We start from the raw sequence: 115343 nt of genomic DNA, 5'->3' as shown, positions 1-115343 counted from the left end.
CTCCAGTTGTCTTCGCTGTAGGTCAGGCCGAAGCGCGCATCCAGCGGCGGCATTTGCGGCAGGGCTTTGCCGTCGCTGCTGTTCTTGCCCCAGGCGTAAGCCAGGGTCGCGTCGGCTTTCCAGTTATCGGTGAGTTTGTAGGCGGCACCGAGCTCGCCACCCATGATCCGCGCGTCGATGTTTTCCGCGCGCGAAGTGCTCATGCCCATCATCGTCGGTGTGTAGTCGAACAGGATGTAGTCGCGCACCACACCGATGTAGCCCGAGGCCCAGGCTTCGAGTTCGGCAGTCTTGTAGTTCACGCCGAAGTCGAACTGGGTGGTCTTCTCCGGTTTGATCGAGTCGAACGCATTCAGCGAGCCGGCCGGGCCGGACTTCGGTGAAAACAGCTCCCAGTAATCCGGGAAGCGCTGCGCGTGACCGAGGCCGGCGTACAGCGTGGCCGGGCTGTCAGCGAGGTCATGCTCGTAACGCACGAAGCCGCTTGGCAGGGTGTCGGCGCGGGTCTCGTCGGCGGTCGGATTTGGCCGGCTCATCATTCCCGAACCAATGCGCTGCCGGTAATCCTTGGCCGAAGCACGGTCGACCCGGGCGCCGGTAATCAGCCGATCACGGTCGGCGGCGTACCAGGTCATTTCGCTGAACACGCCGTAGTTATGGAAATCGGCGTCCTTGGTGTACGGCTGATCCTTGTAGGTGTCGATGCCCATGCCACTGCGCTGGCGATGCTCGTTGGTCTGCGCATCGAGACCGGTGATCAGCTGGATGTCGGCCCAGCGCCAGGTTGCCTTGATCCGCGCGCCGAGGGTGCGCCGGTCGACGTTGGAGGCCATGGGCCCCGCCATCATCCCGGTGCCGGATGGGGTGCGCAGGCTGTAGTTGTCCATCACGTGGTCGGCGTAGTTGTAGTAGACCTGCGCTTCGAGTTTCTCCAGTACGTCGGTGATGTTGGATTTTTCGAAGCGCAGGCCGAGGCTTTCGCGCAGGAACTGCGAACCGTCCATGCCGCGCCCGGCGTAGCGCGCTTCGCCGTCGCCCTTGCCGGCGGTGAGTTCGATCAGGGTGTCGGCGTCCGGGGTCCAGCCGAGCGCGATGTCACCGTTCCACTTGTCGTAGCGCGACGGCACGCTGTCGTTGTTGCCGTCGCGATAGTCGTCGGAGTGCGCGGTATTGCCGATTACCCGTACGTAGCCCAATGGCCCGCCGGCAGCGGCGTCGACAACTTTGTCGAAGCGTCCGTTGGAGCCGGCCAGCACGCTGGCATTCACCCGCGTGCCGAGTTCGCCGAAGCTTTCCGGCTCACGGTCGAAGAGGATCGTGCCGGCCGATGCGCCCGGCCCCCAGAGTACGGTTTGCGGGCCCTTGATCACCGTGAGTTTGTCGTAGGTTTCCGGCGAGATGTACGAGGTCGGCGCGTCCATCCGCCCGGGGCAGGCGCCGAGCAGCATGCTGCCGTTGGTGAGAATGTTCAGGCGCGAACCGAACATCCCGCGCAGCACCGGATCACCGTTGGTGCCGCCATTGCGCACCAGGGCGAAGCCGGGAATGGTCTTCAGGTAATCGCCGCCGTCACTGGCCGGCACCGGCTGACGCGGATCCTTGGGGTTGGTGACGATGGTCAACGGCGAGCTGGGAGCGATCGCGGTGATCACCGTCGGGCTGAGTTCATCAACGTGACCGGCGTGGTCATCGGCCAGCACCAGCGGCGATAACAGAACGCCGCAAAGGACGGCGGTGGCGTGCGAGAAACCAATGCGCGATGCGTTCAGCGCGAAAGACGCCTGGGCAGAACCCGAGCGTGGAACAGCAGAAAACCTGGACATGACAATTTCCATCAAACAGTCGTAAACGACACGGCCGGCAGCCTGAAGCTGTCTTCTCAACCGTGTGCAATCAAAGGTGCGGTGTTTACGCCGTGATGGGCGGGGCGCGGGTGCGGGCGCCGGGGAAGAAGGTCTGCCGGGCATGGCCCAGACGCGGGAAGGGCGGGGTGAAGGTGTTGACGTGGGCAATGCTGAATGTGGCGAACGTGCCGCCACCGGTCAGCGCCGGGCAATTGAACAGCAGGCTGCAATAACCGCATTTTTCCCATAGGGCGTGGTGCGAGGATTGTGGCGGGCAGTGTTCGGCAGCCGGTTGTGCACCGTGCGCGGCGTGATCCATGCCCGGCATATCCATCGCCAAGTCCATGCTCATCGGCATGGAAGTCGAGGCGTGCTGATCCATCGGCATCGACTGAGAAATCAGCGGGCCGATGAAGATCATCAACATGGCGAACAGGGCGATCCAGCTACCGCGGGTCAGAGTCTGGCTCTGGCGATGCAGGCGGGATGCCCCGGCGCGTTGCGGGCGCACGGGCGTGGTCAGCCGGATCGGTTACTGGGCGTGATCGTGTGCCTGGGTATCTTGCGGAGGTTTCTTCTGCACCGCGACTTCGACGGTGACGTCACCGGCCTTCTCGAAATGCAGGGTCAGCGGGAAGCGTTTGCCGTCGCTGAGCAGGCTGCGGTCTTTCGGGTTGAGCAGCATCACGTGATAGGCCATCGGCGCGAACGTCACCTTGCCGCCAGCAGGAATCACCACGTCGGGCACCTGCTGCATTTTCATCAGGTCGCCCTGCATCACATGCTCATGCAGTTGCGCTTCGGCGGTGATCGGCGAATCGACGCTGAGCAGGCGGTCGTCGGTCTTGCCGGGATTGCTGATCACGAAATAAGCCGCGACGGTCGGCGCGTTGGGCGGCAGCTCCTGCGACCACGGGTGAGCGATTTCCAGCTCGCCGGCCTTGTATTCGTGGGCATGGGCGAAGCACGCCGGCAGCAACAGCGCAGCGATGACGAAGAGTTTGTTCAACATGGCAGTTCTCCAGAACGATTTGATACGCAGGTCAATTGCGAGAACAAATCAAACCAGAGGCGAGGCGCGGGGATTAAGGCTCGGCCATTGCTGGCGCGGTGTCGGTGTTTGCAACGAGGGCGGCGCCACGCTGCGATTGCTTTCGTAGCGGGCGAAATACAGCTGCGGTGCATGGCCCGGCAACGCCACCAGCGGCGCTGAACCCGAGCAGCACCAGCAATGCTGCATGTTGGAATGGCTGTCGTTGGACGGGGCTTTCTGCTCTGGGGCGCCGATGTTGATCGCCACCATCTTCGTCCCGCTGCCGGTGCAGAAGCTGCTCCACAGCAACTGTTCGGCCGGTGAACTGGCCGCCTGCGCCATCGCCCCGGTCATCGGCATGGCGAGCATGTTGAACAGCACTGCAAAGCAGGCGATCCAGGCAAATGCAAGCCGGTGTCGGTTCATGGGGACAGATCCGTTGGGTGGGCGATCAGGCGCGGGCTATTTAGCCTGATCAGGGCCGATAAGTAAAAAGGCGTCGTGCGGTTTGGTGTCGCAGCGATCTCATCAACCAATCGCTCAGTTCACTGGTACCGCGTGAACCTCCATGTCTACTCCCAGCGTAGTTCGGATTACCGAAAAAATTTTTGCCAGATTGTCCATGCTCGGGTTGCCTTTGGCGGACAACATTCGATGCAGGCTTTTGCTGGGCTTTTCAGTCTCCCTTGCAAGTTCTTCGAATCCGACAGTTGCATTGACGAGGTCGCGCAAAATTATCCTCGCAACTTCTGGCTCGCCATTCAGAAAAAGCGTTGCGGCTTCGTCCAGTAATGCCTGGGCAAATTCGGGATCACGTTGTGCACGCTCTGAAATTGAAATTTTGTAGCTTCGAGTGAGCGCCATCAAATTACCTCTGGTTCTGTTCAGCTTTTTTTCGAGTTCGAAATTCGGCTATCAGTGCTTTCACCTGTTTGATGTCCTGTCTCTGTGTGGATTTATCTCCTCCACCGAACAAGATGATCAGTCGTTTTCCCTCTTGTATCAGATAAATTCTATAGCCAGGCCCCCAGTTTATTTTGTATTCGCCGAGACCATCGAACCACTTGATGTTGGAGGTGTTGCCCGCTTCCAACCGTGCCAAGGCTTTCGAAACCCTCGCTGCGGCCGGCACGCTCAAAGTGGAGATCCAACGGCCAAACGGGCTTGAATCGTTTTCTTGTAGATATTCTTCGAGTGTGATCACAGTCGGCCCTGAAGGTAACAAATAGGTTACTTATCATGCAAGCCGTGGATCTTGCCTCAGGAGGTGATCGTCTCCAATTCAACAAGTGTTTCTTGAAGCGTCCAAAACTCCCGATCAACCCCCGCCACCTCCGGCCGCTTCAACACCATCACCGGCACCCCCAACTCCCGCGCCACTTCCAGTTTCGGCTCGGTCGCGGTGCTGCCGCTGTTCTTGCTGATCAGCACATCGATCTGCCGGCATTCGAACAGTGCGCGTTCATCCTCCAGCAGAAACGGCCCACGGGCGCCGATGACTTCGCAGCGTTCGTTACCGGGATAAGCGTCGAGGGCGCGCAGGGTCCAATACTGGTTGGCAGGGATTTCGTCGAGGTGTTGCAGCGGTTCGCGGCCGAGGGTGAACAGCGGGCGGCGGAACGGTTTGAGGGCTTCGATCAGTTCGGCCCAGTCGCTGACTTCTCGCCAGTCGTCGCCCGGTTGCGGCTGCCACGCGGGGCGGCGCAAGGCCCAGCAGGGGATGCCGGCGAGTTGTGCGGCGATGGCGGCGTTGTGGCTGATTTGCGCGGCGTAGGGATGGGTCGCATCGAGCAAAAGTGTGATGCCTTCGTCGCGAATGAATTGCGCCAGACCTTCGGCCCCGCCGTAGCCGCCGACGCGCACCTGGCAGGTCAGGTCGGTCGGCACCCGGCCCACGCCGGCCAGACTGTAAATGTGTTCTGGCCCCAGCGTACGGGCGATGGTCAACGCCTCGGTGACGCCGCCAAGCAGCAGAATGCGTTTCATGCAAAACCTCCGGCGTGGCCGACAATGCCGCCCTGGCGATCAATCGCAAACACCTCGACCTGCACCTGCGCCGGCACCACGCTGCAGGCGAAATTCAGCGCGTGGCGGCAGACCTCATTGCCGAGGGCAATGCCTGCCGCACTGGCCATCGCCAGGGCCTGCTGACTGGTGTTCGCTTCACGAATACGCTGTTGCAACGCCTGATCGGCGCCAATCGCCGCCGCCCATTCGGCCAGTTGCGGCAGGTCGATGCTGGAATGGCGAGAGTGCAGATCCATGTGCCCGGCCGCCAGTTTGCTGATCTTGCCGAAGCCGCCACACAGGCTGAGTTTATCCACAGGCACTTTGCGCAGATGCTTGAGCACCGCACCGACAAAGTCGCCCATTTCGATCAAGGCGATTTCCGGCAGGTCGTAGACCCGGCGCATGGTGTCTTCGCTGGCGTTGCCGGTGCACGCGGCAATGTGCAGATAGCCATTGGTTTTGGCGACGTCGATGCCCTGATGGATCGAGGCGATGTACGCCGCGCAGGAAAACGGCCGGACGATACCGCTGGTGCCGAGGATCGACAAACCACCGAGAATGCCCAGCCGCGGGTTCATGGTTTTCAGTGCCAGCGCCTCGCCGCCCTCGACATTGACGGTGACCTCGAAGCCGCCGGCATAAGCGCTTTCGGTGGCGAGCAGCGTCAGGTGGTCGCTGATCATCTTGCGTGGCACCGGGTTGATCGCCGGTTCACCGACGCCGAGCACCAGCCCCGGCCGGGTCACGGTGCCGACACCTGCGCCCGCGACAAAGCGAATCCCCGGCTCGGCCAGCAGCCGCACGTGCGAATAGAGCAGCGCACCGTGCGTTACGTCCGGGTCGTCGCCGGCGTCCTTGATCGTCCCGGCCTCGGCGCCGCCCTCGGTCAGGCGGCAGAACTCCAGGCGCATCTGCACTTGTTTGCCTTTGGGCAGAACGATCTGCACCGCATCCGCCGACGTACCGCCGAGCAGCAGGCGGGCGGCGGCGAGGCTGGTGGCGGTGGCGCAGCTGCCGGTGGTCAGACCGCTACGCAGGGGCGCGGGTTGTTCGGCGGTTTCGTCACGCATCGAGGGGTTTGACCAGATCCAGCAGGGTAATCGGCAACGCCTGACGCCAGGTGTCGAACTCGCCCAGCGGTTGCGCCTGGGCCACGTGAATTCGGGTCAGTTCGCCGCCGTGGCGTTCGCGCCAGTGCATCAGAGTGACTTCACTTTGCAGGGTCACGGCGTTGGCAACCAGTCGACCACCGGGTTTGAGTTGTTCCCAGCAGGTTTCAAACACGCCTTCACGGGTCACGCCGCCGCCGATGAAGACCGCGTCGGGTCGCTCCAGCCCGGCAAGGGCCTGCGGTGCGCGGCCACGCACCAGGTGCAGACCGGGTACGCCCAACGCGTCGCGGTTGTGTTCGATCAAGGCCTGTCGGCCTTCGTCCGCCTCGATGGCAATCGCGCGGCAGCTCGGGTGCGCGCGCATCCATTCGATGCCGATCGAGCCGCAACCGCCGCCGACATCCCACAGCAGTTCGCCGGGGATCGGCGCGAGGCGGGCTAGGGTGATGGCGCGGACATCGCGTTTGGTCAGTTGGCCGTCGTGCTGGAATGCCGAATCGGGCAGTCCGGCAAGACGTGACAGGCGCGGTGCCTGCGCATCGGCCAGGCATTCGATGGCGATCACATTCAGATCGGCAATCGCCGGGTCATTCCAGTCATTGGCAGTACTTTCGAGGCGCCGTTCGGCATCGCCGCCCAAATGCTCAAGCACAGTCAGGCGGCTGCCGCCAAAACCGCGCTCGCGCAGCATCGCCGCGACTGCCGCCGGACTGTGCCGGTCATTGCTCAACAGCAACAGGCGCACCCCGCTGAACAGCTGCGCATTGAGTGCCGCCAGTGGTCGCGCCACCAGCGAGAGGGTGACCACCTCCTGTAACGGCCAGCCGAGCCGGGCGGCGGCCAGCGAACAGGAAGAGGGCGCGGGCAGGATCAGCATCTCGACACTCGGCACGTGACGCGCGAGGCTGGCGCCGACGCCGTAGAACATCGGATCACCACTGGCCAACACGCACACCGCTCGGCCGCGCTGCTCCAATACCGGCGCGAGGGAAAACGGACTCGGCCACAAAGTGCGTTCGCCACGAATGCACACCGGCAGCAAGTCCAGTTGCCGCTGGCCGCCGATGATCCGCGAAGCAGCCAGCAGGGCGCGCCGGGCGTTTTTGCCCAGGCCCTTGAAGCCGTCTTCACCGATTCCCACAACCGTCAGCCAGGGTGTCATGCCGTTCCTTAATCCTGAGTAGATCTTCACGGGCGGCATGATAACGCGACTGCCGGCACCTGACGCAGGTCTGTCGTCGCGGCGTGTCGAGAACAACGCGGAAACTTAATGTCGAGTAATAGTGATTTTTTCAACTTCCGTTTTTGTTAGTTTGATTACAAGTCAGTTCTTTTTAATAAGTCTGGCGCAATGAAGCTATAAAATTAACACGTGCCAAGTTGGCAGGGAGCGATATGGATATCAATTCAGCTACACGTTTAAGTCAGAGTAATGCAGTTGCCGTTAATAATATGTTGTTCACCGGACTGGAGGGGCGGGCAGAGGCCGATAACAGATTTGTGAGGAACTGCATTTATCTCGCCCAGATCGCGGCGGACAGCCGTTGTGACAGCAGTCTTCAGCCTGCAGAGTGGTTCGATTACTTTGTCGGAGGCTTGTGGTCATGTGGCTGGGAACAGGAGGAGAAACCGGTGGTGCTGGTCCAGGAGGCGTTTTCCGGAAGTGTGCAGGAGGCGTGGCGGCGGTCGACAGCACCCTTGCTCGCGCGCGTTCAATTAGCGCAGGTTGAAGCCGGGCTGGCAGCGCTTGAAAAAGATGTAGCGCTACTGCAAAAGTTTACCGCCCTGAGTGGCAAAACCTTCACCTCGCACATTGTGCCGGTCAGTCAGAACGCCAACGGCGAGTTGGTTGTGTTGCTCAGCCATATCCGCTTTTTCAAGTTGGTGTTGAGTACCAGCTACCTGTTCTGGCAGGTCCATCAACCGATGTCGCAACTGGACATCCGCGCCAGGAGAATGGTGATCAGTCGCCGGGACATCGACAAAAGCCGGGACGTTGTAGATCAGGCGATTCGCGAGAGCGTGCCCGACCTTGAGGAGGTCGAACTCTGAACAGCCGCAGTTTCCGACCGGCAGGCATTTTCATGCGCTCGGGCAAAGCAGGCATAATGGCGACCTTTCGCCCACCACAGCGCTGCCCGTCAGCCGGTCATCCCTTGAACGAACGCTCAATGTCCACCGCTCTGCGCCCCTCGGCTTGTCCGGGGTTGCTGCGTATTGTCCAGGCGCTGGACGGCGGCATTTGCCGGATCAAGCTCAATGGCGGCTCGATCACTGCCAATCAGGCCGACGCGGTGGCCGATGCCGCCGAGCGTTTTGCCAGTGGCGCGATCGAGGCGACCAACCGCGCCAATCTGCAGATTCGCGGCATCGGCGAGCAGTCAGCGGCATTGATCGACAGTTTGCTGGCCGCCGGCCTGGGGCCGCAAACCGCAGCGGGCGACGATGTGCGCAACCTGATGCTCAGCCCGAGTGCCGGGATCGATCGGCAGTTGCTATTCGATACCCGGCCCCTGGCTGAACAGATTCTGGCGACCCTGCAGACACATCCGCGCTTTCATGAGTTGAGCGCCAAGTTCGCCGTGCAACTGGACGGCGGTGAGGCGTTGGCGATGCTCGAGCATCCGCATGATCTGTGGCTGTCGGCGTTCGAACGTGACGGTGAAGTGTTGTTGGCGTTCGGTCTGGCCGGCTGCCCGACCGATCGTGCGGCCGGTGCCGTGAGCGTGGAAAACGGCCATGCACTGGTGGTCGCGGTGCTGGAGTTGTTCCTTGAGCTGGCTCGGCCGGAGCAGACCCGCATGCGCCATTTGCTCGATGAACTGCCGCTGCTGGCGTTTCTCGAACAATTGCGCGAACGCGTGGCGATCAAAGCTGCCGTTGCTCGACAGCGCACGCCGATGGCGGATGCGCTGCATATCGGTGTTCACGCGCAAAACGCTGACGACCGGGTATATGTCGGTGCGGTGCCGGCGCTCGGCCGTCTCGATCCGGCCATGCTGTGGGGCGTGGCCCAGCTGGCTCGCGAGTTCGGAGATGGCAGCCTGCGTTTCACCCCTTGGCAAAGTCTGCTGCTGCCGAACGTGAAGCCCGCCGACGCGGGGCGAGTCCTGCAACACCTGAGGCAATTGCACTGGCTGACCGACATAAGCGAGCCGTTGTCCCGACTGATTGCCTGCACCGGCTCCAGCGGCTGCGGCAAAGGCCTGGCCGATACCAAACACGACGCGCGGCTGCTGGCGACGCTATTGCCACAGGCGCAGAGCGTGCACCTGTCCGGTTGCCCGCGCTCTTGCGCTGCGGCCCATCGCACACCGGCGACTTTGCTAGCGGTCAGCCCCGGTCATTACGACCTTTATTTTCGCGATGCAGCGCTGCCGGGTTTCGGCACGCTGCACGCACGCAACCTTACTATTGAAGCGGCCGCGATCCTGCTCGACGCCCGCTCACGGAGCCCCCTTGATGCTTGATTACATCCGCGACGGTCAGGAGATCTATCGCAACTCCTTCGCGATCATTCGCAGCGAGGCCAATCTGGCGCGCATCCCGGCCGATCTGGAAAAACTCGCGGTGCGGGTGATCCACGCCTGCGGCATGGTCGAGGCGGTCGATGGTCTGCAGTTTTCCGAAGGTGCCGGCAAGGCCGGGCGCGATGCGCTGGCGGCCGGTGCGCCGATCCTGTGCGACGCGCGGATGGTCTCCGAAGGCGTGACCCGCGCCCGTCTGCCAGCCAACAACGAGGTGATCTGCACTTTGCGTGACGACAGCGTGCCGCAGCTGGCCCGTGAGCTGGGCAACACCCGCTCGGCGGCCGCGCTGGAACTGTGGCGTCCGCATCTGGAAGGCAGCGTGGTGGTGATCGGCAACGCGCCGACCGCGCTGTTCTATCTGCTGGAAATGCTCGACGCCGGGGCACCGAAACCGGCGCTGATCCTCGGCTTCCCGGTAGGTTTCGTCGGCGCTGCCGAATCGAAAGCGGCGCTGGCGGCTGACAGTCGCGGCGTACCGTTCGTGATCATGCAAGGCCGGCTCGGCGGCAGCGCCATGGCCGCCGCAGCAGTCAATGCCCTCGCCACGGAGATCGAATGATGCAGGCCAAAGGACGTTTGATCGGCCTCGGTGTGGGCCCCGGTGATCCGGAACTGATCACCGTCAAAGCCCTGCGTCTGCTGCGCGAGTCGCCAGTGGTGGCGTACTTTGTCGCCAAGGGCAAGAAGGGCAATGCGTTCGGCATTATCGAAGCGCACCTGCAGGACGCGCAGAATCTGTTGCCGCTGGTGTACCCGGTGACCACCGAAGTGCTGCCGGCGCCGCTGTCCTACGAGCAAGTGATCAGCGATTTCTATGATGATGCCGCCGAAGAAGTTGCGGCGCATCTGGACGCCGGGCGCGACGTTGCAGTGATCTGCGAAGGCGATCCGTTCTTCTACGGCTCCTACATGTATCTGCATGACCGGTTGTCCACGCGCTATGAAGCCGAAGTGGTACCGGGCGTGTGCTCGATGCTCGGCGGCGCCTCGGTGCTCGGCGCGCCGCTGGTGTATCGCAACCAGAGCCTGTCGGTGCTCTCCGGCGTGCTGCCGCATGAGGATCTCAAGCGCCGTCTGGCCGACGCCGATGCGGCGGTGATCATGAAACTGGGGCGCAACTTTCCCAAGGTCCGTGCGGTACTCGAAGAACTCGGTCTGGCCGAGCGGGCGCTGTACGTCGAACGCGCGACCATGGCCAATCAGAAGATCGTGCCGCTGGATCAGGTCGAGCCGATGTCCTCGCCGTACTTCTCGCTGATCATCGTCCCGGGCGAACGGTGGCAAGGTTGATGACGCCATCCACACCGGCCATTGTCATCCTCGGACAAGGCGCGCTCGCCACCGCACGGCGGATCCAGCAGTTGTATCCGACAGCGCAGATCCACGGCCTCGCCGGACGCGTCGAAGGCGCCGACTGCAGCTATCAGGAATTCGGCGCGACCCTGCGTGAGTTGTATCAGCAAGACACGCCGATCATTGCCCTGTGCGCGGCCGGCATTGTCATTCGCACCCTGGCGCCGTTGTTGCTGGAAAAAGGTGCTGAACCGGCGGTGCTCGCCGTTGCTGAAGACGGCAGCGCCGTGGTGCCGCTGCTCGGTGGCCTCGGCGGAGTGAATGTCATGGCCCGGGAAATCGCCGCCGCATTGCAGGTCGCCGCGGCGATCACCACCAGTGGCGAATTGCGTTTTGGCACCTGCCTGCTCAATCCACCCAGCGGTTATGCGCTGGCTGATCTGGAACTGGGCAAGCGTCTCGTTTCCGATCTGCTGGCGGGGCACAGCGTGCGCATTGAAGGGGCGGCGCCGTGGCTGGATCAGGCGCAGTTGCCGCAAGACCCGCAGGCGCAGCGCTCGATTCATGTCGGCAGTGCCGAGCGTGTCGCGAGCGCCAACGAGTTGCTGATCTATCCCCGCAGTGTGGCGGTGGCGGTGAGTGCGCAGTTGGACGATCTGCCGCATGCCGTGCGCGCCGCGTTGCAGCAGGCCGGGGTTGCGCAGCAGTCGCTGGCCTGTCTGCTGGCGGCTGACACTGAAATGGCGTCGGCCAGACTGCGTGAAGCCGCCCTCGAACTGGGGGTGCCGCTGCGCTTTGTCGCGGCGCAGAAAGACCTCGGCGAGTTGGCTCGTCAGGCACTGCCGCAGGCCGCGATCAGCAATACCAACGGTCTGGCGATTGCGCGGGCCGAACAGCCGCTCGACGTCGCGCAGATCGGTCGGCAGCGTGGGCGCCTGGCGGTGATCGGCCTTGGCCCCGGCGCTGCCGAGTTGATGGTGCCTGCGGTCAAGGCGGAACTGGCGCGGGCCACCGATGTGCTCGGCTACGAAACCTATGTGCGCATGGCCGGCCCGTTTCGCGATGATCAGGTGCAGCACTGCACCGACAATCGCGAAGAAATGCAGCGCGCCCGCCACGCCTTCCGGCTGGCGGCCGAGGGGCGTTCGGTCATCGTGGTCTCATCCGGCGACCCCGGCGTGTTCGCCATGGCCGCGGCGGTGCTCGAAGCGTTGCACGAGTCGACCGACCCGAAATGGCACAGCGTCGAGCTGGAAATCCTGCCGGGGGTGTCCGCCTCGCTTGCCACGGCTGCGCAAGCGGGTGCGCCGCTGGGGCATGATTTCTGCGTGATGTCGCTGTCGGACAACCTCAAGCCGTGGTCGATCATTGAAAAACGTCTGGATCTGGCGGCCGAGGCCGATCTGGCGCTGGCCTTCTACAACCCGATCTCCCGTGCGCGTCCCTGGCAATTGGGGCGCGCATTGGAAATCGTCGCGCAGCATCGCAGCGCGGCAACACCGGTGGTGCTGGGGCGCGACATCGGTCGCCCGGGGCAAACCCTGCGCGTGACGACACTGGGGCAACTGACCCCGGATCAGGTGGACATGCGCACCATGGTGCTGGTTGGCTCTTCAACGACTTGCACCTTCCCCAAGGCTGAAGGTGGCGAGTGGGTCTACACGCCGCGCTGGTACGGCGAAAAGCCCCAGTCCTGAGCCGTTGGCGAGGGAGCTTGCTGCCTCGCCAACCGCGATCTCCCGCACAGATTGTTTCCGGTTCTGACCGCGTCATATTGTTCAACGCGACCTGTACGATCTGCTCCGCTTCTGTGTGAGAGCTTTCTCTTTGCTTACATTCTGTTCGACTTATCTTGAATACTGATAGGCAGACCTGAAATTGCAGCCTTGATAATTTCGCGTTCTGCTCGGGTGCGTTTGATTTATATATTGATTGTAGAAATAACTTGTTGCCGTTACATGCGTTATCAGTTGTTTTTTAGTTGTTGATTTTGACATGTATTGAAAGTTTTGAAGTTTGAGCTCCGATTCGCCAGAAGTTAGTTTGGCCGCTATGCAAGTGCCAGCGGGCACTTTCGTTACTGGTCAGGGCAAAGGAGCAACTTTCATGCAGGACCGAAGAACTCAAGACGCCAGCGGGTTTGTCAAATTCATCAAACTGTTCAAGCAGGCGGATCTGGAACAGGCCATGTCGGCGTACAGGGGCAGTGAATCCTATCAGTCAGTGTGGCGTTATTATTTTGCCTGTATCGGCTTGCTCGATTCTCCACGACTGATCGAGCCTTTGGCACTGCTCAAGCAGTCGATCGGCCAGTTGATCGGTTCGCCACATAAATACTCGCAATCCGATAGCCAGCCTGCACAGTTGTCGCGCATCTATAACAGCATCCAGGCTTTCGAGACCCGTGTGCAAAACAGCCTGGCGTACGCGAAGAGCACCCCGACTGCGGTGCCGAAGAATCTGCACTTTGTCTGGCTCGGTGGAGGACTGGGCGCGATACAGCGTGACTATCTCAACCTCTGGAAACAGGTGCTGAACGGGCAAGGTTACAGCCTCCATCTCTGGTACGACAGCGACGCATTGTTGGCCTGGCAAACCAACAGGCTGATCGTCGAGGCGGCCAAGGCTGACGCCCTGCAACAAGATGGCAGCGACAGTATTTCCAAAGACCAGTTGGGCACGCTGTACGAAGAACGGGCCATCGTCCTTAAACAACAGATGTCCATGCATATCGATGCCGCACTGGCGCGGGGACTTTCAGCTGATGAAGCACGCGTCGATCTGTTGGCCCGTGCCTATGGGCAGGACGCCGCGCAACTGGAGGCGCTGATCGAGCAAAACCGCCGCAGTCTGCTGGACCTCGCAGGAGACGACCTGCAGTTGCGCGACTTGAACGCCCTGGATACTCCGCTGCAATTACAGGATATCTACGAGCGCGAAATCCGGTTGCGCGGCAATCTGGCAGCTGCTTCCGATGTGGTGCGCGCCGAGGTCGTTTACGAAGAGGGCGGCGGATATGCCGATGTCGATAATCTGCCGCCACTGGTCAAGACCCTGGGAGGCGTTGACATCAGCGGGTTTGATCCCCGGTCACGCGTTGGCGTTCTGCAACTGCTGCTCGATCACAATCGGCACTGGATGCCTGCACGCGAGGCGCTGCGCCACCAGTACACTGATTATCTGGCAAGCATTCCCGAGCAACACCGCGCCGCGCTTGAGACGTTTGCCCGACAAAAACCGGCGCTGAATGAAGTGTTCCAGGCGCCGGCCGAGTTGCTCGTCCGCCCACAGGACTTGCGGGCAGTTGCTGTGCAGAGCTCGCTGAGCAATTCCTTCCTGATGGCCCATGCCCGATCGCCGATGCTCAAAAGCGTGATCGACCGGTTTCGCTTCAATTATGACTTCATCGACCTGACGGCTCGACTGGCGGCCAAGCGCGGCGTTGCGCTGAGCGATTTTTACGGCATGTCGACGCTTGCGCGCGAGGTATTCGAGCAAAACTGCGGCTCGATTGCCGCTCTGTCCTCGATCGAGCATGCAACGGCGAACGAACTGATTCTGGCGGTCGCTGGATATTTCGAAGACGGTATCCGCCCGCAGAGCGAATGGACAATTTTTCTGACTGGCCCGGCCGCGATGCGCGCTGGCATGCGCGATTACGAACGGCACAACTTCGTCCCGCGCGAAGATGAAACAGTGCGCGTCGAGACTGCCATCGAGCCGCTCTGGATGATCAACGACAAGACCGAGGAGGAGCAGGATCACTCGTGGAAAGACAACGCCAGCGATGATGAACAATGGGTTGTCGACGAACAGCAGCGTTGGCGGCAAGGACAGTTCAGTGCCCGCTACAGCGGTGATGTTGCTGCCCTGCTCAAACAACAGACTGTGTTGTTCGAAGAGGGTTGGCCGCTCATCGAGGGACGCCCGGTGTTATTGACGGAGGTCTTGCAAGGGATGATCGACCGACTCGGTGCACCGTTTGTGGCGGCGATGAGGCAAGGTCATAACGGTCCGCTGGTTTTTCCCGAAGGGCCGGGTCTGGGGTTCGACGATCGTCAGGCCATCAAGGCCCAACCCGTCACTCTGCAAGCTCCGGCGTCGCTCAGTGATGCGCGGATTCAGGGGCTGGCGCTGGATGAGTTGCTAAGCGGCATTGCCGAGGGTTCGTTGCAGTTCTTCCAGATCAGTCCCTTGCAAAGGGTAGTGTTGGGACAGATGCTCGGCGTACGCTCACTGGATAACTCAAGCTTCACGCAACTTGCCCCCGAGCTCGACAACCTCGCCAACAGCGTTGCCGAGGTAGGAGCATCGGTGCGTTATGCGGCCATTGAACGCCATCTGTATCAGCATCGGGCGCCGCAATTCATGGCCGGTCTCGCCAGCCATGTCGACCAGCCGATGGTCTCGTCGGACAGCGCGCTAACGTTGAAACGAGCTGCGCTGTCGCAGGCGCACACGCTGTTTCAATGGGGCCGTCATGTTGCCCATATCCAGACCATCGCCACCCGCGAACATCGTGAGCAGGTGATCCTGCGGCTGGGTCAGGTACTGGGGCAAATCGAGGCCAGTGACGTCAAACTGGTGCCGCAGGATCTGTTGCTCCAGGGGCCAGGGGATCCCGGTGGCCGTTGTTACCCGCTGGCGCTGATCATGAGCGCTGCTCTGGAGCACGGCGTGGCGGCGTCGCGACGCTTGCGCGAGCGATTCTTCCTGGCCACCGTCGAGCCGCAGCAGCGCGATTCAATTGTATTTCTGGAGGCGCTCGAGGAGTTGCGCGGCGTGCAGTTGCACGATATCGGCAAGCCGCTGGGGCGGGTCGATCTGCAGCAGCTCGGCACCACGCTGGAGGCGTTCGCCAGCTCGCGCACGCTGATGCTCAACTCGGATAACCACGCCATGCTGGTGGCGAAAACCATCAATGGTGGGCGCGCCACCTATCACTTTTATGATCCCAATTTCGGCGTGTTCGAGTTCGGCCAGCCAGACCAGCTCCAACTGGCACTGACCGACCTTTTCCAGAAACAGGGCATGGCGAAATACTATGCGGCCTATGGCGACGACGCGCGCCCGACATTTGATCTGATCGAGCTGCAGGGGCAAAAGATAGCGGCGCTGGATCTGTCCGGCGGTTTGCGCGTCGGGCAATTGCTGGAATCCGACAATGTGCTGCCGGAGCATACACAGCGACCGATCCGTCGGCGCCTGAACAGTGCTCGCGGCCATTCGCTGGTCAGTAATCCGCACCTGGGGCGCAGCCTGCGCGATCTGGACAGTCATTGGTGGGGACAGCAGATTGCCCAGGCGACTGACGCTCTACAGCACTTGCATGCTGCGGCAAAACCGCTGGTGCCGTTGTTCGAAACCCTGGAGATGACGCCTGCCGGCGAGTACCGGATCAACCTGATCGATCCCTCGCAGGCCGAGCATGTGGTGCAGGTGGTGAGCTCCGATCACCGTCTGCTGCGCATCAGAAATTATCTGTCGGAGCAGTTTTCGGCACTGGGCACCCGAGCCTCGCCACAGATGGCAGAGGCGGGTGCCGTACACACGCTCAATACCGGCTTCACCATCCAGGCACTGATGAACGTCCTGCGTGGACGAGAGGGGGATGACCGCACCCTGACCACCGCCGTGCGTTTGCACGCTTACGTCAATTACGCGCAGCTGGTGCATGGCAATGTTACGGATGTCGCTGGCCTGATCAGTCTGGTAAAAACCGCGCTCAATGAAGAGAAGATCATCGCCCGCACCTGTGCGCCGGTGGTGGGCGAGGCGCTGGGACATGTCGCCAACGAAGGCGTGGGCGCGGTGCTGGGGCTGGCCAATGTCGGTTTCGACATCTATCAATTGGCGACGGCAGACAACGAGATCGAGCGCGCGCAATTCGGCACCCAACTGGCCTTCGACTCCGCCAGTCTGGCGTTGACCGCCGGTGGTCTGGGGGCTGCCACGGCGGGCGCGGCAACAGCGGCCGCCGTGCTCGGTGGAGCCGGGGTGATCCTGGGCGGACTGGCCGTGGGTGTGGCGGCCCTGGCCCAGGGGTTTGCCAGGATCGCTGAGCAGGCGCAGGAGGTCGGGCTGTTCTTCGATGATCTGGAGCGGGCCTGTCGGGGTGTCGGTTATCGTTATGACGACGGACTCGGGGCGTGGGTCGCTCACCCTTCGCTGGTCGTCCAGAGCCTGGACTTCAATCGCACGATGCTGGTGCTCGACAGTCCGAAGGTGTATCGGCTGCGCGACCATTTCGGGGTGCCGGATTTCAATCCGGATGATCAACAAGCGCTCGATCTGCGGCGTGAACTGGGTCTTCCCGGCTACATCCACTTCGATCCGCCGACTACGCAACTGGTCGTCCTGCCGTGTACGCCGACCACGTACTACGGTTACGAATACAAGGCGTTGCCATTCTCGACGCTGCGTCACGACACCGGCTTCGATACCGCCCGCAAGCTGGAGAAGAAGGATGCGGCTGGCCAGCGGCGGTTTCTGTTTTCGTTCTACTCCTTTCCCGTGCACTACATCATCAACCGTCTCGCACCGTCGTATCGGCCAACCGTGATCGAGGTGCGGCTGGATGCCCACGAGCGTGCGCTGGCGGTGCCAATGATGCCGCAGGTCTGGCACGACAAGGTGTCGTACCGCATCGAAGGTGCGGGCGGCGCCTGCTCACTGATCCTCAATCGCGGGGTCAATCTCCAGTTGCAGTCCCCCAGCCTGCAGCAGTGCCGCTGGAATCTGGTAGCCGCCTGGGCCACCGAGAGGGATGTGCGGATCGACGTCGGCGGGGTTCTTTCGGTGGGTGGGGTGAAGGTGACGTTCGGCGGCAGAGGTCGGCATGAGGTCATGCTTCAGCTGACCGGGCGGCAATCGTTCAAGGTCAACCGCAGTGACGGACGACTGGACATTATCGAGCAGAGCGCGCCAGCCGGGGAGAATGAGCAGTCGCTGCTCACGCATTACCAGACACTGGCCCGGGAGCATCGGCTGGTGCTGCCTTACACGCCAGTTCATCACTTTCCGATTCCTTTCGAGCCCGAGAGCCAGCCGCGTCACACCACGGCCTGGTACGACGCTGCCGAGGATCGTTTTCTGTACATCCGCAGTGAAGAGGTACTTGCGGCCGATGAAATGCTGCTGGCGGCGGTGGTCGACGATTCTGCGTTTTTCTATGAGCTGCACAACTACGATATCTGGCAGATCGATGCCGTCAGCGGTTTGCTCAAGTGCCGCTACCGTCTGCTTGTCATGGAGGGGCAGTGCAGCATTCGGCGTATTGAAGTCGATGCGCAGGGCGTGATTCATATCGAACAGCAATGGCTGGGTACCGATCGGCAAGTCACGCAATTCAACTACCTGATCCATGAAGGCCAACTGCAACTGGTGGCAGTTACCCGAGAGATTGACCGTGAGCTGGGCCAGCGAGTGTTCGCCAACCCGACCTTGACGGATTGGTCGGCGGTGCTTGGTCACTATTTCACGTTATCGCCGGTACCCGAACGCGCAGGCGTCAGTACCGTCGACTGGCAACCGGCCGCTTACGTGTCGGTCTGCTGGGCGTTCGATCCGGGCAAACGTGACCTGGTCTGGATTCGCAGCCGTGACCTGTTGTGCATTCATCCGTTTGCCTTCGGGCATGACCGCGGCTGGGTCGATTCGATCAAACAGCTTGGTGATCTGCTGCTTCTGCCGGTCAACGATGAGCACGAGCTGTTTTTCATCTACGACCGGCTGGCGCAAAAGCTGTGCAAGGTGCAACGCAGCGCGTCCGCTGGCAGCGAGCGCTGGCCGGCGCAATGGACACATCAATGGCTGCAGCCCGACGGGTTGAATGACGTGGTGCCGGTACAGGACGGGTATCTGGCCCTGACCGACGACGGTCTGTTCTTCAACCTGACCGCAGAGGGTGAAGTGCATCTGGGTGGCTTGAGTGAGCGCTGGCTCAGGGGGCGCGCACAGTGGTGGCAGGCACTCGAAACGCTGGCGGTGAAGTACCCGGTCAACAGTTTCGCCATTCTGGGTCTGCGCAACGCCGCCGGTGATCGCAGCCTGTGTGCCTGGTATGTGGATAACCGCTTGCTGCTGTGCGATCCGGGGCACGAACGGGAAATGCGCCTGCTCGGGGTCACACCGGACAACCAGGCGGTCTGGCTGTTCGATGTCGCCAGCGGTGAAATCTGCAGTCAGCGGTTCTTCGACAGCCGGCAACTCGAGCCAGCATTCGGCAGCGGCGCCCAGTTACTGGCGAGCGACATGCTGCCGGCACCGCAGGCCGAGTGGGACGACTGGCGGTTCAGCGCCGTGCGCAATGACGGCTCCGGTCTGTACGGGACATCGGTCAACGGCGTGTCACTCAAGCTGCGATATCAGGAAGCTGAAAGGATCATCGGTGTCGATCATCACTGGGCCAGCGAGCACGCGGAACATTTGCCGGAGTCTCTGCAGGCATTGCTGGAGACCGCCGAGCATGGGCCCTACATCGCCGTGGAGTCTGGCGCGGGCAACCTGCAATGGTACGACGTGGCGAATGCACAACTGATTCGTGTAGCAGGCCAGGATCTGCCACACGATTGCGAATTGCTCGGCACCCGCCATCGGCATGTGCTGCTGCACGAACTTCAGGCACACCGCGTACACGTCTACCCCGGTCAGCAGAGCATCGGCCCGTTCGAATACATGCGGCGCGAGGCCGAGGTGTTGGTGGTCGAGGGCCAGAACAAGGTTGAAGACCTGTTGCCACTGATCGCTGATGACGTGAGCTGTCTGGTGTTGCGCCTGGGGCAGGGCGGTGTCACGTATCACCTGTCGAGGGCCTGCTGGTTGCGGCTGGACTCGGTGATTGTCGATTGCCGTCACCCGCTGGGCGAGATCCCGGCGATTCCCGGCAAGCTGGTCTGGGCGCTGGACGCACCGCAAACACTGCAACTGTCGTTTGTCGACGAGCACTTGCTGATTGTCGACCCGGATCGCCAGCACAGCCTGATCCTGCGGGATGTGTGCTCGGTGGATCCGGCGATGCGTGGCGACGTCTTCCTCGGGTTCGAGGGCGGGCGTTCCTATCCGGTATCGAGCCTGGTGCAGAGGCTGCGGGAAATCGTCGAAGTCGATGATGGCGACGGCAGTACAACGCTGGCGCAGTTGCTGGGAGCGGTGCCGGCCTGACGAAAGTCTTCGTTGGGTTTTTTGAAGTTTGTTTTCTCTCTGTGTCGCGACGGTTCATGTCGTCGCGATGGGTTCGTTTGGCCAAAAAAAAGGAAATTGCATTGAGCACTATGGATGAAGTCACGATGGGCAGAGTGTTCGCCGATCTTATTGCGCGCACAGAACTTGAGTCCGTCAGCGGTAGCCTGGGGGAGGCTCCTTTGCGCTACTACGACGGAGCTACGGCGGCTACCAGTCTTGCAGAACAATTGATAGCGATCAGATTGCTCAAGGACGCGATTGAATCAACACAGCTGGACGCCGCGGATGCTCAGGTCAATAAACTGCGCCTGAAACTGGGCGACTACGACCGCCGCTTGAGTGCGACTGTGAAGATGCTCTCCGCTGGCAAACCGATACCGCGCATCATGCATTTTGTCTGGGTCGGTGGCAGTGAGGTCGGGCCGAATCAGCGCGATTACATGAACATCTGGCGCAAGGTACTGGCGTCGCAGGGATATGCATTCAATCTCTGGTATGACAGTGATGCGCTGCTGGCCTTTGAAATGAATCGGGTGATTCTCGACAGTGCCCGTGCGGACACGATGGGGTTAGAAGAGGCCCAAAAGGCAAAACCAACGTTGCTGTCGAGCATGATCGAAGACCGCGCACGGGTACTCAAACAGCAGATGTTCGACTACCTGAATCATCCACGCTGGGCCGGACGCGCAGACGAGGCGCGGATCGACCTGATGGTGCGGGGTTATGGCAAGGAACGTGCGACGCTCGAAGCCTTCCGCCAGAAATGTCTGGATTCGCATCAGGCCATGGTGGGTGAGGACTTGCGCCTGCGCGATGTTCGCCAGGAGTTTGCCAGTCATTTTCTGGCTGACGTCTACCAGCGCGAAGTCGCCATGCGCGGCAACTTTGCTGCTGCCAGTGACGTGGTGCGACTGCAGGCCGAGTTTCTCGAGGGCGGGCGTTACAGCGACATGGATTATTTGCCGCCGCTGATCGAGAGACCGGGCGGCGTGGACATCAGTGGTTTCAGCACAGACGCGAAGATCGGTGTCCTGCAGTTATTGCTCAACCATGACGATACCTTGATGCCGGGGCGCGATCGGCAACGTTATGTCGACAGAACCGGGCATATTCTCGCCGAGCATCTCGAGGCACTGAGCGCATTTGCCCGGAGCAGGCCGGGTGTGGAGCAGATTTTCGCTTCGCCGCAGCCGACGTCTTTACCCCAGGATGCCATCGGGCGCGGCGCGGCCTGGGGCGATCCGTCGGCGAGTGAAATGAATGCCTATGTTCTGGCTCACCCTGGCAGCGGCATGGTCAATGCGAGCATGCACTTGATCCGGACGAACTATGACTGCCTGTATGAGGTTGAGCGCCGCATGAGCCTCGCAGGCGTGACGCCATCAGATGTGGCGGCAGTCCTGGATATTACAGTCAAGGTCGTACTTGAAGCCCAGGCTGACGGGCGCTTGCCAAGTTCGTCTGGCTATTCCCCCGACCGACTCGTAAGGGCCATCGCCGGTTATTATCAGGACGGAATTCGTCTCGACGCTTTGGGCACTATCGACATGACCGGACCAGGTGCGCTTGAAAGCGGTGTAGTCGGCTATGTCGAAAGAGACATGCAGCATGAGCAACTGCCCACGATTCGCAAACACCTGAAGCAGGTCGAGGGCTTCAACGTCTTCACCGAAGAGGAAATGATCTCCGGTTGGGCCGTGAAAGGCACCCCCGAAGACTGGCTGGCAAAAGAACATGAGAAGTGGAACTCGGGCAAGCTCAAGTCGCGCTACGCCGGTAATCTTGCCGATTTGCTGAAAGAGCGGACTCTCACGTTCAAACTGGGCTGGCCGGTCATCGAAGGCAAACCGGTGTTGCTGACCTCGGTCCTGCAGCAACTGCTGGATGATCTGGGTGAGCCGTTTGTACGGGCCATGAATGACCGCTTGACCGGTGATGTGACGTTCAACGTCCCCATCCGCCTCGATTTTGATGCTCGACAGCAGGTGCTGAACCAGACAGTCGACAAAGCTCCAACGTCCATGGGGGCCGAGTCACTGGGTAATCTCAACGAGGCCTTGGCGCGCATCGCGGCGGGCAAGTTGCCGCTGGATCAGTTGAGCCCGTTGCATCGGGTGATGTTCGGCGGCCTGTTCGGTGCCGCAACACTGGATCAGGTCGGGTTCGCAGACGCCTGGGCAACCACCGTCGCCTTTGCCGAAGATACGCGCGACCGTGGCCTGGTCGCGCGCTACGAGGTGATCGAACAGACACTGCTCAATCGCGATCCTGCACCGGTGGAGGCACGAGTCAATGCATCGGAGCGCGAATCGCTCGGGCAGAACTCCAGGGTGCTGAAGGCGCAGGCATTTGCCGAACCGATCAGCGTGCGGCAATGGCGCGAGTACGTGAGTCGGGTCGAAGTCGCCGCCATGAATGAGCGACGGGCGTCGATCCTTGCGCGGGGTGCGGCAGTGCGCGAGGCGTTCTTCGAGGCGGGTGCGCATACGGCCAGACAATTGCCGCAGGATTTGTTGTTGCGCGGTGCGGGGGATCCGGGCCGACGCTGCTATCCACTGGCGCTGGTGATGGCCGCCGCGCTGGAGAAAGGCGCCTCGGCCGAGCGCGCGTTGATCGGCAAACTGGCGATTGCCAATCTCACTCCCGACGCACCGCAAGCCCATGCCCTGCTCAAGGTGCTGGACGAGTTGCGTGGCGTACCCATGGCGCGATTCGGCGAGAAGAGACCGGCGGCGAACCTGGCCACTTTGATGCAGACGCTGGAAGCGAAAACCGCTGCCGGCAGCCTGCTGCTCAACACAGACAATCATTCGATGCTGGTGAGCAAGGTTGTGGTGCAAGGCGAGACATCCTATCGCTTCTACGATCCCAACTTCGGGCTGTATGCGTTCGCCCGGATCGAGGATCTGCAACAAGGCGTCCAGCGCTTCATGCAGGAGGAAGTGATTGCCAGGCTTTATGGTCTGGAACGGGGGGCTGCCAGCGTTTTCGAGGTCATCGAACTCGACGGCGCAAGCATTGCGGGTAAATCGTTGCCTTCGGAAATTAGCGTTGAGCATTTGCTCAGCAGTGATCCGCTGGGTGGCGGGCGTGCCGTCGAACCCTGGAGTCAGCATGCCGCCTTGCGCGCGCGTTCCTTGTCAGAGAACGCGCGTCTGGGACAGGCGCTGAGCAGTGTGGACAGCCACAAGTGGGCGCGGACGATCGAAAGCGCGACCCTGCGGTTACAGGACCAGCATCAACTGTCTCGTGACTTCGTTCCGGTGTTCGACTCCCTGAAGAGCACTGCGCAAGGGCGCAGCGAAATCACCCTGGTCAGTGCCAGTGATCCGCAGCGCACACGCACAGTGCAGTCCGATGACACGCGCCTGCAAGGGATCAAGTCTTACCTGAGCGATACGTTTGAAGCGTTGTCCGGCAGACGCGCGGGGGCGCCAGTGATCGATCCGACGGATGTCGGTGCGGTGCACACGCTCAACGCCGGATTTGCCATTCAAGCCCTGCTGCTCGGCTTGCAGAGCGCAGAGTCCGGGATGGGGTCGACCGCGTTGACGTCGGCCGTACGTATCCACGGTTACCTGGCCTACGCGCAGATGGCTCACGGGCTGGTGGTCGACGCAGTACAACTGCTGAATCTGGTGCGTCATGCGTTTACCGACGGTCTGCGGGTGGCCAAAACCACCTCGTCGATTGTCAGTAATGCACTGGGCAACGTCTTGAACGAAGGTGTCGGCACCGTTTTGCAGCTGGCCAGCATCGGCTTCGACATTTATCTGTTGGTCAATGCCCAAAACGATATCCAGCGTGCGGTCTATGCCACGCAGCTGGCCTTCGATTCAGCTGGGCTGGCGCTGGGTGTTGGCGCTTTGGGCGCCGGTGTTGCCGGTGCGGGCACGGCGGCGGCCTTCCTCGGCGGCGCCGGGGTGATTCTGGGCGGGCTGGCGGTGGGCATCGGCGCCCTGGTCGAGGGGTTCAGCGCCAGGGCAGAACGTGGAAGACGGATCGGCCGGTATCTGAATGATGTGCATTCGGCCTATCGACCGCAAAGCCATTCGGTGCAAGGCGATACCTACATTGCCAATCCTTGTGCGGTCTATACCGGGCTTGATTTGCGCAAAGGGCTCATTACCTTCGGCGGCCACAAAATTTTCGCCGCGGAAGATTACTCCTTTCTGCATAAGCCGAGGATCGTCGGGGATCGCAGCAAGGCATTCAGCATTCGAGAGGCCCTCGACCTTCGCGACTCGATTTCCTTCGATATGGCGCCGGGTATTGAAAGCGTCGTGCTGCCGAGTGTGCCGGAGTGCTTTCTGGGCTTCGTCCATGAAGGTCTGCCATTTGCGACAACGCTCACAGAAAACATGGAAACGGCTTTGGCACTGGAAAAATACAAGCTGGCAGGCAAGCGGCAATTCTGGTTCAGCTTTTACCAGGCACCGACCGAGTACATCATGGAAAAAATGGTGCCCAACTACGAGGAAACCCGCGTCAGTGTTGCGATTGGCCCTGATCAGCGTTTTCTGCACGTCCCCCCATTGCCGCAGGAGGTGCACGGTTACCTTTGCTATGACATCGATGCCACTGGCGGGCACTGCTCGATCACCCTGACCGAGGGCGTCAAGTCGTTGCGGCTGCAGGTTTCCTCCGATGATCCAATGACGTGGTCATTGCGTGCCCCATGGGTGAGTGCGGCGGCGGTGAAGCTGGAACAGGATACTTTTCAGTTGGGCTCGATGCGGGTGCAGGTGCCCGCCAGGAGTGTCGTGTATCTGCAACTCGAGGAGGGTTTCTATCAGGTGGGCTGGGCAACGGGAGCGCTGCTTTTCGCTGAGCTCGACGCGCTCAACGATGCCGATGGCTCGGCCACACGCAAGCATTTGCGCGAACTCGCCCGCGCTCATCGTCTGGCCGATGGCCCGACGGTCATCCGCAACTATCACGATGCCCTGACTGGTGTTCGTACCACGGCCTGGTACGACCACACCGAAGATGCCATGCACTTGGTGCGCGGACTGGACCCACAGTATGCGGCGCAGATCTGCATCGGCCCGAAGATCGGCGAGGAGATGTTTTATTACTGCCCGGCGCAGGGAATCATCTGGCGTACGGATCTGGTCACCGGGCAGATCAAACGCACTTACCGGGTGATGAAAATACATTCATCAAAAAACCCCTGCATTGTTTCGATTCAGGCGACGCCAGAGGGTTTGCTGCAGGTGGTCCAGCGCTTTGAAGACATGTGGAAAAGCTTCTACAAGCTGACTTACCTGCTCGGCGAAGACTACCTCGCCCTTACTGCGATCTCCGATATGAATTCAGACCATCCGTGGATCATTCGCGAAGGACGCGACAATGTTTCGGATTTCCTCCGACGGCACGACTACCCATACCATGAGGTACTTGATGACCAGAGAGTGGAATTCACACTGGGCGCAATGATTACGATCGACACCTTCGACGAGAATTTGCGCAAAGCCACCCGAGCCTGGGTGCGCAGTGAAGATGAGCGCGTCATTCGGCCTGTGCTGCGCAATACGGAAGGTACACCTGACTTTCTCGATTGGGTGCTGCTTGATCCGCTTCAATCAAGCGGCGATACAGTGTTGTTTCATCATCTTGGCCATCGCCTTGTTTATCGACAGCACATCGGCGCAGCGGATCAGATGCCCGAGATGTTTGCACAAAGTGTCTTGCACCTTGAGGTGCAGCATGTGCACCGCCAGGGCGGACAATACGTCATCCTCACTGACGAAGGCATGCTGTTCCAGATGAATGACGACGGCCAGACGCGGCTGGTGGGACTCAATCACGCATGGCTGTCGGCCCGCCAGCAGCGCACTGGGCAAGGGTTCAAGTGGTGGGAAACGGTCGGGACCAGCATTCAGAACGAATCCGCCGATGGCGTGGAAGTCGGAGGTATCAGCGATGCAACGGGCAAGACATCGCTGTATGTCATCTATCTGGATCAGCAATTTCTGATTGCCGACACAGCGGGCAAAGCCATGCGCGTGTTGAGGCTGACGCCAGATAAAAAAGCGGCGTGGATGATGGACTGGGCATCCGGACGAATCTATCGTCAGCCCTTCATGGCGCCTGAAAGCCTGGCGGCGGCATTCGGTTCGGGGACACGTCTGCTGCAGGCGCACTTGCTGGCCCCGATGCAGCGAGTCATGCCGCGGGACACTTTTGCCTGGGCCGTGCCCAATGGAGCCGGCCTGCACGTCCGCCGGCATGACCACGTGCTGTTCAACCTGGTCGATGGCGAGCCACCGCGTATCGTCGGTGTGGAAGTCGAATTCTTCAATGGCCTGGCGTCTCGTCAGGCGCGCGAGCAAAAGTTGGCGCGACTGCTTGCCGGTCAGCGTAGCGGTCCTTACCTCTTTGCGGGCAGGAGCGATAATCTTTGCAGCTGGTATGACGTCGCAGCCGGCCGTCTGCTCAGTGTCGCGGTGTCAGGACGTGAATGGCCACAATATCTGGGCGTGGCGAACGATCAGACCCTGGTGCTGCATGACCCTGTAACGGGCCGACTGTTCAGCAATACCAGTGAAGACATTACCCCCATCGATATATGGATGACTGTGGAAGCGGTCAGCCGGATTGCAGATACGCTGGTTATCGACGGTATTGGCTCATCGGGCAGGATTGTAGCGATTCCGGATGGCGTCGATACACTGGTACTCAAGTTTGCGAAATCTGCAGATTACCTTTCACTGGCCCGACAGACTTGGGATCGGCTTGATTGCCTGATTGTCGACGCCGAGGAAGCAGGCATTCATCTGGCGTTGACACTGGAGCCGATGCAGCGATGGCTGGTCTCGAGGTCCGACGGCCATTTGCTGCTGACGGATCCCGATTCGGGAAGCAGCATCATCTTGCGCAATGCCACGAGCCTTGATGCGGCACGGCAACAGCAGGTGACATTCGGGATTGCGTTACCTGACGAAATCTCGGTGACCGTTAGCCTGGAGGAGCTGATGAGTGCGATGGCCACGGAACCCCTGCTGGAACTCGGCGCGCTGATCGGGCTGTCCATCGACCAGTAAGCCATTGCGAGCTGGCAGATCAGACCGAGCTGCGGAGATTTTTCTCCGCAGCCCTTTTCGTTCAGGACACCAGATAGCCCTTGATCCCGGTAAAGATGATCTGCGCCGCCAGTGCGCAGACGAAAAGGCCCATCAGCCGGCTGACGATCTGCAGGCCCTGATCGCCGAGCACCCGCTCGATGTGATTGGACAGATACAGCACCACCCCTACGGTGAAACTGGCCAGGGTGATGCTCATGATCGCGGTCAGTTTGTCGTCCCAGTGCGGCTGACTGACGCCCATCACCAGCAGGGCGCCAATGGTGCCCGGGCCGACGGTCAGCGGGATGGTCAGCGGGACGATCGTCACGTCCTGTTGCACGTTGTCACTCTGCACGACCGGCTTGCCCTGAGCCATGCCCAATGCCGAGATGAACAGCACGCTGCCGGCACCGATGCGGAATGCGTCCGCAGTGATCCCGAATACATCGAAAATCACCCGCCCGAACAGATAAAGCAAGACGCTGGAGATCAGAGTGGCGATCGCCACTTTCCAGGCCAGGCGCCGCTGTTCCTTGCGCGAGTAGCCACGAGTCAGGCTGATGAAGCAGGACAACACGAAGAACGGGCTGTAGAGCACCAGCATCTTCAGGTAAACGCTGAATAACACGTGGAGCATGAGGGCGACTCGCATCCGGAGAGTGATGACGGCGAGTCTATCAGTCGGTTAGTTGCTTGTGTGCGCAGAAGATGCTGCGCACGGCTGTTCATTTTTCCGGATTTTATTTTGATCGTTGTGTTGTTCTTCTTTGTTAGTTGTTTTTTTTGTTTGGATATGATGTTACAGATTCGGGTTTGTGGTTGTATGTTTGTTTGGTTATTGTTTGATCGCAAGTTCAAGAGGAACTTGTCTGATAATTAATAGGGATTTTATTGTGCATAATCAAGCTGTTCGAGAAAGTTATATTGCTGCCTGTGTTAAAGCGATTGAAGAGTGTGAAATCGACGACCAGTTGGTTATTCGCCCTCGCGCCCTGATGGCTGTAGGTGACGACGTAGAAGCACCGTCGAAGGGCTCTGTTGTGGGAGAAGGTTCGCTGGGCTTCGCGGGCGGAATCAGCGCCCAAAACCGATCCGATGCGGAAAACGCCTTCCTCTTTGCCACGCTTGCAGCCAAATACAGTACCCGGCCGAAGAGCAGGGTAAAGAGTGGTATCTGCGTTTTCGTGAGGTGATGACCCAGGCCGGCTGGACGCCAGTCACCAAGTATTACAGCGACTTGGACGTCGCGGGCACCAGCGTGCGTATGGATAAGCTGGTACTGGAAATTCTCGGCTCCGTGGTTGCCGGCGCTGCACTGCCAGGCCCGGCTACGGCGTTGATGCTCAAGGTGGCGGGAGATGCGATTGCCGCCCTGCAAAAGCGTGATACTGCTGCGCTGACGGCTTATGAGCGCAATCTGCTGCAACACGGTGTGGGTGGAATTTCCGCGGGTGCGTGCGTTGAAGTCAACGGTGAGGCGATCATGGCCCTGGGCAGCGTGCGTTTCCAGCGCAAGAATACCTCTACCAAAGTGCTGTTTGTCGATGTCGACGTGCGTAATGTAAACCTGTATCGAGGCGAAACCGTATTTGTCAAAAACACATTAAAAGCTGATTCGGTTCGTGAAACTATTAACAATAAACTCATCGCTCACAGTGACAAGATTGTCGATATTGAAATTTGATTGATCAAAAAAAGGCAGCCGGTTTCGGCTGCCTTTTTTGTTATCGGGAGCAATGATATGAATGACGAATATTCAGTATTGATTGTTGGCGGCGCCGTTGTGCTGGTTCCGGTAACGGAGGAGCTGGCGCACTATGACGATTTGATCGAGTGTCTGTTGCTGGCGCAATTGGCGGCCAATAAAAAAATCGAAAAGACGCCGGAGATCGACTGGTATGGCGCGTATGTGCAGTTGCTGGATAACTATTGGCTGCGCCACTCCAGAGCTCGACGGCAATGGTCCATCGGAAAGGATAACCTCGAGTCGCTCGGTGATTGGGTCATCGCCGCGATGTTCAGCGACGCTGTGGATAACAGTGGCGCTGCATCTGTAGCGCTGCGACGTCTGGCAGGCCTGTCCGGCACCGAGCCGGCCATGGTTTTGCTGCGCAGGCACATCCAGAAGAGCATCCTGGCGTCCGAGTCCGGAGATGGGCTTGCGTCCGCCACGGCTGTGCGCCTGCTGGTGGTCGTCGCGAATACGCCGACCTCCTTGACCAGTGTCTATCTTGAGCTTGCGACTGATCGGGTGCTTGGCGGCAACCTCCTGGCCGAGCTGTTTCAGGCCGAGGATGTGCGCGGCGACGTGTGCATGCGTTACGCCGGTGCCTACTTGTCTGAGACCCTCTATGCTCCGGCACGCGCCGCCGTTGCCCTGAAAATCAGGGACAGGATGAAGGACAACGTTGTGCGGTTGACGTTGCCCGATGAAGGGGCAGTCAGACAGCTTTGCGCAGCCGATTGAGGCGCACCCAGACAGGCCTGCTTAAAAGGTCGACGCCGTACGGTTCTGCTGATCGCGCTGGGCTACCCAGTGTTCGATCAGCTCGCGCAGTTGCGACAGCTCCACCGGTTTGGCCATGTGGCCATCCATCCCGGCCTGACGCGCACGTTCCTTGTGTTCGGCGAGGATGTGCGCGGTCAGCGCGACGATCGGCGTGCGTATACGCTGATTGCTGACCTCCCACGCCCGTAGCTGCTGGGTCGCCGAGAAGCCATCGAGAATCGGCATTTCGCAGTCCATCAGCACCAGATCGTAACGCTGGGCTTTCATCGCCTGCAGGGCCTCTTCGCCGTTGCTGGCGGTGTCCGGTTGCAGGTTGAGTTTGCCGAGCATGCCGCGAATCACTTTGGTCGAAATCGTGTTGTCTTCGGCGACCAGAATGCGGAAATCGCTCGGCACCTTGGCCGCCGTAGCGGGAGTGACCACTTGCGGCTGGAACACTACCTGACCTTTATTGCGCTGGTTCAACTCGTCGGCCAGCGTGGTCTTGAGCGTGTAGCCGGCCACCGGTTTGGCGAGGATGCGTTTGATCCCGGAGTTGCGCGCGATGATCTTGCTCGGCGCGTTACTGATGCCGGTGAGCATGATCAACAGGATGTCGTGATTGAGGCTCGGGTCTTCCTTGATCTTGGCCGCCAGTTGCATGCCGGTCATGCCGGGCATGTTCTGGTCCAGCAGCACCACATCGAAGTAGTCGCGCAGGTGCGCCTTGGTGCGCAGCAGCGCCAGCGCTTCCTTGCCCGATGGCACGGCGCTGACGTTCAGACCCCAGGCGCTGCATTGCTGCACCAGCACTTTGCGGCAGGTATCGTTGTCGTCCACCACCAGCACGCGCGCACCTTGCAACGGGCCGTCGAGGTCGGAGGTCGGGTGTTCCAGACGATCCGGGTCCAGTGGCAGGGTCAGCCACAAGGTGCTGCCCTGATTGGTGCCGCTCTTGATCCCGAACTCGCCGTGCATCAGGCGGATCAGTTGCCGCGCAATCACCAGCCCGAGGTTGCCACCCAGACGGTTGGCCGAGAGGAAGTGTTTGCTGTGCAGTTCGGCGTGCAGCAACGCATCGCGCTCTTCCGCCTCCATTGGCTGACCACTGTCCTGCACGGCGATGCGCAGGCGCGGTTTGACGCTGCGCTCGTCGAGGGCGACGACGATCAGCACTTCGCCTTCGTCGGTTTTCTTCAGGGCGTTTTCCAGCAGGCTCAGCAGGGTCTGGCGCAAGCGGGTCGGGTCGCCGCTGATCACGCGCGGCACTTGCGGCTGGATGAAGCTGATCAGCTCGACGTTCTGCTGTTCGGCCTTGGCCCGGTAGATGCTCAGGCAGTCGTCGATCAGCGCGTTGAGGTCGAACTGCACATCGTCCAGTTCGATCTGTCCGGATTCGAGCTTGGAGATGTCGAGGATCTCGTTGATCAACGTCAGCAGTTCGTTGCCGGCACTGTGGATGGTTTGCACGTAATCGCGTTGCTTGACCGAAAGTGGCGTGCCCAGCAGCAGCTCGGTCATGCCCAGCACGCCGTTCATCGGGGTGCGGATTTCGTGGCTGATCTTGGCGAGGAATTCGGCTTTGGCGTTGATCTCGGCATTGCTCGCGGCAAGATCGCGGCTGATGCTGAACCGGCTTTCGGTGATGCTGCGCTGGCGTTCACCCAAGGCGATGCTCATCAGCAAGCCACTGATGCAGATGAAACCCATCAGGGTCATGATCAGGCCTTGCGGCGCCACCAGGGTCAGCCCCAGCAGGGCCGGCAAAATAATCAGCGTACCGATGTTGAACACCACCATCCCGGCAACGAACAGCCGCGCCGGACGGTAGCCCTTCTGCCAGTGATAGAAGCCGACCAGCAACATGCTCAGACCGGCCAGCGCCACCAGCGCGTAGGTGATGATGTTCAGCGGCAGGGTGTTGACAAACAACAGCAGCAGGCTGCAGATGACGATGAACAGAATGTCGCCCAGCAACAGTTTGTTCAGCGGGTGCGGGCCGAGCGGGGCGAAGAAGCGCAGGGCGAACATCAGCCCGGCCGGGGCGGTCAGCAATAACGCCAGATAAGCGCCCGGGGTCTGGATCGCGTGCCAGTTCGGCAACCAGGGCCCTGCGAGGTTGAGCAACAGCAACAGGCTCAGGCCCAGCAGACCTTCGCAGACCGCCAGCCACAGGCTGCTGCGTGAGCGCGAGTAGGCGTAGCGCACGAGGTTGTGCAGCAGCAGCATGCCGAGGCAGCCGAACAGCAGACCGAAGATCAGCGTCTGGTTCTGGTTGGCGGCACTCATCACCGCCGATTGCAGGGTGATGTGCGGGCGCAGTTGATGGTCGGAAACCATCCGCAGATAAACGTCGAGGGACTTGTCGCTTTGCGGCAGCGGCAACAGGAAGTCGCTGCTCGGCAGTGGCCGCTCGACCTGTGGCTGCTGGGTGCCGGAGGTGCGTTGCTCGATCAGCTTGTCGCCGTCCAGCACGTAGAGGCTGAGGTTGGACAGGTCCAAGGCGAAGATTCGCAGCACTTGCTCGTGCTTGCCCGGTGCCAGTTTGAAACGCAGCCAGAGTGCGCCATCGGGCTCGGCCGCCGTGAGGCGATCAAGTTCGATAGGGCTGAATTGATTGGTGTAGCGCGCCGAGCGGATGTCGCTCAGTTGCAGATTGCCCTGATCGTCAAGCAATACCGACCAGCCACTGCCTTGCGCGGCCAGAGCCGGAAGCATGCAGAGCAAGGTCAGCAACGTGACGGTGAAGCTTATGGCAATCCTGAGCCAGCGCACGGCGAAATCCCTTCGTAGGTTGATGCCAGAATATAACGATGCGCGGCGGCGGAACAGCCCGGCGAGGGACTGCATCCCGCGCCGGACGTGAAGGACAGCTTATTCCTGGGTTTCGCCACGTTCACGGGCAATGGCGCGGTAGCCAATGTCCTTGCGGTAGAAGCAGCCTTCCCAGTCGATGGCGGCGGCCAGCTTGTAAGCTTGCTGCTGCGCTTCGCTGACACTGGCGCCCATGGCGGTGGCGCAGAGTACGCGACCACCGGCCGTCACCACGTTGCCATCCTTCAGCGCCGTACCGGCGTGGAAGACTTTGCCTTCCAGGCCTGCGGCTGCGTCCAGACCGTTGATCGCCGCCCCCTTGGCATAGTCGCCCGGGTAGCCGCCGGCGGCCAGCACGATGCCGACGCTCGGACGTGGATCCCACTGCGCTTCAACCTTGTCCAGCGCTTGCGCCAGAGCGGCTTCGACCAGCAGCACCAGGCTTGACTGCAGACGCAGCATCACCGGTTGGGTTTCCGGGTCACCGAAGCGGCAGTTGAATTCGATGACTTTCGGGTTGCCGGCCTTGTCGATCATCAGACCGGCGTACAGGAAACCGGTGTAGACGTTGCCTTCTTCGGCCATGCCGCGCACGGTCGGCCAGATCACCTGATCCATCACGCGCTGGTGCACGTCGGCGGTGACCACCGGGGCAGGGGAGTAGGCACCCATGCCGCCGGTGTTCGGGCCGCTGTCGCCGTCGCCAACACGTTTGTGGTCCTGGCTGGTGGCCATCGGCAGGACGTTCTTGCCGTCGACCATGACGATGAACGAGGCTTCTTCGCCGTCGAGGAATTCTTCGATCACCACGCGCGAACCGGCGTCGCCGAAGGCGTTGCCGGCGAGCATGTCGCGCACGGCGTCTTCGGCTTCGGCCAGGGTCATGGCAACGATCACGCCTTTACCGGCGGCCAGGCCATCGGCCTTGATCACGATCGGTGCACCTTTTTCACGCAGGTAAGCCAGGGCCGGCTCGATCTCGGTGAAATTCTGGTAGTCAGCGGTCGGGATCTTGTGACGCGCGAGGAAATCCTTGGTGAAGGCTTTCGAGCCTTCCAGCTGCGCAGCGCCAGCGGTCGGGCCGAAGCAGTCCAGGCCACGGGAGCGGAACAGATCGACCACGCCGGCCACCAGCGGCACTTCCGGGCCGACGATGGTCAGGGAAACGTTTTTCTCGGCGAAGTCGGCCAGTTGCTCAAGGGCCAGCACGTCGATGGCGACGTTCTCGCACTTGGCTTCAATCGCGGTACCGGCGTTGCCCGGCGCGACGAAAACCTTCTGCACGCGCGGATCCTGAGCCACTTTCCAGGCCAGGGCGTGTTCACGGCCACCGCTGCCAATGATCAAAACATTCATTTCAAAAACCTCAAAAATCTGTCAGGCGCTGCTGGAGCGCTTTATGTGGGAGCGGGCTTGCTCGCGAAAGCGGTGTGTCAGGCAAAACGGCTGTTGCTGACAGATTGCATTCGCGAGCAAGCCCGCTCCCACATTTGGATCGGGTTGTATCAGTGACGGAAGTGGCGCATGCCGGTGAATACCATGGCGATACCGGCTTCGTCAGCTGCAGCGATCACTTCAGCGTCACGCATCGAGCCGCCTGGCTGGATCACTGCAGTGATGCCAACCTTGGCCGCGTTGTCCAGACCGTCGCGGAACGGGAAGAACGCGTCCGAGGCCATCACCGAACCGGCCACTTGCAGACCGGCGTGCTCAGCCTTGATCGCGGCGATACGCGCGGAGTTTACGCGGCTCATCTGGCCGGCGCCGACACCGATGGTCTGACGGTTCTTGGCGTAGACGATGGCGTTGGACTTGACGTACTTGGCGACTTTCCAGGCGAAGATCAGGTCGTGGATTTCCTGTTCGGTCGGTGCGCGCTGGGTCACCACTTTCAGGTCGTCGGTGCCGATCATACCGATGTCGCGGCTCTGCACCAGCAGGCCACCGTTGACGCGCTTGTAGTCCCAGGCCGGAACGCGATCCGCCGACCACTCGCCGCAGGCCAGCAGGCGCACGTTGGCTTTGGCCGCCACAACAGCACGGGCTTCTGCGCTGACGCTTGGAGCAATGATCACTTCCACGAACTGACGCTCGACGATCGCCTTGGCGGTCTCGGCATCCAGTTCACGGTTGAAGGCGATGATGCCGCCGAAGGCCGACTCGGTGTCGGTGGCGTAGGCCAGTTCGTAGGCCTGACGGATGCCGCCCTCGGCGTCCGGGCTCACGGCCACGCCGCACGGGTTGGCATGCTTGACGATCACGCAGGCCGGTTTGACGAAGCTCTTCACGCATTCCAGCGCGGCGTCGGTGTCGGCCACGTTGTTGTACGACAGCTCTTTGCCTTGCAGTTGGGTCGCGGTGGCGATGCCGACTTCAGCAGGCTTGGCTTCCACGTAGAACGCCGCGCTCTGGTGCGGGTTCTCGCCGTAGCGCATTTCCTGGGCCTTGATGAACTGGCTGTTGAAGGTGCGCGGGAATTCGCTGCGGCCTTCGGTGCTCAGGGTTTCGGCAGCCTGATTCACGGTGCCCATGTAGTTGGCGATCATGCCGTCGTAGGCGGCGGTGTGTTCGAAGGCCTTGAGCATCAGGTCGAAACGCTGAGCGTAGGTCAGGCCACCGGCCTTGAGGTTTTGCAGAACGTTGGCGTAATCGCTGGCATTCACCACGATCGCCACGTCTTTATGGTTTTTCGCTGCCGAACGAACCATGGTCGGGCCACCGATGTCGATGTTCTCGATCGCAGTCGGCAGGTCGCAGCCGGGCTTGTTGATGGTGGCTTCGAACGGGTACAGGTTGACCGCAACCAGGTCGATCGGCTTGATGCCGTGCTCGTTCATGATTGCATCGTCGATACCGCGACGACCGAGGATCCCGCCGTGGATTTTCGGGTGCAGGGTTTTCACCCGACCGTCCATCATTTCCGCGAAACCGGTGTAATCCGCGACTTCCACTGCGGCAACACCGTTGTCGCGCAGCAGCTTGAACGTCCCGCCGGTGGAGAGGATCTCGACGCCGAGGGCTTCAAGCTCCTTGGCGAATTCGAGGATCCCGGTCTTGTCGGAAACGCTGATCAAGGCGCGGCGGATCGGCAGGCGGGTAGTCTGGTCGGTCATCTCAATTTCCATCAAAAGCAAAGGAAGTCAGCAAAAAAGGCGACCGGTTTTACGCGGGCGCCTTTCTGGTTTGATTGAATGCTTACAGCAGATCGTACTGCTTGAGTTTCTTGCGCAGCGTGCCGCGGTTGAGTCCGAGCAGCTCGCTGGCCTTGGTCTGGTTGCCCTTGACGTAGTTCATCACGCTTTCGAGCAGGGGAGCCTCGACTTCGGAGAGCACCAGGTTGTACACATCCGTGACGGACGCGCCCTCAAGGTGGGCGAAATAATTGTGCAGCGCCTTCTCGACACTCCCGCGAAGGGTCTGACCTTCTTCGCTCGGGGTATTGAGGTGCTGTTTCAAATTCACGTTGTCGCTCACGGGTGCTGTTCCACTCACTAAAGTCTCGGTCATCATCGTCATGCGGCCACCCCTTCTTCGTCCCCTGTCAGGCTCTTGTAACGCTCGGCGAAGAACTCCCGAACGTTGGCGCATTGTGTTTCCGTACCATCCAAACGATTGAAGTGGGCGCGAAACTCCCTGGCGCCCGGCAAGGTTGCGAGATACCAGCCCACATGCTTGCGGGCAATACGGACGCCCATCACATCCCCATAGAAGGCGTGAAGTGCGGCCAGATGCTCCAGCAGGATGCGTTCCACTTCGCTCAGCTCCGGCGCCGGCAATTTCTCGCCGGTACGCAGGAAGTGTTCGATCTCGCGAAAAATCCATGGCCGCCCCTGGGCAGCCCGGCCTATCAGCAGGCCATCGGCACCGGTCGCGTCAAGCACGTAACGGGCCTTTTCCGGCGAATCGATATCGCCATTGGCAAACACCGGCATCGACACCGCCTGCTTGATCGCGGCAATCGTGTCGTACTCGGCTTCACCGGTGTACAGATCGGCGCGAGTGCGGCCATGCACGGCCAGCGCGGTGATCCCGGCCTGCTCGGCGATCTTCGCCACAGTCAGGCCGTTCTTGTTGTCGCGATCCCATCCGGTGCGGATCTTCAGGGTCACCGGCACATCCACTGCAGCGACGACGGCCTGCAGGATCTCGGTCACCAGTGCTTCGTCTTTCAATAACGCGGAGCCGGCGGCCTTGTTGCAGACCTTCTTTGCCGGGCAACCCATGTTGATATCAATAATCTGTGCGCCCAGTTCGACGTTGGCCCGTGCCGCGTCCGCCAGCATCTGCGCATCGCCACCGGCAATCTGCACCGAGCGTGGCTCGGGATCGCCTTCGTGGATCATGCGCATGCGCGACTTGCGGGTATTCCACAGGCTCATGTCACTGGTGACCATTTCCGAGACTACAAGCCCTGCGCCCAAACGCTTGCACAGCTGACGAAAGGGCTGGTCGGTGACGCCCGCCATCGGGGCGAGAATCAAACCGTTCTGCAATGTATATGGGCCGATGCGTACCGCCGACATAGGACTTCCCTGAAGTGGGGCCGGATCATGAGAGTTCGAAAAAGGGTTGGCATGATACCCGCTCTCGATGACTGGATAAAGGCTGAATTGAACAAAATCTGAACAGTTATTCTGTTATTACCAGCGGTTTGGTAAGCGCGGGCGAAGTCAGAAAACTGCCGTCAAACCTGAAGCGATGAAGCGATTCACTCGGGCGAGTGGAAACTCAGGCTGTAATTCACCGCTTTGGGGCCTGGATCAAGGATATCCAGCGCGATGTGGATCGGCGTCTGCGGCGGCATTTCCGCCATGCCCTCAAGGTCGCCGTTGAGGTATTCGCCGGGTTTGAAGCGACGACTGGCGATCAGATGACCGTTGAGGTCAGCGAAGCGTAGCTCCAGCAACGGAAATGGCTGGGAGAACGTCGCGCGGTTGTAGATGATCGCATCCACCACCAGCGCCCCGCTGAATTCCGGATGGCTGCGCACCACCAGATTGCTGCTTTTGATTTTGCCGATGTCGACCTTGGACGGCACCGTGCAGCCGATCTGCGGGCAGAACTGCTGAAACCATGGGCGGTACTGATCCTGCCGCGCCAGTTCATCGAAGTGATAGGCAATGTACTGGCCGGCCAGACCGGCGGCGGCCAACAGCACCAGCAGCCCCCAGAGCAGGCGGCGGCCCCAGGGCGAACGGCGTTTCTGCCAGTCCAGTTGCAGCGGGTCGTCGGTCAGGTCCTGCAACACTTCGGCGCGTTGACGTTTTTTGCGCAGCGGTTCGACCGATGGCAAGTCGTCATCGTCCGGCTCGACGTTGGCCGACAGGCGTTCACGACGGGCATTCGGGTCGATCGGGTCGTGCAGGCGCAGTTGCGGGATCGGCGGTTCATCATCCAGATCCACCGGCTCCAGCGACAGGGAAGGCTCGGTGCGCGCGGTGTTTACCGGTTCCGGTTCGACGGCATCTGGCTCGACGTCATCTTCGGGCTCGGGCAGACGTTCATCGTCGCGTGCGCTGAACAGGCTGTCGCGCCACTCCGTTTCATCGGCTTCAGGACTGTCGCGCCGGGCGCTCAGGGACTCTTCGCGCTGACGACCGAATTCGGTGGTCGGCTGGATTTCCCGTTGTTCGAGGCGGGCGAGTTCTTCGTCCAGATCGAGGCTGTCCAGGTCCAGCTCGCTGGCGCTCCATTGCTTTTGGCTGATGGCGCGCGGCGCGGGCGGTTCGTCATTGACGGGCGCTTCGACCACTGGCGGCGGCTCGCTGACCACCGCCTGAGACGGTGCTGGCTGGACAATGGACGGCGCCACCGGAGTGACCGCTTCCTTGCCGGCATGTTGTTCCAGCAGCTGTTTGGCGGCGTTGAACACTTGCAGGCAGGAGCCACAGCGAACCACCCCGCGGGCCACGCTCAACTGAGCATGGCTGACGCGGAAGCTGGTTTGGCAATGCGGGCACTGGGTGACGAAGCTGTCGGTCATGCGGCGATCCGGTTTATGCAGGCGGTCATTCTAGCGCCGACGGCCGGTGATACGCACCCAGCCATCGCGATTGGCGATCGGGTCCAGATCAAAGTCCTGCGCATAGGCGGCAGCGACTTCTTCACCTTGTTCGGCGAGGATGCCTGACAGTGCCAGACGACCGCCGGTTTTCACCAGGCCGGTCAGCTGCGGCGCCAGGGAAACTAGCGGGCCGGCCAGAATGTTGGCCACCAGCACGTCGGCTTTGACCTGCGGCAAATCTTCCGGCAGGTACAGCGGGAACAGCTCGTCGGCAATATTGTTGCGCCCGGCGTTGTCGCGCGAGGCTTCCAGCGCCTGCACGTCGATGTCGGTGCCGACGGCTTCTTTCGCGCCGAGCAGCAGGGCGGCGATCGCCAGAATTCCCGAGCCGCAGCCGAAGTCCAGGACGTTGCAGTCTTTCAGGTCCTGACCGTCGAGCCATTCCAGGCACAGGGCGGTGGTCGGGTGGGTGCCGGTGCCGAACGCCAGGCCCGGATCCAGCAACAGATTGACCGCGTCAGGCTCGGGCGCGGCGTGCCAGCTCGGCACGATCCACAGGCGCTGACCGAAACGCATTGGCTGGAAGCCGTCCATCCAGCTGCGTTCCCAATCCTGGTCTTCGATGACTTCGCTGTGATGCTCGGGCAGCGGACTGCCGGTCAGCAGTTCCAGATGCGCGAGCACCGGCGCAGGCTCGGTGCCGCCCTCAAACAGGGCCAGCAGGTGCGTGTGCGCCCACAGTGGGGTGGTGTTGAGTTCCGGCTCGAAGATAGGCTGATCTTCGGCGTCCATGAAGGTCACCGAAACGGCGCCGACTTCAAGGAAAGCGTCTTCGTAGGTTTCGGCTTGTTCCGGGCTGATGGCGAGACGTACTTGCAGCCAAGGCATGGCGGGCACCTTTGAAAAAATATGATTGCAGCCTAGCGGCCAGCGAGAAGCGCGCAAGTTTACGCGAGCGCGCAGGGTTTGTGGGAGCTGCATTGCACCCACGGGGGATTTGAAAACTGTAGAAACAACAAAGCCGCCCGAAGGCGGCCTTGTCTGTGCGGACTTGAAGCTTAGTGCTTCTCGCCTGCCAGCTTGTGCTCGAGGTAGTGAATGTTCACGCCCCCTTTGCAGAAGCCTTCGTCGCGGGTCAGTTCACGGTGCAGCGGGATGTTGGTCTTGATCCCGTCAACCACGATCTCGTCCAGGGCATTACGCATGCGCGCCATGGCTTCGTCGCGGGTGGCGCCGTAAGTGATCAGCTTGCCGATCAGCGAGTCGTAGTTCGGCGGAACTGCATAACCGCTGTACAGGTGCGAATCGACGCGAACGCCGTTACCGCCTGGTGCGTGGAAATGCTTGACGGTGCCCGGGCTCGGCATGAAGGTTTTCGGGTCTTCAGCGTTGATCCGGCACTCCAGCGAGTGACCGCGGATCACCACGTCATCCTGCGTGAACGACAGCTTGTTGCCAGCGGCGATGCTGAGCATCTCCTTGACGATGTCGATACCGGTGACCATTTCCGAAACCGGGTGCTCCACCTGAACACGGGTGTTCATTTCGATGAAATAGAAACGACCGTTCTCGTACAGGAACTCGAACGTGCCGGCGCCACGGTAGCCGATGTCGATGCACGCCTTGACGCAGCGAGCCAGAACTTCCTGGCGCGCCTGCTCGTCGATGCCCGGTGCCGGCGCTTCTTCGAGAACCTTCTGGTGACGGCGTTGCAGCGAGCAATCGCGGTCGCCCAGATGGATGGCGTGACCCTGGCCGTCGGACAGCACCTGAACTTCGACGTGACGCGGGTTGGTCAGGAATTTTTCCAGATAGACCATCGGGTTGCCGAACGCCGCGCCAGCTTCGGAGCGGGTCAGTTTCGCCGAGGCGATCAGGTCTTCTTCCTTGTGCACCACGCGCATGCCGCGACCACCGCCGCCGCCAGCGGCTTTGATGATCACCGGGTAGCCGACTTCACGACCGATGCGCAGCGCCGTTTCTTCGTCTTCCGGCAGCGGGCCGTCGGAACCTGGAACGGTAGGCACGCCTGCTTCGATCATCGCGTGCTTGGCCGATACCTTGTCGCCCATCAGGCGAATGGTTTCGGCTTTCGGGCCGATGAAGGCGAAGCCGGAATTCTCGACCTGCTCGGCAAAATCGGCGTTTTCCGCGAGGAAACCGTAGCCTGGGTGAATGGCGGTAGCGCCAGTCACTTCAGCGGCAGCGATGATGGCCGGGATGTGCAGGTAGGACTGAGCGGCAGAAGCCGGGCCGATGCAGACGGACTCGTCTGCCAGACCCAGGTGCATCAGCTCTTTGTCGGCCTTGGAGTAAACGGCGACGGTCTTGATGCCCATCTCTTTGCAGGCACGCAGAATCCGCAGGGCGATCTCACCGCGGTTAGCGATCAGAACTTTTTCCAACTTCGCAGTCATCAAAGGCTCTCCGCAGTTCAAACGATGGTGAACAGCGGTTGGTCGTACTCAACCGGCTGGCCGTCTTCGACGAGGATGGATTCGATCACACCGCTGGTTTCAGCTTCGATGTGGTTCATCATCTTCATGGCTTCGACGATGCACAGGGTGTCGCCTTTCTTCACGGTCTGGCCGACTTCAACGAAGGCTGGCGAGGTTGGCGAAGATTTACGGTAGAAGGTGCCTACCATTGGCGAGCGGGCCACGGTGCCGTTCAGTGCCGGAGCAGCAGCGGCAGCCGGAGCGGCAGCAGCCACTGGAGCAGCAGCGGCGGCAGGTGCAGCGGCCGGAGCCTGCATCGGCGCCGGAGCGTAGTACTGCTGAGCCGGGGTCTTGCTGTGACGGCTGATGCGTACGGACTCTTCGCCTTCCTTGATCTCGAGCTCGTCGATGCCGGACTCTTCCAGCAATTCGATCAGTTTCTTAACTTTACGGATATCCATGAATCATCAACTCCCAAGGGTCGGTCAGGGGCGTTTAACGCTTGTGGTTCAAGTCGTTGCCTGTGTTTCAAGCTGTTCTAGTGCGGCCTCCAGGGCCAGTCGGTAACCGCTGGCGCCAAGGCCGCAGATCACTCCCACCGCTACATCGGAGAAGTAAGAGTGATGGCGGAAAGGTTCGCGCTTGTGCACGTTGGACAAATGCACTTCGATGAATGGGATGCTCACTCCCAGCAGCGCGTCACGTAATGCGACGCTTGTGTGCGTAAATGCTGCTGGATTGATCAGAATGAAATCGACACCCTCACCGCGAGCGGCGTGGATGCGGTCGATCAATTCGTACTCGGCATTGCTTTGCAGGTGCAGCAGATGATGGCCGGCTTCACGGGCGCGGCGCTCCAGATCCTGATTGATCTGCGCCAGGGTCGTTGACCCATAGGTGCCCGGTTCGCGGGTGCCGAGCAGGTTCAGGTTGGGGCCGTGCAGCACCAGTAGCGTCGCCATCTGCGTGTTCCTTGTTATGAATGAGCAGTCGTCAGAACCCGGCGACTATGCCGCAAAGGCTTTGTGACTGTCCAGTTCTCTGCAATAGCCAGCACGATGACCGATGTTTGCGCGAAATTTGTGACTGAGTGATTTGATCCGGTCACTTGTAGTGATTGTGCTGACGCCTTCGCGAGCAGGCTCGCTCCCACAGGGGGTACATATTCCAATGTGGGAGCGAGCCTGCTCGCGAAGGCGGTTCATCAGACGCGAAAGGCCTGTACGGCCGTATGCAATTGCCCACCCAACTCCAGCAGATTCTCACCCTGCTCACGCCCGCGGCCGATACGCAGCAGGTTATCCCCGCCCAATTGATGGATCCGCTCGCTGTGATCACGGATCTCGCTGACCGCGCCGCTTTGCTGAGCGGTGATATCGGCGATGCGGATCGCCGTGTCGGAAATGGTCTGGATCGCGCCGACGATTTTATCCAGCGCGCCGTCCGCCGCTTGTGCCTGACTGGCAGTGGCTTCGGCGTGTTCGACTTGCGCGCGCATGCCTTCGACCGATTGTCGGGCAGCAGTTTGCAGGCCGGCGATCAGTGTCTGGATCTCTGCCGTGGCGCCCGCCGTGCGTTGCGCCAGTGAGCGCACTTCTTCGGCCACCACCGCAAAACCACGGCCCATTTCCCCGGCCCGCGCCGCTTCGATCGCCGCATTCAGCGCCAGCAGGTTGGTCTGGTCGGCGATCGAGCGGATCACCGTCAGTACGCCGCCAATGGTCGCCGACTCTTCGGCCAAATGCTCGATCATCTGCGCGTTGCCTTGCACCTCGCCGACCAGCGCGTGCAGGCCGGTGAGGCTCTGGCCGATCACGGTTTGTCCGTGCTCGACGGCCAGTCCGGCATGGCGACTGGCATCGGCGGCCTGTCGTGCATCGCCAGCGACCTGCTGAATCGTCGCTTCAAGCTCACCCAGTGAATCGCGGATCAGCGCGGTGTCGCCCGCCTGATGCTCGGCGCCGCTGTGCAGGTCGTTGCTCAGTTCGGCCAGCGTACGGCTGCTGCCGGCCACCTGTTCGGCATTGCCGCGAATCGTGCCGACCAGATCCACCAGATACGCGCGCAGGCGGTTCAGCGACGCTTCGATGTCATGCAGTTCGCGGTTGGTCTTGCCCAACTGAATGTCGCGACTGAAATCGCCTTCGGCCCAGGTCGACAGCGCCGGCGCGAGGTTGGTCAGAGTGCGCGACAGGCGCCGCTGCAAGGTGTCGATCAGCAGCGCGATCAGCAGAATCAGGCCGATCATCATGCCCTGCATCAGGCGCACTTCGCCCTGAATCTGCCCGTGCTGGGCGCGTACCACCGGCTCAAGCCCGGCGATCGCCTGTTGCACGGCGGCGATCTTCAAATGGGTCGCGGTGCTCAGATCGGTGCGTTTCTGGATCTGCTCGCGGGTGCGTGCCAGCTCCGCCGGGTAGCGACCGAGCAGGCTGTTGAGTTCGCGCTTGAGGCCGACCCCGGCGTCTTCGGCGGCGGCTTTTTCTGTGCTTTCGATGCCCATCATCGCGGCGAAATCATCACTGCCGGATTCATTCTTGGCGACCACGCCGAGCAGGGGCAGGGCGTCGATGGCCTGAGCCTGGGTGCGGATATTGTCGACTTCGCGCTCGACGTCGGCGGCCAATTCACTGCGGCCGCTGCTGACCAGTTTGTCGCGGGCCAGCGACAGCTTGCCCAGGTGCTGCGAAGCGACCAGCAGCGGCGTCAGGTAAGACGCGTTGCCATTGGCGTAGGTGCTGAGTTGATCAAGGCTGGCGCTCAGTTCGCGTTCGGCTTGCAGCAGCAGTGCTTGCGGATCACCGGCCAGTTTGCCGGCGGCGAGCAGGTCGGTTTTGCTGAACTCTTCGAGGCTCGACAGACTCGGGTGCAGGGTCTCGGCCAGTGCCGGCGGCAGTTCGCCGAGCTCCTTCTGCAGGCCGTCGATGGCCTGGCTGGCGCTGCTCAGGCGCAGGGCGTCGCCGCTGGCGAGGTAGTCCTCGACATTGCGCGCCACGTCATTCTGAAATTGCTGCGACAGGCCGAGGTAGCGCTCCATCAACAGATACGGACGCTCCAGGGCTTTTTGCGACCACCACAGCGTCGCGCCGAGGGCCACGCAAACGGCGACCAGCAGCAGAGTGTTGAGATTGGTGAGCAACTTCAGGCGCATGACGGCTACCAACGGCAGAAATGGTAAGCGCCTGAATTTATTGCGGTTCTGTTACAGGGTTATGACCGAATCAGTGGATTCCGATGAAAAGGTGGCACTTTGCTTTGAGTCGCGCGCGGTCTGCACTCGATTGCGTCCGGCACCTTTGGCGCGGTACAGCGCTTCGTCGGCCTGGCTAGCCATCATCAGGCTGTCGGAATCCTCGTGCATTTCCACCACGCCGGCGCTGAAGGTGCACCACAAATCGTGCGGTTGCGCCGGGTAGTGGATTTCGGCGAAGCGCTGGCGGATCTCGTCGAGCACTTTGTGCGCCGCTTCTATATCCGTGTCGGGCATGACGATGGCGAATTCTTCGCCACCGTACCGGCCGATGAAGTCGGTCTTGCGCAGGCGTTGCTTGAGGAACAGCGCCAGGCTCTTGATCACTCGGTCGCCCATCGGATGGCCGTGACTGTCATTGACTCGCTTGAAGTGGTCGATGTCGAGCATGGCAAAGCTCAGCGGCTTGTTCTCGCGACGGGCGCGGAACGAGCAGTCTTCGAGCAATTGCAGGATGTGCGTGTGGTTGTACAGGCCGGTGAGGCTGTCGCGGACCATGCGTGCCTTGAGATTGCGCGCGCGCGCTGCGCGGTTGCGCACAGTCGTAATCAGATGCCGAGGCTTGATCGGTTTGGTGAGGAAGTCATCGCCGCCCTCGCTCATGGCGTCGAGCTGCTTGTCCAGATCGTCCTCGGCCGAAAGATAAATGATCGGCACGCTGACGTAGCGGTCGTTGTGGCGGATGACCTTGGCCAGTTCGGTGCCGGTGCAGGCCGGCATGTACATGTCGAGGATGATCAGATCCGGCTGGAAATCCGCCAGCTCGGCCATTGCCTGAATCGGTTCGATCAGGGTGCGGGTGACGATCCCGGCACTGTTGAGCAAGCGCTCGGTGTGCAAGGCCTGGGCGCGAGAGTCGTCGATGATCAGCACTTTGTAAGGTTCGTACTGGGCGACGCACGTCAGGACTTCGATCTTCTCCAGCAGGCTCGACGCTTCGAGGGTGCCGGTGAGAAATTCCTGGCCGCCGGCGCGCACGGCAGCGAGGCGCGTCGGGGTGTCGGTTTCGTGCAGGCTGAAAAACAGCAGCGGCAGCGGTTCTTCCAGGCCAACCTGAGCTTCGGCAGCCAGTTGCAGGCCGACGCCTGCGCCGCTGAAGTCCACGTCCATGACGATCGCGGCGGGCAAGCGCTCAACCATCGAGGAGCGAAACGCCGCGACACTGTCCAGCGCCTGCGCGGTCAGGCCGAAAAACTCCAGCTGCTTGGCCAGCCGCTCGGCGCGGTCGTGATCCTGCAACATGACGTAGATCGGTTTGCGCAGTGGCGGCAGGAAGGTCTGGTCGAGTTGATCGCCATGGCGCAGACCGGTGCGCGACAGACGCTGCATCAAACGATTGAGATCGGTGATCAGACCGCTGCTCAGGCGTCCGCGATTGGCGTCCACCGCTTCCAGCGACTGGCCGATATGACGCGCGAGTTGCGTATGCTCGGGCTGCTCGAAGCGCTCGGCAAAACGCAGCAGGCGCAGATTGGCCTCGCTCAGTTCGGCGAGGTCGGCGGTGGACCACTCACTGCGTTGCAGGCGCTGCCATATCTCAAGAATCTGACGTGCCTGATGAATTACCCGCTGGGCAAAGTGGTGCTTGAGGCGCTCACGGCTGGGGTCTTCTGGCTCGGTCATATCCTGACTACTAGTTAGGGCGCATGCTGAGATCGACTGGTGGCTCTATGCTAGCACCTCTTTTCCCTTATATGAGTGTCGTGCATCAATAATCTGCGGTGCTGCACAATTCAGTTTCTGACCGGGTGGTTTTGGATGAGACCTGTTCGTCGATGAACCTCCCGAAAACCGGGCTTATGGTGCTGCTCGAAGCGTAAACAAGCCTGTGTGCACCACGCTGTGCTGCAGACAGACGCTGATCTGCAAATGCCTGTTTCGCAGCTTTGTTGATGGCGATGTATCAGGGAAACCCCTAGAGAATTCGCGGGTCGATGCCGCGCGTTCCGTGGATTTTCTGCTTCTCTTCAATGGCGGGTGCCGGCCTTGGCACGTTGTTGTATGGTTGTGGTCGAACCGTTGAACCCAAGTGATTGAAAGGATATCGCCATGCTGGACTGGAAGAACCGCGCGGGCAGCGCGCCTGAACGTGCCGCTGAGCCGAAGTCGGCCACCCGCAGCTATGTGGGCGGGCTGTTGTTCAGCCGCGCGCTGGCCACGCTGATCGGCATTTATCTGCTGGTGACCATCGGCCTGGGCTGGTACTGGAGCCAGGAGCCGGCGCTGTTTCCGGTGGCACAAAACGCCCAGGCGGCTGCCGAGAAAGAAGGCAAGCAGATGGTCGTCGGCTACACCACGGTCGAAACCCTCAAGACCGTTGCCGGTACGTTGCTGAACAAACCGGGCGGCTACATTTCCAACGACCGTTTTCCGCCTGGCCTGTGGATGGACAACACCCCGAGCTGGGAATACGGCGTGCTGGTGCAGGTGCGTGACCTGACTCGTGCCCTGCGTAAAGACTTCGCCCGTTCGCAGTCGCAGTCGGCCGAAGATGCCGACCTGGCCAAGGCCGAACCGCGTTTCAACTTTGACAACAAGAGCTGGATCCTGCCGTCGAGCGAATCGGAATATCAGGAAGGCATCAACTCCCTGAGCCGTTACCAGGCGCGTCTGTCTGATCCAACGCAGAAAAACGCCTTGTTCTACGCCCGCGCCGATAACCTCAACAACTGGCTGGGCGATGTCGGCACCCGTCTGGGTTCGCTGTCGCAACGCCTGTCCGCCAGTGTCGGCCGGGTGAAACTCAACACCGCGCTGAAAACCGAAGTGCCGGCGGTTGGCGAAGTCCCGCAAGTTGACGAGGAAGTCGTAGAGACTCCGTGGATGCAGATCGACAACGTGTTCTACGAAGCACGCGGTCAGGCCTGGGCGCTGTCGCACCTGTTGCGCGCCATCGAAGTGGACTTTGCCGATGTGCTGGCGAAAAAGAACGCCACGGTCAGCGTGCGTCAGATCATCCGTGAACTGGAAGCATCGCAGGAGCCGGTCTGGAGCCCGATGATCCTCAATGGCAGCGGCTTCGGCGTGCTGGCCAACCACTCGCTGGTCATGGCCAACTACATTTCCCGGGCCAACGCCGCAGTGATCGATCTGCGTCAACTGCTCAATCAGGGCTGAGTCATGGTCGATAGCGCCAAAGAGGCGGCGCACCGCGCCGCCTCCGATGCCGAACAGATCGCCTGGGTCGACGAGCAGGACAACTTGCTCGGCGCCCTGGTGCGGGCCGATCTGCGTGAGCGCGGGCTGATCGGGCGCGGCACCTACATCATGTTGTTCAATTCCGCTGGTGAGCTCTGCGTGCATCGACGCACCTTGAGCAAGGCGATCTATCCCGGTTACTGGGATGTGGCGGCCGGCGGCATGGTGCAGGCCGATGAGACCTACGCCGAATCGGCGGCCCGCGAGCTGGAAGAGGAATTGGGCGTGAGTGGGGTGGAGCTGACCGCCCACGATCATTTCTTCTTCGAAGACACCGGCAACCGCCTGTGGTGCTCGGCATTTTCCGCGGTGTGGGACGGCCCGCTGAAACTGCAGCCGGAAGAAGTGCTGGAAGCACGCTTTATTCCGGTCGAACAGGTGCTGCAGGAAATCGAGCAAAAGCCTTACTGCCCGGACTCTCTGGCCGCGTTGAAGCGCTATCTGAAGGCTCAACAAAGCGGCGTCGCAAAGAACACATAAATTGGCGCCGATTGGCTCTTAGCAATTGCGCTTTTTGCCGTTACACTGCGCGACCTTTTCAAGCTGCACCGACCTGCTTTTGTTCAAGCGCACGGTGTAGCAGCGCTGCCCCTGCCTGAGTGGGGCTTCGCGGTCGATGACCTTGCCCAAGGTCGCGATCAGTCTTTGTCCTCCCAAGAGGATTGCCGGTGGCCAAAAAAGCCGCATCCTTCGCCGCCCTTGGTGGCCTGGTATTTTCCACCGACGCAGGTCGTCATTGCCCGGAATGCAGTAAACCGGTGGACGCCTGTATCTGCAAACAAACCGTGATCCCGGCCGGGGACGGCATTGCCCGCGTGCGTCGCGAGAGCAAGGGCCGTGGCGGCAAAACGGTGACCACCATCACCGGCGTGCCACTGGCCGAAGACGCCCTCAAGGAGCTGGCGACAACGTTGAAGAAACGTTGCGGCACCGGTGGGGCGTTGAAGGACGGGATCATCGAAATCCAGGGCGATCATGTCGAGCTACTCTTGGCAGAGCTGATCAAACACGGTTTCAAAGCGAAGAAGTCCGGCGGCTAGCAGCCTCTGTGAAATCCATCTGCGGCTTGATCCGGCACTGAAGCAGTTCAGATCCGGCGTCGTCTCCATGGTTTTCACAGAGCCTGTTCATGACCGGTTTCTAAACTACACGCAGTCAGTGCGGTCTACCGCCGCACTGACGAACCGTCATTTTCATTCTTTAGACTGCGCCGGCCTGCGATCAGGCGACGCACTATGACTTCTTTATAGGGGACTTCGATGTCCGTACGACGCACACGTAAAGACGATGGCAGCCAATGGACAGTTGCGGACAGCCGCAGCGTTTACGGGATTCGCCATTGGGGGGCCGGGTATTTCGCGATCAATGACGCCGGTCGCGTCGAAGTTCGTCCGAACGGCCCGAGCAGCTCGCCTATCGACCTGTTCGAACAAGTCGACCAACTGCGCAAGAGCGGCTTGTCCCTGCCGTTGCTGGTACGTTTCCCCGACATCCTGCAAGACCGTGTCCGTCAATTGACCGGTGCTTTCGACTCGAACATCGAGCGCCTGGAATACCAGAGCAAGTACACCGCGCTGTACCCGATCAAGGTCAACCAGCAAGAAGCGGTGATCGAGAACATCATCGCCACCCAGAACGTTTCCATCGGTCTGGAAGCCGGCTCCAAGCCTGAGCTGCTGGCGGTGCTGGCACTGGCGCCGAAGGGCGGCACCATCGTCTGCAACGGTTACAAGGACCGCGAGTTCATCCGTCTGGCGCTGATGGGGCAGAAGCTCGGCCACAATGTGTTCATCGTCATCGAGAAAGAATCCGAAGTCGGCCTGGTGATCGAAGAAGCCGCCTCGCTCAAGGTCAAGCCACAGGTCGGCCTGCGCGTGCGCCTGTCGTCGCTGGCGTCGTCGAAGTGGGCGGACACTGGTGGCGAGAAATCCAAGTTCGGTCTGTCGGCGGCGCAACTGCTGTCGGTGGTCGAGCGCTTCCGCGCTGCCGGCCTGGATCAGGGCATTCGTCTGCTGCACTTCCACATGGGTTCGCAGATCGCCAACCTGGCTGACTACCAGCACGGTTTCAAGGAAGCGATCCGTTACTACGGCGAGCTGCGCAACCTTGGCCTGCCGGTCGATCACATCGACGTCGGCGGCGGTCTGGGTGTCGACTACGACGGTACTCACTCGCGCAACGCCAGTTCGATCAACTATGACATGGACGACTACGCCGGTGTCGTGGTCGGCATGCTCAAGGAGTTCTGCGACGCGCAGAGCCTGCCGCATCCACACATCTTCTCCGAAAGCGGCCGCTCGCTGACCGCGCACCACGCGATGCTGGTGGTGCAGGTGACCGACGTAGAGAAACACAACGACGAAATCCCGCTGATCGAAAACAAGGAAAACCTGCCGGAAACCGTGCAGTGGCTGGTGGACCTGCTCGGCCCGACCGACATCGAGATGGTCACCGAGACTTACTGGCGCGCCACGCACTACATGAGCGACGTGGCTTCGCAGTACGCCGACGGCAAACTGACCCTGGCGGAAAAGGCCCTGGCCGAGCAGTGCTACTTCGCTGTGTGCCGTCGCCTGCACAACTCGTTGAAGGCACGTCAGCGTTCGCACCGCCAGGTGCTCGACGAACTCAACGACAAGCTGGCCGACAAGTACATCTGCAACTTCTCGGTGTTCCAGAGCCTGCCGGACACCTGGGCGATCGATCAGGTGCTGCCGATCATCCCGCTGCATCGTCTGGATGAAGAGCCGCTGCGTCGCGCGGTGCTGCAAGACCTGACCTGCGACTCCGACGGCAAGATCAACCAGTACGTCGACGAGCAGAGCATCGAGACCAGCCTGCCGGTGCACGGTCTGAACGAAGGTGAAGACTATCTGCTGGGCGTGTTCCTGGTCGGCGCCTATCAGGAAATCCTCGGCGACATGCACAACCTGTTCGGTGACACCGACTCGGTGAACATCTACCAGAACGCCGATGGCAGCGTGTACCACGCCGGTATCGAGACCCACGACACCATCGAAGACATGCTGCGTTACGTGCACTTGTCGCCGGAAGAACTGATGACCCACTACCGCGACAAGTGCGCCAGTGCCCGCATCAGTGCCAGCGAGCGTACGCAGTTCCTCGATGCCTTGCGTCTGGGCCTGACCCGTTCCTCCTACCTGTCTTCCTGAGTCAGGTCTGTTGCACTGGGTTGTCTGAAATTTTCCCTCAAGCTGTGGAAAATTCGGATGACCCGGTGGGACATTTCCCAAATCCCCTGCGAAATAATTGCCTGCCACGGCCGGAGAAGTGATCCGGTCTGCTTTTCGCGTAGGTCATTTCCTAAGTTGTACTTCAGCTCTCTACTCGGCCATGGCTCTCGGCGAGAATCCCCGGCCGCCCCTCCTGTAGAGATCCGCCCATGTTCGAATCAGTCAACGAGCCGTCGTTTCGTCTCGATGTAACGGGGCTGCCCGAGCCCTTCGAGGTGCTGGCCTTTACCGGAAGTGAGGGCATCAGCGAACCCTTCGCCTTTGATATCGATCTGTTGATCAATGATCCGCAACTGGACCTGGCCGGACTGCTTTACCGCTCGGCGTTCCTGCAGTTCGGTCCCGGACACAATGGCCTGAGCGGGCAATTGCAGAGTGTCGTTCAGCATGAGCACGATCAGGGCGCCCGATTGTGTCGAGTGACACTGGGACCGAAGCTGAGTTGTCTGGCGCTGCGTTTCAGTCAGCGGATCTTCAGCAGCCAGTGCGTGCCGAAGATCCTCGCGCAGGTGCTCAAGGAGCATGGGATCGTTGGTGCGCAACGACGTTTTGATTTGCAGTGCGAATACCCGGTGCACACTTTCTGCACCCAGTACCGGGAGTCGGACCTGCAGTTCGTGCAGCGGCTGTGCGCGCAGGCGCGGATCCACTACTACTTCGAGCACCGGCCGGACGGACACTGTCTGGTCTTTGTCGATGATCCAGGGCGTTTTCCCGTGGCCGGCGCGGCGTCTGTGGACGATGGCGCGAGCACCCCGGCGGTAAGACGCTGGCAGATGCAGGTGGACGCCAGCGATGTGGACGCGGGTTCGGCGCAGGCCGGCAAAGCTTATGGCCACAGCGATCTGCCGACCTTGCGCGCCGCGCAGTGGCTGGCGTTGACCGCGCATCCGTTTGCCGAATGCAACCGCCGCTGGTTGCTGAGCCGGATCGAGCATCGTGCTGATCCCGCCAGCGAGCCGGCTTACAGCAACCGGATCGTCGCCGCCGCCCAGGCGCAACTGCCGACATTGACGAGCACCTGTGCCAGGCCGCGCATGCACAGTCTGCAACGTGCGTGGGTGGTGACGGTCGATGAACCGCAGCCTGACGAACAGCGGCCGGTGGCGGTGCAGTTCGACTGGCTTTATCAGGGCGAAGGCGCTGCCGCCAGCCATTGTTGGCTGCCGCTCGCAGCAGCGTTGAGCGACGCCTCACTGACATCGTTGCGTGAAGGCGTTGAAGTGGTGGTGAGTTTTCATGAAGGCGATCCGGATCAGCCGGTGATCAGTGGTGTGCTGCAGGAGCCGGCGGTGATCGAAGACTGCGAAGCGCCATTGGCGCTGCCGGACGTGCTGCCGAGCGCGGGCCTGGCGCAATGGCTCAAGTCTGCCGAACCGCTGTTGCTGTTGTGTCTGATGCCCGGCGGCGGCAGTTACAACCACTGCACGGCGTCGATCTGCAGTTGCCGATTGGTCGCGTCGCTGGATCAGGACGGCGCCGCTTGAGCGGCGTCGGCTTTGCCCCGCAGGTACAGTGGCTGTTGCTCGATGGCGCCGATGCGCAGCAGGCGCTGGCGACATTGCGCCAAGGGTTCGCCAGCGTACGTTGCACGCGGCTGTTCGAGGGCACCGAGTTTCAAGCGGTAAGCGAGCACGGTCCGCTGCTGGTCGACCTGCATGACTGCCCGGCACTGGCGGCGCTGTGTCAGCGTGATCCGCAGACATGGCGCGGGTTGTTGTTCGCCAGTGATGCCTCGCAGGCAGTAATGCTGAGCCACCTGCGCCGGATGCTGACGGTCTCGTTCGGGCTCAATCACCGTGCCTTGCTCGGTTATTACAACCGCCAGACGGCAAGTTATTTCTTCGACGCCTGTGATGCCGCCGACTTGAGCCGCTGGCTCGGGCCGATTCGTCTGCTGCGCTGGTACGGCGGCACCTGGGCCGACCTCGCCATCGGCAGTCAGGGCTGGCAGCAACTGCGCAACCCGCAGTGGGCGGTCGAGCCGCTGGGGATCGACGAAAGCCTCACCCATCGTCAGCGCGAACGTTTGCAAAGCTGCCTGCTGGAACAACACATCTGGCGCTGGTGCCAATCAATGGGAACCGACTACGCGCGCATGGCCTCCCATGTGCAGGAGGGGCTGAGCCTGGGTTTCAGCGACCGTACGGTGCTGGATGGCTGGTTGTGGCTACGCTTGCAGCATCCGCGGGCGCAACTGCCGGGCGTGCCGGACGGGCTGAGCCAGCAGGAACGGCTCGAGCATGTGCGGCGACAGTGGCAGAACGATCAATCTTGAGGTGCGACATCCATGACAAATCCTCTGTGGCAGCGGTTCGGCGCAGTCCTCGGCGGGTTTCTGCTGCTGGTGCTGACGGGATGTTCCCCGGTCAAGGTGCTCAATGCGCTGACCCCCGCCGACACGTTTCACAGAACCGCCGGGATTGCCTATGGCGATGATCCGCGACAGAAGCTCGACGTCTACGTGCCGCGCCAGCCGCTGGAGGGCGCGCCGGTGGTGGTGTTCTTCTACGGCGGCAGCTGGAATAGCGGTGATCGTGGCGATTACGCGTTTGTCGGCGAGGCGCTGGCGTCGCGGGGGATTGTCGCGGTGCTGGCGGATTATCGGCTCTACCCGCAGGTGCGCTATCCGTTGTTTCTTGAAGACTCGGCGCGGGCGGTGGCCTGGACCCGGGCGCATATCCGCGAGTTCTCCGGCAACCCGCAACGCCTGTACCTGATGGGCCACAGTTCCGGCGCTTACAACGCGGCGATGCTGGCGCTGGATCCGGGTCTGCTCGGTGCGGTGGGCATGACGCCCAAAGACCTCAGCGGCTGGATCGGCCTGGCCGGGCCGTATGATTTTCTGCCCATCAAGAATCCGCAGGTGCGTCCGGTATTCTTCTGGCCGGACTCACCGCCGCAATCGCAGCCGATCAACCATGTCAGGGCGGGCGAGCCTCCGGCACTGCTGATCGCCGCGACCAAGGACAATCTGGTCAACCCGACGCGCAACACCGCAGGCCTGGCGCGCAAACTGCGCGAGGCGGGTGTACCGGTGCAGGATCTTTACTACTCGCGCCCCAGTCATGTGACGCTGGTGGCGACCCTGTCGCGGCCACTTCGGCGACTGGCGCCGGTGCTCGATCAGGTCGTCGTGTTCGTCAAACACACACACCGGCTCAGTGAGCGGCACCGCAGAACCAGCCGTCGTTGCGCCGCAGCCACAGGGCCAGTGCGCCGAGGGTCAGGCTGCGCAAGACCATGAACAGCAGGAATGTTAGCCACAGCCCATGATTGCCCAGTCCCTGTAATGCCCAGGCGAACGGCAGCAGCAGGGCGACGGTCAGCAGCATGCCGTTGCGCATCTCCCGGGCTCGAGTGGCGCCGATGAACAGGCCGTCGAGCAAGTAGCTCCAGACCGCAATCAGCGGCAGTACCGCCAGATACGGCAGGTAGATGAACGCGGTATCGCGCACGCTCTGGATGTCGGTCTGCATCTCGATGAACAAGTGTCCGCCCAACAGAAACAGCGCGGCAAAACCGAGGCTGGCCAGCAATGACCAGCCGCCGGCCACCACCAGCGAACGGCGCAGGGCGAGGCGATCACGGGCGCCGATGGCGTGTCCGCACAACGCTTCGACCGCATGCGCCAGACCGTCCAGCGCATGCGCGGTCAGCAGCAAACCGTTGAGCAGCAGAGCATTAGCCGCCACCGTGGCATCGCCGAGCCGCGCGCCTTGCACGGTGATCAGGAAAAACACCGATTGCAGCGCCAGGCTGCGGATGAAAATGTCGCGGTTGACCGCCAGCAAAGGGCGCCAGCTCTGCCACACCTTCAACGCTGCCCAGGCGATGTGCCCGGGATAGGCGCGCAATGCGCCGCGGGTCAGCCACAGGCCGAGCAGGGCGCCGCTCCACTCGGCAATCACCGAGGCCCGGGCCGAACCGACCACCCCCCATTCCAGGCCAATCACGAACCACAGGTTGAGAGCGATGTTGATCAGGTTGGTGCTGAGCAGAATCGCCAGCGGCGCCCGGGCGTTCTGGGTGCCGAGGAACCAGCCGACCAGGGCGTAACTGGCCAGCGCTGCCGGCAGCCCGAATAACCGGGTGTGGAAGAACTCGCGGGTCAGTTGATCGAGTTCGGCCGACGGCTGCATGAAGTGCAGGGCCACGCCGCTCAACGGCACGCCGAGAGTGCCGAGCACGATCGCCAGTCCCAGCGCCAGCAGCAAACCCTGCAACAGAATCTGCCGTAACGCCGCGCCGTCGCTGCGCCCGGCGGCCTGAGCGGCAAACCCCGTAGTGCCCATGCGCAGAAAGCCCATGGCCCAGGCGAGAAACGTGTAGAGGCTGGCGCCGACCGCCACTGCGCCCAACTGATGGGCGTGGGGCAGGTGGCCGATGACGGTGCTGTCAACCAGCGCCACCAGCGGTACGGAAATATTGGAAAGAATCATCGGCGCAGCGAGCGCCCAGACCTTGCGGTGAGTCGGGCGGTCGCGCCAGTCGGCAATCAGTTTGGACATGCGGGCTCCTTGGGGGAGCGGGGATTGTAGCGATTCGTACGGCCTGCGATGCAACCAATGTGGGAGCGAGCCTGCTCGCGAAAGCGGTGTGTCATTCAGAACATTTTTGACTGATCTGACGCCTTCGCGAGCAGGCTCGCTCCCACAAGGGCTAATGAATAATCCAGCTCAACAACCACAACCCCAACAGCAGCCAGATGATCCCGGCAATGATCGACGCATTCATGAACGCGCGAATCGCCGACCACAGCAGCATCAGGCCGACGATCAGCGCGAGGATGCTGATGATCGAAGTGTCCATGCCCAGCGTCTTCGCCAGGCCATCGACAAAGTTGCCGCCGGCGTTGCTCAGAATGTTGAACAGGCCGCTGAGGCCGTCGACGATGAAACGTATGATCGAACCGAGTGCCTGGCCGAGCCATTCGAAAAAGCTTTCTACCTGCATGTGTGCATCCTGATGAAAGAGCTGAGCCTTGGGCCACCGCGCGGGTGGCCGAGTTCCCTGCAACTATAGAGGGTTTGCCTCAATCCTGTGTGGGAGCGAGCCATGGCCGCTTGCGTTCAGCCGACATCCCCCCGAAGCTATACGCCTTCAGGAGAGCCCGATGAACCTTGTTGAACTGACCGAACGCCTGCACGCCATTCGCGACCGCAATGACTGGCGGCAATTTCACAGCCCGAAAAACCTCGCCATGGCCGCCAGCGTCGAGATGTCCGAGTTGGTGGAGATTTTCCAGTGGCTGACCGAAGACCAGTCGCGCCAGTTGCCGGCGGACAAACTGGCGCATGCCGGGCAGGAAGTCGGCGATATCGTCCTGTATCTGTTACTGCTGTGCAGCGAGTTGGGGCTGGACATGAATGAAGTGGTGCGCAGCAAGCTCGCCGACAGCGAACGGCGGTTCAGCTGATGAGCGACCGGCATTTCGATCAGTTGGCGACCCGTTTCGCCGAAAAAATCTACGGTGGCGCCAAAGGCGCGATTCGCCTCGCGGTGTTGCAGGCCGACCTGGCCGAAGCGTTACCGGACCGACCGCTGCGCGTGCTGGACGTCGGTGGCGGTCTGGGCCACATGTCGCTGTGGCTGGCCGAACGCGGCCATGAAGTGACCTTCACCGAGCCGGCCGAACCGATGCTCGAAGGTGCCCGTCAGCGCTTCGCCGAAGCCGGGCAGAGCGCAACGTTCATTCAGGCGCCGTGGCAGGAACTGCTTGGTCAGCTCACCGAACCCTACGATCTGGTGATTTGCCACGCGGTGCTCGAATGGCTGGCCGAACCCCATGCGATCCTGCCGGTGCTGCATCAACTGACCCAACCCGGTGGCTGGCTGTCGCTGGCGTTCTACAACCGTGATGCGCTGATTTATCGCAACCTGCTCAAAGGCCATTTCAAGAAAATGCGCAAGAACACCATGGCCGGTGAAAAGCAGAGCCTGACCCCGCAGCAACCGCTTGATCCGCGGGAGCTGGCAACGCAACTCGAAGGGTTGTGGCAGGTCGAAACCCAGAGCGGGATCCGGGTTTTCCACGACTACATGCCGGTGGAATTCCAGGCCCGCGCCGAACTCGTGGATTTGCTGGAGATGGAGCTCGCTCACCGTCGCCACCCAAGCTTCGCCGGGCTTGGGCGTTACTTGCACTGGATCTGCCGGCCGATCTGATCGGAGCACCACATGAAAGCTCAATCCGGTTTATTGCTGATCTGTCTGGGGTTGGCCGCCTGCCAAGGCAGCAACCCCTACGTCGCGCAGTCGCGGCCGTTGCCGCCGGCGCCGCCGCAAGCGGCCAATACGTTTGATCGCAGCGCCTACCCGGCGCCGACACGCGATTACGGGCGCTATCGCAGTTGGGCCTGGCTCAACGGGCAAATGCCGCCGGGCACGGCCTGGGCCGATTCGGCGCAAGTGGCCGAAGCGGTGAGCAATGCGCTGGATCAGCGCGGGTTGCGTCCGTTGCACGATAACCGTCCCGCCGATTTGCTGGTCAGCGCCAACCTGCGTCTGGAAACCCGCTTGCGTCAGGTGCAGGACGACTACGGCTACTACGGCGGGTACGGCGGCTATGATCGTTATGGTCGCGGTTACGGCATGTACAACACTGTGCCGATTGTTCGCACCTATCAGGAGCAGGTCGTGGTGGTGCAGGTCAATCTGTTCGATGCCGGCACCGGTCAACCGGTGTGGAGCGCCAGCGCCGAGACCGCCAACCAGGGTAGCCAACTGGTGCGCACCGACGCCATTCGCGAGGCTCTGGAAAAAGCCCTGTCGGCCTATCCGCCGAGCTAGACTTCAGGTGAGAACGCTTCGCAGGTTCAGCCCTTCAACCGGAGAACAACCATGTTCCGTCGTCTCGCTTTACTGGTCATGGCCGCGCTGCTCAGTGCTTGCGCCGCCAATCAGGTCAACCATGACTTCGACGCCAGCCGCGACTTCGCCGCTTATCGCAGCTGGAGCTGGAAAGAACCCGCGCTGCAATATCGCCCGGATGATCCACGGATCAAGAGCGACCTGACCGAGCAACGCATCCGCCAGGCCGTCAGCGATCAACTTGATCAACGCGGCTTGCGCCCTGCCGCTGCGGGGGCCAAAGGCGACCTGAGCGTGCAGACCTACCTGATTGTCGAGGATCGCCAGCAGCAAGTGACCACCAACTACGGCGGCGGTTGGGGTGGCCCGTGGAACGGGTATTGGGGCGCGCCGATGTACAACGAAACCCGCAACATCACCTACAAGGTGGCAACGATCCAGATCGATCTGCTCGATGGCAAGGACGGCAAACTGGTGTGGCGCGGCAGCGATGAGCAGATGCTCAGCAGCACGCCCAATCCGCAGGATCGCAGCAACGCAGTGCGCGAAACGGTGGCCCGAATATTGGCCAACTATCCACCACGCTAGTTCGCTGTAAAAAAAAGGGAGCCCAAGAGGCTCCCATTTTTTGCCCCACCACAAATCTCCCTGTGGGAGCGGGCTTGCTCGCGAAGACGGCGTGTCAGCCACATCCATGTTGAATGACACAGCGCATTCGCGAGAAGACGAGGTCTGCAGGGTTTTGTGCAGCACCAAATGGCGCGTTGCCACTAGCGCCGTCTACACTCAAATCCACCATCGGAGGTAGCGCTCGGCAACGCGCCGGCAAAGGAGTGCGCCATGTCGCCTCGTACGCAGTTCAACGGCCCGGCCCGGCAACGCGGGGCGATCGGGTTGATGGCGGCGCTGACACTGGGCCTGGCTCTGGTGTGCATGGTGCTGGTGGTCGATAGCGGCCGTTTGTACATGGAGCAGCGCCGCCTGCAGCGGGTGGTGGATGTGGCGGCACTGGAAGCGGTGTCGCGCCAGGGCGATTGCCTCCCGGGCACAACGGCTGCCACTTATGCTACAGCGAGCGCTGCACGCAACGGCTTCACGGTGGGGCAAGGCACAACGTTGAACGTGACCTGCGGCACCGTGCAGACCGGGGCGAACAATTTGCGTGCGTTCAGCGCGAACGCTGCGCAAAAGCAAGCCATCAGTGTCGTTGCCACTCGCGTGGTACCGACCAGCGTCGCCGCCGCCCTCTACGGCCTGTTCACTCCGGGCGCCGTGTCCACGACCACTCGTCTTACGGCCACGGCAGTCGGGACTTACGCGGTACTGCCGCCGATCGCCCAACTGACCATTGGCACCACCGTGCTGACCATCGACGCCAGCAAGTCGGCTGCCCTCAATGCGTTGATAGGCCAGATGCTTGGCGGCAATCTCAACCTCAGTGTGGCGGGCTGGCAGGGGTTGGTGAACACCAATATCAATGTGCTGAGCTATCTCAATCAGCTGGCGCTGGATGTCAACGTTCAAGCCGGGAATTACACCCAACTGCTCAGCCAGAACATACGGCTGACACAACTGATCGACACCGCCATCAATGTGCTGACCCAGGGCGGCAAGACCGCCAGTGTGGCGGTCGACGGCCTCGTTGGGCTGCGAGCGGTGGTGGGCAGTACTTCGGTGGTGCTCGGGCAACTGCTGCAACTGCAAACCGGCGCTGCGTCTTCGGCGCTCAACGCCAATCTTCAAGTTTTCCAGTTGGTGGAAGCCTTCGTGCAACTGGCCAACAGTCAGAATGCGTTGGTGGCGAGCGTGCCGCTGAACATTCCGGGGCTGGTCAATGGCTCGGTCAAGGTCAAGGTCATCGAGCCGCCGCAATTGTCGGCGTTCGGTAACCCGGCACTGGCAAAGGCCGACCCCATGGGCGCCAACCGGATCTATGTGCGAACCGCCCAAGTGCGCACGGTGATCTCGCTGAATCTGCCGTTGCTCAGCGGTGTCGCCGGCCTGGCCAACGCGATTGTCAGCACGCCATTGGTGGGCGGGTTGACCGACACCCTGAACAACCTGTTGCACTTGAACATTGCCGGTACCTTGAACTCGTTGTTCTGCACATTGGGCGGAACCTGCCAGCGCACCGACCTGAAAATACTGCCGACCTCGACCATCGACATCGCCCTGGATGTGGCCGCCGCCGATAGTCATGTCACTGATTACAGTTGCGTCAGCGATGCGACCAAGACCTTGACCACCCAGACCAACTCATCGCTGGTCAAGCTCAAAGTCGGCAGGATCGATGCTGCCAATGCCTTTTCGTCCTCGGCGGACATCACTGTGCAGCCGCTGGCGCTGATCGATGTCGGGGTCATCACCTGCACCATTCCGCTGTTGGGACTTGGCTCGGCGACCTGTGATCCGAACAGCCGCATACCGTTCTACGGCGGTGGTCTGGGGATCAAGGTCGATACCTCGGTGGCCGCCACACAAAACACGCACATCTACAATCAGCCGCCGGAAGTCAGGACACCGCCGCAGTACTACAGCTTCGGCACTCAAGGGCTGGTCGACAGCCTCAAGGGAACATTGGCCGGCGTTCAGGTGCAGGCATACAAGCCGACGGGCTCCAGCCTTTTGGGTGGTTTGCTGACCACCACCGCGGATGTGCTGGCAGGGGTGAACAGCACGCTGGGCGTCGTGATCGATAATCTGCTCAGTCCGGTGCTCGATCCGATCCTTGATGGTTTGCTCGCCAACCTTGGCATCACTCTGAACAAGGTTGATGTTGGCGCCAACCTCAGTTGCAAGCCGCCCGGACAGCCGATGCTGGCGATCTAGTCGATCACTGCAACCGGCAGCTCAATGCAGAATCGTGCGCCTTCATCGCCGTTGCGCACACTCAGGCGTCCGCCCATGTTTTCGACGATGCCATAGCTCACCGACAGGCCCAGACCGGTGCCGACACCCACCGGTTTGGTGGTGAAAAACGGCTCGAAAATCCGCTCCAGCAGGCGTTGATCGATACCGCCGCCGTTGTCCTCTACCCACAACCGCACCACGTGCTCGTCGCTCTCGGCAGACAAGGCGATCCATGGCTGGAAATCACGATTGGCTTCGCGCTTGCTCAGCAGCGCATCGCGGGCGTTGACCATCAGATTGATCAGTACCTGCTCCAGTTGATCGACATAACCGCGCACCTGCACCTGCAAGCCTGACTCCTTGACCCGCAACTCCACGCCTTTGCCGCGCAGACCCTCCGAAAGCAACGACAATGTGCCTTCGATGGCATCGAGGGGATTGAACGGTTGCTGTTCGATTTCCGAGCGGCGTCCGAACACTCGCATGTGATCAACCACCCGTGCGGCGCGCTGAACCTGAGCGTCGATTCGATTGAGCTTGTCGGTCAGGTAATCGACCTGCACATCGCCGTTGCTCAGGCGCTTGAGCACGTTGACGATGGCCATGCGCATCACATTGAGAGGTTGATTGATTTCGTGCGCGAGACCGGTAGCCATTTCGCCGAGGGTGGCCATTTTCGCGCTCTGCGTGAGCTGCTGCTGCGAGCGGCGCACCTCAGTGTTGTCGCGTCCCACTGCTTGTACTTCGAGCAGGCGCCCGTGCTCGTCGAACACGCCGCGGTCCGACCAGACCCACCACGCATGTTCGCGGCCGGGCAGGCGCAGATTGATTTCGGCAGTACTCACCGGTAGTTGCGGGGTCAGTTGCGCCAAGCGCTGGTTGAACGCTTCGCGTTGTTCGTCGGACATCCAGCTGCCGAGGTTAACCCCGGGCAGCTCCTCCGGTGCACACTCCAGGTACTTCGCCAGGGGCCGGTTGCCGAAGATCAGCGTCAGGTCCGGGCGATAGCGGCAGATCATCGCTGGCGAATCTTCCACCAGAATCCGGTAGCGTTCTTCGCTGGCCCGGACCTGTTCAGCAGCGAGCGTCGCTTCGGTGACATCAAGCCACAGGCCCACGGCTTCCACCGGCAAACCGAGATCGTCGCGCAGCAGTTTGGCTTCATCGAGCAACCAATGTGCCTGGCCTTGCTGGTCGAGAACCCTATAGCGCGTGCTCACCGTGCCCTCGCGCAGCAATTGGCGGGTGCGCTGGAAATAGACGGAGCGGTCGTCGGGGTGCACATGCTCGACCAGTGCGCCGTCGGCGCAGTCGGCCAGACTCCAGCCCAGCAGCGGTTGCAGGCTGGCGCTGAAAAAGGTCGGTTGCAGCGCACCTTCGACGTAGCGCTGCACATAGATCACCGCCGGTGAACTGGCGATCAGGTTATCCAGCCGCGCGTGTGCGGCGGCGGCCTGTTGCTGCTGATTCTTGATGTCGCTGATGTCCAGCATGAATCCCACGAGTCGGCGTTCGGCACTGATGCCCAGCGCCTGGCCCTGTACGCGATACCACATCAGTGGTGCCTCTTCGGTGCGTTGCAGGCGCACGCAAAGCTCCAGCGGCGAGCCTTCATCTTGCAAGGATTGCAGGTTACTGCGCAGTTCATCCCGGTCGGCGGGGTGTACACGGGCAAACCAGTCCTGAAGCGACAGGCGTGTTGCCGGCAGGTCGAGGTTGTCGGCCAGTGCGTTGGCCAGTTGCACCTCGGCGCTGTCGAACACTTCCCACCACCCGGTGCCCAGCAGCGCCTGGAGGATCTCCAGGCGTTCCAGTTGTTGCTGATGATGGTGCTCACGCAAGCGCTCCAGCAGGGGTGCGGCGATGGCGGTGGCCAATGACTGCCAGTCACGATCGCTGAGGTCTGGCGCCTGTTGCCGGGCGTCATAACAGGCACAGAGCAACCACGCCGCCACACCCCGAGCGTCGCAGTAGGGCACGGCAAAGCCAGGATGGGGGCCAGCCACGCTACCCAGTCGCGGCTGCTCGCTGGCATTCAGTTGTTGGGGCGCCGCGCTGTTCAGGCTATCCAGCGCAGTACCCAGGCGTTGTCCCGGGTGCCACAGCTGCGGCGCGTCGAGCGCGATGTAGTGCTGATGGATCTGCCAGCCCTGTTCCTGATCGTCGAGCAACGCCACCGCCAGACACGGGATATGCAAGTGCTGGCTGACGCGTTGCAATTGTTCGCCGAGCACATCGGCCAGGCGCACGAGGCTGCACTGACACAACTGATCGCGGATCTGTCCCGCGAGCCGTTGGCACTGCTCACGACTGTGTGCCTGACGCCGCTCGCTCAACAGGTCTCCGATGTCGAGCAAGTGCATCAGCCAGCCTTCACTCCGGGGCTCGATCCAGCCGCGTAAATGCAGCGGGGGGCCGGCCTGGCTGAAGAAGTCCAGATCGAGTATTTGCCCCTGCCAGTCCTGCGGCCGACCTTCAACTACAAGGCTGCTCTGAGGCAAAAGGTAGTCGGTCAGGTGTGTGAGCGGACGGGCCGTCAACTGCACCAGCGCATGGCGTACCGGGCCGCTCAGGTGCTCGACGTGACCGTCATTGTCCAGATACACCTGCAGGCCGACGCTCTGCACCAGAGGGGAATCCGGGCCGTCAGGCAAGCCCGGCGGTCGATTGAGCAGGCGGCCGAGCAAGGTGTGGCCCGCACTCAAAACTGCAGGCTCGAGGAGGCGCGCAATGTCGCCGGCAGACGCGGCACCGGGCCGATTCCCGGCAGCACCAGAAACGGCAGTGCCTGATTCAGTTTGGACGTGGGGTAATTGATGCTCACCGTCAGCAACCCTCCGACATAGGTGATGCTGCTGTCGGTGGCGGCGTTGAAGTTCAGTGCCCCAGGCAGCCATCCCAGTTGCCGGGTCAGTTCGGTGCGGGCGAGGTTGGTCAGTGCAGTCGAGTAGTTGGCGGTGGCCGGATCCAGCGCCACGCTGCGGCGCACTGCCTCGGCGGTGGACTCGTTGAATGACTGCATCAACAACAGCGGCAGGCTGTAGCTCACCAAGCCGTAAAACACCGCGAAAAACACCACGAACACCAGGGCGAACTCAATGGCCACGGCGCCTTTTTGCTTGCGGGGGAGGTTGGTTTTCATGAGTGCGTCTACCCTGACAATCACTACGTAATGTCAGCATAGAATCAATCGGCCAAAACGGACGTTTTTTAGCGCATGCACAGCATTGTCCTACTGATCTGGCTGACGCTTTGCGCGGCGCAGGATGCCCGACAGCGGCATATCTCCAATGTGCTCACGCTGGGGGGCGGCGCCTTGGCAATGGTCTATCTGTTGGGCACCGGCAACACCTGGCTTGGAGCTGAAGCGGTTCAGGGCGGTTGGGCCGCATTACTCGCTCTGGTGCTGACGTTGCCCGGTTATCGATGGCGCCGATTGGGCGCCGGCGATGTGAAACTAATGACAGCCTTTAGTCTTGCGACGGACGGTCAGCTGTTGCTTTACACGTTTATCGGCGCCGCACTCGCCAGTTTGATGTGGTTATTGCTTGCGCCAAAACTCTGGCTGCATATGAGTCAAGGGGTTAGGCAACGTCTACGATATCTGGAGCCATCAAAGTCAAAAAAGCTGCCATTTGCACCGTTCGTGTTGAGTGGAGCGCTACTGGCTTTGCTTTGGATCCATTAGTCGCCAGCTGCCACTACTGCTATGTACATAGTAGGAAAGTGGGTCTACTTTCAAATCAGCGGTTATACAGCCACCTGCGCTGAGTACAGGAACGGTCAGCCTTTTGGCCTGAGCATGGAGTTGCAAGTGAACAAGCTTACGTCCGTTGTGAAGGTTCTCGTGGTCGACGATCAGCCACTGATTGTCGAGGAACTGTGCGAATTTCTCGAAAGCAGCGGCTACCGTTGCGTGCCTTGCGAATCCAGCAAGCAGGCCATCGAGCAATTTGTCGAAAACCCCGCCATCGGCCTGGTGCTGTGCGATCTGCACATGCCGGACATGGACGGTATCCAGTTGGTGCAGGAACTGCAGCGTCTTTCGGGCAAGCACCGGGTGTTCGAGGCCATCATGCTCACCGGTCGCGCCGACAAGCAGGATGTGATCAAGGCATTGCGTGCCGGAATCGCCGATTACTACCAGAAGCCGATCAACATGGACGAGCTGCTGGAGGGTTTGCAACGTCAGGAAGCTGCCTTGCAGGAACGGCAGAAAACCCTGCAACTGGGACACTTGAACGAGAAGCTCCAGTATCTCTCCGAGTCGATCGACGACCTGTACCAAGACCTCGACAAGGTGCGGCGCGCGCCGGCACCGAGAAGCGATGAGCTATCGGCTGAAGGCGACGGGCTGGAAATCCCGGCGATCTTCAATCAGCTGTCACCGCGTCAGCTCGATGTCGCGCGGCTGGTCGGCAAAGGCCAGACCAACTACCAGATCGCCTGTGAGCTGGGAATCACCGAGAACACGGTCAAGCTGTATGTCTCGCAGGTGTTGCGTCTGACACACATGCATAACCGCACTCAGTTGGCCCTCGCATTGTCACCAGGCACTTCAGGATTACGCCAGCGAGTGACCGCGCACTGACCTCTGTTTGTCCCGGACATCCGCCCGGGTCAAACCTTTCGATTTCAACCGATATTGGTCTTGGCCTTGGGAAACAGGTTGTCCAGGGTTTCCAGCAGGCGCACGTGATAGATCGGCTTGCGAAACAGATCGAGAACCTGCAGGCGCAGCATATCGCTGACGTCCTCCATGTCCGCATGCCCGGAGGTGACGATCACCGGCAGGTGCTGGCGCGAAGTGTGTTCACGCAGGCGCTTGATCAGCGACATGCCGCTTTCTTCCGGCATGCGCAGATCGGTGATCACCAGGGCGATATCGGGATGGCGGGTCAGATGGTGCAGCGCAAGCTTTACCGATGTCGCGGTGTGGCAAGTGAAGCCCTCGCCTTCAAGCAACTCCGCCAACTCCAGCAGTGCATCCTCTTCATCGTCGACGAGAAGCAACTGCTGGCGAGGAGGTACGGAAGAGTTCATGGGCAACACCTGCAATGGACTGAGTTCTGACGGTAGAACCCAATGGGCGCATTGACAAGTTATCCGCCCAACGCAGTCTGGATCGACGTCAGGATTGCGGTAACCCGGGTACCAATGCCGTTACCGAAGGCGGCTATCACCAGCGCCACCAGACCCACGACCAGCGCGTATTCGATGGCTGATGCTCCTTCGGTGTCTTTGGCCAGGCCTTTGACGAACGCAACTTGAGCTTTGATTTTGCGGGCTACCCGGGAATACGACATGAGAGTTCTCCTTGAGCACACCAGGTGTTGCGCGTTCGCAACATGATTTCCCTGTGCCAGCATTAGCATTGTCGGCATTTTCAGGACCAACAACTGTAAGAACGAATTAATACCAAAGTAGTGAGGCACTGTTTCGCGATTCAAAACCGCTTTTGGCGCATCAGCCCTCTACTTTCGCTGGATATTTCAACCTTCGTAATGGCGTTTTGTTCTTCCTGCGCTACCGTCAAATAGCGAAATAGTTACTTGTTCATAGCTGCCTGATTGCGAAGTTATCTCGTTGGAAGTACGGGTCATTGCATAAGAAGAGCACGCAGCGGGAAAGGGAGAGCCGTCATGAACAGTCGCGTCACTTTGGGCCTGGCCGGATTGTTTCTGGTGGGGGCCATCATCGCCGGGTATTGGGGACTCACTTTGGGTCGGCAACCTGTCGCCGCTGAACCGGTCGCGACCCCCGTAGCCGTTCCTGTGGAACCAGCGCCAGCCGCTCCCGCCGCGGTGGAGGATCCGAGCCGCCAGCCAGTCGTCGTGCTGCTACGCGATATCGCCCCTTTCGTGAAAATCACCGCCGCCGATGTCGCCGTGGAGAAAGTACGAACAGCACCGGCCGGTAGCCTCGGCAATGTCGATCAGGTCATCGGACGCACGCCGTGGCGGCCGTTGAGTGCCGGCACCTGGCTCAGTGACGAGAGCTTCGAACCTGGCAGTCAACTGTCGAGGATGATTCGTCCCGGCGAGCGTGCACTGGCTGTGGCCGTTGATGAAGTGATCAATGTCGGCGGGCAACTGGCGCCGGGCGATTACGTCGACGTGCTGCTGTTTCTGCGCAAGGACGAAGTGAATCCACAACCTTCTGCGCAACTGGTAATCCCGGCGGTCCGGGTGCTGGTGGTCGGCAGCCAGACAGGACTGACCAACGACGGCCAGCCAACTGGCGCGGCCCGCAGCGACGACGAACGCCTCAAGCAGGAACAGCAACGCATGGCCGCACGCAGTGTGGTGCTGGCGGTGCCGGAGCCAATGCTCAGCCGCTTGATGCTGGCGTCCGGTGCTGGTGTGTTGCGCCTGGCCGTGCGCAGTGCCGATGAGCAGCAATTGACGAAGTATTGGGCAGGCCAAAACGATGTTGCGACGCGCCTTGATACACCGCGTCGCGAACTCCTGGAGTTCAGTCAGCTGTCACTGGCGACGCCACCCAGACCCATGGCCGTAGCCGGTGCACCGGCCCCGCGCAAAGCGACCGTCGAAGTGATCCGCGGCGCCGAAACCACCCCACCCACTCCCTGAATAGAGCAAGGACGCCTTTACATGCGCAGACGCTTTACGCCCCTGTTCAACGGCTTGCTTCTGGCCCCGCTGCTGGGTATTGCCGCCAGCGGCAGTGCCGTCGCCGCGACTGGCAATTGCGCAGCACTCGGCCAGTTGCCGGCCACGCTGGAAGTCGGCGAGGGCTTGCAGCAGGCGCTGCAATCGCCGGTGGCGATCACCCGAGTCGCGGTGGGCGACCCGAAAATCGCCGACGTGCGCGTGACCGGCGATCAAGGGGTGTTGGTGACCGGTGTCGCTCCCGGCGCAACCACCCTGATGATCTGGAGTGCCTGCGCCAGTGCACCGCGTCAAAGCATGGTGTTCGTCCAGGGCAAGGCCAGTGCGGCGATGACAGCCGTGGCATTGCCGGCCAGCGAAGATCCGACACTGCCGTCACAAGTGCAGACCGACATCCGCTTCGTCGAGGTCAGCCGTACCAAATTGAAAGAGGCTGGTACGCAGATTTTCGGCAAGGGCTCGAACAATTTCCTGTTCGGCGCACCGGGCACGGTGCCTAACACCGGCGTCACGCCAGGCGTGGTGCCGTTGCGTAATCTAGACCCGCGCATCGCGGTGCCGAGCATCCCGCTGGCCAACGACATGTTCAACATTGTCTGGGGCGGCGGCAGCAGTAAATTCCTCGGCATCGTCAATGCGCTTGAGGGCAGCGGTTTTGCCTACACTCTGGCCCGCCCGAGCCTGGTGGCGCTGAGCGGACAGAGCGCCAGCTTTCTGGCCGGCGGTGAAATCCCGATCCCGGTCCCCAGCGCCAACAGCAACAGCTATTCCATCGAATACAAGGAATTCGGCATTCGCCTGACACTGACCCCGACCGTCGTTGGCCGCGATCGCATAGCCCTCAAGGTCGCACCGGAGGTCAGTGAGCTGGACTACAACAACGGCGTTACCATCGGTGGCACCAGGGTGCCGGCGTTCACCATTCGCCGCACTGATACCAGCATCTCACTGGCCGATGGCGAGAGTTTTGTCATCAGCGGCCTGATCAGCACCAACAACGCCTCCGAAGTGAACAAGTTTCCCGGGTTGGGCGATATCCCGGTGCTCGGTGCGTTCTTCCGCAACTCCTCGGTCAACCGCCAGGAGCGTGAGCTGCTGATGATCGTCACCCCGCACCTGGTACAGCCGCTGGCCGCGAATGCACCGTTGCCGTCGCTGCCGGGGGAAAAACTGCGTAATTACGACCCGAACTGGTACCGCCTGTACTTCCTGGAAAATGGCAACTTCGATAAACGCAGTGGGCTATCGCAATGAGTCAGAGCCTCAGCCAGACCTTCCTGGCCATCACCCGCAACGACACCGATCTTGAATGGTTGCAGGGCGCACTGGCGCCGCTGGGCCAAGTGGTCAGCGCCGGCGGCGGCAGTCTTGACGAATTGCTCGCGTTGGTCGATGTGACCTTCGCCAGCCTGGTGTTCGTCGGTCTCGATCGCGACCATCTGGTGGCGCAAAGTGCCTTGATCGAAGGCGTACTGGAAGCCAAGCCGATGCTCGCCATCGTGGCCCTGGGCGATGGCATGGATAATCAACTGGTGCTCAATGCGATGCGCGCCGGTGCGCGGGATTTCGTTGCCTATGGTTCACGTTCCAGCGAGGTTGCGGGGCTGGTTCGACGCCTGAGCAAACGCCTGCCGGCGGTGACGCCGAATGCCCAGCTTGGTGGCCTGACCGTGCTTTACGGCGTGCAAAGCAACGCCGACGGTGCGTTGCTCGCCAACCACATGGCGCTGGTCGTGCAGAAGAGCGGTCAGCAAACCCTGTTGCTCGATCTTGGCTTGCCGCGCGGTGATAGTCTGGCGTTGCTGGGGCTGGAGAGTTCGTTCCATTTCGGCGATGCCTTGCGTCACTTGCGGCGCCTTGACGCGACCCTGATCGACAGCGCATTCACCAGCGCCGAGGCGGGCCTGCGCATTCTGGCGTATGCCAGTGGCGACGAGCCGCTCGAGCGCACCAGTGCCGCTGAGTTGTACATGCTGCTCAGCGCGTTGCGTCAACACTTCCAGCACATTGTGGTCAACCTCACCGGTCAGCCGGACAGCGAAGCCTTGCGCACCTTCGTCAGCCATTGCGACAAGCTGTTGTGGTACACCGACCAGAACGTCCTCGATTGCCGGCGCAACCTTACGGTGCTCAATCTGTGGCGGTAAAAAGGCATGAAACTCGACCACGGGCGCTTGTTGGTCGACCGTTATCTGCGCAACGTCGTGCCAGACTCCGACACGCTCGGCAAGACGTTTGGTCTGGAGGTGATCGCCGTGCTGGCGTGTAGTCCGGAGCTGCGCCTGAACGCGAAAAACCAGGGCGTCACGCTGTTTGAACTCGCCCCGCGCGAAGCCCTCAGTCAAAGCCTGCGCACTCTCGGCGAGCGTCTGGCCAAACGCTCCGAAGGCTTGGCGAAACCCAAAATCAACTGGTTCAACCGCCTGCGGGGCACCTCATGAACGGGGAGCAACTGTTTGGCGGGCAGCAACGCCACTCAACCGGTAATACCGATCACGACGGTCTCAAACTGGTGCTGCACCGCTACATCATCGACGCCATCGAGGAGTCCGGGAAAAACCTGCTGGAAGGTTCGCGGCAGGTGCTTTCGCAGTTTGTCATCGACAAGGTGGCCGAATACATCGCACGCCTGCACCTGGCGATTTCGCGATATGAAATGGAGCGGCTGGCTGAAGAAATCGTCGACGAGCTGACCGGTTTCGGCCCACTCGAAGTACTGCTGCGCGACAGTGCGGTGACCGAAATTCTGGTCAACGGCCCGTACCGGGTGTTCATCGAGCGCGACGGTGTGTTGCACATGAGTGATCTGCGTTTTATCGATGCACATCACGTCGAGCGCGTCATGCAACGCATCCTCGCCCCGCTCGGGCGACGTCTCGACGAGTCCTCGCCGATGGTCGATGCGCGGCTGCCCGATGGCAGCCGCGTCAACGCGATCATTCCACCGATTGCCCTCGACGGCCCGTGCCTGTCGATTCGAAAGTTTCGCAAGGACATGCTCAAGAGCAGCGACCTGATGGCGATGCAAACCATCGACCAGGCGATTTTCGACTTTATCGAAGAGGCGGTAGGCAAGCGCTGCAACATCCTTATCAGCGGCGGTACCGGCACCGGTAAAACCACCTTGCTGAACATTCTCAGTCAGTTGATCAATCCCCACGAACGTCTGGTGACCATCGAGGATGTCGCTGAGTTGCAACTTGGCCACCCGCATGTCGTACGGCTGGAAACCCGCCCGCCGAATGCCGAGGGCCACGGCGAAGTCAAGGCCAGCGACCTGATCCGCAACGCCCTGCGGATGCGTCCCGATCGGATCATCCTTGGCGAGATTCGTGGGGTGGAAGTGGTCGATGTGCTGACCGCGATGAACACCGGTCACGACGGCTCGATGAGCACCGTGCACGCCAACAATGCGCAGGATGCGCTGCTGCGCCTGGAGACACTGGTGGGCCTTACCGGCCGCACGATCGCCGAGCGTACCCTGCGCCAGATGATCTGCGCCGCCCTCGACGTGATTATTCAGCTGACTCGCATGCCCGACGGCCGCCGCTGCGTCAGCGAAGTAGTGGAAGTGGTCGGTGTGCGCGACGACGTCTATGTCACCAACACGCTGTTTCGCCTCGACCGTCGCACCGGATTCGGTTTTCTGCGTGAAGCGGTGAACCCGGCCGGTGACAAATTGCGCCGCGACCCGGCGCATCCGCATTGAGGGGCACGGCATGCTCAAGCCGCTATTGCTGATCGTGATTTGCCTGGCTTTGCTCGGCCTGTCGTTGCGCCTGTTTTACAACGGCTGGCGGCAGAGTGGCTCGGAGCGCGTGCTCGAGCGGCTGAGTCAGGGGCAGCCGCAACTGGCAGGCGAAGAACCGCGTTGGGCGGGCCTGGAGCGTGCGTTCTTGCGCGCCGGTCTGGGGCGCCCGACTGATCGACTCGGCGTGTGGCTGCTGTTGTGGGCGTTTGCAACATTGATCGGCTTCGCCGTCGCCGGGTGGGTGGGTTTGCTGGTACTGATGGCGTTGCCGCCGGTAGTCATGCGGCTGTATGTCAGTTGGCGTTACCAACGGCGATTGCGGCGCATGATCGAACAATTGCCGCAACTGCTCGACCACACGGTGCGCAGCCTCAAGTCTGGACGCACCCTGGCAGATGCCGTACTCGGTGGCATCGAGGCCAGTGAAGCGCCTCTGAAAGACGCCATGGGTCGAGTGCAGCGCAACGTGCAGTTGGGGGTCAGTTTGCCTGACGCGGTGGCGGATCTGGCCGAGCTTTACGAGCGGGACGAGTTTCGCCTGTTCGCCCTTGGCCTCAAGGTTAATCATCGCTACGGCGGCAACGCCAGCGAGCTGCTGGAAAACCTGATCAAGATGATCCGCGAACGTGACCAGGCCTCACGCCAGTTGCGTGCCATGACCGGCGAAACCCGGCTAACCGCGTGGGTACTGGGACTGTTGCCGATCACCATGGCGGGTTATTTCCTGCTGTCCAATCCAGTGTATCTGGTCGCCATGTGGCACGACCCGTCCGGGCAGCACATGCTCGCTGCGGCGTTCGGCATGCAGGTGCTCGGCAGCCTGTTGCTTTGGCGGATGTTGCGCAGCCTATGACCACGCCTCTGATAATCAGCGCTTTATTCTTGCTCGGTGCCGCGGTGCTGCTGATCGCCAATCTGTTGGAGCAGCGTCGGCGCAGCCGGCAGATCAGTCGTCGGCTCGATGGCGAGATGATTCGCGAGAATCGTTTTGGCAACCTCCTGCAAGTGCTCGGCGAAAGCAAGGTCGGCCAGCACAGCGTAAAGATTGACAATGAAACCCAGACGCTGCTCAACCGCCTCGGCTGGCGCAGTGCGCGGCAACGTTCGCTGTTCGCCGCCTGCCAGATCGGCTCTCCGCTGTTAATGCTCGCCTTGGTGCTGTTGCTGCAAGGGGTGTTCTTCCCCCACGTGGAAAAACAGTGGATTGCGCCATTGTTTGCCCTCGGCGTCGGCTACCTGCTGCCCAAACGCCTGCTGGTGATGGCGGTGGCACGTCGGCAGAAACGACTGGCGAGCGAGATCATCACGTTCCTGCCGCTGCTGCGCATTCTCTTTGAGTCGGGCATGGCGGTGGAGCAGGCGTTACGGGTGTTGAGCCACGAGGCCCAGGCGCTGTTGCCCGTGCTGACGCAAGAGCTGCGTCTGGTCCTGGTGCGGGTCGACTCGGGTCTCGAACTGGGTGAAGAACTGAACAAGGCCACCCAGCTGCTGGCGGTGGACGAGTTCACCGACACTTGCGTGATCCTTCAGCAATTGCTCTATCAGGGCGGCGGCGCGATGAAATCGTTGCTGTCGCTCAAGCAATTGCTTGACGACCGGCGCCTCACCCGGCTGCAGGAATACATATCGAAAATGTCCGCCAAAATGTCCGTCGTGATGATGCTGTTTCTCTTCCCGGCGTTGTTGATTGTCCTGGCTGGCCCGGGCTTCACCGCCCTGGCCAAGGCCTTGGGTGCTTAGAGGGATCGTGATGAAAGCAATGATTGCAGGTGCATGCCTTGTGTTACTCGGTGGCTGTGCCAATACCGGACAGACCCCTTGGGAGGCGCTGAGCAGCAACGCCAGTTGCGGCAAATTGAATTCGGAGCAGCAATTGTCCCTGAACCTCGCCGACGACATGGCCAATGACGGCAAGCTGCACGCCAGCCTTGCCAACCTGCAGAGCCTGCCGGACAACCTCGCCGATGTGCGCTTGCGCAAAGCCCGGGTTTACCGTTTGCTTGGGCGCAGCGAGGCCGAGCCGCTTTATCGTGGTTTGCTCGGCACCTGTCTGGCGGCCGAGGCCGAGCACGGTCTGGGGCAACTGGCCGCGGCCAAGGCCGATTACGGCCAGGCCCAGGCTCATCTGCAACGTGCCGCACGGTTGGCGCCAACCGACGAAAAAATCCGCAATGACCTGGGCGTGGTCTACCTCAATCAACTACGTATCGAAGACGCGCGCTTCGAATTCCTGACGGCTATGGAACTCAAGCAAAGCGATCAACTGGCCGCGCTGAATCTGGTGACGCTGTTGCTGTACCAGGATGACTGGACCCGTGCCGGTGAACTGGTCAGTCGTCTGGGCCTCAGTCCTGCGCAATTCAGCGAAGCCCAGAGCCGCGCGGAAAAACTCAGGGTGCCGGCGAAGGCCCCGGCTTCGGCCGCCGTCACGGCAATGCTCAAGTAAGGAGAGCTGCGATGAAAGCCGCGATTGTCTGCTTCAGCCTGTTGGCCTTGCCACTGGCCAGTCACGCCATCGACGCGGGGCCGGCCTCGGCCCAGCAACAGGAAACCGAAGGCTGGTTGCAGTTGCAGGCCCGGAACAAGGTGCCCTCGCCGACACTGCAAACCGTCACCCCAGCCGAGCGTGAGCTGGCCATGCAACGCTGGTTGAAAAGTTACCAGCACGATATTCCAGTGTTTTTCGACCAGGACCAGGGCGGCAAGGTCGACAGTGGATCGGGGGGGGAACGCCTTAAGATCAACCTGCATCGTCGTTTATCGTCGGCCGCGCGGAATCTGCAGCATCGATTCCGGCCGGCGGAGTCTCGATCGTGACGCGATCAACAGAAAAATTGACGCCATCACTTTGACTTTTGTGTGGTATCAAAATGATGGCTCGTGTACATTCCCCGCGCCCGAACCAGGACGACTTGGTGGGACGGTAGGGATGCCTGAATCATGTAATGAACCCTGCTGAAACTGTTTCTCATGTTTTGGAAGGGAATCTCGCGTGACTATCGTTTGCCTGCGCCGCTCTGTCCTGGCGCTCTCCATCTCCGCCGCCGCCGCTTTGCACACCTCTATGGCTGTCGCCGCCGGCGCGAGCCTGAACCACGATCTGGGTGGCGGCCCGCTGACCAGTAATCTGCAGAATTGGGGGCTGATCACTCTGAGCGGTAACGGCGACATCGCTCCTGTTTCCCAGGTGAGTACGACCTACGGCGCACAGATCTCGGGGGTGACGGCGGATCAACTGCGCAACACCGGCAATATCCGGATTGACGGCGCCAGGTTCGGCACCGGGATCAGTCTGGGGACCGCTGGAGTGGTGCCGACCAAAATCGCCGGCGCGCTGCTCAACGAAGGCTCTATTTCAGTTCACGGTCTGGCCGACGCTGGCACCTCCAGCGGTATTTCCGATCTCGGCAGCACGCTGGGCGATTCGTTGGTCAACAGTGGCAGCATCGACGTCAGCGGCCAGACCGCCAGTGGCCTGTTGCTGGTGCATACCAACATGACCGGGCTCAGCAACCGAGGCACCATCACCGCTAGCGGCACCGACGCATTGGGCGTATTGCTCGATGGCGCGACGCTGAGCCAGTCGGTCAACAACACCGGGACTATCCGTGCGACCGGTGCCAATGCCGAGGCGGTAGTGTTCGAGGGCGTCAAGTTCAGCGGTGCAGCGGGTTCCGGCTCCACCAGGCTGTGGAACGGCGGAACCATCTCCGGCGAGGACATCGGTGTGCATGTCAGCGGCCAGGCCAGTGGCGCCCTGCCTTTCGGCATCTATCAAATGAACGGGTTGATCGAGGGTGGCAAGGCGGCGATCCAGGTCGATGACGGCACGAGCTACTTTTATTTCTATGGCGGCGCGGTGAAGGGTGACCTGCTCGGCCTGTCTGGAGTACTGGTCGACGGTGATGCGACTTTCGACGGTTCGACCATCCGCTCCGGCTACGTCACTATCGAAGAGGGCACGCTGACCCTGATGAAGCCGCACACCACCTTCATCGGCGACTTCGACATGGAAGAGTCGAACTCGGTGCTGGAGATGTACCTGGGCAATGACACCAACCCGGCGCTGCCTGTGCTGAAGGTCACCGGCACCACCGATATCGCCCCGGGCGCGCAACTGCGTCTGCTGGCGCGCTCCAGTGATTTTCGCGTGAGCCCCGGTGGAACGCGTTACACCCTGATCAGCTCGGGGAATCTGGTCGGTGGCAACAACCTGACCGTGACCTCGACCTCCGCGCTGCTGGATGTGAAGAGTTTCGGTGTGGTCGGTAACGACATCACCAGCGTGGTGACGACCAAGTCGAGCGAGGTGCTGGCCGAGAACACCCTGGCAGTCGGCGGTAGTGATAACGCGGCGACGGCGGTCGGGCATGTGCCAGGACTGCTGGCACGCCTCGATGAACAGGATCCGGTGTTCCAGGCATTCGCCAACGCTGGCACCGATGCCGAACTGGCGCGCCTGAGTGAAACCCTCAGCCCGGATGTCAGCCGTGGTGTACTGCACGCGGCGACCAACAGTCAGACGCTGGTCTCGGGCGTGATCAATGATCGCTCCAGTCGCGCACGCTCAGCCACCGGCGCCCCGGAAAAAGGCGTATGGCTGCAAGCCTTGAGCAGCGATGCCAATCAGGACGAGCGTCGCGGTGTCGCCGGTTATGACGCCGACAGCCACGGGATCGCGGTCGGTGCCGATGGTCAGTTGAATGCCGATACCACATTGGGTCTGGCCTACAGCTACCTCGATACCGATGTGAAATCCGACCTCGGCAACAAGACCAAGGTCACTGGGCATGCGCTGACGTTGTACAGCAACTGGGTACATGACAACTGGTTCGTCGACTCGTCGCTGATGTACGGCTGGAACGATAACGAATCCAAACGCTATATCGCTGGCACTCAGGCCAAGGCTGATTACGACAGTGATGTATTCGGCGTGAGCGCACTGGCCGGGTACAGCCTGCGGCTGATGCCTGATGTGGTGCTGGAACCACAGGTTGGCGCGCGCTATGCCAATGTCGGCATGGATGCGTATCGCGAGAAGGGCAGCTCGGCGTCGCTGAATGTCGGCAGTCAGCGTTATGAAGTCGGTGAGATGGGCGTCGGTGCACGTCTGGCGGCGGCATTCGATGTTGGCAGCGGCAGCCTGGAACCGGAAGCGAAGCTGATGGCCTGGCATGACTTCATCGGTGACAAGGTCAGCACCACATCGGCCTTCGTGCTGGGGGGCGAGTCGTCCGTCAGCCGCGGTACCACTCCGGTGCGTGACAGCTATGAACTGGGCCTGGGCGCCAACTACCGCATGGGCGCGTGGAGCGTCGGTGGCTCTTACAACTATCTGACCTCCAGCGGTTTCGACTCCGACAGCTTTACCGCGAAGGTGCGTTACGCGTTCTGATCCACATCGCGTAAAACCTGTGGGAGCGAGCCTGCTCCCACAGGGATGTGCATTCCAATGTGGGAGCGGGCTTGCTCGCGAAAGCGGTCTGCCTGCTCAGTTGATTGATCTGACACCCTACAGTTGATAGCTGAAACTGATGCTGTAACGCGCCCGACGATTGAACGTATCCAGCGCTTCATCGGACATCGGCTTGGCGGCCTCCAACGCAATGTTGTAGTACTTGGCATCGCCAAAACGCAGGCCTACTGCTGCCGATGACAGGTCATTGCTCTGCACCGCCAGCTTGTTGAACCAGGTTTTCGAACGGTCCAGCACCACGTACGGCTGCAGGATGCGCACCCAGTTGCCGTCGCGATTGAAACTGTAGTTGACCTCGTAAGCCGCACCCCAGCCCTTGTCGCCCGACGCCTGATCGTCCGGGTAGCCACGGCCGAAATTCTGCCCGCCGAACACCGCGCGTTCGCTGTCAGGCAGGGTGTCATCACTCCAGTACAGCGCGGCCGACAGCACGCCTTGCCAGTTGTCGAAGAACTTGTCGCTTTGCACCCCGGAGAGGCGCAGGCGCAGGAAGTTCAGGTCCAGCGCCGGGTTGTTGGAATGCGCGCCCATGCTGTCCAGACCCTGATACACGCCACCACTGAGAATCCGCAGTTGCCGGGCATCGCTCTTGCGCCAGTCGCCTTCGAATGCGAGGGCACGCACGTTGGTGCGCTCTTCGATGCTGAGCGGATAGCCGACCACGTCGTAGCGGTTTTTGTCATCCACTGCATAGAGCCGCGCTCCCGCGTTAAGCAGCTCGTTGGAGGCGGCAATGAACGGGTGGCTGACACCGATGGAGTAACGGTCATCTTCCTTGTGCGGTTTGAGTTCGAAGCCATCGCTGGTGAGCACATTGGTGCCCGGATCGGCCCGGTAGCGCGAGGCAAACAGGCTCAGTTGCGTACCTTCGCTATTGAGGAACTGGTTGTAGTCCACACGGTAGTAGCGCTCGTGATCGTCGCCCGGTGGAAACAGACCGCTGAGGGTCAATTGCTCGCCCATGGCGGTCTGCGAGTTGCTGCTGACCCCCAGCAACGCCTGGGTGCCATTGCGGTTGTCTTCGGTGGTGCTCATGGTGCTGGTGAACGGTTTGCGGCTGGCCTGGGCCACCAGTGTTGTTGCGCCGTCGGTGGTGCCGGGCGGCGGCACTTGCGCCTGGATGGTCACCCCGGGGATGCGGGTCATCAGGGTGGTGTAGCGTTCGAAGGTCTTGCGGGTCAGCGGGCGTTCGGCCTGGATTTTGGCTGCCAGTTCGTCGAGCAGGCCTTTGACCCGGCCGACATCGCCCTGCACCTGCACATCGCGCACATAACCTTCCACCAGCACCACTCGGGCTACGCCGTCGTCGAAACGCTGTTGCGGCAGGAAGGCGTAGGACAGCAGATAGCCGTCCTTCTGGTAGCGCCGGGTGATGTCGCGTGTGGCTTCGATCAGGTCGGCGAGGCTGGTCTGATGGCCGATCAGGGGTTTGTAGACTTCGGCCAGCTCATTGAGCGGGTAGATCGTGCCGCCTTCGATCTGCACGGTTTTCAGGTTGATTTTGGTCTCCATCAACAGCGGCTGCGCCGTGGCCGCGCCGGGGTCGGGTACTTGCAGGGGCGTGGCGGCGGGGCGATAAGCATCTGCCGGCAGGTTCGGCACGGGCAGGTTACGCGTGGTTTCGTTGCTGTTGAGAAAACTGGGCAGGGTGTCGGCGAGGGCGGCGGAACTGAGACTGAGGAACAGCAGGGATGCCATTACGCGCATAGGACACTCCATGGTCAGATCACAGCGCTGGGCTGAATTTTTCCTAAGAAAAAAGCGGAAGACTCGTGGGAATCTTCCGCCCTCAACCAAGCGTAGGCGCTGTAGGTGAGGCCGTCGAATCGGCCAGGTGCAATTTAGCGTTTGTTGCCTCCAAGAGCGCCGGTCAGACCACCGAGTACACCGCCCAGGCCTCCGGTTGCGGTGCCTCCAGTGGCGGTGCCGCCGCTGACCAGTCCGCCGACCGCACCGACGGTGGCGCCGACGTTGCTGACCACACCACCCACGGCGGTAGTGACCGGGTTGTTGGTGGCGGCGATGGTGTTGCCGATGCCGCTGACGGCGCCGCCAACCTGGCCGGTGAGACCGGCGACCGGCGCGCCCAGACCTGTCGCGGCGCCGACTTGTTGAGTGACGCTGGTGACCGCACTGGTGACTGGGTTCAGCCCTGCGCCGACGGTAGCGCCGACGGTGGCCAGTGGCGAGGTGGTGGCGGTGATCGGAGTGCCCGAGCCGCCGAGTACGGTGTTGAGCGAAGCGATGGTGTTGCCCAGTCCGCCAGCCGTGACGCCGCCGGCGCTGACCACGCCGTTGGTGCTGCCGGCGTTCAGACCGGCACCGACGTTGACCACGGCGCCGCCAACCGTTTGCAGCAAGCCGGTACCGCCCAGACCGCCGCCGAGACCACCGCCCAATCCGCCACCGCTGCTGGTGCCGTTATCCACCAGCCCGCCGGCTTTGCCGACGGCAGTGCCGACATTGGTCAAGGCGCCGCCGACGGTGTTGGTCAACGCGTTGCCGCCGCCAGCACCGGTGACTTGACCGCCCACGCCTTTGACGGCGCCACCGACTTGGCCGAGGACACCATTGAGCGGAGCGCCGAGGCCGGTTGCATCGCCGACTTTGTCGGTGGTGCTTTCAACCATGGCAATCACTGGCACCAGACCGTTGCCGACACTTTTAGTCACCGAGCCCAGTGGGCCGGTGGTGGTGGCCAAGCTCAGGGTGTCGCCGAGCATGGTGACTTTTTCACCGACGCCATCGAGCACCGGTGCCACTTTGGTGACCACGCCGCCGACGACCGGAACGCTGCCGGTGGCGGTCGCCAGTTTGCCGCTCAGGTCCGAGACGCCGGTACCGACATCTGAAACCACGCCGCCGACCGAGGACGCCGTGACGCCCAGGCCATTGTCGACCGTGCCCAGTTTGCCGATGCCGTTGGCCACGCCATCACCCAGGGTAGTGACCACATTGCCTGTGGTTTTTACTGCGCTTTGCACCACGCCGCCCACTACTGGAACGGTGCTCAAGGAGTCGCCGACCTGACCGACACCACTGCCGACGCCCGCGACGGTGTTGCCGACATCCTGCACCAGGGTGGTGGTCACTAGCGGGGTGGTAGTCGGGTTGGTCGGGTTGGTTGGATCCGTAGGGTCTGTCGGATTGGTAGGATTGGTCGGGTTCGTCGGATTGGTCGGATTGGTCGTGCCGGTACCGCCAGTGCCACCGGTACCACCTGTGCCAGCGGTATCGGTGCCGCCAGTACCGCCAGTGCCACTACTACCGCCTGTGCCACCAGTGCCGCCAGTGCCCGACGTCGCGCTGTCTGGCGAAGAGCTGCCGGAGCTGCTGTGATGGCCGCCACCGCCGCTGCTGCAGCCAGCCAGACCAAGGGAGAGGATCAATGCCAGAGCTGTTGCCGATTTGCACCACACTTGAGTTTTCATGATTGAGATTCCTTGCACCTGTAACAACATTCGTCGTTTTCGATGGCTCACCGATCTGTCGCCGGTGATGCCTCGTCCGTGGTGCCAATCTCGATCGCGCGGTGCTTTTCCACCATTCTCAAGTTGGTATTAACGCCTTTATATATAAGGCGCCGCGCCGTGCCTAAGCACTAATACCCAAGATATAGACGCATAAAAAAAGGCCTTGAAAATCAAGGCCTGGAGTTTTTCAGAGTGCGGCGCCAAGCGCGGAAAAACTTAAGTGATATATACACAATTTACAGGCTTGCCTCCGGGGTACGGGGTCAGGCAATCGGTTGCCATTGCCCGACCATGTGTTCCAGATCGCCGTTGCCGATCAGGCGCAACTCGCCGCTGGACCTCGGCGCACTCGCCAGCAATGAAACCTCACTGGGCAAGCGCACCGGTTTGCGAAAGTGCACGGCGATTTCAAGGTTGGCTTTGGGTAGATGATCCGACAGTGCGGCGAGGGTTCGCGCCTTGTTCCACAACCCGTGAGCAATCGCCGTGGGGAAACCGAACAGTTTGGCGCTGGCAGCGCTCAGGTGAATCGGGTTGTAGTCGCCCGACACTTTGGCGTACTGCCGACCGATATCGGCGGGGGCTTTCCATTGCGCCACTTGCGTCAACACTTGGGACGGTTCCCAGTGTTGCTCGACAGTTTCGCCGTCGAGTTTCACTCCGCGACAGAGCATCTGGCTTTCGGCTTCCCACAGCGGCCCGAGTTGATCATCCAGAGTGGTCAACACCTCGAAAGTCGCCCCTTTGGGATGTGGCTGCAGGTTGTGCACACGGACGCTGATTTGTGCTCGGTTGATCCCGCCCATCGGCCGCAACACGCGAATGCGGTTGCTCAGGTGAATCAGCCCCAGCAACGGGAACGGAAACTCCTTGGCCGTGAGCAATTGCATCTGCAGGGCGAACGCGAGGATGTGTGGATAAGTCGGCGGCAGCAGGCCGTCATCGGCAAAGCCGCAAACCTTGCGATAGGCCGCCAGTTTCTGCGGGTCGACATCGACCCAGCAACGCAAACCCGTTTCGGGCAGTCGGGTGCCGGTGATCTTGCGCCGTGTCGCGGCCCGCGCGTACAGGCCGGGCAGGCTCGGTTCACGGTCGAGGGTGTGCCATTCAATGCTCATGCCTATGCCCCCAGAACACTTTGGCCACAGACCCGCAATGCCTGGCCGGTGAAGGCTCCGGTGCCCGGTTGCGCCAGCCACGCGACGGCTTCGGCGACGTCTTGCGGCAAGCCGCCCTGGCCCAGCGAACTCATGCGCCGTCCGGCCTCACGCAGGCCGAACGGGATGTGCGCGGTCATCTGGGTTTCGATGAAGCCCGGGGCCACGGCGTTGATGCTGATGCCGCGTTCGTGCAGCGTTGGCGCCCAGGCCTGAGCCAGGCCGATCAGCCCGGCCTTGCTCGCGGCGTAGTTGGTCTGCCCGCGATTGCCGGCGATGCCGCTGATCGAGGCCAGCAGAATCACCCGCGCATTGTCGTGCAGGGTGCCGCTGTCGAGCAGCGCCTTGGTCAGCACTTGCGGGGCATTGAGGTTGACCGCCAGCACCGCGTCCCAGAATTCCGGGGTCATGTTGGCCAGGGTCTTGTCGCGGGTGATCCCGGCGTTGTGCACCAGAATGTCGAGGCCGTCCGGCAGTTGTTCGATCAGGTGCGCGGCGGCATCTTCGGCGCAGATATCAAGGGTGATCGCCCGGCCGCCAAGACGTGCGGCGAGGGCTTCCAGATCAGTCTTGGCCGGGGGGACGTCGAGCAGAATCACCTCGGCGCCATCGCGGGCGAGGGTCTCGGCAATCGAGGCGCCGATCCCGCGTGCCGCGCCGGTGACCAGCGCCTTGCGTCCGGCCAATGGCCGGGTCCAATCGGTGACCGGCGTGGCGCACGGGCTCAGGCGAATCACCTGCCCGGAAACAAAGGCACTTTTCGGTGACAGGAAAAACCGCAACGGCCCCTCAAGCTGATCTTCAGCGCCGTCACCGACATAGATCAGTTGCAGCGTGCCGCCGCTGCGCAGCTCCTTGGCCAGCGAACGTGAAAAGCCTTCGAGCGCCCGTTGCGCACTGGATGCAAAGGGCTCGCGCAGGGTTTCCGGGGCGCGGCCGAGAATCACCAGGTGCGCGCTGCTGTCGAGGTTTTTCATCAACGGCTGGAAGAATTCGCGCAGCTGTTTGAGCTGGTCGGTGTGTTGCAGGTCGCTGGCATCGAACACCACGGCCTTGAGTTTCGGCCCGTGCCCGGGAATCCACGCGGTGGCCAGCGACGGTTCAGTGCCGTAGCTGTAGATCGCATCGGTCAGGCGGTTGGCGAACGCATTGACCCGCTCGGCGAGCGGCCCGCCGCCGATCAGCAGCGCACCGTCCACCGGCCGCAGGCGTCCGGCCTGCCAGCGTTCCAGCCGCACCGGCGACGGCAGGCCCAAAGCCCCGACCAGACGGTGGCCGATGGATGAGTTGGCGAAGTCGATATAGCGGTCAGACATGGAACGCTCTCCAAAAGTTGGGGTTCAAAGTGTGGACTACCAACGGCAATCAATCGTTCGATCCACGCAATAAGGCCTACGCTAGAACAGCAGAGTAGACCACCGTCCCTGTGGGAGCTGGCTTGCCAGCGATGGCGGAGTGTCAGCCACTGGAAATGCTGGAGGTGCCGGCCCTATCGCTGGCAAGCCAGCTCCCACAGGGATTTCCATGAATTCGGATCAACAAGGAGCTTTTCATGAGTCAGCTGCGCCGCGTCGCCATCATCGGTGGTAACCGTATTCCTTTCGCCCGTTCCAACGGGCCGTACGCCACTGCCAGCAATCAGGTGATGCTCACTGCTGCCCTGGAAGGCCTGATCGAACGCTACAACCTGCACGGCCTGCGCATCGGCGAAGTGGTGGCGGGTGCGGTGCTTAAATTGTCACGGGATATGAACCTGACCCGCGAGTGCGTGCTCGGCTCGCGGCTGTCGCCGGCCACCCCGGCCTATGACATCCAGCAAGCCTGCGGCACCGGACTGGAGGCGGCGCTGCTGGTGGCCAACAAAATCGCCCTCGGCCAGATTGACTGCGGCATTGCCGGTGGCGTTGACACCACCTCGGACGCGCCGATCAGCGTCAGCGAAGGCTTGCGCAAAATCCTTCTGCAGGCCAACCGCGCCAAGACCACCGGCGACAAGCTGAAAACCTTTCTGCAACTGCGTCCGCGGCACCTGATCCCGGAATTCCCGCGTAACGGCGAACCGCGTACCGGTCTGTCGATGGGCCAGCACTGCGAACTGATGGCGCAGACCTGGAACATCCCCCGTGAGGAGCAGGATCAACTGGCCCTCGAAAGCCATCACAAACTCGCCGCGTCCTACAGTGAAGGCTGGCACAACGACCTGATGACGCCGTTCCTCGGCCTGACCCGCGACAACAACCTGCGCCCGGACCTGACCCTGGAAAAACTCGCCACGCTCAAACCCGCTTTCGAAAAAAGCGCGAAGGGCACGCTGACGGCAGGCAACTCCACGCCACTCACCGACGGCGCCTCAGTGGTGCTGCTGGGCAGCGAGGAATGGGCGAAAGAACGTGGTCTGCCGATCCTCGCCTACCTGCGCGATGGCGAAGCGGCGGCGGTGGATTTCGTCAACGGTGCCGAAGGGCTGTTGATGGCGCCGGTGTATGCGGTTCCGCGCTTGCTGGCGCGTAATGGGTTGACCCTGCAAGACTTCGATTACTACGAAATTCACGAAGCGTTTGCCGCGCAGGTGCTGTGCACGCTCAAGGCCTGGGAGGACCCCGAATACTGCAAGACGCGTTTGGGGCTGGACGCACCGCTGGGTTCGATCGACCGCAGCCGGCTGAATGTGAAAGGCAGCTCGCTGGCGGCGGGGCATCCGTTTGCCGCGACCGGCGGGCGGATTGTCGCCAACCTGGCAAAACTGCTGGATGCGGCGGGCAAGGGCAGGGGGCTGATTTCGATCTGTGCCGCTGGCGGCCAGGGTGTCACCGCGATCATCGAACGTTGAGCGCAATCCCCTGTGGGAGCGGGCTTGCTCGCGAAGGGGCCGTGTCAGTCGTAGTAATTGTGGCTGACACACCGCCTTCGCGAGCAAGCCCGCTCCCACAGGAGGGAAATGCATGCGATGTCAGATTCTGTCGCAAATGCCCTCGACGCTGATTGCCAACATTTCAAACCGGCTCAGCTATGATCGGCAACGGTCGATTATTTCGGCACAGTGTGTGCATCCACAGGGTTCACAGGTCGGCAACCCCTCCCCGTAGCGCGAGGATTGCCGTATAACGAGTGACATTCGCGTGTTTGGTAATAAAGGACCCACAATAAAAGCTGATGAAGACTCCAAAACGCATTGAACCCCTGATCGAAGACGGTCTGGTCGACGAAGTGCTGCGCCCACTCATGAGTGGTAAAGAAGCAGCTGTTTATGTGGTGCGCTGCGGTAACCAGTTACGTTGCGCGAAGGTTTACAAGGAGGCGAACAAACGCAGTTTCCGCCAGGCAGCCGAGTATCAGGAAGGCCGCAAGGTGCGTAACAGCCGGCAGGCCCGGGCGATGGCCAAGGGCTCGAAATTCGGTCGCAAAGAGACCGAAGACGCCTGGCAGAACGCCGAAGTCGCGGCGCTGTTCCGTCTGGCCGGTGCCGGCGTGCGAGTGCCCAAGCCATACGACTTTCTGGATGGCGTGCTGCTGATGGAGCTGGTGGCCGACGAATATGGCGATGCCGCCCCGCGTCTGAACGATGTGGTGCTGGAGCCGGATCAGGCCCGCGAGTATCACGCGTTCCTGATCTCGCAGATCGTGCTGATGTTGTGTACCGGTCTGGTGCACGGTGACCTCTCGGAGTTCAACGTGCTCCTGACCCCGACCGGCCCGGTGATCATCGACCTGCCGCAGGCGGTGGATGCCGCTGGCAACAACCACGCGTTCAGCATGCTCGAGCGCGATGTGGGCAACATGGCTTCGTACTTCGGGCGCTTTGCCCCGGAGCTGAAGCAGACCCGCTACGCGAAAGAAATGTGGGCGCTGTACGAAGCCGGCACCTTGCACCCCAACAGCGTGCTGACCGGCGAGTTCGACGATCCTGAAGACCTGGCCGACGTTGGCGGAGTGTTGCGCGAGATCGAAGCGGCGCGGCTCGACGAAGAGCGCAAGCAGGCGATCCGTGCGGCGGATGACGAGCCCAAAGGCAAGTCCGACGAACCGCCTCCGCCACCGTGGATGCAGTAAGCGTTTGAACAGAAACCCGGCTTCGGCCGGGTTTTTTGTGCCTGCCGCATTTCCAGAACCACCGCAGATCCCCCTGTGGGAGCGAGCCTGCTCGCGAAGGGGCCTTACCAGTCACCATCCCTGTTGACTGACATACCGCTTTCGCGAGCAGGCTCGCTCCCACAGAGGATGGGTGGTGTTGCTAATAGTTGTGTGTGAATCTGTCCGGCCTCGGCACACTCAAGGACTGAATGTGATCACCCCACGCAACACCCAATTGATCATCACCGCCCGGCTGATCTCCGACTTCGGCGCCTTCCTCAACATGGTCGCGCTGGCGACTTACGTTTACCTGCTGAGCAACAGCGCCATGAGCGTCGGGGTGTTCCTCGCCAGTCGGGTCGGCGGGGGGATTTTTGCCAGTCTGATCGGTACGCGCTTCTATCGGCGCTGGAATGGTCGGGTGCCGCTGATCGCCTTCGATCTGCTACGCGCGGCGCTGCTTGGCCTGCTATTGATCCTGCCGCTGAGCCAGCAGGCGTTGCTGTTGCCGGTAATCGCTTTCGGCCTGGGCTTTGGCAACTCGATGTTCGCCATCGGCCTCAACAGTCAGTTGCCACGGCTGATCGAACCGGCGCAGCTATTGAAAACCAATGCCTGGATCACCTCGGCGTCATCCGCAGCGATGGTCGGCGGCAGCCTGGTGTCCGGCTTGCTGGTGGCGGCCTTCGGTTTCGAAACGGTCTTCGCGCTCAACGCGCTGACCTATGTGCTGGCGGCGTTGTTGATTGCGCCGTTGCGCTTCGCCGTTGCAGAAGTCAACGAGCAATCAACCAGCGATCGCGGCGAATGGTCAGCCCTGAAACAAGGCCTGCGCAGCGCTCCGGTGATCGCCGCGATGCTTGCCGTGACCATGGCCGACACCTTGGGCAGTGCCGCGCACAACGTCGGCTTCCCGATCATCTCCAAATTGCTCACACCTGATTCGGCCAGCACCACGCTGGGCCTGATGCTGGCGGTGTGGGCCAGCGGCAAACTGCTCGGAGCGCGGATTGCCAGTCGCCTCAAAGGCACGGATAACCGTGATCTGGAGCGACGGTATTTCTTCGGCGTGGCGTTGATGTCCTGCGGTTTCATCCTGATGTTCCAGCAGCACAGCCTTTTCGGTCTGCTGCTGTTTTCCCTGCCGGCGGGGTTGGGTGACGGTATTTCTGAAGTCGGCCTGATGTCGCGCCTGCAACGTGAACCGGAGCATTTGCGGCTGCCGATTTTCAGTTTCCTGACCTTGCTGCAAATGACCGGGTTCGGCGTCGGCATGCTGATTGCCGCGCCGTTTTACGGTTGGTGGACGCCGGGTGCCGTGGTCATGCTGTTCCACGGCATCCCGCTCGGCACATTGTTGGCCGTGAAGTGGCTGGCGCTCAGGCGCGGGCGGGTTGCGCGCAGCAGCCCGACGCCAGTTCCTTGAGGATCGGGCAATCGGGGCGATTGTCGCCATTACAGTGCTCGACCAGATCCTGCAGGGTATCGCGCAGCTCGCCGAGTTCACGGATCTTCCGGTTCAGCTCGTCGATGTGCTGACGCGCCAGCGCTTTCACATCGGCACTGGCACGCTGGCGATCCTGCCACAGGGTCAGCAGCTTGCCGACTTCCTCAAGGGAAAAACCCAGGTCCCGCGAACGCTTGATGAACGCCAGGGTGTGCAGGTCATCGTCGCTGTAGACCCGGTAGCCGCTGTCGGTGCGATGGGCAGCCTTGAGCAGGCCGATCGACTCGTAATAGCGGATCATCTTTGCGCTCAGGCCACTGTGCCGGGCCGCTTGGCCGATGTTCATCGGTGCTCCTCCAGATCCTTCGGTTTCCAGGTTTTCAACAGTAGCGCATTGCTCACCACGCTGACGCTCGACAGCGCCATCGCCGCACCGGCCAGCACTGGATTGAGGAAGCCGAGCGCTGCCAGCGGAATGCCGATCAGGTTGTAGACGAAGGCCCAGAACAGGTTCTGGCGGATCTTCGCGTAAGTCTTGCGGCTGATCTCCAGTGCTGCCGGCACCAGCCGTGGATCGCCGCGCATCAGAGTGATGCCGGCGGCGTGCATCGCTACGTCGGTGCCGCCGCCCATGGCGATGCCAATGTCGGCCGCCGCCAGTGCCGGGGCGTCGTTGATGCCGTCGCCGACCATCGCCACCACGCCGGTTTTCTTCAGTTCGGCGACGGTCGCGGCTTTGTCGACGGGGAGCACTTCGGCATGAACGTTTTCAATGCCCAGCGCCTCGGCCACCACGCGCGCACTGCCACGGTTGTCGCCGGTCAGCAGATGGCTGTGAATACCGCGGACGGCCAGTTGCTGCACGGCTTGCAGTGCGCCGGGCTTGAGCGTGTCGCCGAAGGCGAACAAGCCGAGTACACGCGGTTCCGGGCTTTGCTCGATCAGCCACGACAGGGTTCGGCCTTGGCTTTCCCAGGCCTTTGCGGACTCGGCGAGATTGCCCGCGCTCTGGCCACTTTCTTCCAGCAAGCGCCGATTGCCCAGCGCCAGGCGCCGACCATCAAGCGTGCCAGCGATACCGCGTCCGGTCAGGGCTTGGCTGTCGCTGACATCCGGCACGCTCAGGTCACGCTCGGCGGCCGCGTCCAACACGGCTTTGGCCAGCGGATGCTCGCTGCCGCGTTGCAGGGCACCGGCCAGTCTCAGCAGGGTATTTTCATCGCCATCCAGCGCACTGAAATGGGCGATACGCGGGGTGCCGGAAGTCAGCGTGCCGGTCTTGTCGAAGACCACGTTGTCGACTGCATGGGCACGTTCCAGCGCTTCGGCGTCCTTGATCAGAATGCCGTGACGCGCAGCCACACCCGTGCCGGCCATGATCGCCGTCGGCGTGGCGAGGCCGAGGGCACATGGACAGGCAATCACCAGCACAGCGACCGCGTTGATCAATGCGGTTTCCATAGGCGCGCCGTACAGCCACCAGCCGATCAGGGTGGCGAGGGCGATCAGCAACACGGTGGGCACGAACACCTGGCTGACCTTGTCCACCAGTTTCTGGATCGGTGCTTTTGCCGCCTGAGCGTCCTCGACCAGACGGATGATTCGCGCCAACACGCTTTCTGCGCCTAGGGCGGTGGTGCGCACCAGCAGTCGGCCTTCACCGTTGATCGCACCACCGGTGACCTTGTCGCCCGGCTGTTTTGGCACTGGCAGGCTTTCGCCGCTGATCAGCGCTTCGTCGGCGTGGCTTTGGCCTTCAAGTACTTCGCCGTCTACCGGGAAACGTTCACCGGGTTTGACCAAGACCTGATCGTTCAGACGCAGGGCGCTGATCGCCACGTCCTGCTCGCGACCGTCGATGACCTGAATCGCCCGTTCCGGACGCAAGGCTTCCAGAGCGCGGATGGCGCTGGCGGTCTGGCGTTTGGCGCGGCTTTCCAGGTATTTGCCGAGGAGCACCAGGGCGATCACCACCGCCGAGGCTTCGAAATACAGATGCGGCATGCGCCCGGCGGCGGTGGCCCATTCGTACAGGCTCAAGCCATAACCGGCGCTGGTGCCGAGGGCCACCAGCAAGTCCATGTTACCGGCGCCGGCGCGCACGGCTTTCCACGCGGCCACGTAGAAACGTGCACCGAAAATGAATTGCACCGGGGTGGCGAGGGCGAATTGCGCCCAGGCCGGAAGCATCCAGTGAATGCCGAACGGTTGCAGCAGCATCGGCAACACCAGCGGCAACGCCAGGACGATCGCGCAGATCAGCGCCCAGCGTTCATGTTGCAGGCGCTGTTGCTGGTTATCGGTGGCCGGGTGTTCGGCTTGCCAGACGCTGGCCGAGTAACCGGCCTTGCTTACAGCATCGAGCAGCGACTGAATGTCGACCTGACCGAGCAATTCGAGGTGTGCGCGTTCGTTGGCGAGGTTGACGCTGACGCTCTTCACCCCGGGGATTTTGTTCAGGGCGCGCTCGACGCGACCGACGCACGAGGCGCAGGTCATGCCGTCGATGCTCAACTCCACCGTCTGCTGTGGCACGCTGTAACCGGCGCGTTCAACCGCCTCCATCAACGCCGGCAAGCTGTCACCAGGCGCCTGGACGCGGGCCTGTTCGGTGGCGAGATTGACGCTGACGGCACTGGCGCCGCTGACTTTGCGCAACGCCCGCTCGACACGTCCGGCGCAACTGGCGCAGGTCATGCCGGCAATCGGCAGATCGAAAGTGATGGAATCGGACATCGGTCTTACTCCCTGTAGAAGATGCCTACAAGGATCAACCTTGCCACGCGGGCAAGGTCAAGCGCCAATATTTGACTCACTACAAAAACAGTGTGGGAGCGGGCTTGCTCGCGAATGCGGTGTGTCAGTCAACATCATCGCTGAATGACACAGCGCATTCGCGAGCAAGCCCGCTCCCACAGTCTGGTTTTACCTAGTATTCGAGGGCGGCAGGTCGCAGGTACAAGCCTTTGGCATTTGCCGCGATCCGGTACTTGAGCACATCGCCGGCCTTGAGCGAGATCTCCTGCGCCGGCGGCGCGAGCATGCCTGCCTGGCAACCCGGCACCTGGCCAGGCAATTGTTTCAGACGGATGGAAATCGTCCCGTGGGGCAGGTTGAACGAAGTGGTCTGTTCCTGCAGCAGGCGCGCTGCCAGTTCATCATTGACGTACACGCCAATCTCGCAGGGAGTGGGCACTTCCAGACGCTCGCGCGAGATGATCAGAACGGCGTAGTCCTCACCGGTCGCGTTGGCCTGGGGCAGGGCGGCAAAGAGGCTGAGCAAGCCAAACAGGCTGAAAGCTGACCAGCGCATGGCTGAATCTCCTGAATTTGAGTCATTGATGCACGCAGCTTGGCTGAGCACGACGCCGATTGCCAGCCCGGCAGTTTTCTGCAGAACTTGACCTTGCCATGGTGGCAAGCTCGACACTGCCGGCAACCTCACTCAAAGGAGTCCATCCATGCAAGTGTTCAACGTTCAAGGCATGTCCTGCGGCCACTGTGTCAAAGCCATCACCAACGCCGTGCAGGCGAAGGATCCGGCGGCCAGCGTACGGGTCGATCTGGCGGCTAAAGAAGTTGGTGTCGAGAGTTCGCTGAGTGCCGAGCAAGTGATCGAGGTGATCAGCGAAGAGGGCTACCCGGTAAAATTGGCCGGGTGATCAAAAGCCAAAAGATCGCAGCCTGCGGCAGCTCCTATAGGGTATTGGTGCGACTCCTGTAGGAGCTGCCGAAGGCTGCGATCTTTTGATCTTTGCTGTGCAGTTCGTCTGACTTTCTAATAGTTAGCGAGCTATCGGAATGTTCAAGGTGTCTCAGCGCGGCTAGACTGTCGGGCTGCCGACTTCTATCCCACCTGGATGCCTGATGAACTTCCGTACCATTCTGATTCTCGGTGCCCTGAGCGCCTTCGGTCCGCTGGCGATCGACTTCTATTTGCCGGCGTTCCCGTCGATGGCGCTGGCCTTTGGCACTGATGAAAAGCATGTGCAACTGACCCTGGCGGCCTATTTCGCCGGTCTGTCGATCGGGCAGTTGCTGTATGGGCCGGTGGCCGACCGGTTTGGTCGGCGCCTGCCGCTGTTGGTCGGTGTCGGCCTGTTCACCCTGGCCTCGCTGGCCTGTGCCTACGCACCGAATCTGGAATGGCTGATCGGTGCGCGTTTCGTTCAGGCGCTGGGCGGCTGCGCGGGGATGGTGATTTCCCGGGCGGTGGTCAGCGACAAGTGCGATGCGGTCGGTTCGGCGAAAGTCTTTTCGCAGTTGATGCTGGTGATGGGCCTGGCGCCGATTCTCGCGCCGTTGCTCGGCGGTCTGCTGGTCAACACCACGGGCTGGCAGTCGATCTTCCTCGCACTTACTGGCTTCAGCGCACTGGCCGGCCTGGCTGTAGCGCTGGGGCTGCCGGAAAGTCTGCCGGATTACGTGCCGCGCCAGCCGTTGTCCGGTGCGTTGCGCCAATACGGCCGGCTGTTTGGCGACCGGGTGTTTCTCGGGCACGCCCTGACCGGTGGGATCGCGGTCGCCGGGATGTTTTCCTATATCGCCGGTTCGCCGTTCGTCTTCATCAAACTGTACGGCGTACCCGCCGAGCATTTCGGCTGGCTGTTCGGCACCAATGCGGCGGGGTTCATTCTGGTGGCCCAGGTCAATGCGCGGCTGTTGGCCAAGCGCGGTCCGGCATTCCTGCTGGCACGGGCGGTGTGGGTGTATCTGTTGGCCGGGGTTTCTTTGCTCGCGGTCAGCTCGCTGCACACCGAAGCGTTGTGGCCGCTGTTGATCCCGTTGTTCGTGTGTATCGCCAGCCTCGGCTGCATCCTGCCCAACGCAGCGGCGTGTGCAATGAACGGCCAGGGTGCGCGTGCCGGTAGTGCGTCGGCACTGATGGGCTGCCTGCAGTTCAGCGTGGCTTCCGGCGCGGCTTCGCTGGTGGGCGTTCTGCACGATGGCAGCGCCATGCCGATGGCCATGGTCATCAGCCTGTGCGGGTTGCTGGTGGTGAGCGTCGCGATGTACACCCGGCATTTGCAGAATGCCCGGGCGTTGGCGCAAGCACAGGCCGAAGCCTGACTGCCTCAGCCGACGGCGCGTTGCTGTCCGGGGTCGGGAATCCGATGGGGCGCGTGCAGGCGCGCTTCGAGGGTGCGGGTGAAGGCGAGCGCCTCGGCTTCACTGCGAAAGGTCACGGCGTGCTGGTCCAGGCGAACCTGCCATTGGGACTTTGCCACTTCTTTTATCAGGATCTTCATTACTGACCTCCCTTGTGTAAAAGATGCATCGCAGAGGCTTCGAGTGTAGACCTGAATACGATCGGATTTGTGACAACGATCAAGCATCTGACTGACGGCAAAAAACAGCGCCAGCCCTTGAAAGGACTGGCGCTGATTACGACGTCCGGGTTTTCAGAAACTTTCTAAAACAATTTTGCCCTTGGCCTTGCCGCTTTCCAGCAGCTCATGCGCCCGGCGCAGGTTCGCCGCGTTGATCGTGCCGAAATGCTCGCCGACGGTGGTCTTCAACGTCCCCGCATCAATCAGCTCGGCCACGCGGTTGAGCAGCTTGTGCTGCTCGATCATGTCCGGTGTTTCGAACAGCGAGCGGGTGTACATGAACTCCCAGTGCAGCGACAGGCTCTTGCGCTTGAGCTGGCTCACGTCCAGCGACTTCGGATCGTCGATCAGCGCGAGTTTGCCTTGCGGGGCCAACGCCTCGACCAGTTGCTCCAGGTGCAGATCGGTCTGGGTCAGGCTGGCGACGTGGGTCACGTGATCGATGCCGGCGCGTTTCAGTTCTTCGCTCAGCGGCTGGCTGTGGTCGATCACCAGGTCGGCGCCCAGCTCCGTCACCCAGTCGCGAGTCTGTGCACGGGACGCGGTGCCGATGACCTTCAGGCCGGTCAACTGGCTGGCCAGTTGGGTGAGGATCGAACCGACGCCGCCAGCGGCGCCGACGATCAGCAGGCTTTGACCTTCATCGGTCTTGCCCTCACGGATCTGCAGGCGTTCGAACAGCAGTTCCCACGCGGTGATCGCGGTCAGCGGCAGCGCGGCGGCTTCGGCAAAACCGAGGGATTTGGGCATGTGGCCAACAATGCGCTCATCGACCACGTGCAGCTCGCTGTTGCCACCGGCACGGGCGATGGAGCCAGCGTAAAACACTTTGTCGCCGGCCTTGAACAGCGTCACTTCACTGCCGACGGCCTTGACCACACCGGCGACGTCCCAGCCGAGTACTTTTGCTGCGCCGTTTTCCGGCGCCACGTTCTGCCGCACCTTGGTGTCGACCGGGTTGACCGAGATGGCTTTGACTTCCACCAGCAGGTCGCGCGGGCCGGCGACCGGCTCCGGCAGTTCGATGTCTTGCAGGGATTTTTCGTCGCTGATCGGCAGGGAGGCGAAATAGGCGATGGCTTTCATGACTTGCTCCGTAACGGTAATAGAAGAAGGGCTCAGGCGATGGCGCCCAGACGTTTCAATTGAAAGTGTTCGATGCAGTGGCCGGCGACGGCCTGGAAGTTCTGAAAATGCCCGCTGGCGTTGTGCGCCGAAAGGATTTCCTCGCTGGCCCAGTGTTCGATCACATAAAAGGTCAGCGGATCGGCGAGGTCGCGATGCAGGTCGTACTGGCTGCAGCCTTCTTCGGCGCGACTCGGCTCAACCAGTTCGCGCAGGGCGTTTTCGAGGGTGTCCTGCTGGCCGGGTTTGGCGATCAGGGTGGCGATGGCGGTGAATGCTTGGGACATGTGCGGCTCCAGTCGCGGGATAAATTTGCTTGAACCCATCATTGGCTATTTCTCGGCGCGATAAAACCGGCTAAAAGAGCAGTCTCTTTCAATATTTTTTTGATAATCGAGGCTGAGAATGCTGCGTTTCGACGATTTACAGTTGTTCGTTCGCGCGGCGGATCTGGGCAGCCTGTCGGCAGCGGCGCGGGTGATGGACATGTCCGCGGCAGTGGCCAGCGCCGCGCTCAAACGCATCGAACAGCAACTGGGCGTGCGTTTGCTGGCGCGCTCGACCCGCAGCCTGCGTCTGACCGCCGAGGGCGAAGGCTTCCTCGAATACGCGCGGGCCGCGTTGAGTTCGCTGGACGAAGGCCGGCGATTTCTCTCCAGCGCGCAGGATCAGGTCAGCGGCATCCTGCAGTTGTCGGCGCCTTCGGATTTCGGGCGCAACTTGCTGTTGCCGTGGCTCGACGAGTTTCAGCGCGAGCATCCGAAACTGACCGTGCGCCTGTTGCTCGGTGATCGCATCGCCGACCTGTTCCGCCAGCCGGTGGACATCGCCCTGCGTTATGGCGAACCCGAGGATTCGAGCCTGGTGGCCCTGCCCATCGCTCCGGACAATCGCCGCGTGCTCTGCGCATCGCCGGCGTACCTGGCGCGCCACGGCGAACCGCGTCAGCTCGAACAACTGGCGCAGCACAATTGCCTGCTGTACATGCTCGGCAGTCGCGTGCACGACCATTGGAGTTTTCATGACGGCAAACGTGAAGTCGGCCTGACGGTCAGTGGCGATCGCTTCAGTGATGACGCCGACGTCGTCCGGTTGTGGGCGGTGGCGGGGGCGGGCATCGCCTACAAATCGTGGCTCGATGTCGGCACGGATGTGCTCGCCGGGCGCCTCAAAGTGTTGCTGCCAGAGCTGCTCTGTGAGCGTGCTCCGCTGAATCTGTTGTGCGCCCATCGCGCACAATTGAGTAAGCCGGTGAACCTTTTGAGGGAAATGCTCGCCAGCCGATGCGCCGAATTGAGTAGTCAATTTCCCCATTTCCCGAAAGTTGATCATTAGTCGCAGGCAATTAGCGAAATTTCACTCAGGAACTATCACCATTCGTGTCAGCCACGGCGCAGGAAGCAGCGTGCATCCCGCTTATACTAGCGACCGCCTCAAACCTGCACCGATAACCGGTCAGGACTGAATCCGGCCGGTTTTTCAGAGCCGGGCGAGCGCTGCACAAACGCCGCGGACACTCCATTGACGGGTGCCGCAGCACCGGCCTGGCTTGCTCCGGTTCATGGCGTTTTACCCGTCTTGGCCGATGACCCATTACTGGTCAAGATGTCTTCGAGCAGTAGACGATACGATTCAACAGGGAGTGAATACATGGAACATGCACCTTGCATCAGCCAGATCGCCACGCTGCTGGCCGACCCCAAGCGCAGTGCGATGATGTGGGCGTTGATGGATGGCTCGGCACGCCAGACCGAAGAGCTGGCGCTGCTGGCAGGGTTGTCGCCATCTTCGGCCAGTGCGCATCTGGGGCGTTTGTCCGCCGGGGGCCTGTTGAAAGTCGAGGTCCGTGGGCGCAAGCGCTTTTTCCGTCTGGCAGCCCCGGAGATCGCGGCGGCCATCGAAGCGCTGGCCAGTGCCACGATCGCCAGCGCACCGCGGGAAATTCCTCACGTATTCAAACGCTCGGCACCGAGCGCCAATCCCCGGACTGCGCCGTCTTCACTGCTGCGTGCGCGCTTTTGCGATGATCATTTGGGTGGCACGCTGGCCGCCGATCTGTATCAGCGTCTGCTCGATGCCGGCTGGCTCGAACAGATCGAGCAGCGGGTCGTGGTGACCCTCAAAGGCTCGACGCAACTGGCCAACCGCGGTGTGTTCATCCAGGCCCTCGCTCATCGCAAGGCTCAGGTGGCGTGCGCCTGTCCGGACTGGAGTGAACGTCGCCCGCACCTGGGCGGTTCACTCGGCGCGGCGGTGCTGCAACTGTTCATGCAGTCCGGCTGGCTGGTGCTGCCCAAGGACTCCCGAGCCTTGCAAGTGACCTCGGCCGGGCAGCGGGAAATCCAGCGGTTCGCCAAGGAAACCGAGCTGGAATTGGCGTAATAGAGCGTTCGCCGGCCGACACTTCGACGCTGGCGTCGCCTGTGACTGCGAACAGGTCGTATCCAGAAAAAGCGCTGAGGCGTTATCGCGCACACTCGATCCGCACACATTGCGGAGGGGATGGGCATGGATACGCGAGACTTCAGCGCGGCAGAACGCCTGGAACGGCTGCCGCTCAGCGGTTATCACCGGGTTATTTTCATCATCATTGCCCTGGCGTTCTTTTTCGACTCCATGGACCTGGCCATGATGACGTTCCTGCTCGGCTCGATCAAAACCGAGTTCGGCTTGAGCAGTGCACAGGCTGGCCTGCTCGCCAGTTCGAGTTTTTTCGGCATGGTGCTGGGGGCGTCGTTATCGGGGATGCTCGCCGATCGTTTCGGGCGCAAACCGGTGTTTCAGTGGAGCATCGTGTTGTGGGGCGTGGCCAGTTATCTGTGTTCGACCGCGCAAACGGTCGAGAGCCTGACGCTGTTCCGGATCCTGCTGGGGATCGGCATGGGCATGGAGTTTCCGATTGCACAGTCGATGCTTTCGGAGTTGATCCCGGCGCAGCGGCGCGGGCGCTACATTGCATTGATGGACGGTTTCTGGCCGCTGGGTTTTGTTGCCGCCGGGGTGCTGTCGTACTTTCTGCTGCCGCTGATTGGCTGGCGCGATATCTTCCTGGTGTTGGCGGTGCCGGCGGTGTTTGTGCTGGCGATCCGGTTCTTTATCCCCGAATCACCGCGCTGGCTGGAGCAAGCCGGACGCCATGAGGCGGCGGACAAAGTACTGAGCGCGATCGAGGCGCGCGTGCGCACCTCGTTCGGGGTCGCGACGCTGCCTGAGCCGGTGCGCCTGCCAAGAACAGTGACGCCGCCGGGCAACTTCTTCTCGGCGCTCAGGCAGATCTGGTCGCCGCAATATCGCCAGCGCACGACGATGATCTGGAGCCTGTGGTTTTTCGCCTTGCTCGGTTTTTACGGGCTGACGTCGTGGCTCAGTGCGTTGTTGCAACAGTCGGGTTTTGCCGTGACCCAGTCGGTGTATTACACCGTGCTGATTTCTCTGGGCGGGATTCCCGGATTCCTGATGGCGGCGTGGCTGGTGGAGCGCTGGGGGCGCAAGCCGGTGTGCATCGTGACGTTGCTTGGCGGCGGGGTGATGGCGTTTCTCTACGGGCAGAGCGCGGTGTTCGGCGGCAACGTCGCCTTGCTGATCAGCTCGGGGCTGCTGATGCAGTTTTTCCTGTTCGGCATGTGGGCGGTGCTCTACACCTATACGCCGGAGTTGTACCCGACTTCGGCGCGCGCCACAGGCTCGGGCTTTGCCTCGGCGATTGGCCGTGTCGGCTCGTTGCTCGGGCCGCTGGTGACCGGGCTGGTGTTCCCGATTACCGGGCAGGGCGGGGTGTTTGCGCTGGGCGCGCTGTGCTTTGCGATTGCGGCGGGGGTGGTGTGGCTGTTCGGGATGGAGACGCGCGGTAAAACCCTGGAAGAGCTGACTGAAGCAGAGATCGCCGGCTGAACACAGCACCCTGTGGGAGCGGGCTTGCTCGCGAAGGCCGTGTGTCATTCAACCAATATGTCGGCTGACACACCGCTTTCGCGAGCAAGCCCGCTCCCACAGGGGATTTGCTTTGTACTTATGGTTTTACCAGACGCGCATCCAGGCTGTTCTGCGCCAGACGCTTGGCCTGATCCTGGGTCATGCCCAGGTGTTCATGCAGCGCATGGAAGTTCTCGGTGACGTAACCACCGAAGTACGCCGGGTCGTCGGAGTTGACGGTGACCTTCACCCCACGCTCTAGCATGTCGAGGATGTTGTGCTGCGACATGTGATCGAACACGCAGAGCTTGGTGTTCGACAGCGGGCACACGGTCAACGGGATCTGCTCGTCGATGATCCTCTGCATCAGGCGCTCGTCTTCGATGGCGCGTACGCCATGGTCGATACGCTGGATCTTCAGCAGGTCGATGGCTTCCCAGATGTACTCCGGCGGGCCTTCTTCACCGGCGTGGGCGACGGTCAGGAAACCCTCGTGGCGGGCGCGGTCGAACACACGCTGGAACTTGCTTGGCGGGTGACCCATCTCGGAGCTGTCGAGACCGACGGCGACAAACGCATCACGGAACGGCAGCGCCTGATCGAGGGTTTTCTGTGCTTCGTCTTCGCTCAGGTGGCGCAGGAAGCTCAGGATCAAACCGCTGGTGATGCCCAGTTGCTGTTCGCCATCCTTGAGTGCCGCAGCGATGCCGTTGAGCACCACTTCGAACGGGATGCCCCGGTCGGTGTGGGTCTGCGGGTCGAAGAACGGTTCGGTGTGAATCACGTTCTGCGCTTTGCAGCGCAGCAGGTAGGCCCAAGTCAGGTCGTAGAAGTCCTGCGAGGTGCGCAGCACGTCGGCGCCCTGGTAATACAGGTCGAGAAATTCCTGCAGGTTGTTGAAGGCGTAAGCCTTGCGCAGGGTTTCGACATCGCTCCACGGCAGGGCGATCTTGTTGCGTTCGGCCAGGGCGAACAGCAACTCAGGCTCCAGCGAGCCTTCCAGATGCAGGTGCAGTTCGGCCTTGGGCAGGGCGTTGAGCCAATCGTACATATTCTTTTCTCATCAGGTGCAGATGGCGGCCATTCTACAGATGCGCGCCGAAACAATTGGCAAAACCTGACCAAGCGATCCATCACACCGCTTGCGGCTCGCGCCGATAGGCGTAGGTATCGGCGAAGCGCGACAGCAGGAATTCGGCGCAGGTGGTGGTCGGATATTTCGCCGGATGCTGTGCGTCCTGGCAACCGGGAAGGCATTCGATGCGGGTGTCCGGGTGCGGCTCGGCGAAGAACGGCATCGAATAGCGATCCACCCCCAGCGGGCTGATCACCCGGTGAGGGGTCGAGCGATAGCGGTCGTTGCTCCAGCGCGCCATCATGTCGCCGAGGTTGACCACGAAGGTGCCGTCAATCGGTGGCGCGTCGATCCATTCACCGTTGATGTTCTTCACTTGCAGGCCGCCGGCGCTGTCCTGGTAGAGCAGGGTGATGCAGCCGTAATCGGTGTGCGCTCCGGCGCCTTGCTGTTCGGCGCTGCTGGCGGTGTGGCGTGGTGGGTAGTGGATCATCCGCAGTACGCTGACCGGCTCAACGAAGCGCGAATCGAAGAAGTCGCGTTCGATCCCCAGCGCAATCGTCATCGCCCGCAGCAGGGTTTGCGCGAGCGCCTGCATGTCGAGGTAATGCTGCTCCATCAGCGCCTCCCAGCCTGCTTGTGCCGGATGACGATTCGGCCCGCGCAGCGGTTTTTCCGCGAGCACCTCGGGATGATCCGCCGGCAAGTGCAGGCCCATGTCGAAGGTTTCTTTGAGGTCGCTGGGTTTGTCCGGGTCGAGTTGCTCGGTGGCGATAGCGCCGTAGCCGCGGTGGTGACGGGTCTGGGTGATGTCGATCCTGAGTTTTTCTTCTGTCGGTTGCGCAAAAAAACGCTGGGCGTGGTCGAGCAGCGAGTCGATGCGCTGTGCGGAAATCGGGTGGCCCTTGATGTAGAAAAAGCCCCATTCGCGGCAGGCCTGGTCGATCTGTGCGGCGACGGCGGGCCAGGCGTTTTGGTCGTTGGTGTAGAGCGGTGAGATGTCGATGATCGGAAGACTGTTCATACACAATCCTTGAATACGCTGGGTTCCAATGTGGGAGCGAGCCTGCTCGCGAAGAGGGAGTGTCAGACAACATTTTTGTTTAATGACACACCGCTTTCGCGAGCAGGCTCGCTCCCACAGGGTTTTGTGTGGTGAGTCGGAGGATTACTTCGGCATCTCGGCCTTCATCCCTTCCACGTAATAGTTCATCGACGCCAATTCGGCATTGGTTGCGCTCACCCCAGCAGGGATTTTCTCCACGCCGGCCTGATCCTTGATCGGCCCGGTGAACGGTTGCAACTTACCGCTCTTGATGTCGGCAATGATCTGCTCAGCCTCGGCTTTCACTGGTGCCGGAACCAGATCGCTGATCGGCAGTTCAACCGTGCCTTCCTTCAGCCCGCCCCAGTAGTCCTGGGATTTCCAGTTGTGGTCGATCACGCTCTGGGTCGCCTGAATGTAGTGCGGTGCCCAGTCGTTGACGATCGAAGTCAGCACCGCTTTCGGGCCGAAGTGCGCCATGTCCGAGGCGTAACCCACGGCGTACACGCCACGCCGTTCGGCGGCCTGAATCGGCGCCGGGCTGTCGGTGTGCTGGAACACCACGTCCACACCCTGATCGATCAGGGCGTTGGCGGCGTCGGCTTCCTTGCCCGGGTCAAACCACGAGTTGACCCACACCACTTTGATCTCGGTGCCGGGGTTGTACTTGTTCAGCGCCAGCTGGATGGCGTTGATGTCGCGGATCACTTCCGGAATCGGGAACGAGGCGACGTAACCGACCTTCTTGGTCTTGGTCATCTTCGCTGCAAGGAAACCGCCGACATAACGACCCTCGTAGGTGCGCGCGAGATAGGTGCCGAGGTTCTTGTCCTGCTTGTAGCCGGTGGCGTGTTCGAAGGTGACCTTGGGAAACTGTTTGGCGACTTTCAGCGTCGGGTTCATGTAGCCGAAGGAGGTGGTGAAAATCAGGTCGTAATTGTCCTTGGCCATGTTGCGGATCACCCGCTCGGCGTCGGCGCCCTCGGCCACGTTCTCGACGTAATTGGTGCTGATCTGCGCGCCGAATTTCTCCGCCAGTGCCTTGCGCCCCTGTTCATGCTGATACGTCCAGCCGTGGTCGCCAATCGGGCCGATGTAGACGAAACCGACCTTCAGCGGATCGGCAGCGCTGGCGCTCAGGCTGATCCCCAGACCGATGGCGGCGCACAGCAGTTTGTACAGCGGACGTATTTGCATGAATTGGAGCTCCATTTTGTTGTGTGTGGTCAGGGGCAATGCAAATTGCTGACCAACAGGACAACAAACAATCCAAAACCGAGGTGCGGCCTTCGCGAGCAAGCCCGCTCCCACAGGGCAACGCGATCAAATGTGGGAGCGAGCCTGCTCGCGAAGAGGCCGGCAAGGCCGATAAAAGTGCATGTCTGAACCAGCTGCCATCCACTGGTGCGCTAAGGTGTAACGAAACGTTAGCGCCGCGCCGCAGTCAGTAGCTCATTCGAATCTCTCGGCAAAAAGGCCCGCCATGCTCACGATCCTCAAGCAAGAAAGCTTTCTGCTGCTGGCGGTGATCGCCGCGTGCATCGCTTATCCGCTGGAACACTGGATGCTCCACAGCGGCCAGATCGTCGCGCTGATCTGCGGTCTGGTGCTGATCGCCTTCATCGTCGCCGCCTCGATGCGCGTCGCCCATCATGCCGAACTGCTCGCAGAAAAAGTCGGCGACCCCTACGGCACGATGATCCTGACCCTCGCTGCGGTGCTGGTGGAAGTGGTGATCCTGGCGATCATGATGAGCAACGAGGCGTCCGCCACGCTGGTGCGGGACACGATCTATTCGGCGGTGATGCTCGACATTAACGGCATCCTCGGCCTCGCCGCGTTGATGGGCGGGCTCAAGCACGGCGAGCAGTCGTACAACGATGATTCGGCACGCAGCTACAGCGTGATGATCCTCACCGCCATGGGCGTATCGATGGTGGTGCCGGAGTTTATTCCGGCGGCCAACTGGAAGATTTATTCAGCGTTCACCATTGGTGCGATGGTGGTGCTTTACGCGCTGTTCCTGCGGATGCAGGTTGGGCCGCACAGTTATTTTTTCAGCTACAGCTACCCGGACAAACGCCGCAAGAAAGAGCCGGTGGAAGATGAACCGAAACCGCTGAGCCTGACCTGGTCGATCGGTATTCTGGTGTTCGGCGTGGTGGTGATCGGCGCTCTGGCCGAAGTGATGTCCAAGACCCTCGATCTGGGCCTGGAAGGTACCGGTGCACCGCCGGTGATCACGGCGATTCTGGTGGCGGCGATTTCCGCGGCGCCGGAGATTCTGACGGCGTTGCGTGCCGCGTTGGCCAACCGCATGCAATCGGTGGTGAACATTGCGATGGGCGCGTCACTGTCGACGGTGATCCTCACCGTGCCGGTGATGGAAGCGATGGCGCTGTACACCGGTCAGCCGTTTCAGATGGCGATGACCCCGGTGCAGACGGTGATGATCTTCATCACGCTGATTGTCAGTGCGATCAACCTGAATGACGGCGAGACCAATGCCATCGAAGGCATGACTCACTTTGTGCTGTTTGCGACGTTTATCATGCTCTCCCTGCTCGGCCTTTAAGCCCACCACAAAACAATTGTAGGAGTGAGCCTGCTCGCGATAGCTGAGTGTCAGTCGAGATATTCTTCTCTGACACACCGCTATCGCGAGCAGGCTCACTCCTACAGGGTTTCATCGGCGGTGGATCAGGTGCCGGCGATCAACTGCCGAGCCGCCTGGCTGTGATCGGCGATCAGGCCTTTGAGATCAAGCCCCTCAACCTGACCGTCCACCACGCGCCACTTGCCGCCAATCATCACCCGATCCGCACGATCGGCACCGCACAACAGCAGCGCCGAAATCGGATCATGGCTGCCCGAGAAACGCAGCTCATCGAGTTTGAACAACGCCAGATCCGCCTGCTTGCCCACCGCCAGTTCACCAATGTCGGTACGTCCCAACAGGCTCGCCGAGCCTTTGGTCGCCCAGCCGAGCACGCGTTCCGGGGTGATCTTCTCCGCGCCGTAACGCAGGCGCTGGATGTACAACGCCTGACGCGCTTCGAGAATCATGTTCGACGCGTCGTTGGAGGCCGAACCGTCCACGCCCAGACCGAACAACGCACCGGCATCGGTCAGATCGATGCTCGGGCAGATGCCGGAGGCCAGACGCATGTTCGAACTCGGGCAATGGCTGATACCGGTGCCGGCCTGGCCGAGGCGAGCGATTTCATCCGGGTTGAAGTGGATGCCATGGGCCAGCCAGGTGCGCGGGCCGAGCCAGCCGACGCTGTCCAGATAATCTACGGTGCGCAGGCCGAAACGCTGCAGGCAGAAATCCTCTTCGTCGAGGGTTTCCGCCAAGTGCGTATGCAGACGCACGTCGAGTTTATTCGCCAGTTCGGCGCTGGCCGACATGATTTCCGGGGTCACCGAAAACGGCGAGCAAGGCGCCAGAGCGATCTGGATCTGCGCACCGTCGCCGCGCTCGTGGTACTCGTGAATCAGGCGCTGACTGTCGTCGAGAATCACCTGACCTTCCTGCACGGTCTGCTGCGGCGGCAGGCCGCCGTCCTTCTCGCCGAGGCTCATCGAACCGCGTGTGAGCATGGCGCGCATGCCCAGTTCACGCACGGTTTCGACTTGCACGTCTATGGCGTTTTCCAGACCGTCCGGGAACAGGTAATGGTGGTCGGCGGCAGTGGTGCAACCCGACAGCAGCAGTTCAGCCAAAGCCACTTTCGTCGCGAGGGCGAGTTTTTCCGGGGTCAGCCGTGCCCACACCGGGTACAGGGTTTTCAGCCACGGGAACAGCGGCTGATTGACCACCGGCGCCCAGGCGCGAGTCAGGGTTTGATAGAAGTGGTGATGGGTGTTGATCAGGCCCGGCAGGATCACATGCTCGCGGGCATCGAACACTTCGTTGCACGGTGCGGACGGTTGCTGACCGGCCGCCAGCACTTCGACGATCACGCCGTCTTGCAGCACCAGACCGCCACGGGCATCAAGCGCGTTGGCCGTGAAAATGGCGAGGGGATTTTTTAACCAGGTACGGGTCGCAGGCATTGTGGCCGGCTCCTCTGAAAGTTGGGTTCAGGGTTGCCAGCTCAGTGTTGCCCTGTCTGCTGATCCAGGGTCGCCGCGTTGGACGAGGTGCGGAGTTTCAAACAAATCGCCGGATCGGGCAAGCCCAACCCGACAGGACACCACCATCCCCTTGTAGGAGTGAGCCTGCTCGCGATAGCGGTCTTTCATTCAATATCATCGGTGACGGACACACTGCGATCGCGAGCAGGCTCACTCCTACAGGGAAGATCTGTGGTGCTTACCAGGGAATGGTTTCACCCTTGTAGTTGATGAAGTGATGCCCACCCTTGCCGGTATACGCATTCACCTGATCAATCAGCCCGCGAGTGCTGGTCTCCACATCCAGGTCAGCACCTTCACCACCCATATCCGTCTTCACCCAGCCCGGGTGCAGCGACAGCACGGTGAGTTTCTGTTCACCCAACTGGGTGACAAAACTGTTGGTCATCGAGTTCAGCGCGGCCTTGCTCGCCTTGTACAGCGCCAGCTCCGGGGCGTCGGGTACGGTGACGCTGCCCAGGCCGGAACTCATGAACGCCAGCACGCCGCTGCCATCGCGGATCTGCCCGACGAAGCGTTGCGCCAGGTTGATCGGCGCCACGGCGTTGGTGAAAAACAGTTGCCCGACTTCGGCCAGTGTCGCGCCACCCGGGGTTTGCACTTCAGGGCCTTTGACCCCGGCGTTGACGAACAGCAGGTCGAAGGTCTCGCCCTTGAGCTGCTGGCTCAGGGCGATCACCGCCTGCTGGTCGTCCATGTCGAGTTTCTCGATCCGCACCTTGCCCAGCGCTTGCAGCGCCTCGGCCTTTTGCGGATTGCGCACGGTGGCGGTCACTTGCCAGCCATCGGCCAGCAGGGTTTTCACCAACCCGAGGCCCAAGCCACGGGAGGCGCCGATGATCAGTGCGTTTTTTGCCTGGGACATGACGGGGTTCCTTGAAGATTACGGTTCACGGAGTCAATGGACACGCCTGATCCAGCCGTAGTTGCAACACTCGTCGCAACACATCGAGCCGGGTCTCAAGAGAGCTGTTGATCCTGAAGCATACTCCAGGCTCTAGCGTGGTTGCTTCTCGAATTCGCAGGCCGCTCAACGGTGTTCGCAAATCATGTACACAACACGGACACTGTGGGAGCTGGCTTGCCAGCGATGAGGCCAGTGGCATCACCACCCTAATGCCCCGCCTGCCACGGCTGCCCCAACGACACCGGCGCATACAACCGAGTCCGAACGGCATCGCGCGACAACAGCACCAACACCACAATCGTCGCCACATACGGCAGCATCGCCAGCAGACTCGACGGAATCGCCAGCCCCAAGCCCTGCGCCACCAGATGCAGGATGCTGGCGAGGCCAAACAGATAAGCCCCGAGCAACAAGCGCCACACCCGCCAACTGGCAAACACCACCAGCGCCAGGGCAATCCAGCCGCGCCCGGCGGTCATGTTCTCGGCCCACATCGGCGTGTACGCCAGCGACAGATACGCCCCGGCCAAACCGGCCATCGCCCCGCCGAACAGCACCGCCAGCGTGCGCACGGTCAGCACCGGCAGGCCCATCGCACTGGCCGCGTCCGGGTTCTCACCAACGGCCTGAATGATCAGCCCGACACGGCTTTTGATGATCACCCAAGCCACCAGCGCAAACAGCGCGAACGACAGGTACACCAGCAAGTCCTGAGCAAACAGCATGCGCCCGATCAGCGGAATCTCACTCAAGTACGGAATCGCCAACGGCTCGAATCCGGCCAACGGCTTGCCGACCCACGCTGCACCGACAAAGGTCGACAGGCCCACACCGAAGATCGTCAGCGCCAGCCCGGTCGCCACCTGATTGGCGTTGAACACCAGCGCCACCAGGGCAAACAGCGATGACAACAACATTCCCGCGAGCATCGCCAGCAACACGCCGAGCCACAGGTTGCCGCTGTTGAGGGCGACGATAAAACCGATCACCGCGCCAAACAGCATCATTCCTTCCTGCCCGAGGTTGAGTACGCCGCTCTTCTCGCAGATCAACTCACCCAGCGCCACCAACAACAGCGGCGTGCCGCAGCGCACCATGGCGTAGAAAATATTGCTCAGCAGATCGATATCCATCACAGCGCTCCGGCGGTTACGGCGGTGGTCGACGCGCGCCGTGTCCAGCGCAGTTTCAGGCGTGGCCGATAGAGAATCAGCACGTCGCAGGCCAGCAGGAAAAACAGCATCATTCCCTGAAACAGTTGGGTGATGGCTTGCGGCAGATTGAGGGTCATTTGCGCGCTTTCACCGCCGATGTACAGCAGCGCCATCAGCAGGCTGGAGAACAGAATCCCGATCGGGTTCAACCGCCCGAGAAACGCCACGGTGATTGCTGCATAGCCATAGCCCGGCGAGACTTGCGGCACCAATTGCCCGATCGGCCCGGTCACTTCGCAAACCCCGGCGAGCCCGGCCAAACCACCGCTGATCAACAGCGCGAGCCAGATCAGATGCTTCTCGCGAAAGCCGACAAAACCTGCGGCACGTTTATCCAGACCGAGCACTTTGATCTGGAAACCGACGAAGCTTTTCTGCAACAACACCCACACCGCAACCAGTGCGAGCAAAGCGAAATACACCCCGGCGTGCACTCGGCCATCCTCCATCAGCAGCGGCAGGCGACTGGCGTCGCCGAACATCGCCGACTCGGGAAAGTTGTAGCCGGCCGGATCCTTCAGCGGCCCGTGCACGCAGAACAGCAACAGGTTCAGCGCGATGTAATTGAGCATGATGCTGGTGAGGATTTCATTGGCGTTGAAGCGCGTGCGCAGCCATGCCGTCAGCCCGGCCCAAGCGGCGCCGGCGAAGGTGCCGGTGAGTAGAATCAGCACCAGCGCCCAACGGCTTTGCAGGTCGATGATGTTCACCGCCAAGGCACTGCCGGCGAGTGCACCGAGCAGTAACTGACCTTCGGCGCCGATGTTCCAGATTCGCGCCTGATACGCCACCGCCAGGCCCAATGCACAGAGCAGAATCGGCAGGGCTTTGACCAGTAACTCGGAAATGCCATACAAGTCGCTGATCGGTGCAATCAGCAGGGTGTGCAGAGTTTGCAGCGGGTCATGTCCCAGAGCGATGAACAACAGCGAGCCGCAACCGAGTGTCAGCAGCGCCGCCAGCAACGGCGAGCACCACAGCATCAGGCGCGATTGCTGGCCACGGGGTTCGAGGGAAAGCAGCATGTTGGGAAACTCCGTCAGGCCGTGGCCGATGAATGCGGGTGGTTGATGTGCCCGGCCATCCAGCCACCGACATCGCTCAGCAGGGTGTCGGTGGTGTTCTGCAGCGGCGACAGACGCCCCGCGCACAGGGCGCCGAGGCGGTCGCTGATCTGGAACAGTTCGTCGAGGTCTTCGGAGATCACCAGGATCGCCGCGCCGGCATCGCGCAGGGCAATCAGCGCGCGGTGAATGGTCGCCGCTGCGCCAACGTCCACGCCCCAGGTCGGGTGCGCGGCGATCAGCAGTTTCGGTTGCTGGAGGATTTCCCGGCCGAGAATGAATTTCTGCAGATTGCCGCCGGACAGGCTGCGCGCGGCCGCGTGAGTGCCCGGGGTTTTCACCCCGAAGCGTTGAATGATCTGTTGGGCGAGGGCTTCGACTTTACTGCGCTCGATCAAACCGTTGCTCACCAGCCCCTGTTGAAAGGCCGTGAGCAAGGCGTTGTCGGCAAGGCTCAGTTCCGGCACTGCGCCGTGGCCCAGGCGTTCTGCCGGGACGAACGCCAGACCGAGTTGGCGCCGCGCATCCGGGCGCAAATCGGCGACCGCTTGCCCGGCGAAACGAATCGTTGTCGCGCCGTCGCGGGGCAGGGTTTGTTCACCGCTGAGCAGGGCGAGCAGCTCATCCTGGCCATTGCCCGCGACCCCAGCGATACCGACGATTTCCCCGCTGCGTACTTGCAGGTTGATGTCGCTCAACGAGCAGCCGAAGGGATCGGGGTTGTGCCAGCTCAAGCCGTTGACCTGTAGAAAGTCCGCGCCGCCACTGACCTTCGGATATTCGCCGATCAGTGCCGCCGCTTCGCCGACCATCATCTGCGCCAATTGCTGATCCGAGCATTCGGCCGGCCGGCAATGCCCGGCGACCCGCCCGCCGCGCAAGACCGTGGCGCTATGGCACAGCGCGCGCACTTCCGCGAGCTTGTGGCTGATAAACAGAATGCTGCAGCCCTCGGCGGCGAGGCGGCGCAGGGTGATGAACAGTTCGTCGGCCTCTTGCGGCGTCAGCACCGACGTCGGCTCGTCGAGGATCAGCAGGCGAATGTCCTGCATCAGGCAACGAATGATCTCCACCCGTTGCCGCTCGCCAATCGACAGGCTGTGGACAAGTCGCTCCGGCTCCAGCGCCATGCCGTAGCGGCGCGACACTTCGCGAATTTTCGGCTCAAGCTGTTTCGGCGTACCGGCCTCGGCGCCCATTGCCAGAGCAATGTTCTGCGCGACGCTGAGGGTTTCGAACAGCGAGAAATGCTGGAACACCATGCCGATCCCCAACTGCCGGGCCTGCGCCGGGTTGCGGATGTTCACCCGCTGGCACTCCCAGAGCATCTCGCCGGAATCGGCCTGGGTAACGCCGTAGATGATCTTCATCAGTGTGCTTTTGCCTGCGCCATTCTCACCGAGCAGCGCGTGGATTTCCCCGGGCGCGATGCACAGGTCGATGGCGTCATTGGCCAGGCAACCGGGGTAGCGTTTGCTGATCTGGCGCAGTTGCAGGCGCGGCGTTGAATCTGGGCTTGGCATGACAGGCTCGACTGACTTGGAGTTGTGCCTGTGGATAAAGCAATTTCCTGGCCATTGAGTCAGGAACGCCCGCCGTAACTGTTGCCGCGTGCCGGCGGCAGAGCGTCGCGATGAAAAACGCAGGTGGAGCGGGCACCAATTCAGCGCAAAGCTGTTGATCCGGCTCCACTTTTGCACCGTGACGAACTGGTTAAAAAACGAGCAGCCGGGTCGAAGCTATACAGAACCTGCTACTGCGCCAGCCATGAACGGCTTATCCACAGGTTGTTCCACAGTATTTGTGCGCAATTGGAAATCCTTGGCATAAGCGCTGGGATGCTATCTCCCAATGGTGATAAACAGCGCTAACTATCTGTTTTTACGTGGGATTTATCTTTTTTCTCACGCAGTGGACGAAAAGTGAGCAAATCGCGCAAAGCCACGTGACAGAAGGGTTACAGCCATATGTGCTCAGTTATCCACAGTCGGGTGCACAGCAGATGTGGGCAACTCCGTGGAATAAGCAGATTGTGGGATGCCCTAAAAGATCGCAGCCTTCGGCAGCTCCTACAGGGAAACGTACATTCCTCTGTAGGAGCTGCGAAGGCTGCGATCTTTTGATCTTCTAACGCTGCAGCACAATTCGTCCACGACTCAAATCCGCTAACTGCGTTTGCAGCAACCCGATCTGCGCCTCACCCAGCGCCAACTGCAATTCAACACCATTGGCGGTGAAGCTTTCTTCGACGACCAACCCACCCAGGTCCGCCACCCGCAGCTTCACCAGCGCCAACTCGGCAAAGCCGCAGGCACAGCTGAGCGGCACACGGCTGATCAACTCCACTTTTTCCGCATTCTGCAGGCACTTGTTCGCGCCGCCGCCATAGGCCCTGGCTAAACCGCCGGTGCCCAATTGAATGCCGCCATACCAGCGGATCACCAGCACCGCGACCTGATCGCAATCCTGCGCTTCGATGGCCGCCAAAATCGGTCGTCCGGCGGTGCCGCCGGGTTCGCCGTCGTCGTTGCTGCGGTATTGCGCACCGAGTTTCCACGCCCAGCAGTTGTGCGAGGCATTCAAGTCGCTGTGTTGTTCGAAGAACGCCTGCGCGTCTGCGGGGCTGCCGATCGGCGCGGCGACGGTGATGAAGCGGCTTTTGCGAATCTCTTCGCGGTACTCGCAAAAACCGCTGAGGGTGAAAGGCATAAACGTCTTAAATAGTCGGGGTGAGGCCGCAGCCTTTGAGAATGATGCGGATCAGGTTGTTGCCGGCGTCTTCCATGTCCTGCTTGGTCAGCTTGCTGCGACCGCTGACGCGGCAGATCTGCGTGGCGAAGTCGGCGTAATGCTGGGTGCTGCCCCACAGCAGGAAAATCAGGTGCACCGGATCCACCGGGTCCATCTTGCCGGCATCGATCCAGGCCTGGAACACGGCTGCGCGGCCCTGGAACCAGGCGCGGTAATCCTGGTTGAAATACTCGGTCAGGCATTCGCCACCGCTGATCACTTCCATCGCAAAGATCCGCGAGGCTTGCGGTTGGCGGCGGGAGAATTCCATCTTGGCGCGAATGTAGCGGGTCAGCGCTTCGGCCGGATCATCCTCGGCGGTCAGGGTGTTGAAGGTGCTGTCCCACAGCTCGATGATGTTGCTCAGCACCGCCACGTACAACCCAAGCTTGTTGGTGAAGTAGTAATGCAGGTTCGCCTTGGGCAACCCGGCATTCTGCGCGATGGTGTTCATGCTGGTGCCTTTGTAACCGTGACGGGCGAACTCGTCTTCGGCGGCTTTGAGGATGGTCTCTTCGTTCTTCTGACGAATGCGGCTGGCGGGTTTGCCGCCGTGAGCAGGGACTTCAAAGGTCATAGGCACTTCCGGTTTGTCTGTGGGTGCAACCAGTTGCGTTGATAACGCACCCACAGGCATCCGACAAGTGCTGATGCAATAAAACCGTTACGCCTGTTCGATCTTGTTCAGCGCTGCGGCGGATTCGACGCGGGTAGTTTTCGCCTCCGGCAGCAACAGGCACAGGATGATCGCGGTCAGGCCACCGCTGGTGATCGCCGAATCGAACAGGTTTTGCACCAGTTTCGGCAACAGATGCAGAAGGTTCGGTTGCGCGGCAATGCCCAGGCCGACGCCGAGCGAGGTGGCGATGATCAGCATGCTGCGTCGGTCCAGCGGCGACTGCGCGAGGATCCGAACACCGGCTGCCGCCACGCTGCCGAACATCACCAGGGTGGCGCCGCCGAGCACCGGTTTCGGGATCTGCTGCAGCACCGCGCCGATCATGGGGAACAGGCCAAGACAAAACAGGATCGCGCCGATGTACAGCCCGACGTAGCGGCTGGCGACGCCGGTCAACTGGATCACGCCGTTGTTCTGCGCAAACGTGGTGTTGGGGAAGGCGCTGAAGGTCGCGGCGATCATGCAGCTCACGCCGTCACCGAGTACGCCGCCACGCAAACGACTTATATAGGAAGGGCCGCTGATTGGCTGGCGGGCGAGCATGCAATTGGCCGTGAGGTCGCCGACGGTTTCGATGGTGCTGATTAGATAAATCAGCGCGACCGGCAGGAAAGCTGTCCAGTCAAAGCTGAATCCGAACTTGAAGGGTGCAGGAAGACTGACCAGCGGCAAGTCAGGCAATGCCTGCGGAACCAGTTTCCCGCTGAACCACGCGGCCAGACTGCCAAGCAGCAGTCCGATAATGATGGCCGACAGCCGCACCCACGGCGTGTTCGAGCGATTGAGCAGGATGATCGTCAGCAACACGAACACCCCCAGCGCCAGATTGCCCGGCGCGCCGAAGTCCGGGGCATTGAAACCGCCGCCCAGATCGGTGATGCCGACCTTGATCAGACTGATGCCGATCAGGGTGATGACGATCCCGGTCACCAGCGGCGTGACGACCCGGCGTAATTGACCGATGAAACGGCTGAGGACGATCTGCACCACGGCGCCGAAAAAGCATACGCCGAAGATCATCGCCAGAATGTCCTCCGGGCTGCCGCCACGCTGCTTGACCAGAAACCCGGCCGACAGCACCGCGCCGAGAAAGGCGAAACTGGTGCCCTGCAAACAGATCATCCCGGCGCCGATGCCGAACGGCCGTCGCGCCTGAATAAAGGTGCCGACCCCGGAAACCATCAGCGCCATGCTGATCAGGTACGGCAAGTGTGCGGTCAGGCCGAGGGTCGAGCCGATCACCAGCGGCGGGGTGATGATGCCAACGAAACTGGCGAGCACGTGTTGCAGGGCGGCGAGGATCGCGGCGGGTGGTTTTGGGCGGTCGTCGAGGCCGTAGATCAGGTCGCTGGACGGTTCAGAATCTGGCTGCATGGCTTAAGGCTTCTTGTTGAAGGATCGGGGTTGATCCTGCTTTGCAAAAAGCTGTCCACTTGCTCAGGTTATTCAGTGATTTTGTGGTTGAAAACCTTATCTGTCGGGCCTTGCAGGATTTTTCAACGCGTCGCCGCCAGACTCTCCAGAAAACTTTCCAGCACCAAATGAGGGCGCCGCCCCTTGCGCGTGACCGATGCCAGACTCAAATCATAAAAACGTGTCGTCGATTTCAGCGCACGCAAGCGACCTTGCTGCACCCACAGGCTGGCGTAGTGATCCGGCAGATAGCCGATATAGCGCCCGGTCAAAATCAGAAACGCCATGCCCTCACGGTCAGACGCACTGGCGGTGCAGTTGAGTGCCTGGTAATGCGCCTGAATCTCCGCCGGCAAACGAAAGGTCGGGGCAATCGCGTCCTGACTATTAAGACGTTCGTCATCCAGTTGCTTGTCATCGACATAAAACAGCGGATGACCCACCGCGCAATAAAGCAGCGAGCGCTCGCTGTACAACGGCTGATATTCCAGCCCCGACAGTGCGCTGGCCTGCGGCACCACGCCGACATGCAGGCGACCGTCGAGCACGCCTTGTTCGACTTCGTTGGGAGCGATCATGCGGATCTGGATCTGCACGTCCGGCCCGCGTTCCTTCAACTGTGCGAGGGCGTGGGTGATGCGCATGTGGGGCAGGGTGACGAGGTTGTCGGTCAGGCCAATGATCAACTCGCCACGCAGGTGCTGGTGCAAGCCATTGACCTCGGTGCGGAAACTTTCCAGCGCACTTAACAGTTGCAGCGCTGACTGATAAACCTCGCGGCCCTCTTCGGTCAGCGAGAACCCGGCGCGGCCGCGCTGGCACAAACGCAGGCCGAGGCGCTGTTCGAGATCGCTCATCTGCTGGCTGATCGCCGAGCGACCGATGCCAAGCACGGTTTCCGCCGCCGAGAAGCCGCCGCACTCCACCACGCTGCGGAAAATCCGCAGCAGGCGAATATCAAAATCACTGACCTGGGCCAGCGGATCGGGGCGGCGACTGCTCATGCTGTTGTTCTCATTGTTTAGCAGGCTTCTAACTGAAGGTTAGAAAAGTTGGATTTCACCGACTTTATCCGCGTGGCAATTTAGCTGCAACAACGCTTTTTATCTCCCTGATGCTTATGCCCTGCGAGGTTTTGCCCGATGAACATGCCTGAAAACGCGCCGTCGCCACTGGCCAGCCAACTGAAGCTGGACGCGCACTGGATGCCGTACACCGCCAACCGCAACTTCCAGCGCGATCCGCGTCTGATTGTGGGTGCCGAAGGCAGCTGGCTGTTCGATGACAAGGGCCGCAAGATCTACGATTCGCTGTCCGGTCTGTGGACCTGCGGCGCCGGGCACACCCGCAAGGAAATCCAGGAAGCGGTATCCAGACAACTGGGCACCCTCGATTACTCGCCAGGCTTTCAGTACGGCCATCCGCTGTCGTTCCAGCTGGCCGAGAAAATCACTGAGCTGACTCCGGGCAACCTGAACCACGTGTTCTTCACCGACTCCGGTTCCGAGTGCGCCGACACTGCGGTGAAGATGGTTCGTGCCTACTGGCGTCTGAAAGGTCAGTCGACCAAGACCAAAATGATCGGCCGTGCCCGTGGCTACCACGGTGTGAACATCGCCGGTACCAGCCTTGGCGGCGTCAACGGCAACCGTAAACTGTTCGGTCAGGCGATGATGGATGTCGATCACCTGCCGCACACGCTGCTGGCCAGTAACGCATTCTCCCGTGGCATGCCGGAGCAGGGCGGTATCGCCCTGGCCGATGAGCTGCTGAAGTTGATCGAACTGCACGACGCGTCGAACATCGCGGCGGTCTTCGTTGAACCGATGGCCGGTTCCGCTGGCGTACTGGTTCCGCCTCAGGGTTACCTGAAGCGTCTGCGCGAGATCTGCGATCAGCACAACATCCTGCTGGTATTCGACGAAGTGATTACTGGTTTCGGCCGCACCGGCTCGATGTTCGGCGCCGAGAGCTTTGGCGTGACCCCGGACCTGATGTGCATCGCCAAGCAAGTCACCAACGGCGCGATTCCGATGGGCGCAGTGATTGCCAGCTCCGAGATCTACCAGACCTTCATGAATCAGCCGACTCCGGAATACGCGGTGGAATTCCCCCACGGCTACACCTACTCGGCCCACCCGGTGGCGTGCGCCGCTGGCCTGGCGGCACTCGACCTGCTGCAAAAGGAAAACCTGGTGCAGAGCGTGGCCGAGGTTGCACCGCATTTCGAAAATGCCCTGCACGGCCTGAAAGGTTCGAAGAACGTCATCGACATCCGTAACTACGGCCTGGCCGGTGCGATCCAGATAGCCCATCGTGATGGCGACGCCATCGTCCGTCCGTTCGAAGCGGGCATGGCTCTGTGGAAAGCCGGGTTCTACGTGCGCTTCGGCGGCGACACTCTGCAGTTCGGCCCAACTTTCAACAGCAAGCCGCAAGACCTCGATCGTCTGTTCGACGCGGTTGGCGAAGTGCTGAACAAGCTCGACTGATTTTTCCCTCTATATATACCTGCGAATAACAGGCGCCCCATGTGGGCGTCTGTACACAAGAATTCAGGAGTTTTCGATGAGCGTTATCCCGCATTTGATCAATGGCGAACTGGTGACCGAGAACGGTCGCGCGGTTGATGTGTTCAACCCGTCCACCGGTCAGGCGATCCACAAGCTGCCGCTGGCCACCCGCGAAACCATTCAACACGCGATCGACGCTGCCAAGGCTGCGTTCCCGGCATGGCGCAACACTCCTCCGGCCAAGCGTGCCCAGGTGATGTTCCGCTTCAAGCAACTGCTGGAGCAGAACGAAGCACGCATCTCGCAATTGATCAGCGAAGAACACGGCAAGACCCTCGAAGACGCCGCCGGTGAACTGAAGCGCGGTATCGAGAACGTCGAGTTCGCCTGCGCCGCCCCGGAAATCCTCAAGGGCGAATACAGCCGCAACGTCGGCCCTAACATTGACGCCTGGTCGGACTTCCAGCCACTGGGCGTGGTTGCCGGCATCACGCCATTCAACTTCCCGGCGATGGTCCCGCTGTGGATGTACCCACTGGCGATCGTCTGCGGCAACTGCTTTATCCTCAAACCGTCCGAGCGTGACCCAAGCTCGACGCTGCTGATCGCTCAATTGCTGATCGAAGCCGGTCTGCCGAAAGGCGTGCTAAGCGTGGTGCATGGCGACAAGACTGCAGTGGACGCGCTGATTGAAGCGCCGGAAGTCAAAGCGCTGAGCTTTGTTGGTTCGACGCCGATTGCCGAATACATCTACGCCGAAGGTACCAAGCGCGGTAAACGCGTTCAGGCACTGGGCGGGGCGAAGAACCATGCGGTGCTGATGCCGGATGCGGATCTGGACAACGCAGTCAGCGCGCTGATGGGCGCGGCCTATGGTTCTTGCGGTGAGCGCTGCATGGCGATTTCGGTCGCAGTGTGTGTCGGCGATCAGGTAGCGGATGCGCTGGTGGCGAAACTTGTACCGCAGATCAAGGCGCTGAAAATCGGTGCCGGCACTTCGTGTGGTCTCGACATGGGCCCACTGGTAACCGGTCAGGCGCGGGACAAGGTCAGTGGTTATGTCGATGACGGTGTGGCAGCGGGCGCGACCCTGGTGGTCGACGGTCGCGGCTTGAGCATTCCAGGTAACGAAGAGGGCTTCTTCCTCGGTGGCTGCCTGTTCGACAACGTCACCCCTGAAATGCGCATCTATAAGGAAGAGATCTTCGGACCGGTGTTGTGCGTGGTTCGCGTGAACAGCCTGGAAGAGGCGATGAAGCTGATCAACGATCACGAATACGGTAACGGCACCTGCATCTTTACCCGTGACGGTGAAGCGGCGCGTCTGTTCTGCGACGAAATTGAAGTCGGCATGGTCGGCGTCAACGTACCGCTGCCGGTTCCTGTGGCTTACCACAGCTTCGGCGGCTGGAAGCGCTCGCTGTTCGGCGACCTGCATGCCTATGGCCCGGATGGTGTGCGCTTCTATACCCGTCGCAAGGCCATCACTCAGCGTTGGCCGCAGCGTGCGAGCCATGAGGCTTCGCAGTTTGCTTTCCCTAGCTTGTAAGTAGCAGGGCATGACGAAGGCCGACCTCTAGAGGTCGGCCTTCGTGTTTTCGTGTTTTTTTGACCGATATGACAGAAATGTGAAAAAAGCGGTTGACGGCAGATTCTGGAGGTCTATAATTCGCCCCACTTCCGGCGCAGTCGAAACGGAAAACTCCTTGAGATTCAATGAGTTACGCAGTTTTCGACGGCGGCTTGCTTCAGTTCATCGAAGCCTGGAAGGAGTTGAAAGAGCGGTGATGTTTGGCTCTTTTGACGGTTCGATCTTCTCGGTCGAAAGCGGAGAAAAAGAGGTGTTGACAGCGGCGTGTAACGCTGTAGAATTCGCCTCCCGCTAACGAGAGATCGGAAGCGCAAGTGGTTGAAGTTGTTGAAGAAATCTTCGAAAACTTCTGAAAAT

Annotated in this window: 91 protein-coding genes and 4 pseudogenes (1 of these 95 running past the window's edge); 44 read left to right on the top strand and 51 right to left on the bottom strand. The window is 61.2% G+C overall.

All coding sequences use genetic code 11. From position 1 onward, the window contains the following. From HDC30_RS13965 to cbiE, 9 genes are all read right to left on the bottom strand, one after another. Positions 1 to 1823: the 5' portion of a TonB-dependent copper receptor gene (locus HDC30_RS13965; RefSeq protein WP_183783639.1), read on the bottom strand. The gene continues 298 nt to the left of window position 1, outside the view; the window shows 1823 of its 2121 coding nt (coding positions 1–1823); the start codon lies at positions 1821 to 1823; its stop codon lies beyond the left edge, outside the window. A gap of 85 nt (positions 1824 to 1908) precedes the next feature. Next, positions 1909 to 2355 (bottom strand): DUF2946 domain-containing protein, encoded by a 447-nt coding sequence (locus tag HDC30_RS13960; RefSeq protein WP_183783637.1) that lies wholly within the window; start codon positions 2353 to 2355, stop codon positions 1909 to 1911. A gap of 21 nt (positions 2356 to 2376) precedes the next feature. Then, positions 2377 to 2856 (bottom strand): copper chaperone PCu(A)C, encoded by a 480-nt coding sequence (locus HDC30_RS13955; RefSeq protein ID WP_115988305.1) that lies wholly within the window; start codon positions 2854 to 2856, stop codon positions 2377 to 2379. A gap of 48 nt (positions 2857 to 2904) precedes the next feature. Beyond that, positions 2905 to 3303, bottom strand: a complete 399-nt coding sequence (locus tag HDC30_RS13950; RefSeq protein ID WP_096794803.1) for a DUF2946 domain-containing protein — start codon at positions 3301 to 3303, stop codon at positions 2905 to 2907. 114 nt (positions 3304 to 3417) lie between these two features. Further along, complete coding sequence (locus HDC30_RS13945) at positions 3418 to 3741, bottom strand: DNA-binding protein (protein WP_027613574.1); 324 nt, start codon at positions 3739 to 3741, stop codon at positions 3418 to 3420. A gap of 4 nt (positions 3742 to 3745) precedes the next feature. Further along, entirely contained in the window at positions 3746 to 4081 is a 336-nt protein-coding gene (locus tag HDC30_RS13940; RefSeq protein ID WP_027613575.1) for a type II toxin-antitoxin system RelE/ParE family toxin, read from the bottom strand. A 56-nt stretch (positions 4082 to 4137) separates the two neighbouring features. After that, positions 4138 to 4863 (bottom strand): cobalt-precorrin-6A reductase, encoded by a 726-nt coding sequence (locus HDC30_RS13935; protein WP_183783635.1) that lies wholly within the window; start codon positions 4861 to 4863, stop codon positions 4138 to 4140. Further along, the gene (locus tag HDC30_RS13930; protein ID WP_183783633.1) at positions 4860 to 5957 is read right to left on the bottom strand and encodes a cobalt-precorrin-5B (C(1))-methyltransferase; all 1098 of its coding nucleotides are present in this window, start codon (positions 5955 to 5957) and stop codon (positions 4860 to 4862) included. Before HDC30_RS13930 ends, HDC30_RS13935 begins: the two co-directional genes overlap by 4 nt. Next, positions 5950 to 7161, bottom strand: coding sequence for a precorrin-6y C5,15-methyltransferase (decarboxylating) subunit CbiE (cbiE, locus tag HDC30_RS13925; RefSeq protein WP_183783631.1), 1212 nt, complete (start codon positions 7159 to 7161; stop codon positions 5950 to 5952). Before cbiE ends, HDC30_RS13930 begins: the two co-directional genes overlap by 8 nt. 233 nt (positions 7162 to 7394) lie before the next feature. On the opposite strand from cbiE, the gene HDC30_RS13920 reads away from it, so the two are divergent. From HDC30_RS13920 to HDC30_RS13890, 7 genes are all read left to right on the top strand, one after another. Further along, positions 7395 to 8051 (top strand): hypothetical protein, encoded by a 657-nt coding sequence (locus HDC30_RS13920; RefSeq protein ID WP_183783629.1) that lies wholly within the window; start codon positions 7395 to 7397, stop codon positions 8049 to 8051. 119 nt (positions 8052 to 8170) lie between these two features. Next, positions 8171 to 9469 carry a precorrin-3B synthase gene (gene cobG / locus HDC30_RS13915; protein ID WP_311660819.1) on the top strand — a complete coding sequence of 433 codons (1299 nt, stop codon included), beginning with the start codon at positions 8171 to 8173 and terminating at the stop codon, positions 9467 to 9469. Beyond that, the gene (locus HDC30_RS13910) at positions 9462 to 10088 is read left to right on the top strand and encodes a precorrin-8X methylmutase (protein WP_096794809.1); all 627 of its coding nucleotides are present in this window, start codon (positions 9462 to 9464) and stop codon (positions 10086 to 10088) included. The genes cobG and HDC30_RS13910 overlap by 8 nt, the downstream gene beginning before the upstream one ends. After that, positions 10085 to 10819 (top strand): precorrin-2 C(20)-methyltransferase, encoded by a 735-nt coding sequence (locus HDC30_RS13905; protein ID WP_371917839.1) that lies wholly within the window; start codon positions 10085 to 10087, stop codon positions 10817 to 10819. Before HDC30_RS13910 ends, HDC30_RS13905 begins: the two co-directional genes overlap by 4 nt. Continuing rightward, entirely contained in the window at positions 10819 to 12519 is a 1701-nt protein-coding gene (cobJ, locus tag HDC30_RS13900) for a precorrin-3B C(17)-methyltransferase (RefSeq protein ID WP_183783625.1), read from the top strand. The genes HDC30_RS13905 and cobJ overlap by 1 nt, the downstream gene beginning before the upstream one ends. Positions 12520 to 12928: 409 nt before the next feature. After that, the gene (locus HDC30_RS13895; RefSeq protein WP_183783624.1) at positions 12929 to 19984 is read left to right on the top strand and encodes a TcdA/TcdB pore-forming domain-containing protein; all 7056 of its coding nucleotides are present in this window, start codon (positions 12929 to 12931) and stop codon (positions 19982 to 19984) included. Positions 19985 to 20094: 110 nt separating this feature from the next. Next, complete coding sequence (locus tag HDC30_RS13890; protein ID WP_260319934.1) at positions 20095 to 27051, top strand: TcdA/TcdB pore-forming domain-containing protein; 6957 nt, start codon at positions 20095 to 20097, stop codon at positions 27049 to 27051. 61 nt (positions 27052 to 27112) lie between these two features. Here the strand turns inward: HDC30_RS13890 and HDC30_RS13885 are convergent, their stop codons facing one another. Continuing rightward, the gene (locus HDC30_RS13885) at positions 27113 to 27709 is read right to left on the bottom strand and encodes a MarC family protein (RefSeq protein WP_027613585.1); all 597 of its coding nucleotides are present in this window, start codon (positions 27707 to 27709) and stop codon (positions 27113 to 27115) included. A gap of 256 nt (positions 27710 to 27965) precedes the next feature. On the opposite strand from HDC30_RS13885, the gene HDC30_RS29195 reads away from it, so the two are divergent. From HDC30_RS29195 to HDC30_RS13875, 3 genes are read left to right on the top strand one after another with little or no spacing between them, the layout of a single operon-like run. After that, positions 27966 to 28265, top strand: coding sequence for a hypothetical protein (locus HDC30_RS29195; RefSeq protein WP_260319930.1), 300 nt, complete (start codon positions 27966 to 27968; stop codon positions 28263 to 28265). Further along, entirely contained in the window at positions 28265 to 28756 is a 492-nt protein-coding gene (locus tag HDC30_RS29190; RefSeq protein WP_260319929.1) for a hypothetical protein, read from the top strand. The genes HDC30_RS29195 and HDC30_RS29190 overlap by 1 nt, the downstream gene beginning before the upstream one ends. Before the next feature lie 57 nt (positions 28757 to 28813). Next, on the top strand, positions 28814 to 29539 hold the full coding sequence (locus tag HDC30_RS13875; protein ID WP_096794814.1) for a hypothetical protein: 726 nt from the start codon (positions 28814 to 28816) through the stop codon (positions 29537 to 29539). 21 nt (positions 29540 to 29560) lie between these two features. Here HDC30_RS13875 and HDC30_RS13870 read toward each other — a convergent pair whose 3' ends face one another. The 12 genes and pseudogenes from HDC30_RS13870 to gcbA form a co-directional block, all read right to left on the bottom strand. Then, on the bottom strand, positions 29561 to 32335 hold the full coding sequence (locus HDC30_RS13870; protein WP_183783620.1) for a hybrid sensor histidine kinase/response regulator: 2775 nt from the start codon (positions 32333 to 32335) through the stop codon (positions 29561 to 29563). A gap of 99 nt (positions 32336 to 32434) precedes the next feature. Beyond that, positions 32435 to 33730, bottom strand: a complete 1296-nt coding sequence (gene purD, locus HDC30_RS13865; RefSeq protein ID WP_003221269.1) for a phosphoribosylamine--glycine ligase — start codon at positions 33728 to 33730, stop codon at positions 32435 to 32437. A gap of 149 nt (positions 33731 to 33879) precedes the next feature. Then, positions 33880 to 35487 (bottom strand): bifunctional phosphoribosylaminoimidazolecarboxamide formyltransferase/IMP cyclohydrolase, encoded by a 1608-nt coding sequence (purH, locus tag HDC30_RS13860; protein WP_183783615.1) that lies wholly within the window; start codon positions 35485 to 35487, stop codon positions 33880 to 33882. Positions 35488 to 35569: 82 nt separating this feature from the next. Continuing rightward, positions 35570 to 35890, bottom strand: coding sequence for a DNA-binding transcriptional regulator Fis (gene fis / locus HDC30_RS13855; RefSeq protein WP_003221275.1), 321 nt, complete (start codon positions 35888 to 35890; stop codon positions 35570 to 35572). Continuing rightward, positions 35887 to 36897 carry a tRNA dihydrouridine synthase DusB gene (gene dusB, locus HDC30_RS13850; RefSeq protein ID WP_003221277.1) on the bottom strand — a complete coding sequence of 337 codons (1011 nt, stop codon included), beginning with the start codon at positions 36895 to 36897 and terminating at the stop codon, positions 35887 to 35889. Before dusB ends, fis begins: the two co-directional genes overlap by 4 nt. Positions 36898 to 37082: 185 nt before the next feature. Continuing rightward, entirely contained in the window at positions 37083 to 38357 is a 1275-nt protein-coding gene (locus tag HDC30_RS13845; protein WP_183783613.1) for a DUF3426 domain-containing protein, read from the bottom strand. Between the two features lie 30 nt (positions 38358 to 38387). Next, entirely contained in the window at positions 38388 to 39266 is an 879-nt protein-coding gene (gene prmA / locus HDC30_RS13840; RefSeq protein WP_183783611.1) for a 50S ribosomal protein L11 methyltransferase, read from the bottom strand. 170 nt (positions 39267 to 39436) lie between these two features. Further along, complete coding sequence (accC, locus tag HDC30_RS13835) at positions 39437 to 40795, bottom strand: acetyl-CoA carboxylase biotin carboxylase subunit (RefSeq protein WP_027613593.1); 1359 nt, start codon at positions 40793 to 40795, stop codon at positions 39437 to 39439. A gap of 17 nt (positions 40796 to 40812) precedes the next feature. After that, complete coding sequence (gene accB, locus HDC30_RS13830) at positions 40813 to 41277, bottom strand: acetyl-CoA carboxylase biotin carboxyl carrier protein (RefSeq protein WP_024164417.1); 465 nt, start codon at positions 41275 to 41277, stop codon at positions 40813 to 40815. Between the two features lie 48 nt (positions 41278 to 41325). Beyond that, a complete protein-coding gene (gene aroQ / locus HDC30_RS13825; protein WP_025111759.1) occupies positions 41326 to 41778 on the bottom strand; it encodes a type II 3-dehydroquinate dehydratase in 453 nt (150 codons plus the stop codon). Positions 41779 to 42020: 242 nt separating this feature from the next. Then, positions 42021 to 42527: pseudogene (locus HDC30_RS29535) on the bottom strand (methyl-accepting chemotaxis protein); the annotation flags it as partial. Between the two features lie 1491 nt (positions 42528 to 44018). After that, complete coding sequence (gene gcbA / locus HDC30_RS13815) at positions 44019 to 45689, bottom strand: diguanylate cyclase GcbA (protein ID WP_027613596.1); 1671 nt, start codon at positions 45687 to 45689, stop codon at positions 44019 to 44021. Positions 45690 to 46115: 426 nt separating this feature from the next. On the opposite strand from gcbA, the gene HDC30_RS13810 reads away from it, so the two are divergent. The 7 genes from HDC30_RS13810 (at position 46116) to HDC30_RS13780 (ending at position 53765) form a co-directional block, all read left to right on the top strand. Continuing rightward, positions 46116 to 47183, top strand: a complete 1068-nt coding sequence (locus tag HDC30_RS13810; RefSeq protein WP_007963034.1) for a DUF2333 family protein — start codon at positions 46116 to 46118, stop codon at positions 47181 to 47183. Between the two features lie 3 nt (positions 47184 to 47186). Further along, entirely contained in the window at positions 47187 to 47744 is a 558-nt protein-coding gene (locus HDC30_RS13805) for an NUDIX hydrolase (protein ID WP_183783607.1), read from the top strand. Between the two features lie 188 nt (positions 47745 to 47932). Further along, positions 47933 to 48304, top strand: a complete 372-nt coding sequence (locus HDC30_RS13800) for a translation initiation factor Sui1 (RefSeq protein ID WP_007914613.1) — start codon at positions 47933 to 47935, stop codon at positions 48302 to 48304. 219 nt (positions 48305 to 48523) lie between these two features. Then, positions 48524 to 50437 carry an arginine decarboxylase gene (gene speA, locus HDC30_RS13795; RefSeq protein ID WP_003221289.1) on the top strand — a complete coding sequence of 638 codons (1914 nt, stop codon included), beginning with the start codon at positions 48524 to 48526 and terminating at the stop codon, positions 50435 to 50437. Positions 50438 to 50667: 230 nt separating this feature from the next. Beyond that, complete coding sequence (locus HDC30_RS13790; protein WP_183783605.1) at positions 50668 to 52005, top strand: contractile injection system protein, VgrG/Pvc8 family; 1338 nt, start codon at positions 50668 to 50670, stop codon at positions 52003 to 52005. Continuing rightward, a complete protein-coding gene (locus tag HDC30_RS13785) occupies positions 52002 to 52796 on the top strand; it encodes a DUF4123 domain-containing protein (RefSeq protein WP_096794822.1) in 795 nt (264 codons plus the stop codon). The genes HDC30_RS13790 and HDC30_RS13785 overlap by 4 nt, the downstream gene beginning before the upstream one ends. 12 nt (positions 52797 to 52808) lie before the next feature. After that, a complete protein-coding gene (locus HDC30_RS13780) occupies positions 52809 to 53765 on the top strand; it encodes an alpha/beta hydrolase (RefSeq protein WP_260319928.1) in 957 nt (318 codons plus the stop codon). On the opposite strand, the gene HDC30_RS13775 is transcribed toward HDC30_RS13780, so the two are convergent. Together HDC30_RS13775 and HDC30_RS13770 are read right to left on the bottom strand one after the other, a co-directional pair. Beyond that, complete coding sequence (locus HDC30_RS13775; RefSeq protein WP_183783603.1) at positions 53680 to 55029, bottom strand: MATE family efflux transporter; 1350 nt, start codon at positions 55027 to 55029, stop codon at positions 53680 to 53682. The two genes, HDC30_RS13780 and HDC30_RS13775, sit on opposite strands and share 86 nt — an antisense overlap. A gap of 151 nt (positions 55030 to 55180) precedes the next feature. Further along, positions 55181 to 55474, bottom strand: coding sequence for a hypothetical protein (locus tag HDC30_RS13770; protein ID WP_007963021.1), 294 nt, complete (start codon positions 55472 to 55474; stop codon positions 55181 to 55183). Between the two features lie 160 nt (positions 55475 to 55634). Here HDC30_RS13770 and HDC30_RS13765 point away from each other — a divergent pair, with 160 nt between their 5' ends. From HDC30_RS13765 to HDC30_RS13745, 5 genes are all read left to right on the top strand, one after another. Then, entirely contained in the window at positions 55635 to 55937 is a 303-nt protein-coding gene (locus HDC30_RS13765; protein ID WP_007951009.1) for a MazG-like family protein, read from the top strand. After that, a complete protein-coding gene (locus HDC30_RS13760; protein ID WP_027613602.1) occupies positions 55937 to 56686 on the top strand; it encodes a methyltransferase in 750 nt (249 codons plus the stop codon). The genes HDC30_RS13765 and HDC30_RS13760 overlap by 1 nt, the downstream gene beginning before the upstream one ends. Before the next feature lie 12 nt (positions 56687 to 56698). Beyond that, the gene (locus HDC30_RS13755; RefSeq protein ID WP_027613603.1) at positions 56699 to 57310 is read left to right on the top strand and encodes a DUF4136 domain-containing protein; all 612 of its coding nucleotides are present in this window, start codon (positions 56699 to 56701) and stop codon (positions 57308 to 57310) included. A 51-nt stretch (positions 57311 to 57361) separates the two neighbouring features. Then, on the top strand, positions 57362 to 57919 hold the full coding sequence (locus tag HDC30_RS13750; RefSeq protein WP_096794826.1) for a DUF4136 domain-containing protein: 558 nt from the start codon (positions 57362 to 57364) through the stop codon (positions 57917 to 57919). A gap of 252 nt (positions 57920 to 58171) precedes the next feature. Further along, positions 58172 to 60160, top strand: coding sequence for a pilus assembly protein TadG-related protein (locus tag HDC30_RS13745; RefSeq protein WP_183783601.1), 1989 nt, complete (start codon positions 58172 to 58174; stop codon positions 60158 to 60160). Here the strand turns inward: HDC30_RS13745 and HDC30_RS13740 are convergent. Together HDC30_RS13740 and HDC30_RS13735 are read right to left on the bottom strand one after the other, a co-directional pair. Continuing rightward, positions 60157 to 62886, bottom strand: coding sequence for a PAS domain-containing sensor histidine kinase (locus HDC30_RS13740; protein ID WP_183783599.1), 2730 nt, complete (start codon positions 62884 to 62886; stop codon positions 60157 to 60159). The two genes, HDC30_RS13745 and HDC30_RS13740, sit on opposite strands and share 4 nt — an antisense overlap. Then, positions 62883 to 63323 (bottom strand): TadE/TadG family type IV pilus assembly protein, encoded by a 441-nt coding sequence (locus tag HDC30_RS13735; protein ID WP_027613607.1) that lies wholly within the window; start codon positions 63321 to 63323, stop codon positions 62883 to 62885. The genes HDC30_RS13740 and HDC30_RS13735 overlap by 4 nt, the downstream gene beginning before the upstream one ends. A gap of 75 nt (positions 63324 to 63398) precedes the next feature. On the opposite strand from HDC30_RS13735, the gene HDC30_RS13730 reads away from it, so the two are divergent. Both HDC30_RS13730 and HDC30_RS13725 read left to right on the top strand, forming a co-directional pair. After that, a complete protein-coding gene (locus HDC30_RS13730; protein ID WP_183783591.1) occupies positions 63399 to 63869 on the top strand; it encodes a prepilin peptidase in 471 nt (156 codons plus the stop codon). Positions 63870 to 63995: 126 nt separating this feature from the next. Next, positions 63996 to 64772 carry a response regulator transcription factor gene (locus HDC30_RS13725; RefSeq protein WP_139053451.1) on the top strand — a complete coding sequence of 259 codons (777 nt, stop codon included), beginning with the start codon at positions 63996 to 63998 and terminating at the stop codon, positions 64770 to 64772. Positions 64773 to 64816: 44 nt separating this feature from the next. Here HDC30_RS13725 and HDC30_RS13720 read toward each other — a convergent pair whose 3' ends face one another. Together HDC30_RS13720 and HDC30_RS13715 are read right to left on the bottom strand one after the other, a co-directional pair. Next, positions 64817 to 65224, bottom strand: a complete 408-nt coding sequence (locus tag HDC30_RS13720; RefSeq protein WP_027613610.1) for a response regulator — start codon at positions 65222 to 65224, stop codon at positions 64817 to 64819. Between the two features lie 59 nt (positions 65225 to 65283). After that, the gene (locus tag HDC30_RS13715; RefSeq protein ID WP_027613611.1) at positions 65284 to 65487 is read right to left on the bottom strand and encodes a Flp family type IVb pilin; all 204 of its coding nucleotides are present in this window, start codon (positions 65485 to 65487) and stop codon (positions 65284 to 65286) included. 336 nt (positions 65488 to 65823) lie between these two features. Between HDC30_RS13715 and cpaB the strand changes: the two genes are divergently transcribed. From cpaB to HDC30_RS13670, 9 genes and pseudogenes are all read left to right on the top strand, one after another. Continuing rightward, entirely contained in the window at positions 65824 to 66774 is a 951-nt protein-coding gene (cpaB, locus tag HDC30_RS13710; RefSeq protein WP_183783589.1) for a Flp pilus assembly protein CpaB, read from the top strand. Between the two features lie 21 nt (positions 66775 to 66795). Then, complete coding sequence (locus HDC30_RS13705; protein ID WP_027613613.1) at positions 66796 to 68067, top strand: type II and III secretion system protein family protein; 1272 nt, start codon at positions 66796 to 66798, stop codon at positions 68065 to 68067. After that, a pseudogene (locus HDC30_RS13700) lies at positions 68064 to 69254 on the top strand (pilus assembly protein). The gene HDC30_RS13705 and the pseudogene HDC30_RS13700 overlap by 4 nt, the downstream one beginning before the upstream one ends. Next, a complete protein-coding gene (locus tag HDC30_RS13695; RefSeq protein ID WP_027613615.1) occupies positions 69251 to 70522 on the top strand; it encodes a CpaF family protein in 1272 nt (423 codons plus the stop codon). Before HDC30_RS13700 ends, HDC30_RS13695 begins: the two are co-directional and overlap by 4 nt. A gap of 10 nt (positions 70523 to 70532) precedes the next feature. Further along, entirely contained in the window at positions 70533 to 71417 is an 885-nt protein-coding gene (locus tag HDC30_RS13690; RefSeq protein WP_027613616.1) for a type II secretion system F family protein, read from the top strand. Next, positions 71414 to 72304, top strand: a complete 891-nt coding sequence (locus HDC30_RS13685) for a type II secretion system F family protein (protein WP_027613617.1) — start codon at positions 71414 to 71416, stop codon at positions 72302 to 72304. The genes HDC30_RS13690 and HDC30_RS13685 overlap by 4 nt, the downstream gene beginning before the upstream one ends. Positions 72305 to 72314: 10 nt before the next feature. Beyond that, a complete protein-coding gene (locus HDC30_RS13680) occupies positions 72315 to 73010 on the top strand; it encodes a tetratricopeptide repeat protein (RefSeq protein WP_103368079.1) in 696 nt (231 codons plus the stop codon). Positions 73011 to 73021: 11 nt separating this feature from the next. Beyond that, positions 73022 to 73288: pseudogene (locus HDC30_RS13675) on the top strand (DUF3613 domain-containing protein); the annotation flags it as partial. Positions 73289 to 73556: 268 nt separating this feature from the next. Beyond that, the gene (locus HDC30_RS13670; protein WP_183783585.1) at positions 73557 to 75959 is read left to right on the top strand and encodes an autotransporter outer membrane beta-barrel domain-containing protein; all 2403 of its coding nucleotides are present in this window, start codon (positions 73557 to 73559) and stop codon (positions 75957 to 75959) included. Positions 75960 to 76076: 117 nt separating this feature from the next. Here the strand turns inward: HDC30_RS13670 and HDC30_RS13665 are convergent, their stop codons facing one another. The 4 genes from HDC30_RS13665 to HDC30_RS13650 all read right to left on the bottom strand — a co-directional run bounded on the left by HDC30_RS13665 (position 76077) and on the right by HDC30_RS13650 (position 81986). Next, a complete protein-coding gene (locus HDC30_RS13665; RefSeq protein ID WP_096794841.1) occupies positions 76077 to 77747 on the bottom strand; it encodes a ShlB/FhaC/HecB family hemolysin secretion/activation protein in 1671 nt (556 codons plus the stop codon). Positions 77748 to 77881: 134 nt separating this feature from the next. Next, positions 77882 to 79471, bottom strand: coding sequence for a collagen-like triple helix repeat-containing protein (locus HDC30_RS13660; RefSeq protein ID WP_183783583.1), 1590 nt, complete (start codon positions 79469 to 79471; stop codon positions 77882 to 77884). A gap of 305 nt (positions 79472 to 79776) precedes the next feature. Then, a complete protein-coding gene (locus tag HDC30_RS13655) occupies positions 79777 to 80631 on the bottom strand; it encodes a MaoC/PaaZ C-terminal domain-containing protein (RefSeq protein WP_183783581.1) in 855 nt (284 codons plus the stop codon). A gap of 2 nt (positions 80632 to 80633) precedes the next feature. Beyond that, complete coding sequence (locus tag HDC30_RS13650; RefSeq protein WP_097089933.1) at positions 80634 to 81986, bottom strand: 3-oxoacyl-ACP reductase; 1353 nt, start codon at positions 81984 to 81986, stop codon at positions 80634 to 80636. 236 nt (positions 81987 to 82222) lie between these two features. On the opposite strand from HDC30_RS13650, the gene HDC30_RS13645 reads away from it, so the two are divergent. From HDC30_RS13645 to HDC30_RS13635, 3 genes are all read left to right on the top strand, one after another. After that, positions 82223 to 83500 carry an acetyl-CoA C-acetyltransferase gene (locus HDC30_RS13645; protein WP_183783578.1) on the top strand — a complete coding sequence of 426 codons (1278 nt, stop codon included), beginning with the start codon at positions 82223 to 82225 and terminating at the stop codon, positions 83498 to 83500. Between the two features lie 323 nt (positions 83501 to 83823). Beyond that, entirely contained in the window at positions 83824 to 84720 is an 897-nt protein-coding gene (locus tag HDC30_RS13640) for a PA4780 family RIO1-like protein kinase (protein ID WP_003221347.1), read from the top strand. Positions 84721 to 84952: 232 nt separating this feature from the next. After that, complete coding sequence (locus HDC30_RS13635; RefSeq protein ID WP_183783576.1) at positions 84953 to 86167, top strand: MFS transporter; 1215 nt, start codon at positions 84953 to 84955, stop codon at positions 86165 to 86167. Here the strand turns inward: HDC30_RS13635 and cueR are convergent. The 3 genes from cueR to HDC30_RS13620 all read right to left on the bottom strand — a co-directional run bounded on the left by cueR (position 86121) and on the right by HDC30_RS13620 (position 89501). Next, positions 86121 to 86534, bottom strand: a complete 414-nt coding sequence (gene cueR, locus HDC30_RS13630) for a Cu(I)-responsive transcriptional regulator (protein WP_183783573.1) — start codon at positions 86532 to 86534, stop codon at positions 86121 to 86123. The two genes, HDC30_RS13635 and cueR, sit on opposite strands and share 47 nt — an antisense overlap. Next, entirely contained in the window at positions 86531 to 88924 is a 2394-nt protein-coding gene (locus tag HDC30_RS13625; protein ID WP_183783571.1) for a heavy metal translocating P-type ATPase, read from the bottom strand. Before HDC30_RS13625 ends, cueR begins: the two co-directional genes overlap by 4 nt. Positions 88925 to 89117: 193 nt before the next feature. Next, positions 89118 to 89501, bottom strand: a complete 384-nt coding sequence (locus HDC30_RS13620; protein ID WP_027613629.1) for a hypothetical protein — start codon at positions 89499 to 89501, stop codon at positions 89118 to 89120. A 148-nt stretch (positions 89502 to 89649) separates the two neighbouring features. On the opposite strand from HDC30_RS13620, the gene HDC30_RS13615 reads away from it, so the two are divergent. Next, positions 89650 to 89850, top strand: coding sequence for a heavy-metal-associated domain-containing protein (locus HDC30_RS13615; protein ID WP_096794848.1), 201 nt, complete (start codon positions 89650 to 89652; stop codon positions 89848 to 89850). A 205-nt stretch (positions 89851 to 90055) separates the two neighbouring features. Continuing rightward, positions 90056 to 91258, top strand: coding sequence for a multidrug effflux MFS transporter (locus tag HDC30_RS13610; RefSeq protein ID WP_183783570.1), 1203 nt, complete (start codon positions 90056 to 90058; stop codon positions 91256 to 91258). 5 nt (positions 91259 to 91263) lie between these two features. On the opposite strand, the gene HDC30_RS13605 is transcribed toward HDC30_RS13610, so the two are convergent. The 3 genes from HDC30_RS13605 to HDC30_RS13595 form a co-directional block, all read right to left on the bottom strand. After that, positions 91264 to 91437 carry a hypothetical protein gene (locus HDC30_RS13605; protein WP_166496092.1) on the bottom strand — a complete coding sequence of 58 codons (174 nt, stop codon included), beginning with the start codon at positions 91435 to 91437 and terminating at the stop codon, positions 91264 to 91266. A 153-nt stretch (positions 91438 to 91590) separates the two neighbouring features. Then, complete coding sequence (locus HDC30_RS13600; RefSeq protein ID WP_183783568.1) at positions 91591 to 92604, bottom strand: zinc-binding alcohol dehydrogenase family protein; 1014 nt, start codon at positions 92602 to 92604, stop codon at positions 91591 to 91593. A gap of 32 nt (positions 92605 to 92636) precedes the next feature. Continuing rightward, a complete protein-coding gene (locus HDC30_RS13595) occupies positions 92637 to 92930 on the bottom strand; it encodes a putative quinol monooxygenase (RefSeq protein WP_183783566.1) in 294 nt (97 codons plus the stop codon). 118 nt (positions 92931 to 93048) lie between these two features. Here HDC30_RS13595 and HDC30_RS13590 point away from each other — a divergent pair, with 118 nt between their 5' ends. The 3 genes from HDC30_RS13590 (at position 93049) to HDC30_RS13580 (ending at position 96534) form a co-directional block, all read left to right on the top strand. Beyond that, entirely contained in the window at positions 93049 to 93978 is a 930-nt protein-coding gene (locus HDC30_RS13590) for a LysR family transcriptional regulator (protein WP_027613634.1), read from the top strand. Positions 93979 to 94293: 315 nt separating this feature from the next. After that, positions 94294 to 95025, top strand: coding sequence for a helix-turn-helix transcriptional regulator (locus HDC30_RS13585; protein WP_027613635.1), 732 nt, complete (start codon positions 94294 to 94296; stop codon positions 95023 to 95025). 126 nt (positions 95026 to 95151) lie between these two features. Continuing rightward, positions 95152 to 96534 carry an MFS transporter gene (locus tag HDC30_RS13580; RefSeq protein ID WP_150369578.1) on the top strand — a complete coding sequence of 461 codons (1383 nt, stop codon included), beginning with the start codon at positions 95152 to 95154 and terminating at the stop codon, positions 96532 to 96534. 118 nt (positions 96535 to 96652) lie between these two features. On the opposite strand, the gene HDC30_RS13575 is transcribed toward HDC30_RS13580, so the two are convergent. The 3 genes from HDC30_RS13575 to HDC30_RS13565 all read right to left on the bottom strand — a co-directional run bounded on the left by HDC30_RS13575 (position 96653) and on the right by HDC30_RS13565 (position 99872). Next, positions 96653 to 97606, bottom strand: coding sequence for an adenosine deaminase (locus HDC30_RS13575; RefSeq protein ID WP_003221371.1), 954 nt, complete (start codon positions 97604 to 97606; stop codon positions 96653 to 96655). An 82-nt stretch (positions 97607 to 97688) separates the two neighbouring features. After that, complete coding sequence (locus HDC30_RS13570; RefSeq protein WP_096794852.1) at positions 97689 to 98654, bottom strand: 2-oxoglutarate and iron-dependent oxygenase domain-containing protein; 966 nt, start codon at positions 98652 to 98654, stop codon at positions 97689 to 97691. Positions 98655 to 98798: 144 nt separating this feature from the next. After that, a complete protein-coding gene (locus HDC30_RS13565; protein ID WP_183783563.1) occupies positions 98799 to 99872 on the bottom strand; it encodes a BMP family ABC transporter substrate-binding protein in 1074 nt (357 codons plus the stop codon). Positions 99873 to 100158: 286 nt separating this feature from the next. Between HDC30_RS13565 and HDC30_RS13560 the strand changes: the two genes are divergently transcribed. Beyond that, a complete protein-coding gene (locus tag HDC30_RS13560; RefSeq protein WP_096794854.1) occupies positions 100159 to 101250 on the top strand; it encodes a calcium:proton antiporter in 1092 nt (363 codons plus the stop codon). Between the two features lie 125 nt (positions 101251 to 101375). On the opposite strand, the gene HDC30_RS13555 is transcribed toward HDC30_RS13560, so the two are convergent. The 9 genes from HDC30_RS13555 to HDC30_RS13515 form a co-directional block, all read right to left on the bottom strand. Beyond that, positions 101376 to 102734, bottom strand: coding sequence for an 8-oxoguanine deaminase (locus HDC30_RS13555; protein WP_183783561.1), 1359 nt, complete (start codon positions 102732 to 102734; stop codon positions 101376 to 101378). A 259-nt stretch (positions 102735 to 102993) separates the two neighbouring features. Next, complete coding sequence (locus tag HDC30_RS13550) at positions 102994 to 103680, bottom strand: SDR family oxidoreductase (protein ID WP_095138233.1); 687 nt, start codon at positions 103678 to 103680, stop codon at positions 102994 to 102996. A gap of 248 nt (positions 103681 to 103928) precedes the next feature. Beyond that, a complete protein-coding gene (locus tag HDC30_RS13545) occupies positions 103929 to 104855 on the bottom strand; it encodes an ABC transporter permease (RefSeq protein ID WP_003221385.1) in 927 nt (308 codons plus the stop codon). After that, positions 104855 to 105961: an ABC transporter permease gene (locus HDC30_RS13540; RefSeq protein WP_183783559.1), complete on the bottom strand. Its 1107-nt coding sequence runs from the start codon at positions 105959 to 105961 to the stop codon at positions 104855 to 104857. The genes HDC30_RS13545 and HDC30_RS13540 overlap by 1 nt, the downstream gene beginning before the upstream one ends. Before the next feature lie 14 nt (positions 105962 to 105975). Then, entirely contained in the window at positions 105976 to 107523 is a 1548-nt protein-coding gene (locus tag HDC30_RS13535; RefSeq protein WP_183783558.1) for an ABC transporter ATP-binding protein, read from the bottom strand. A gap of 604 nt (positions 107524 to 108127) precedes the next feature. Further along, on the bottom strand, positions 108128 to 108709 hold the full coding sequence (locus HDC30_RS13530) for a YigZ family protein (RefSeq protein WP_183783556.1): 582 nt from the start codon (positions 108707 to 108709) through the stop codon (positions 108128 to 108130). A 7-nt stretch (positions 108710 to 108716) separates the two neighbouring features. After that, positions 108717 to 109367 carry a TetR/AcrR family transcriptional regulator gene (locus HDC30_RS13525; RefSeq protein WP_027613646.1) on the bottom strand — a complete coding sequence of 217 codons (651 nt, stop codon included), beginning with the start codon at positions 109365 to 109367 and terminating at the stop codon, positions 108717 to 108719. 87 nt (positions 109368 to 109454) lie between these two features. Then, positions 109455 to 110843, bottom strand: a complete 1389-nt coding sequence (locus tag HDC30_RS13520; protein ID WP_183783554.1) for a uracil-xanthine permease family protein — start codon at positions 110841 to 110843, stop codon at positions 109455 to 109457. Between the two features lie 122 nt (positions 110844 to 110965). Continuing rightward, entirely contained in the window at positions 110966 to 111886 is a 921-nt protein-coding gene (locus tag HDC30_RS13515; protein ID WP_007968115.1) for a LysR family transcriptional regulator, read from the bottom strand. Between the two features lie 138 nt (positions 111887 to 112024). On the opposite strand from HDC30_RS13515, the gene HDC30_RS13510 reads away from it, so the two are divergent. Both HDC30_RS13510 and HDC30_RS13505 read left to right on the top strand, forming a co-directional pair. Next, complete coding sequence (locus HDC30_RS13510) at positions 112025 to 113374, top strand: aspartate aminotransferase family protein (RefSeq protein WP_183783552.1); 1350 nt, start codon at positions 112025 to 112027, stop codon at positions 113372 to 113374. A 76-nt stretch (positions 113375 to 113450) separates the two neighbouring features. After that, the gene (locus HDC30_RS13505) at positions 113451 to 114944 is read left to right on the top strand and encodes a CoA-acylating methylmalonate-semialdehyde dehydrogenase (protein WP_027613649.1); all 1494 of its coding nucleotides are present in this window, start codon (positions 113451 to 113453) and stop codon (positions 114942 to 114944) included. Positions 114945 to 115143: 199 nt separating this feature from the next. Here HDC30_RS13505 and HDC30_RS28980 read toward each other — a convergent pair. Beyond that, positions 115144 to 115343: pseudogene (locus HDC30_RS28980) on the bottom strand (hypothetical protein); the annotation flags it as partial.

Origin of the sequence: Pseudomonas sp. JAI115 (assembly GCF_014200835.1) — a bacterium.
In the GTDB taxonomy this organism is placed as follows: Bacteria; Pseudomonadota; Gammaproteobacteria; order Pseudomonadales; family Pseudomonadaceae; genus Aquipseudomonas; species Aquipseudomonas putida_A.
This window is presented reverse-complemented; position numbering and strand designations above follow the sequence as displayed.

What these genes read in the sequence shown, in the direction of transcription:
- HDC30_RS13955 (WP_115988305.1), bottom strand. Translation starts at nt 2,856, where the DNA reads ATGTTGAACAAACTCTTCGTCATCGCTGCGCTGTTGCTGCCGGCGTGC.
- HDC30_RS13950 (WP_096794803.1), bottom strand. Translation starts at nt 3,303, where the DNA reads ATGAACCGACACCGGCTTGCATTTGCCTGGATCGCCTGCTTTGCAGTG.
- HDC30_RS13945 (WP_027613574.1), bottom strand. Translation starts at nt 3,741, where the DNA reads ATGGCGCTCACTCGAAGCTACAAAATTTCAATTTCAGAGCGTGCACAA.
- HDC30_RS13935 (WP_183783635.1), bottom strand. Translation starts at nt 4,863, where the DNA reads ATGAAACGCATTCTGCTGCTTGGCGGCGTCACCGAGGCGTTGACCATC.
- HDC30_RS13930 (WP_183783633.1), bottom strand. Translation starts at nt 5,957, where the DNA reads ATGCGTGACGAAACCGCCGAACAACCCGCGCCCCTGCGTAGCGGTCTG.
- cbiE (WP_183783631.1), bottom strand. Translation starts at nt 7,161, where the DNA reads ATGACACCCTGGCTGACGGTTGTGGGAATCGGTGAAGACGGCTTCAAG.
- HDC30_RS13920 (WP_183783629.1), top strand. Translation starts at nt 7,395, where the DNA reads ATGGATATCAATTCAGCTACACGTTTAAGTCAGAGTAATGCAGTTGCC.
- cobG (WP_311660819.1), top strand. Translation starts at nt 8,171, where the DNA reads ATGTCCACCGCTCTGCGCCCCTCGGCTTGTCCGGGGTTGCTGCGTATT.
- HDC30_RS13910 (WP_096794809.1), top strand. Translation starts at nt 9,462, where the DNA reads ATGCTTGATTACATCCGCGACGGTCAGGAGATCTATCGCAACTCCTTC.
- HDC30_RS13905 (WP_371917839.1), top strand. Translation starts at nt 10,085, where the DNA reads ATGATGCAGGCCAAAGGACGTTTGATCGGCCTCGGTGTGGGCCCCGGT.
- cobJ (WP_183783625.1), top strand. Translation starts at nt 10,819, where the DNA reads ATGACGCCATCCACACCGGCCATTGTCATCCTCGGACAAGGCGCGCTC.
- HDC30_RS13895 (WP_183783624.1), top strand. Translation starts at nt 12,929, where the DNA reads ATGCAGGACCGAAGAACTCAAGACGCCAGCGGGTTTGTCAAATTCATC.
- HDC30_RS13890 (WP_260319934.1), top strand. Translation starts at nt 20,095, where the DNA reads ATGGATGAAGTCACGATGGGCAGAGTGTTCGCCGATCTTATTGCGCGC.
- HDC30_RS13885 (WP_027613585.1), bottom strand. Translation starts at nt 27,709, where the DNA reads ATGCTCCACGTGTTATTCAGCGTTTACCTGAAGATGCTGGTGCTCTAC.
- HDC30_RS29190 (WP_260319929.1), top strand. Translation starts at nt 28,265, where the DNA reads ATGACCCAGGCCGGCTGGACGCCAGTCACCAAGTATTACAGCGACTTG.
- HDC30_RS13875 (WP_096794814.1), top strand. Translation starts at nt 28,814, where the DNA reads ATGAATGACGAATATTCAGTATTGATTGTTGGCGGCGCCGTTGTGCTG.
- purD (WP_003221269.1), bottom strand. Translation starts at nt 33,730, where the DNA reads ATGAATGTTTTGATCATTGGCAGCGGTGGCCGTGAACACGCCCTGGCC.
- purH (WP_183783615.1), bottom strand. Translation starts at nt 35,487, where the DNA reads ATGACCGACCAGACTACCCGCCTGCCGATCCGCCGCGCCTTGATCAGC.
- fis (WP_003221275.1), bottom strand. Translation starts at nt 35,890, where the DNA reads ATGACGATGATGACCGAGACTTTAGTGAGTGGAACAGCACCCGTGAGC.
- dusB (WP_003221277.1), bottom strand. Translation starts at nt 36,897, where the DNA reads ATGTCGGCGGTACGCATCGGCCCATATACATTGCAGAACGGTTTGATT.
- HDC30_RS13845 (WP_183783613.1), bottom strand. Translation starts at nt 38,357, where the DNA reads ATGACCGACAGCTTCGTCACCCAGTGCCCGCATTGCCAAACCAGCTTC.
- prmA (WP_183783611.1), bottom strand. Translation starts at nt 39,266, where the DNA reads ATGCCTTGGCTGCAAGTACGTCTCGCCATCAGCCCGGAACAAGCCGAA.
- accC (WP_027613593.1), bottom strand. Translation starts at nt 40,795, where the DNA reads ATGACTGCGAAGTTGGAAAAAGTTCTGATCGCTAACCGCGGTGAGATC.
- accB (WP_024164417.1), bottom strand. Translation starts at nt 41,277, where the DNA reads ATGGATATCCGTAAAGTTAAGAAACTGATCGAATTGCTGGAAGAGTCC.
- aroQ (WP_025111759.1), bottom strand. Translation starts at nt 41,778, where the DNA reads ATGGCGACGCTACTGGTGCTGCACGGCCCCAACCTGAACCTGCTCGGC.
- gcbA (WP_027613596.1), bottom strand. Translation starts at nt 45,689, where the DNA reads ATGACCGAGCCAGAAGACCCCAGCCGTGAGCGCCTCAAGCACCACTTT.
- HDC30_RS13810 (WP_007963034.1), top strand. Translation starts at nt 46,116, where the DNA reads ATGCTGGACTGGAAGAACCGCGCGGGCAGCGCGCCTGAACGTGCCGCT.
- HDC30_RS13805 (WP_183783607.1), top strand. Translation starts at nt 47,187, where the DNA reads ATGGTCGATAGCGCCAAAGAGGCGGCGCACCGCGCCGCCTCCGATGCC.
- speA (WP_003221289.1), top strand. Translation starts at nt 48,524, where the DNA reads ATGTCCGTACGACGCACACGTAAAGACGATGGCAGCCAATGGACAGTT.
- HDC30_RS13790 (WP_183783605.1), top strand. Translation starts at nt 50,668, where the DNA reads ATGTTCGAATCAGTCAACGAGCCGTCGTTTCGTCTCGATGTAACGGGG.
- HDC30_RS13780 (WP_260319928.1), top strand. Translation starts at nt 52,809, where the DNA reads ATGACAAATCCTCTGTGGCAGCGGTTCGGCGCAGTCCTCGGCGGGTTT.
- HDC30_RS13775 (WP_183783603.1), bottom strand. Translation starts at nt 55,029, where the DNA reads ATGTCCAAACTGATTGCCGACTGGCGCGACCGCCCGACTCACCGCAAG.
- HDC30_RS13770 (WP_007963021.1), bottom strand. Translation starts at nt 55,474, where the DNA reads ATGCAGGTAGAAAGCTTTTTCGAATGGCTCGGCCAGGCACTCGGTTCG.
- HDC30_RS13765 (WP_007951009.1), top strand. Translation starts at nt 55,635, where the DNA reads ATGAACCTTGTTGAACTGACCGAACGCCTGCACGCCATTCGCGACCGC.
- HDC30_RS13760 (WP_027613602.1), top strand. Translation starts at nt 55,937, where the DNA reads ATGAGCGACCGGCATTTCGATCAGTTGGCGACCCGTTTCGCCGAAAAA.
- HDC30_RS13755 (WP_027613603.1), top strand. Translation starts at nt 56,699, where the DNA reads ATGAAAGCTCAATCCGGTTTATTGCTGATCTGTCTGGGGTTGGCCGCC.
- HDC30_RS13750 (WP_096794826.1), top strand. Translation starts at nt 57,362, where the DNA reads ATGTTCCGTCGTCTCGCTTTACTGGTCATGGCCGCGCTGCTCAGTGCT.
- HDC30_RS13745 (WP_183783601.1), top strand. Translation starts at nt 58,172, where the DNA reads ATGTCGCCTCGTACGCAGTTCAACGGCCCGGCCCGGCAACGCGGGGCG.
- HDC30_RS13735 (WP_027613607.1), bottom strand. Translation starts at nt 63,323, where the DNA reads ATGAAAACCAACCTCCCCCGCAAGCAAAAAGGCGCCGTGGCCATTGAG.
- HDC30_RS13730 (WP_183783591.1), top strand. Translation starts at nt 63,399, where the DNA reads ATGCACAGCATTGTCCTACTGATCTGGCTGACGCTTTGCGCGGCGCAG.
- HDC30_RS13720 (WP_027613610.1), bottom strand. Translation starts at nt 65,224, where the DNA reads ATGAACTCTTCCGTACCTCCTCGCCAGCAGTTGCTTCTCGTCGACGAT.
- HDC30_RS13715 (WP_027613611.1), bottom strand. Translation starts at nt 65,487, where the DNA reads ATGTCGTATTCCCGGGTAGCCCGCAAAATCAAAGCTCAAGTTGCGTTC.
- cpaB (WP_183783589.1), top strand. Translation starts at nt 65,824, where the DNA reads ATGAACAGTCGCGTCACTTTGGGCCTGGCCGGATTGTTTCTGGTGGGG.
- HDC30_RS13705 (WP_027613613.1), top strand. Translation starts at nt 66,796, where the DNA reads ATGCGCAGACGCTTTACGCCCCTGTTCAACGGCTTGCTTCTGGCCCCG.
- HDC30_RS13695 (WP_027613615.1), top strand. Translation starts at nt 69,251, where the DNA reads ATGAACGGGGAGCAACTGTTTGGCGGGCAGCAACGCCACTCAACCGGT.
- HDC30_RS13690 (WP_027613616.1), top strand. Translation starts at nt 70,533, where the DNA reads ATGCTCAAGCCGCTATTGCTGATCGTGATTTGCCTGGCTTTGCTCGGC.
- HDC30_RS13685 (WP_027613617.1), top strand. Translation starts at nt 71,414, where the DNA reads ATGACCACGCCTCTGATAATCAGCGCTTTATTCTTGCTCGGTGCCGCG.
- HDC30_RS13680 (WP_103368079.1), top strand. Translation starts at nt 72,315, where the DNA reads ATGAAAGCAATGATTGCAGGTGCATGCCTTGTGTTACTCGGTGGCTGT.
- HDC30_RS13665 (WP_096794841.1), bottom strand. Translation starts at nt 77,747, where the DNA reads ATGCGCGTAATGGCATCCCTGCTGTTCCTCAGTCTCAGTTCCGCCGCC.
- HDC30_RS13660 (WP_183783583.1), bottom strand. Translation starts at nt 79,471, where the DNA reads ATGAAAACTCAAGTGTGGTGCAAATCGGCAACAGCTCTGGCATTGATC.
- HDC30_RS13655 (WP_183783581.1), bottom strand. Translation starts at nt 80,631, where the DNA reads ATGAGCATTGAATGGCACACCCTCGACCGTGAACCGAGCCTGCCCGGC.
- HDC30_RS13650 (WP_097089933.1), bottom strand. Translation starts at nt 81,986, where the DNA reads ATGTCTGACCGCTATATCGACTTCGCCAACTCATCCATCGGCCACCGT.
- HDC30_RS13645 (WP_183783578.1), top strand. Translation starts at nt 82,223, where the DNA reads ATGAGTCAGCTGCGCCGCGTCGCCATCATCGGTGGTAACCGTATTCCT.
- HDC30_RS13640 (WP_003221347.1), top strand. Translation starts at nt 83,824, where the DNA reads ATGAAGACTCCAAAACGCATTGAACCCCTGATCGAAGACGGTCTGGTC.
- cueR (WP_183783573.1), bottom strand. Translation starts at nt 86,534, where the DNA reads ATGAACATCGGCCAAGCGGCCCGGCACAGTGGCCTGAGCGCAAAGATG.
- HDC30_RS13625 (WP_183783571.1), bottom strand. Translation starts at nt 88,924, where the DNA reads ATGTCCGATTCCATCACTTTCGATCTGCCGATTGCCGGCATGACCTGC.
- HDC30_RS13620 (WP_027613629.1), bottom strand. Translation starts at nt 89,501, where the DNA reads ATGCGCTGGTCAGCTTTCAGCCTGTTTGGCTTGCTCAGCCTCTTTGCC.
- HDC30_RS13615 (WP_096794848.1), top strand. Translation starts at nt 89,650, where the DNA reads ATGCAAGTGTTCAACGTTCAAGGCATGTCCTGCGGCCACTGTGTCAAA.
- HDC30_RS13610 (WP_183783570.1), top strand. Translation starts at nt 90,056, where the DNA reads ATGAACTTCCGTACCATTCTGATTCTCGGTGCCCTGAGCGCCTTCGGT.
- HDC30_RS13605 (WP_166496092.1), bottom strand. Translation starts at nt 91,437, where the DNA reads ATGAAGATCCTGATAAAAGAAGTGGCAAAGTCCCAATGGCAGGTTCGC.
- HDC30_RS13600 (WP_183783568.1), bottom strand. Translation starts at nt 92,604, where the DNA reads ATGAAAGCCATCGCCTATTTCGCCTCCCTGCCGATCAGCGACGAAAAA.
- HDC30_RS13595 (WP_183783566.1), bottom strand. Translation starts at nt 92,930, where the DNA reads ATGTCCCAAGCATTCACCGCCATCGCCACCCTGATCGCCAAACCCGGC.
- HDC30_RS13590 (WP_027613634.1), top strand. Translation starts at nt 93,049, where the DNA reads ATGCTGCGTTTCGACGATTTACAGTTGTTCGTTCGCGCGGCGGATCTG.
- HDC30_RS13585 (WP_027613635.1), top strand. Translation starts at nt 94,294, where the DNA reads ATGGAACATGCACCTTGCATCAGCCAGATCGCCACGCTGCTGGCCGAC.
- HDC30_RS13580 (WP_150369578.1), top strand. Translation starts at nt 95,152, where the DNA reads ATGGATACGCGAGACTTCAGCGCGGCAGAACGCCTGGAACGGCTGCCG.
- HDC30_RS13575 (WP_003221371.1), bottom strand. Translation starts at nt 97,606, where the DNA reads ATGTACGATTGGCTCAACGCCCTGCCCAAGGCCGAACTGCACCTGCAT.
- HDC30_RS13570 (WP_096794852.1), bottom strand. Translation starts at nt 98,654, where the DNA reads ATGAACAGTCTTCCGATCATCGACATCTCACCGCTCTACACCAACGAC.
- HDC30_RS13565 (WP_183783563.1), bottom strand. Translation starts at nt 99,872, where the DNA reads ATGCAAATACGTCCGCTGTACAAACTGCTGTGCGCCGCCATCGGTCTG.
- HDC30_RS13560 (WP_096794854.1), top strand. Translation starts at nt 100,159, where the DNA reads ATGCTCACGATCCTCAAGCAAGAAAGCTTTCTGCTGCTGGCGGTGATC.
- HDC30_RS13555 (WP_183783561.1), bottom strand. Translation starts at nt 102,734, where the DNA reads ATGCCTGCGACCCGTACCTGGTTAAAAAATCCCCTCGCCATTTTCACG.
- HDC30_RS13550 (WP_095138233.1), bottom strand. Translation starts at nt 103,680, where the DNA reads ATGTCCCAGGCAAAAAACGCACTGATCATCGGCGCCTCCCGTGGCTTG.
- HDC30_RS13545 (WP_003221385.1), bottom strand. Translation starts at nt 104,855, where the DNA reads ATGGATATCGATCTGCTGAGCAATATTTTCTACGCCATGGTGCGCTGC.
- HDC30_RS13540 (WP_183783559.1), bottom strand. Translation starts at nt 105,961, where the DNA reads ATGCTGCTTTCCCTCGAACCCCGTGGCCAGCAATCGCGCCTGATGCTG.
- HDC30_RS13535 (WP_183783558.1), bottom strand. Translation starts at nt 107,523, where the DNA reads ATGCCAAGCCCAGATTCAACGCCGCGCCTGCAACTGCGCCAGATCAGC.
- HDC30_RS13530 (WP_183783556.1), bottom strand. Translation starts at nt 108,709, where the DNA reads ATGCCTTTCACCCTCAGCGGTTTTTGCGAGTACCGCGAAGAGATTCGC.
- HDC30_RS13525 (WP_027613646.1), bottom strand. Translation starts at nt 109,367, where the DNA reads ATGACCTTTGAAGTCCCTGCTCACGGCGGCAAACCCGCCAGCCGCATT.
- HDC30_RS13520 (WP_183783554.1), bottom strand. Translation starts at nt 110,843, where the DNA reads ATGCAGCCAGATTCTGAACCGTCCAGCGACCTGATCTACGGCCTCGAC.
- HDC30_RS13515 (WP_007968115.1), bottom strand. Translation starts at nt 111,886, where the DNA reads ATGAGCAGTCGCCGCCCCGATCCGCTGGCCCAGGTCAGTGATTTTGAT.
- HDC30_RS13510 (WP_183783552.1), top strand. Translation starts at nt 112,025, where the DNA reads ATGAACATGCCTGAAAACGCGCCGTCGCCACTGGCCAGCCAACTGAAG.
- HDC30_RS13505 (WP_027613649.1), top strand. Translation starts at nt 113,451, where the DNA reads ATGAGCGTTATCCCGCATTTGATCAATGGCGAACTGGTGACCGAGAAC.